This window comes from Phocaeicola sp. RTP21359st1_B8_RTP21360_211022, assembly GCF_040911965.1.
GTDB lineage: Bacteria > Bacteroidota > Bacteroidia > Bacteroidales > Bacteroidaceae > Phocaeicola > Phocaeicola vulgatus.
The window spans coordinates 1-115,343 of the sequence record NZ_JBDFXP010000012.1 but is presented as its reverse complement, the minus strand read 5'-3'; the positions used below and the strand labels follow the sequence as shown (position 1 = coordinate 115,343).

At 41.7% G+C, this 115,343-nt stretch carries 86 protein-coding genes, 1 tRNA gene, 3 pseudogenes and 1 CRISPR repeat array (1 of these 91 running past the window's edge); of the genes and pseudogenes, 36 read left to right on the top strand and 54 right to left on the bottom strand.

All coding sequences use genetic code 11. The features are described 5' to 3' along the window. The 8 genes and pseudogenes from AB5062_RS08380 to AB5062_RS08345 form a co-directional block, all read right to left on the bottom strand. Nucleotides 1-870, bottom strand: a pseudogene (locus tag AB5062_RS08380) (outer membrane beta-barrel family protein); it reaches 881 nt to the left of the window's first position. Nucleotides 871-899: 29 nt separating this feature from the next. Then, nucleotides 900-3,209: an outer membrane beta-barrel family protein gene (locus tag AB5062_RS08375; RefSeq protein WP_117615814.1), complete on the bottom strand. Its 2,310-nt coding sequence runs from the start codon at nt 3,207-3,209 to the stop codon at nt 900-902. Nucleotides 3,210-3,244: 35 nt separating this feature from the next. Continuing rightward, on the bottom strand, nt 3,245-4,624 hold the full coding sequence (locus AB5062_RS08370; protein WP_110506400.1) for a radical SAM protein: 1,380 nt from the start codon (nt 4,622-4,624) through the stop codon (nt 3,245-3,247). A gap of 127 nt (nt 4,625-4,751) precedes the next feature. Next, on the bottom strand, nt 4,752-4,952 hold the full coding sequence (locus AB5062_RS08365) for a hypothetical protein (protein WP_008655342.1): 201 nt from the start codon (nt 4,950-4,952) through the stop codon (nt 4,752-4,754). A gap of 223 nt (nt 4,953-5,175) precedes the next feature. Beyond that, on the bottom strand, nt 5,176-5,598 hold the full coding sequence (locus AB5062_RS08360) for a DUF6261 family protein (protein ID WP_007831156.1): 423 nt from the start codon (nt 5,596-5,598) through the stop codon (nt 5,176-5,178). 19 nt (nt 5,599-5,617) lie between these two features. Further along, complete coding sequence (locus AB5062_RS08355) at nt 5,618-6,001, bottom strand: hypothetical protein (protein ID WP_007843438.1); 384 nt, start codon at nt 5,999-6,001, stop codon at nt 5,618-5,620. A gap of 80 nt (nt 6,002-6,081) precedes the next feature. Continuing rightward, nucleotides 6,082-6,366, bottom strand: a complete 285-nt coding sequence (locus AB5062_RS08350; protein ID WP_171030612.1) for a hypothetical protein — start codon at nt 6,364-6,366, stop codon at nt 6,082-6,084. Continuing rightward, the gene (locus tag AB5062_RS08345; protein ID WP_227212383.1) at nt 6,320-7,036 is read right to left on the bottom strand and encodes a hypothetical protein; all 717 of its coding nucleotides are present in this window, start codon (nt 7,034-7,036) and stop codon (nt 6,320-6,322) included. Before AB5062_RS08345 ends, AB5062_RS08350 begins: the two co-directional genes overlap by 47 nt. 49 nt (nt 7,037-7,085) lie before the next feature. Here AB5062_RS08345 and AB5062_RS08340 point away from each other — a divergent pair, with 49 nt between their 5' ends. The 9 genes from AB5062_RS08340 (at nt 7,086) to AB5062_RS08300 (ending at nt 16,486) form a co-directional block, all read left to right on the top strand. After that, nucleotides 7,086-8,981: a tetratricopeptide repeat protein gene (locus tag AB5062_RS08340; protein WP_117596673.1), complete on the top strand. Its 1,896-nt coding sequence runs from the start codon at nt 7,086-7,088 to the stop codon at nt 8,979-8,981. Nucleotides 8,982-9,144: 163 nt separating this feature from the next. Further along, nucleotides 9,145-9,558, top strand: coding sequence for a DUF3244 domain-containing protein (locus AB5062_RS08335; RefSeq protein WP_005853036.1), 414 nt, complete (start codon nt 9,145-9,147; stop codon nt 9,556-9,558). A gap of 34 nt (nt 9,559-9,592) precedes the next feature. Next, nucleotides 9,593-9,832 (top strand): hypothetical protein, encoded by a 240-nt coding sequence (locus AB5062_RS08330; RefSeq protein ID WP_005853034.1) that lies wholly within the window; start codon nt 9,593-9,595, stop codon nt 9,830-9,832. Between the two features lie 32 nt (nt 9,833-9,864). Beyond that, entirely contained in the window at nt 9,865-10,779 is a 915-nt protein-coding gene (locus tag AB5062_RS08325; protein WP_005853031.1) for a hypothetical protein, read from the top strand. Beyond that, on the top strand, nt 10,776-12,977 hold the full coding sequence (locus tag AB5062_RS08320; protein ID WP_005853030.1) for a peptidase domain-containing ABC transporter: 2,202 nt from the start codon (nt 10,776-10,778) through the stop codon (nt 12,975-12,977). The genes AB5062_RS08325 and AB5062_RS08320 overlap by 4 nt, the downstream gene beginning before the upstream one ends. Nucleotides 12,978-13,025: 48 nt before the next feature. Next, the gene (locus tag AB5062_RS08315) at nt 13,026-14,171 is read left to right on the top strand and encodes an HlyD family efflux transporter periplasmic adaptor subunit (RefSeq protein WP_005853027.1); all 1,146 of its coding nucleotides are present in this window, start codon (nt 13,026-13,028) and stop codon (nt 14,169-14,171) included. A 48-nt stretch (nt 14,172-14,219) separates the two neighbouring features. Next, on the top strand, nt 14,220-14,423 hold the full coding sequence (locus AB5062_RS08310) for a hypothetical protein (RefSeq protein WP_005853025.1): 204 nt from the start codon (nt 14,220-14,222) through the stop codon (nt 14,421-14,423). Continuing rightward, nucleotides 14,401-15,912 carry a radical SAM protein gene (locus AB5062_RS08305; RefSeq protein WP_005853023.1) on the top strand — a complete coding sequence of 504 codons (1,512 nt, stop codon included), beginning with the start codon at nt 14,401-14,403 and terminating at the stop codon, nt 15,910-15,912. Before AB5062_RS08310 ends, AB5062_RS08305 begins: the two co-directional genes overlap by 23 nt. Beyond that, nucleotides 15,905-16,486, top strand: a complete 582-nt coding sequence (locus AB5062_RS08300) for a cysteine peptidase family C39 domain-containing protein (RefSeq protein ID WP_005845663.1) — start codon at nt 15,905-15,907, stop codon at nt 16,484-16,486. Before AB5062_RS08305 ends, AB5062_RS08300 begins: the two co-directional genes overlap by 8 nt. Here the strand turns inward: AB5062_RS08300 and AB5062_RS08295 are convergent. After that, on the bottom strand, nt 16,452-17,063 hold the full coding sequence (locus AB5062_RS08295; RefSeq protein ID WP_032947614.1) for an outer membrane beta-barrel protein: 612 nt from the start codon (nt 17,061-17,063) through the stop codon (nt 16,452-16,454). The genes AB5062_RS08300 and AB5062_RS08295 overlap by 35 nt on opposite strands. 384 nt (nt 17,064-17,447) lie before the next feature. Here AB5062_RS08295 and AB5062_RS08290 point away from each other — a divergent pair, with 384 nt between their 5' ends. Continuing rightward, a complete protein-coding gene (locus AB5062_RS08290; protein ID WP_368326857.1) occupies nt 17,448-17,816 on the top strand; it encodes a hypothetical protein in 369 nt (122 codons plus the stop codon). Between the two features lie 364 nt (nt 17,817-18,180). Here the strand turns inward: AB5062_RS08290 and AB5062_RS08285 are convergent, their stop codons facing one another. Together AB5062_RS08285 and AB5062_RS08280 are read right to left on the bottom strand one after the other, a co-directional pair. After that, on the bottom strand, nt 18,181-18,336 hold the full coding sequence (locus AB5062_RS08285; RefSeq protein ID WP_005853013.1) for a hypothetical protein: 156 nt from the start codon (nt 18,334-18,336) through the stop codon (nt 18,181-18,183). 229 nt (nt 18,337-18,565) lie between these two features. Continuing rightward, the gene (locus tag AB5062_RS08280; RefSeq protein ID WP_005853011.1) at nt 18,566-20,620 is read right to left on the bottom strand and encodes an RNA degradosome polyphosphate kinase; all 2,055 of its coding nucleotides are present in this window, start codon (nt 20,618-20,620) and stop codon (nt 18,566-18,568) included. A 57-nt stretch (nt 20,621-20,677) separates the two neighbouring features. On the opposite strand from AB5062_RS08280, the gene AB5062_RS08275 reads away from it, so the two are divergent. From AB5062_RS08275 to AB5062_RS08260, 4 genes are all read left to right on the top strand, one after another. Next, nucleotides 20,678-21,175, top strand: a complete 498-nt coding sequence (locus AB5062_RS08275; protein WP_005845668.1) for a metallophosphoesterase — start codon at nt 20,678-20,680, stop codon at nt 21,173-21,175. A gap of 48 nt (nt 21,176-21,223) precedes the next feature. Beyond that, nucleotides 21,224-22,363, top strand: a complete 1,140-nt coding sequence (rfbB, locus tag AB5062_RS08270) for a dTDP-glucose 4,6-dehydratase (protein WP_005845671.1) — start codon at nt 21,224-21,226, stop codon at nt 22,361-22,363. Between the two features lie 471 nt (nt 22,364-22,834). After that, nucleotides 22,835-25,927: a TonB-dependent receptor gene (locus tag AB5062_RS08265; RefSeq protein WP_005845673.1), complete on the top strand. Its 3,093-nt coding sequence runs from the start codon at nt 22,835-22,837 to the stop codon at nt 25,925-25,927. 12 nt (nt 25,928-25,939) lie between these two features. Continuing rightward, on the top strand, nt 25,940-27,757 hold the full coding sequence (locus AB5062_RS08260) for a RagB/SusD family nutrient uptake outer membrane protein (RefSeq protein ID WP_005845675.1): 1,818 nt from the start codon (nt 25,940-25,942) through the stop codon (nt 27,755-27,757). A 186-nt stretch (nt 27,758-27,943) separates the two neighbouring features. On the opposite strand, the gene AB5062_RS08255 is transcribed toward AB5062_RS08260, so the two are convergent. From AB5062_RS08255 to AB5062_RS08220, 8 genes are all read right to left on the bottom strand, one after another. Then, nucleotides 27,944-31,174, bottom strand: a complete 3,231-nt coding sequence (locus AB5062_RS08255; RefSeq protein ID WP_005845677.1) for a glycoside hydrolase family 2 TIM barrel-domain containing protein — start codon at nt 31,172-31,174, stop codon at nt 27,944-27,946. 55 nt (nt 31,175-31,229) lie between these two features. Continuing rightward, nucleotides 31,230-33,299, bottom strand: coding sequence for a trehalase family glycosidase (locus AB5062_RS08250; RefSeq protein ID WP_368326858.1), 2,070 nt, complete (start codon nt 33,297-33,299; stop codon nt 31,230-31,232). 31 nt (nt 33,300-33,330) lie between these two features. After that, nucleotides 33,331-34,866: a RagB/SusD family nutrient uptake outer membrane protein gene (locus tag AB5062_RS08245; protein WP_005845681.1), complete on the bottom strand. Its 1,536-nt coding sequence runs from the start codon at nt 34,864-34,866 to the stop codon at nt 33,331-33,333. A gap of 20 nt (nt 34,867-34,886) precedes the next feature. Then, nucleotides 34,887-38,303: a TonB-dependent receptor gene (locus AB5062_RS08240; protein WP_032951797.1), complete on the bottom strand. Its 3,417-nt coding sequence runs from the start codon at nt 38,301-38,303 to the stop codon at nt 34,887-34,889. Nucleotides 38,304-38,447: 144 nt separating this feature from the next. Next, a complete protein-coding gene (locus tag AB5062_RS08235; protein ID WP_005845685.1) occupies nt 38,448-39,434 on the bottom strand; it encodes a FecR family protein in 987 nt (328 codons plus the stop codon). A 129-nt stretch (nt 39,435-39,563) separates the two neighbouring features. Next, nucleotides 39,564-40,145, bottom strand: coding sequence for an RNA polymerase sigma-70 factor (locus AB5062_RS08230; protein WP_005852999.1), 582 nt, complete (start codon nt 40,143-40,145; stop codon nt 39,564-39,566). A 39-nt stretch (nt 40,146-40,184) separates the two neighbouring features. Then, nucleotides 40,185-41,819 (bottom strand): ABC-F family ATP-binding cassette domain-containing protein, encoded by a 1,635-nt coding sequence (locus tag AB5062_RS08225; protein WP_005845690.1) that lies wholly within the window; start codon nt 41,817-41,819, stop codon nt 40,185-40,187. Nucleotides 41,820-41,934: 115 nt separating this feature from the next. Next, nucleotides 41,935-43,605, bottom strand: coding sequence for a putative transporter (locus AB5062_RS08220; RefSeq protein ID WP_005845692.1), 1,671 nt, complete (start codon nt 43,603-43,605; stop codon nt 41,935-41,937). Between the two features lie 285 nt (nt 43,606-43,890). Here AB5062_RS08220 and mutA point away from each other — a divergent pair, with 285 nt between their 5' ends. Both mutA and scpA read left to right on the top strand, forming a co-directional pair. Beyond that, a complete protein-coding gene (gene mutA, locus AB5062_RS08215; RefSeq protein WP_005852997.1) occupies nt 43,891-45,801 on the top strand; it encodes a methylmalonyl-CoA mutase small subunit in 1,911 nt (636 codons plus the stop codon). 9 nt (nt 45,802-45,810) lie between these two features. Continuing rightward, on the top strand, nt 45,811-47,961 hold the full coding sequence (scpA, locus tag AB5062_RS08210) for a methylmalonyl-CoA mutase (RefSeq protein ID WP_005852995.1): 2,151 nt from the start codon (nt 45,811-45,813) through the stop codon (nt 47,959-47,961). A gap of 322 nt (nt 47,962-48,283) precedes the next feature. Here scpA and AB5062_RS08205 read toward each other — a convergent pair whose 3' ends face one another. From AB5062_RS08205 to AB5062_RS08190, 4 genes are all read right to left on the bottom strand, one after another. Next, nucleotides 48,284-49,774, bottom strand: coding sequence for a RagB/SusD family nutrient uptake outer membrane protein (locus tag AB5062_RS08205; RefSeq protein ID WP_022508132.1), 1,491 nt, complete (start codon nt 49,772-49,774; stop codon nt 48,284-48,286). A 13-nt stretch (nt 49,775-49,787) separates the two neighbouring features. After that, nucleotides 49,788-53,033 (bottom strand): TonB-dependent receptor, encoded by a 3,246-nt coding sequence (locus tag AB5062_RS08200; protein WP_032952676.1) that lies wholly within the window; start codon nt 53,031-53,033, stop codon nt 49,788-49,790. A gap of 439 nt (nt 53,034-53,472) precedes the next feature. Next, entirely contained in the window at nt 53,473-53,835 is a 363-nt protein-coding gene (locus tag AB5062_RS08195; RefSeq protein ID WP_080705336.1) for a YkvA family protein, read from the bottom strand. A 144-nt stretch (nt 53,836-53,979) separates the two neighbouring features. Further along, complete coding sequence (locus AB5062_RS08190) at nt 53,980-56,304, bottom strand: TonB-dependent receptor (protein WP_032952678.1); 2,325 nt, start codon at nt 56,302-56,304, stop codon at nt 53,980-53,982. 155 nt (nt 56,305-56,459) lie between these two features. On the opposite strand from AB5062_RS08190, the gene AB5062_RS08185 reads away from it, so the two are divergent. Beyond that, nucleotides 56,460-57,956 (top strand): HAMP domain-containing sensor histidine kinase, encoded by a 1,497-nt coding sequence (locus AB5062_RS08185; protein ID WP_032952679.1) that lies wholly within the window; start codon nt 56,460-56,462, stop codon nt 57,954-57,956. A gap of 118 nt (nt 57,957-58,074) precedes the next feature. Here the strand turns inward: AB5062_RS08185 and AB5062_RS08180 are convergent, their stop codons facing one another. The 9 genes from AB5062_RS08180 to AB5062_RS08140 all read right to left on the bottom strand — a co-directional run bounded on the left by AB5062_RS08180 (nt 58,075) and on the right by AB5062_RS08140 (nt 68,712). After that, nucleotides 58,075-59,268, bottom strand: a complete 1,194-nt coding sequence (locus AB5062_RS08180) for a mechanosensitive ion channel family protein (protein ID WP_032952680.1) — start codon at nt 59,266-59,268, stop codon at nt 58,075-58,077. 116 nt (nt 59,269-59,384) lie between these two features. Then, nucleotides 59,385-62,501, bottom strand: a complete 3,117-nt coding sequence (locus tag AB5062_RS08175) for an efflux RND transporter permease subunit (RefSeq protein WP_032952682.1) — start codon at nt 62,499-62,501, stop codon at nt 59,385-59,387. 4 nt (nt 62,502-62,505) lie between these two features. Continuing rightward, on the bottom strand, nt 62,506-63,636 hold the full coding sequence (locus AB5062_RS08170) for an efflux RND transporter periplasmic adaptor subunit (RefSeq protein ID WP_005852982.1): 1,131 nt from the start codon (nt 63,634-63,636) through the stop codon (nt 62,506-62,508). 54 nt (nt 63,637-63,690) lie between these two features. Then, nucleotides 63,691-65,088 carry an efflux transporter outer membrane subunit gene (locus AB5062_RS08165; protein ID WP_016271345.1) on the bottom strand — a complete coding sequence of 466 codons (1,398 nt, stop codon included), beginning with the start codon at nt 65,086-65,088 and terminating at the stop codon, nt 63,691-63,693. Nucleotides 65,089-65,219: 131 nt separating this feature from the next. After that, nucleotides 65,220-65,762, bottom strand: coding sequence for a hypothetical protein (locus AB5062_RS08160; protein ID WP_005845164.1), 543 nt, complete (start codon nt 65,760-65,762; stop codon nt 65,220-65,222). A gap of 153 nt (nt 65,763-65,915) precedes the next feature. Beyond that, the gene (gene lepB / locus AB5062_RS08155; protein ID WP_005845162.1) at nt 65,916-66,737 is read right to left on the bottom strand and encodes a signal peptidase I; all 822 of its coding nucleotides are present in this window, start codon (nt 66,735-66,737) and stop codon (nt 65,916-65,918) included. After that, nucleotides 66,734-66,964: a hypothetical protein gene (locus AB5062_RS08150; RefSeq protein WP_011964710.1), complete on the bottom strand. Its 231-nt coding sequence runs from the start codon at nt 66,962-66,964 to the stop codon at nt 66,734-66,736. Before AB5062_RS08150 ends, lepB begins: the two co-directional genes overlap by 4 nt. A 344-nt stretch (nt 66,965-67,308) precedes the next feature. Then, nucleotides 67,309-68,373: a hypothetical protein gene (locus AB5062_RS08145; protein ID WP_032952683.1), complete on the bottom strand. Its 1,065-nt coding sequence runs from the start codon at nt 68,371-68,373 to the stop codon at nt 67,309-67,311. Between the two features lie 78 nt (nt 68,374-68,451). After that, nucleotides 68,452-68,712, bottom strand: a complete 261-nt coding sequence (locus tag AB5062_RS08140; RefSeq protein WP_008670741.1) for an NVEALA domain-containing protein — start codon at nt 68,710-68,712, stop codon at nt 68,452-68,454. Between the two features lie 366 nt (nt 68,713-69,078). Between AB5062_RS08140 and AB5062_RS08135 the strand changes: the two genes are divergently transcribed. The 5 genes from AB5062_RS08135 to AB5062_RS08115 all read left to right on the top strand — a co-directional run bounded on the left by AB5062_RS08135 (nt 69,079) and on the right by AB5062_RS08115 (nt 74,228). Beyond that, a complete protein-coding gene (locus tag AB5062_RS08135; protein ID WP_005840635.1) occupies nt 69,079-69,972 on the top strand; it encodes an electron transfer flavoprotein subunit beta/FixA family protein in 894 nt (297 codons plus the stop codon). Nucleotides 69,973-69,977: 5 nt separating this feature from the next. After that, nucleotides 69,978-70,997 (top strand): electron transfer flavoprotein subunit alpha/FixB family protein, encoded by a 1,020-nt coding sequence (locus AB5062_RS08130; RefSeq protein WP_005840637.1) that lies wholly within the window; start codon nt 69,978-69,980, stop codon nt 70,995-70,997. A gap of 35 nt (nt 70,998-71,032) precedes the next feature. Beyond that, complete coding sequence (locus AB5062_RS08125; protein WP_005840639.1) at nt 71,033-71,413, top strand: four helix bundle protein; 381 nt, start codon at nt 71,033-71,035, stop codon at nt 71,411-71,413. A 41-nt stretch (nt 71,414-71,454) separates the two neighbouring features. Continuing rightward, complete coding sequence (locus AB5062_RS08120; protein WP_005840641.1) at nt 71,455-73,161, top strand: acyl-CoA dehydrogenase family protein; 1,707 nt, start codon at nt 71,455-71,457, stop codon at nt 73,159-73,161. A 458-nt stretch (nt 73,162-73,619) separates the two neighbouring features. Continuing rightward, nucleotides 73,620-74,228: a histidine decarboxylase, pyruvoyl type gene (locus AB5062_RS08115; protein WP_022508640.1), complete on the top strand. Its 609-nt coding sequence runs from the start codon at nt 73,620-73,622 to the stop codon at nt 74,226-74,228. Between the two features lie 79 nt (nt 74,229-74,307). Here the strand turns inward: AB5062_RS08115 and AB5062_RS08110 are convergent, their stop codons facing one another. Both AB5062_RS08110 and AB5062_RS08105 read right to left on the bottom strand, forming a co-directional pair. Beyond that, nucleotides 74,308-74,718, bottom strand: a complete 411-nt coding sequence (locus AB5062_RS08110; protein WP_005840645.1) for a PaaI family thioesterase — start codon at nt 74,716-74,718, stop codon at nt 74,308-74,310. A 27-nt stretch (nt 74,719-74,745) separates the two neighbouring features. Beyond that, on the bottom strand, nt 74,746-75,834 hold the full coding sequence (locus AB5062_RS08105; protein ID WP_005840647.1) for a DUF2027 domain-containing protein: 1,089 nt from the start codon (nt 75,832-75,834) through the stop codon (nt 74,746-74,748). A 64-nt stretch (nt 75,835-75,898) separates the two neighbouring features. On the opposite strand from AB5062_RS08105, the gene AB5062_RS08100 reads away from it, so the two are divergent. The 8 genes from AB5062_RS08100 (at nt 75,899) to AB5062_RS08065 (ending at nt 85,104) form a co-directional block, all read left to right on the top strand. Next, the gene (locus AB5062_RS08100) at nt 75,899-77,116 is read left to right on the top strand and encodes an S-adenosylmethionine:tRNA ribosyltransferase-isomerase (RefSeq protein WP_032952684.1); all 1,218 of its coding nucleotides are present in this window, start codon (nt 75,899-75,901) and stop codon (nt 77,114-77,116) included. Nucleotides 77,117-77,641: 525 nt separating this feature from the next. Further along, nucleotides 77,642-79,639, top strand: coding sequence for a urocanate hydratase (locus AB5062_RS08095; RefSeq protein WP_008670733.1), 1,998 nt, complete (start codon nt 77,642-77,644; stop codon nt 79,637-79,639). An 82-nt stretch (nt 79,640-79,721) separates the two neighbouring features. Further along, nucleotides 79,722-80,624 (top strand): glutamate formimidoyltransferase, encoded by a 903-nt coding sequence (gene ftcD / locus AB5062_RS08090; protein WP_005852964.1) that lies wholly within the window; start codon nt 79,722-79,724, stop codon nt 80,622-80,624. 17 nt (nt 80,625-80,641) lie between these two features. Next, nucleotides 80,642-81,028, top strand: a complete 387-nt coding sequence (locus tag AB5062_RS08085; protein ID WP_005852962.1) for a GxxExxY protein — start codon at nt 80,642-80,644, stop codon at nt 81,026-81,028. A gap of 37 nt (nt 81,029-81,065) precedes the next feature. Beyond that, nucleotides 81,066-82,310: an imidazolonepropionase gene (gene hutI, locus AB5062_RS08080; RefSeq protein WP_005840657.1), complete on the top strand. Its 1,245-nt coding sequence runs from the start codon at nt 81,066-81,068 to the stop codon at nt 82,308-82,310. Nucleotides 82,311-82,330: 20 nt separating this feature from the next. Then, nucleotides 82,331-82,954, top strand: a complete 624-nt coding sequence (locus tag AB5062_RS08075) for a cyclodeaminase/cyclohydrolase family protein (RefSeq protein WP_005840658.1) — start codon at nt 82,331-82,333, stop codon at nt 82,952-82,954. 34 nt (nt 82,955-82,988) lie between these two features. Beyond that, nucleotides 82,989-84,485, top strand: a complete 1,497-nt coding sequence (gene hutH / locus AB5062_RS08070; RefSeq protein ID WP_005852958.1) for a histidine ammonia-lyase — start codon at nt 82,989-82,991, stop codon at nt 84,483-84,485. A 118-nt stretch (nt 84,486-84,603) separates the two neighbouring features. Beyond that, nucleotides 84,604-85,104, top strand: a complete 501-nt coding sequence (locus AB5062_RS08065; protein ID WP_005840662.1) for an NUDIX domain-containing protein — start codon at nt 84,604-84,606, stop codon at nt 85,102-85,104. Between the two features lie 797 nt (nt 85,105-85,901). On the opposite strand, the pseudogene AB5062_RS08060 reads toward AB5062_RS08065, so the two are convergent. The 4 genes and pseudogenes from AB5062_RS08060 to AB5062_RS08045 form a co-directional block, all read right to left on the bottom strand. Further along, a pseudogene (locus AB5062_RS08060) lies at nt 85,902-86,138 on the bottom strand (hypothetical protein); the annotation flags it as partial. Nucleotides 86,139-86,142: 4 nt separating this feature from the next. Continuing rightward, a complete protein-coding gene (locus AB5062_RS08055) occupies nt 86,143-86,760 on the bottom strand; it encodes a DJ-1/PfpI family protein (protein ID WP_005852953.1) in 618 nt (205 codons plus the stop codon). Nucleotides 86,761-86,762: 2 nt separating this feature from the next. Further along, the gene (locus AB5062_RS08050; RefSeq protein WP_032939656.1) at nt 86,763-87,107 is read right to left on the bottom strand and encodes a DUF3795 domain-containing protein; all 345 of its coding nucleotides are present in this window, start codon (nt 87,105-87,107) and stop codon (nt 86,763-86,765) included. Nucleotides 87,108-87,112: 5 nt separating this feature from the next. Then, a complete protein-coding gene (locus AB5062_RS08045; protein ID WP_032952685.1) occupies nt 87,113-87,793 on the bottom strand; it encodes a zinc ribbon domain-containing protein in 681 nt (226 codons plus the stop codon). 1,239 nt (nt 87,794-89,032) lie between these two features. Between AB5062_RS08045 and AB5062_RS08040 the strand changes: the two genes are divergently transcribed. Then, nucleotides 89,033-90,448: a Gfo/Idh/MocA family protein gene (locus tag AB5062_RS08040; RefSeq protein WP_011964715.1), complete on the top strand. Its 1,416-nt coding sequence runs from the start codon at nt 89,033-89,035 to the stop codon at nt 90,446-90,448. Nucleotides 90,449-90,572: 124 nt separating this feature from the next. On the opposite strand, the gene AB5062_RS08035 is transcribed toward AB5062_RS08040, so the two are convergent. The 3 genes from AB5062_RS08035 to AB5062_RS08025 form a co-directional block, all read right to left on the bottom strand. Further along, on the bottom strand, nt 90,573-91,112 hold the full coding sequence (locus tag AB5062_RS08035) for a carbonic anhydrase (RefSeq protein WP_005842314.1): 540 nt from the start codon (nt 91,110-91,112) through the stop codon (nt 90,573-90,575). A 190-nt stretch (nt 91,113-91,302) separates the two neighbouring features. Beyond that, nucleotides 91,303-91,887 carry a Crp/Fnr family transcriptional regulator gene (locus tag AB5062_RS08030; RefSeq protein WP_005842319.1) on the bottom strand — a complete coding sequence of 195 codons (585 nt, stop codon included), beginning with the start codon at nt 91,885-91,887 and terminating at the stop codon, nt 91,303-91,305. A gap of 35 nt (nt 91,888-91,922) precedes the next feature. Continuing rightward, nucleotides 91,923-93,275 (bottom strand): MATE family efflux transporter, encoded by a 1,353-nt coding sequence (locus tag AB5062_RS08025; RefSeq protein ID WP_008782062.1) that lies wholly within the window; start codon nt 93,273-93,275, stop codon nt 91,923-91,925. Between the two features lie 152 nt (nt 93,276-93,427). Between AB5062_RS08025 and AB5062_RS08020 the strand changes: the two genes are divergently transcribed. Further along, nucleotides 93,428-93,501: transfer RNA gene (locus tag AB5062_RS08020), tRNA-Thr, on the top strand. 247 nt (nt 93,502-93,748) lie between these two features. Here the strand turns inward: AB5062_RS08020 and groL are convergent. Further along, a complete protein-coding gene (gene groL / locus AB5062_RS08015; RefSeq protein ID WP_005842327.1) occupies nt 93,749-95,386 on the bottom strand; it encodes a chaperonin GroEL in 1,638 nt (545 codons plus the stop codon). Between the two features lie 41 nt (nt 95,387-95,427). Beyond that, complete coding sequence (locus AB5062_RS08010) at nt 95,428-95,700, bottom strand: co-chaperone GroES (protein ID WP_005842331.1); 273 nt, start codon at nt 95,698-95,700, stop codon at nt 95,428-95,430. Nucleotides 95,701-96,080: 380 nt separating this feature from the next. Between AB5062_RS08010 and AB5062_RS08005 the strand changes: the two genes are divergently transcribed. From AB5062_RS08005 to hydF, 4 genes are all read left to right on the top strand, one after another. Next, a complete protein-coding gene (locus AB5062_RS08005) occupies nt 96,081-97,547 on the top strand; it encodes a 4Fe-4S dicluster domain-containing protein (protein ID WP_032935130.1) in 1,467 nt (488 codons plus the stop codon). 8 nt (nt 97,548-97,555) lie between these two features. Then, the gene (gene hydE / locus AB5062_RS08000) at nt 97,556-98,590 is read left to right on the top strand and encodes a [FeFe] hydrogenase H-cluster radical SAM maturase HydE (RefSeq protein WP_005842336.1); all 1,035 of its coding nucleotides are present in this window, start codon (nt 97,556-97,558) and stop codon (nt 98,588-98,590) included. A 12-nt stretch (nt 98,591-98,602) separates the two neighbouring features. Then, the gene (gene hydG, locus AB5062_RS07995) at nt 98,603-100,021 is read left to right on the top strand and encodes a [FeFe] hydrogenase H-cluster radical SAM maturase HydG (RefSeq protein ID WP_005842339.1); all 1,419 of its coding nucleotides are present in this window, start codon (nt 98,603-98,605) and stop codon (nt 100,019-100,021) included. A 63-nt stretch (nt 100,022-100,084) separates the two neighbouring features. Beyond that, nucleotides 100,085-101,275: a [FeFe] hydrogenase H-cluster maturation GTPase HydF gene (hydF, locus tag AB5062_RS07990; protein ID WP_022508244.1), complete on the top strand. Its 1,191-nt coding sequence runs from the start codon at nt 100,085-100,087 to the stop codon at nt 101,273-101,275. Nucleotides 101,276-101,447: 172 nt separating this feature from the next. On the opposite strand, the pseudogene AB5062_RS07985 reads toward hydF, so the two are convergent. From AB5062_RS07985 to AB5062_RS07935, 11 genes and pseudogenes are all read right to left on the bottom strand, one after another. Beyond that, nucleotides 101,448-102,556 (bottom strand): annotated as a pseudogene (locus AB5062_RS07985) (ISAs1 family transposase). A gap of 425 nt (nt 102,557-102,981) precedes the next feature. Continuing rightward, a CRISPR array of direct repeats spans nt 102,982-104,000; the repeat unit is 32 nt; unit sequence GTTTCAATCCACACACCCACGCAGGGTGTGAC. Between the two features lie 165 nt (nt 104,001-104,165). Continuing rightward, nucleotides 104,166-104,456, bottom strand: a complete 291-nt coding sequence (gene cas2, locus AB5062_RS07980) for a CRISPR-associated endonuclease Cas2 (RefSeq protein ID WP_005852931.1) — start codon at nt 104,454-104,456, stop codon at nt 104,166-104,168. A 9-nt stretch (nt 104,457-104,465) separates the two neighbouring features. Then, nucleotides 104,466-105,488 carry a type I-C CRISPR-associated endonuclease Cas1c gene (gene cas1c, locus AB5062_RS07975; RefSeq protein ID WP_005852930.1) on the bottom strand — a complete coding sequence of 341 codons (1,023 nt, stop codon included), beginning with the start codon at nt 105,486-105,488 and terminating at the stop codon, nt 104,466-104,468. Then, nucleotides 105,485-106,150, bottom strand: a complete 666-nt coding sequence (gene cas4, locus AB5062_RS07970) for a CRISPR-associated protein Cas4 (RefSeq protein WP_057279325.1) — start codon at nt 106,148-106,150, stop codon at nt 105,485-105,487. The genes cas1c and cas4 overlap by 4 nt, the downstream gene beginning before the upstream one ends. Before the next feature lie 9 nt (nt 106,151-106,159). Continuing rightward, a complete protein-coding gene (gene cas7c / locus AB5062_RS07965) occupies nt 106,160-107,011 on the bottom strand; it encodes a type I-C CRISPR-associated protein Cas7/Csd2 (protein WP_022508673.1) in 852 nt (283 codons plus the stop codon). Between the two features lie 21 nt (nt 107,012-107,032). Next, on the bottom strand, nt 107,033-108,754 hold the full coding sequence (gene cas8c / locus AB5062_RS07960) for a type I-C CRISPR-associated protein Cas8c/Csd1 (RefSeq protein ID WP_118292476.1): 1,722 nt from the start codon (nt 108,752-108,754) through the stop codon (nt 107,033-107,035). Further along, nucleotides 108,751-109,443, bottom strand: a complete 693-nt coding sequence (gene cas5c, locus AB5062_RS07955) for a type I-C CRISPR-associated protein Cas5c (protein WP_032952707.1) — start codon at nt 109,441-109,443, stop codon at nt 108,751-108,753. Before cas5c ends, cas8c begins: the two co-directional genes overlap by 4 nt. Before the next feature lies 1 nt (nt 109,444). Next, the gene (locus AB5062_RS07950) at nt 109,445-110,305 is read right to left on the bottom strand and encodes a Bro-N domain-containing protein (RefSeq protein ID WP_008667625.1); all 861 of its coding nucleotides are present in this window, start codon (nt 110,303-110,305) and stop codon (nt 109,445-109,447) included. Nucleotides 110,306-110,315: 10 nt separating this feature from the next. Then, the gene (locus tag AB5062_RS07945; protein WP_022508671.1) at nt 110,316-112,541 is read right to left on the bottom strand and encodes a CRISPR-associated helicase/endonuclease Cas3; all 2,226 of its coding nucleotides are present in this window, start codon (nt 112,539-112,541) and stop codon (nt 110,316-110,318) included. A 401-nt stretch (nt 112,542-112,942) separates the two neighbouring features. Beyond that, nucleotides 112,943-114,307, bottom strand: coding sequence for a histidine--tRNA ligase (gene hisS, locus AB5062_RS07940; RefSeq protein WP_005842343.1), 1,365 nt, complete (start codon nt 114,305-114,307; stop codon nt 112,943-112,945). 158 nt (nt 114,308-114,465) lie between these two features. Then, a complete protein-coding gene (locus AB5062_RS07935) occupies nt 114,466-115,254 on the bottom strand; it encodes a substrate-binding domain-containing protein (protein ID WP_368326859.1) in 789 nt (262 codons plus the stop codon). Nucleotides 115,255-115,343: the final 89 nt, after the last annotated feature.

The window sequence follows — 115,343 nt, the reverse complement described above, 5'->3', positions numbered from 1 at the left end:
GTCCCCCCACGGAGAGTTGCCCTATGGGGGTATTGCGGCTATACTCTAAAAACGGACTGATATTCTGCTCTTTCAGTTTACTGAATGAAGTCGGCACATAACCTTCCGGATTCACATAATCATCCTGCCGCTCTGTATGACTGTATTCAGCCCCTATCATGACATTTCCTCCAAGCAGCGGACGGCTCAGCACCAGTTTGGCAGCAAAGAGTTCACTTCTCAATGTATTGGTAGAAGTGACAACCCTATCTTCCTTATTACTGCTTTCACAGACGCATCATATCTTGCACCGGGGCTGGTAATCAGTTCTACATTCTTAATATCTTCTGACTTCAGCTGGTCCAGTTCCGACAAATCACGCAGCAATCTTCCATTCACATAGATTATCGGGCTCCCTTTTCCAAATACCTCATACGCATCATTTTTCTTCTGAAGTCCCGGTATATGCTTCAACACATCCTCCGCCGTACCCATTTTGCTAAGTACTGTTCCTTGCACATGGGTCTGCAACCCTTCAGCAGTAAGTTTATATGACGGGCGATTCCCCTTTACCACGACTTCCCCCAACAGATTAACATCTTCATGCATCACAATCGTTACCGGAAATTGAGCATAGGCTTTTGTCATCGGAATAAAGCCAAGACAAGAAATTCTGAGTATATTGTTACCGCTTGTTTGGTCTATGCTGAAAATTCCTTGTTCATTGCTAATTGTACCTTGCACAAAAGATGAATCTTTGGAAGATAGCAATACCACATTAGCAAAACTGACAGGATTTCCTTTTTCATCAACTAATGAGCCGGAAACACTCTGTGCGTCAACAATAATCACTTGTAACACTAATCCGAGTAGTAAAATCACTTTCCTCATGTTCTATACTTTTTATTTTTTTGAAATTATCACAAACGTCTTAGCTCATCATTTGCCGCTCCTGTCCCTTTATACTTGCTCTTTGTTGTATTAAACTTATAGCGCAAAGTAATAGAAAATTCACGAGTATCCCATTGATTAGTCTGCTCCCAAATAATACTGCCAAAATATGTTTGCCAATAATTACGTGAACCATGAAAAAGATCGTTCCCTCGAAGTTCCAGACTTAAGGCATCCCTTAAAAATGACTTACGGACAGAGATGTCAACTGTACCATAATTTTTGAACTGATACAAATTCTGATAATTTCCTTTTCCCATAAAAAGCCCATCCAAACTGACAAGAAAATCACCAGGAAGTTCAAATGTATTGTTGAACCTTATTGTAGGACGAGGCTTATTAAACTCTATGCCATCTATTGTCATCCATTGTTTCTTCACGCCGATATTTAGGTTAGGATGCCAAAAGCCAATAGCCGGTGAAATAGAGAAAGAAACATTCAAAGTCGGACGATTATGATAATTGAGGTAAGTCATCATCATTGAATTGCCATTATCTATCGGATCTCCCCAATAAATGATTTCCTTACGCCACTGCTGATAGCTGACAAGTAACTGTAAAAAACGCCATGTACCGACCAATGAAATATCGTGAATGGTGCACGGCTCCAGCAATGGGTTACCACGTTGCATAGTGAAACGGTCTACATAGGTGACATTGTTGCTTAACTGGCTATAAGTAGGTCGTTGCGTTTTAGCAGTATAACTCAACTGTGTCCGGACAGAACCTAGTTTTCTTGAAAAAGAAAGATTAGGAAACCAGTTTCCATACATACGGCTCTGTTCATCCATGTGCACACCATCCTTATAATAATCAAAAGTTACATGCTCATATCTTACACCCAATGAAAGGTTACCTATCGGGAACTGACGGCTGTATTCGGCAAAGCCACTCAATCCATATTCCTCTACACGACTGATGGTACTTTCCACATATTTCTCCGGATTACGGTACTCGTCATTGCGACGGGTATCCGTATATTCTCCGCCTACCGAAAGATTACCTCCAAACAACGGATAAGAAAGTACCAATTTAGAAGCTAGCAATTTATTCCTAATGTAACTCTGTGTATGCACATCCCGACTTTCTTGCTCTTGACTGACTTCGTGATAAAGACCTTTTCCTGTAGAAGTATTAGTATAATAGTCTGTATTAAAATCAATATTCAAATCTCCCACAGTACCATTATAATAAACATTTAGTTGATGAGTAGGCTTACCGGAAGTAGAAGAATACTCTTGATTTTCCAAGTGGTCATAAAACTGATTGTTGGCTGTAATATCATTAGAGGTAAATACATCCGACTTCGTATTTGGACGGGAAGTAAGAGTATAGCGGAATCCCAGTGAATGTTTATCATTCAGGCTGTAATTAGCTCCTATTTCACCTCGTAAAGACTTGTCTACTACAGTTCCATCCAATAAATTCTGATATTTCCATAAAGAATCAGACTCCAAGGTATGTACAATATCATTTTTCATGATATATTCGTTCTTTAAATAACGGAATATACCAAAAATATCAAGTCCATTATGGCGGTAGTTTACATTCAATTGCTCTATCAAGTCTACATTCTGGCTCTGATAGTAACTGGAACGGAGATCGAAGCCGAAACCATCTCCGGCACGCCGGATAGTCTGTATACGGATAACGGCAGTTACAGTTGCATCATAACGTGCACCGGGATTAGTAACAACTTCTACGCTCTTAATATCTTCCGAATTTAGTTGATCCAATTCCGAATCATCACGTACCTGCCGCCCATTGATATAAATAAGAGGTGTTCCTTTGCCAAGTACTTCATAGGAATTCCTCTCTTTTATTACACCCGGTACTTTTCCCAATACATCGCTTGCTGATCCGGCTTTAGAGAGTACACTATTTTGTATATTAGTCACCAGTGCGTCGCCTCTCATGCGAGTAACAGGCATATCAGCTTTTACCACAACTTCAGCCAATATCTGTGTGTCTGAAGCGAGACAGATAATTCCAAGATCTGTACTTCTGTTATCTAATGGACGATAAACAGTAGCATAGCCAATAGATGAGATGCGAAGCACATCCTTTGTTTCTTTGACATTGAGACTAAACGCGCCTTCTTCATTACTGATACTTCCTGCCACGAAAGCAGAATCGGGCAAAGAAAGTAACACTATATTGGCATAAGGGACAGGTTGTTGTTGCTCATCAATTACTTTACCTGTTACCGTAACCTGTGCTTGCAGCTGCACTGCCAACCCCATAAAGAAGTATAAACAAAAAAGTATATTCGCTCTCATATTCTATATTTTTAAAGTTTCAAAAACACATTATATTACAAAGCTATAGAATAATCAACGGCACATTCTATCGGTTTATTATAGAAGCTATTACCTTGATCATAATTCCTTAGACGACAAGTCATCAGTGAACACTTTTTGTTTAATGTACAAGTAGAACAAGTATCTATATTTTCCAAACTAAATCCTCCTCGGAACATTCTCCATTTATCTCTATTTTCCCAAAGTTCTTTCAAATTTTCTTTTGTAAGATCTCCTACAAGCAATTCTTCATGTCCAAAAGCATAAATACATGGATATAATTTTCCATCCGAACTAACGCCAATATGCGTTGTTCCGGCAGAACAATAAACTTTGTTGTTAACAAATTCATGATAGCGTTCCAAAGTAGCAACTTCTACTAAAGACAAACTCAGAAGATGACCATATTCTTCCTCTAATTGAGCAAAATTGTGTTTTACAATTTCACGTTGAGAGCGTGACAATATTAAAGTCAAATTCTCGTTTGCTCTGCCTATTCTATCTGTAAATCCAAAGAAGATACCTTTTACTCCCAAAGAAATTGCTAACTTTACAGCTTCTTGTAAATAAAGATAATTATTTGAATTAATAGTGTATGTTAAGGAAACTTTTGCACCATGAGCGACCAAAAGTTCAATGTTTTTTACAACTTTATTAAAGACTCCTTTTCCTCTCAGCTGGTCATGCTGCTTATCCGAGTGCCCATCTAAAGATATAGTTAATGATACATTTTTTCTAGATAATGCCTCAACATTACTACTATTTATTAATGTACCATTAGTTAGTACTCTATAATTAATCCTTTTATCGACAATATTATTAAAGACCTCAGAAAAATGTGGATAAAACATGATTTCACCCCCTGTAAGTGTCACATTATGCATTCTGCAATCCTCAAACTGTTCAAAAATGCCAATCCAGTCAGAAACCCCAAGTTCTTTGTATCGACTACTATTAGGAGAAGAACTTTGGAAACAATGTTTGCATCTTAAATTACAATTATGTGTAAAATGCAATTCAGCAGTTAAAGGAGTAGATGTAATAGGAACATCATAACCACAAACTCCATCTCCATTAGGGAAACCATCTCCCTTATGTAATGGAAATTCCGAAGGAACTAAAAAATTTAAAGGTTCTACCTCCTTGCAAAGATTCCAAAACCCTTCCCAATCTATTTTAATATTCTTTTGCTCAATAGCTTCATACAAACTTGAAAAAGACAAAGCCTTATCATGAAATATTTTCAAAAGAGTATAACATGATCTTGTCACATACAAGGTTAAACGAGAAGTAATATCATAAACAGAATATTTTCTAGATTCATAATATGGATCTGTTCTTAATATCCAATTATTTGCTAATGTATATTTTATAGTTAAATCATTTATAATCATAAGAATCTATTTATAATGGTAAGTATTTATCATATATTCAGATATAAAAATTAAGATAAAGAAGGTACTTATCGCTAAGTACCTTCTACTTCAGACTAATCTTTTTAGATTGATCTGAAACAAATCATTAACCATTGCAGCAGATGATTCCACCAAGAGAACCTTCAGATGGTCTTTCAAGATCTTCATGCTTAATACCGCCTTCCAGCTTTTCAGCATCTTCATTACTAATAATATCTTCTCCATTTTGAGGAGTTGAATTTTCAGAAGAATAATTCTTTTTGTTTTCCTCCAAGGCTTTAGCCTTGTTTTCATTGTTCTCTTTCATAATGAATTTATTTTAAATGGTTAAACAATAAGGGTTTGTTTTGATATTGCAAATGTAATCTCCCACAGTCCGACACCTCCGGACTGAACAAAAAAAAAATTTCATTTAACATTCTTTCGTATTCTCATAGAAAGACTGCCTTAAATAAAAGTAACCACACTTTTATTTAAGGCAGTCTTATAGAATCGCTTATACAAGTAGCAGATCAATTCATTGCCGCACCTTAGTTATTGATAACCGGCAATAATTTTAGGCCCTTTCTCTCATTCTTTTTACGCTTGGCATCTGCCTTACGGTTATTGATAACCAATTGATAAGATTCAGCCACAGCATTCAGTTCATCGGCAAAGGCAATAAACAGTTCATTATCATAATAAAAGAACATATCATTTACCAATGAATATAGCTGATTCAATAATCCATTACAGTTCTTATGCAGACTAGTAGCCGAAAGACCTTTCTGTTCTTTCACAATACCACGCTGTGTATCTAAGTCCAAATAAAGATTATTTGCCTTTTCCACTTCAGTGATGCGATCAGCCAGATTCAGTCGTTCTACTGAATCATGGTTTTTCTCTGATTGCAGAATCAAAATGTAACCTGCAATGCGGGCAGACATATCGGAACGGGTAATTATCTTATTCATTTTATAATTTCCAGTCTGATCAATAAGGCTTCTTGCAGCATCTTGATCTTCTTTTGTTCCTATATCTCTTGCTCTTGATGTTCATCTGTAATGCGCTGAAACATTTGCGACGAATATCATGGGCTTCGGACAGACCGACTGTTTCAGAATAAAGATGGCTTTTATTTAACTTTTGACCATATTCAGCTAATATAGCCTGTAATGCCAAATGCTTGTTGGTTAAATCCACTTTATCGTTTGCTGATTCAGGTATCTTTCCAGATCCATCTTTTACAACTGCATCCGACGAACCTTTCAATAGCTTTGCATATTTATCATATACACCTAACCAACGTGACATAAAATCATAGTTTTCTGACAAATTCAGAAAATTAATAGAAACTAATGCTCTTGCTTCAATCATTTGTTACAAATATTTATAAGTTTAATCCTCATTTTTATTTGCGAATTATAATTTTCTTATCAATCTGACCACAGATTGGATTAAGAATACTCAAACATTTGCTTCACATTATCTATATAGTCTTCTTTTACACGTACCATTGTCTGTAATGTAGAGGTAAATATAGAATCCAATGAAAACTGCAAGAATTTAATTCCAGACTCTTTTAAAAAGTAAATATCATCCTCTTTTAGCGGTATTTTTGTACTCAATAAAGGTGTGAATCCATATTGCCCCACTTTTCGTATCACCTCTTTCCAATCAGGGAAAGCAAAAATATCACCTCCTGTCAAAGCCAGATTCCCCCCCCATATCATGAGCTTCATCTATCACCTTTATAATTTGCCAACTTGTCAAATCGTTCTTCCTGTTTCTATCCGCATAGCAATACATACAATCCGTCCTGCATTGGGTTGTAATCATAAAGTTAAGATTCAGCGGAACAGAAGGACGTTTAGGTATAAAGTCTGTAGTATAAAATAATTCATTATCCGTATAAACACTTCCCTCCGATTCTTCCTTAACAGAAGTCAGCAGATACGGGGGAAAAGAAATCGTCACTCCTTTATAATTCCATCCTACTTTTACTGGATTATCGATTATTTTTCGAATAAACTTATCTATCAGGTCTGATTTTATATTTAGGGTATTTGCTATATTTTCTATTGAAGCATTTAATTCTCCTTCTCCAATATGTGACAAGATATATCCAATAGAAGGTGGAACTACGCTTGCAAAAGCCATGGCATATTCTAGCTTAGCAGTAATTAAAGCTGATTTAGCAATGATATAAGAACAATTATTTTCGTTTCTAATCACATATTGTGGATTCAAATAGATATACATAATACAGCCGTTTTTATACATAAAATAGTAAGGAGGGCATGCCTCCTTACTAAATTGAATATTTAAGATCCATAATACTTCTATCAACACTGGATGCAAACTATAATCAATCACTCTTTTTTTGTAAATAGTGATATAAAATCTTTTCAATATCGTTTTTAATTTCTATATTTGTTCGCTATACATAAATGCAAATACTATGAAAAAAACAATTGGAATAAAAAGAAACTTTATTATTATAATAATAAGTATACTCCTTTCTGCCTGCACAAAAAAAGAAAATGCTTCTCAACAAGCGTTGTTGCTTGAATTGGTTCAAGCGGAAGCGGTGATGTATGAACATCCGGATAGTGCACTGGGTGTATTACAAGGGATGAAAGTTCCGGCAGTATCGGACAAATTGCAAAATGCTACTTGGGCGTTGCTAACAGTGCAAGCCAAGTATAAGAATTATAAAGAAGAACTTGCTGACTCTACCTTAATTAATATAGCCTATGATTACTTTATGAAGCAAAACAATCCCCAACGGAAAGCAATGGTACTTTATTATAAAGGTGTATTATATGAAAAAGCTGATAAAAAGAATGAAGCACAAGAATCCTATTTAAAAGCAATAGAAGAAGTAGAAAAGACGAAAGACTATCAACTGGCACATTTGATTTATAGCAGTATAGGAAATATATACCTATATAATTCGCTGAATGAATATGCATTGCAAATGTTTAAACAGTCATTGCACTATGCGAAACTATCCGAAAATAAGAATTATATATGTTCTGCATATTATGATTTGGGAAAAGTATATTCCGTATTATTTGATTTTGATAATAGCATCAAATATTATAAAGAAGCTATACAAATGGCAGAAACTCTACATAATAATGGTATATTAATAAATGGAATGAACGAATTAGCAGGAGTATATACCGAAACAAAAGATTATCAACCTGCCCTATCCTATGCCCAAAAAGCTTTAATACTTAAAGAAACAAGCGAATTACCCCTAAAAAAAAGGCTAGAACAAAGTTACTTGGTAATTGGTGACATATATAGACGCATTAATAAAACAGATTCTGCCTATTATTATCTGAATAAAACATTATCCTCCAATCGCATGGAAACGATTTGTGCAACTTATGAAATTTTATATAATCTAAGCAAAGAGAAAAAAGACTATGAAAAAATGAGCCTATATTGCGATAGTATGGTAGTTTATCAAGATTCTGTCTGGAAATTGCATAAAAATAAAGAGCTTATGAATATGCAGGAAAAGTATAACCAGCAAAAACTATTGAATGAAAAGAACCAGCTAAAAATAGAAAATAATACTATCATCCGTAATGTACTAATCATATTGGTAGTGGTATTCTGCCTGATAGCTATCCTTATCTATATATACCAGCGAAAATTAATCCGTAAAGAGCATATCATACAAAGACATGAAGAAGAAATACAGCTGAATACCTTAAAAAGACAAGAGAATGAGAGAATAATCAGTCGTAACCAAAGCCGCATGAAGGAACTGGCAGAACAAATGGAGGCGAATAAAGATGCGCAGGAACAGTTGGAGGAGCAAAAGAATGTACTATCTGAAATAAAATGCCAAAATGAAGCCCTGCAACAAGAGAATAAAATGTTGCAGCAACATATTGATAAATATTCTTCTTCGCTGAATGAAAAGTCCAAAGAACTTGAAAGATTGGGACTTTTAGGAGAAGAAAACCAACGATTGCATGATCGTGAAAGATTCCTGTGCAACCAACTGATAAAAAAGACAGATGTCCTTTACCGGCTAAAGACAAAGCCCCAATACATGAAAGACGAGCAATGGGAAGAGGTAAAGGAAACAATGAATCTATTATTCGATAATTATATAGTAAGGCTTTCCACTCTTGTACCTTCATTGACAGAAAGCGATTTGCAGATATGCTGCTTCATCAAGTTGGGAATAGCCAATCCGGGAATAGCTGATTTGCTGGGGATAGAATCGACTTCGGTATCTAAAAGAAAATTAAGATTGAAAGAACGTATCACTCAAAAGATAGGAGCATTCGGCAAAGGACAGACACTGGATCTGTGGCTATGGGAGTTCTAGGGAAGCAACTGTCCACATTCCGCATTCGCACAAAGAGGTAATATTCTAATTATTAGCATATTATCTCTTTTTTAATTGTCCATATAACGTACATATCCGGTCTATCTGTTTTTCATTCTAAATCCATAACTTTGCAGCATAACAATCAATCAATAATATTATTATGAAAACAACTAAAGAATTAAAGATTTGGAGTTTGCGTATGGTATTATTCACCATATTGCTTAGTGGTTTATCGGTGCAGAAAGTGTATTCTTTTTGTAATAGTACAGAAATTATTATAAATGGGAAGTGGTATAGCAATCAAGAAAAAGTTAATACACGAAGCCTGCCATCTATTCCCATCACAGCCTGCACCGATGGCCAGAACATCTACATTGAAAACACATCTCCGGACTGTGACATACAAATTACCATCACCGGTAATCAAACAGGAGAAGTGATGTATGAACAGTTAGTGCCCCAAGCACAAACAAGCTATATTATCATTTCCATAGCCAGTTTCCCATCCGGAGAATATACATTAGAACTAACTAGTGAAGATGGGAAATACTTGGTTGGAGCTTTTAAAAGATAACCCTAATTATTCATCCTAAAAAACTACAAAGACCATGAAACGAGTAGACCTTAAGAAAATCCTCTATATGGATTTTCTTATCCGGCACAAGTGCACAGGCACATCCAAGGAATTTGCAGCAAAGATGGATATGTCACGTTCCACTCTCTTTGAGTACATTGCCTATATGCGCGATGAACTGGAAGTGTGCATCCTTTTCGATAAATTCTTAGGAACATATTATTATGATGGCAAAAATCTATATACGTCATTAGGCTTTAAAGTAGTAGGATAATACGAATTGAAATGTGATGAGAAAAACGGGGCATGTTTGAATTTCTTTTTGATATAAAACCGGATGCAGGAAATGTATGTCCCACCACCCGACTGGCATACCTGATTAGTGAACGGGGAAACAAGGTCTATTATACCGATACCTCCGACTCCGTTTTCACTACCGGTTTGCTGCGGAAAGGAATAGGACGCATCATTTATCCACATGATTTCCGATGGTTTACGCCACATTTGGCATTGCTGGACTATCAACTGCAAGATAAGCAGCAAGTCTATAATGAATATGACATAAACTATCTGTTTATAGCCATAAACAAAACCGACAGAAAGATAGACCTAATGCCGGAAATGCCCGTCGTCACCCTGCCGCCTATTCCTTATAAATTGCTGCCGCAAGGTGCAAAAGACGACGATTTCATCGACAAACTGACGGAAATAAAAGAAGACCGTTCACGCACTGTTATTATAGGCTTGCTGGAAGACGAGGAAGAAGAAAGAAAAGTGAACACCCCCTCACATACGGAATCATTCTACAAAGCCATAAAGCAGAGTGCGAGCATCCATCCGCAATATCAATTCATCCTGCTGACCAATCATGGAGAGGTGGAAACCCGGTTGTTTTCATTACCGCCCAATATAGCCATTTACCGCCTGCCCCGCCTGCAAGCCCTGTTGCCCTTGTGCGACATGGCGCTTATCACCGGAGGAATAACCCACTGGACGGAATGCACCTTTGCCCATGTGCCCATGGCAGAGTTCACGCCACAGGAAATAAAAAAAATTACCCCCGTGAAACTGGACAGGCAGATCATTGATCTACTGGCAAACCGGGAATACATCATAGAACGGCAAAAACACCTGTGCGCCTTCTTTGAGAGCGAAAGTGAAAGGATGAACGAAATAGCCGACTGGCTGATAAACAGAGTAAAACAAAAAAGACAATTATGAGCAAATTTCCATTCTACAAACAGTTGGACGGCATGGACTGCGGCCCCTCCTGCCTGAGAATGATAGCCAAATATTATGGAAAGACATTCTCCGTACAGCAGTTACGCGAGCAATCATACATACAGCGCACGGGAGTTAACTTGCTAGGTATCAGTGAAGCGGCAGCCAGCATAGGGCTGCGCGCCACCGGTATACGCACTTCAATGGAAAAACTGAAACAACAGTCAAAACTGCCATGCATCATCCACTGGAACCAGGAACATTTCGTGGTCCTCTATAAAATAGAAAAGAAAAGGGGCAAAACTTGGTTCTACATTGCCGACCCTGCCTACGGATTGCTGAAATATGAGGAACAGGAGTTGAAAAAATGCTGGATCAGTACCACACAAGGCGGAATAGAAAAAGGAATTGCCCTCTTGCTGGATGTTACCCCGCAATTTTATGAAGCGGAACCCATAAAATATGAAAAGCTGTCATTATGGTATCTGTTTCACTATGTACGTCCCTACAAAAAGGCGATGATACAGCTCATCATCGGCCTGCTGGCCGGCAGTTTGCTGCAACTGGTCTTCCCTTTTCTCACCCAAACCATTGTAGACCAAGGCATAGGGCACAGGAATCTGAATTTTATACAGCTCATTTTGGTCGCACAACTCATGCTGGTATTCAGCCGCACACTTATTGAGGTGATCCGGCGCTGTATACTGCTCCACATCAGTACGCGCGTCAACGTGTCGCTCATCTCGGATTTCCTCTCCAAGCTGATGCGGCTGCCCATGAGGTTCTTTGACAGCAAACTGGCAGGCGACTTGATACGCCGCATCGAAGACCACAACCGCATCGAGAGTTTCCTCACCCAGTCCGTGCTCAATATTTTGTTCTCTACCCTCACGGTAGTCATCTTCGGTATCGTGCTGGCCATATACAGCTGGAAAATATTCCTCATTTTCATTCTGTTCAGCGCAGCCTATATGGGTTGGGTAAAGCTGTTCATGCGCAAGCGGGCCGACTTGAACAGGAAGAACTTTGAACAGATGTCCGTCAATCAGAATAATTTGATGCAACTCATCTACGGTATGCAGGACATCAAGCTGCTGGGCTGCGAACAGCAAAAACGCTGGGAATGGGAAAACATACAAGCTTCTCTCTTCCGCATTAATATGAGTTCACTCAACCTGGGGCAGTGGCAGCAGGTGGGAGCCGTACTTATCAACGAAGTGAAAAACGTACTGATAACAGTTCTCTCTGCCACCGCCGTACTACATGGAAGCATCACGCTGGGTGTGATGCTTTCCATACAGTACATCATCGGACAGATGCAAGGGCCTATCAGCCAATTCGTTTCCTTCATGCAGGACACGCAGGACGCGCAGCTCAGCCTGGAACGTCTCGGAGAAATACATGGCAAGCCCGATGAAGAGACAGAAGGCATGGACCAGGATACCCAAATATCAGGCAAAGACCCGATTCAATTGCAAAATGTAGTCTTTACTTACGGATCAGAAAAATCGAAACGCATCATCAAAGGGCTATCGCTGGACATACCAGCCGGAAAGACTACCGCCATCGTGGGCCTCAGCGGCAGTGGGAAAACAACGCTGATAAAACTGATGCTCGGATTCTATCCTCCCATCGGAGGAGCGGTGATGATAGGCAATCAGTCGCTACAAAAAATCAGTTTCAAGGAGTGGCGCAAACATTGTGGAGTAGTGATGCAGGAGGGATTCATATTCGGCGATACCATTGCCAACAACATAGCGCCGGATGGCAGCATGATAGACAAAGAACGCCTGCTGTATGCCGTAGAGATGGCAAATATACGTGAGTTCATCGAATCCTTGCCTTTAAAGTATAACACCAAAATAGGTAACACGGGGCAAGGATTGAGCCAAGGGCAGAAGCAGCGCATCCTGATAGCGCGCGCCATTTACCGTAATCCCGATTACCTGTTTTTTGATGAAGCGACGAATGCGCTCGATACGGACAATGAGAAAGTGATACAGGAAAATCTGGAGAGATTCTTCAAGGACAAAACGGTGGTCATCGTGGCGCACCGCCTGAGCACCGTAAAGAATGCCGACCAGATAGTGGTACTGAAAGAAGGGGAGATAACGGAACGGGGCACGCACGAAGAACTCATTGCCCGGCAGGGTGATTACTACAGGCTGGTGAAGAATCAGCTGGAACTGAGCGCTTAGGAAATTTAAAAATGAGAATTGAGAATTAAAAAATAATAGCAATAAGGTATGGAGGAAATCTATAAACCTAATACGGACGGACCGGAAAAGGTAGAAGTATATAGCCGCGAAAACAATGATATGCTGGGAGATATGCCCGAATGGTTGATCCATACGGGAAGCTACATCGTATATGGACTGATTGTTTTTCTTATTGCAGGCACGGCATTATTTAAGTATCCTGACACAATAAGAAAAACGATAACCATTGATGACTTGGGAAGTGCGGAATGGATCACTGCCAATCAGGCAGGAATGATAGACCGCTTTTTTGTGGAAAACCAATCACCTGTACAAAAGAACGACACGCTGGGCATACTGAAAAATACTGCCCTACTGGAAGACGTACAAACATTTTGCCGCGTACTGACCAAAATAGAATGGTACTACCGCACCAACGACATCAAGTACCTGCAAGACTATCCCTTTGACCTCATCATGGGTGAAATGTCTTCCGCCTACGAACAGTTCACCCAAGCCGTGCGTACGTGCGTGATGTATCAGGAGTTTGATATCTATCCGCAGAAGAAAAAATACCTGGATGAAGAACTCCGGATACTGGAAAGTACCGGTAAGGCAGATGCCATGGCGGTGCTGAATGTGAAACGCGAACTCTTTGAACTGGATATAAACCACCGGATGGAGACTGCCAAAAACCTCCGGATGCTGGAACTGGCTTACGAAAACATGGTGAACAGCCTCCGCACGTGGGACAAGAAGTACCTCATCAAAAGCCATCACGACGGCATAGTGGTATGGGGAAAGACATGGGGCATGAGCGCCCGGGTAAATGAAGGAGACACCCTGTGCACCGTTATCTCCAAGCAACAGGGGAATCCCCTCGGGCACATCACTCTTTCACAAGACGAAGTGGCGGAAATTGCCGTGGGTGACAAAGTAAATATCGAACTGAACAAATACCCCACCCACTCGTATGGCGTACTGCCGGGAAGAATCGCCTCCGTCTCTTTTGTGCCTTACAATAAAAGTTATGCCGTGGAAGTGGACTTTCCGGACGGACTGGTGACAACCAACAGAAAGGAAATAAAATATGAAATAGACATGTCCGGCCGGGCGGAGATCATCACTTCGAGCCGGAGCATACTGAGCAGGATTTTCGCACCCGTGTATGAATTGTTTTCCACCACGGAGTAACACCGTTTTTTTCACTACAGAGAATAACCAACTTAAACAAAGAAGAATATGAAAAAAGAAGACCCCGACAACAAGCAACCGGAATACACCCGCTATTCCGAAGATGAAGAACAAGTGCTGGACTTGAACGAACTGATGGACGTACAAGGTGGCATAGATGACAAGGAGTTATCCAAATGTGGCCTGGGATGCTATACAGGCGGATTCGTCGATCCTACAAAAACACAAGATGAAAATACCGGAAATGAATAAAGTATATGTGCTGAACCCTCATTATCATCTGAGACATGATATTCACAGGGTCGCATTATTCTCCAGTACGGGGACAGATACCGACTGCTCCCGGAACTGGCATACTTTTATTCACCCGCTGCAAGCTGTCATGCTGAGTTTTTTCACGTATGACAGACCTTTGCAGACAACTCTCCCTCTGCTGTGCGACTTCTTCTGCCGGAGCAAGGAGGAGATGATCAAATGGGTATCGGACTTCATTGATAATCCGACCCCCATTTATACCTCCTCCCAGCAGGGAGAAATTTATTTTCCCAAACGTATATTGATTGAAGCGGAAAAGGCAGGCAAAGCATTGCGTTTTGACCGGCTGCAAGCAAATTCTTTTGTCTGGAAAAAACTGGATCTTACTACAAGAAGGCTGTATTCCGGTCCGTTGCTCCTCACATTCATGCTGACCAACCAATGTGTCACGCATTGTAAGTATTGCTATGCAGATACATCAACGCAAATAAAATCCCCACTCACCACCCAACGCATGATGGAGCTGATCAAGGAAGCTTCAGACCTGCAAGTACAACAAGTAAATCTGATAGGTGGTGAAATATTCCTGCATAAAGACTGGAAAATCATATTAAAAGAATTGGTAAAACGGGGTATTGCCCCCGAATTCATATCGACCAAAATGCCTGTAACCCAAAAACTGTTGCAAGATGTACAGGAAACAGGGTATCAGGGAATTGTTCAAATTTCACTGGATGCCATTCATTCCGAAATACTGACCGCCTCGCTGGGAGTAAACGGAAATTATGCCAAAGAGATGCTTCACGGCCTGCAATTACTGGATGACAGCGGACTGAATTATCAGATTTCATCTGTGCTGACCAACTACAATTGCCAGATGAATGTCTTGGCAGAATTACTGCATGAATTATCTCATCTGAAGCATATACGCGACTGGCGTATTATCCCCGCCAGTAATTCCATATACAAAGAGTATAATGTATTTTCGCATTTGAAACCTACTAAAGCGCAAATTACAAAGGTATTCAACCAAATACGCCCTCTTCTCACACAGGTTTCCTTTCCCGTGATTTTAGGGAAAGAAGTAACCGATAAAAACTATCAAGATACCTGGGGTGGAAGCCGGTGTTTCAAAGGAAGCGAATGCTCTGCATTGACCACTCATATGTTTATATTGCCTGATGGTAAAGTGACTGTATGCGAGCAACTTTACTGGCATCCACAATTTATCATAGGGAATGTAACCACACAAAGTCTGAAAGAAGTCTGGCATTCCCCTCAAGCCTTGCACCTTTGTTCCTTGTCACGTCAGGATATCAACAAAGAGAGTCCATGCAGGGAATGCCGTCTTTTTGAAGACTGTTTCAGTTATCAGAACCGTTGCTGGAGTGATATCATAAAAGCTTATGGAAAGGATTGTTGGGATTTTCCCGATCCGCGTTGCTGTTTTGCTCCTGCCATGAAAAATAAATTAAGTTATGACTGAAGACGAACTTGACAGAATAAAAAAATCATTTGTCCGTTCCAGTGACGAATGTCCCATGGAAGTGGCCTGTCTGCTCACTGTCATGAAATACTATGGCGGTCAACAAGATGCACGCACACTAGCCGAATGGTGTAAAGTAGATGGAAAATATACGTTGATGGGTATGAAACAGGCAGCTATACGTGCAGGAATGGAAGCGGAAATCTGCTTGCAAAACATGGAACAATTGTCCACCAGAAAATTTCCTGCCATACTTTTTGCCATCAATGATTTCGAAGTACCGGGATATGTGGTTTGTTATGGCATTCATGAAGGCCGCTTCATTATTTGGGAGCCGGGATTCGGCCCTATGCAATATTGGGAAAACCAAATGAAAACATTATGGATAAGAGGAATAACTCTTACTCTGTTTCCCACCCACGAATTTATGCAGAAAACGGATTTTCAACTAAAATGGTGGGAGTTGTATCCGTGGAGTAGGAAATGGAAAAGAAGACTGAACCGCTGGTATGAATATATCTGGCTAAATTATCCCTGGTTCAGGGAAATGGTAACACAGCTAAGACGGAAATGAATGGAGTAAGCCAAGTCCAATTATTCCATAGGGGCAGATTGAACCCCTTAGCCGTCAAACTAAGTTTTTTATTACATACGATTCTTTTGTTCTGTGGAGACCAAAGCCCCATAGTAGGTGATAAAACCAGCGAGGCAAAAATCTTATCATAGTCTGGTGCATTAATCATATTAATTAAAGCAATCGTAGGATCATCTTCTGAATAAGCTCCACTAAAAGAAATAATCGCATCTTTAACATATTGATATCCGGCTGATAAGTATACCCATTTATAAGTTGTTCCTAAAGTTATATTATGAGATAAAGAAGGTAATAAAAAAGGATTACCACCCTCATATGTATACCGATTAATATACATTACATTACTTCGCAACTGAGCATAATATGGACGAGAGTATAATAGTTGCGCATCTGAATATAGTTGTATTGTTCCCATATTTGAACTAGTGCAAGGTAGGAGAATAGTGGAATAGCCAACTGAAGAAATTGGTAATACTCCTTTTGTTTCATTTGATTTTATATTAAAAGCTCCGGTTTGATCACTGATAGTACCTTGTAAAAAAGTAAAATCAGGCAAAGAAAACAACACTATATTGGCAAACTCTAGCGGCTGTTTTTTTCATCCACTATTATTCCACTAATCATCTGTGCATGTATGCAAAGAGAAACCAGTAAGAGGCAGAAAGTTATATATAATTTTTTCATAACAATATCAATTATTTATCGGTTAAACCGGAACGCAAATGACACAAATCTAACCTCCGGCAGGTTTATATCCATGCTGTACTGTTATTAATTTGTATCATTTGTGTTCCAATTTTAATTTATAGAACGAAATAAATCCGCGTTCCATCCATCAATTCCCATTTATCATCCGGTGGTATGATGGCGGATAATCATTATGTATCATGCATCGCCGCATCTTACATATCTTTTACAAACAGACCTGTTAAAACCGGATGTGTCAAAACTAAACTATCCGCTATATCCTCCTTGGGATTGGGCTGAAAAATCCTTCAGATGTTACAGCCACTCCGCAAACCCTTTGCTGACGGGCGTTCCGGCTGAAGGATTCGATCATTTAACTGTTTCAGCCCGCTTGCAGATGTTTCAGCCGGTAAAAGTAAGGTGTTATGAGATCTCGAAAACTCTCAAGACAGTTTCAAGACCTATCATTATCCGAGGTCGGACACGAAAAAAGACAACTTTCCCGGCACAAAAAGAAGTAAGAGCTTGGAGAAAATGCCTGGTCGTTCTCCAGGAACATTCGATGGCAAGTGGGGAAGTGCCGGTCTTGCAGGCAGGTAAAAAAGATAAGTTCGTTTTTTAAAAAGGTCCTTTTCTTTTGCTAAAGACATCCTTATCTTTTTTTTAATGGAACTTATGTTTTTCGAAAAGAACAAGTTCTTTCAGCGCGTGGGCTGGTGTTCTGGCAGGAACCACTTCTACCGGAATAGTGAGGGCGTGAATCGGAACTTGTGCAAGAATTTGCGAAACTTGTTGCAAGATCCGGCAGAACTTGTATCAGGATTCCGGACCCTCCGACAGGAAAAAACGCGGCTTTTTGAAACCGTACTTTTGTTTTTTGGAAGTGTGCGTTCAAATTGCTGGAACGGACGCCCGTTTTTCAGGCTGAAACATCCGCAAGCGGGCTGAAACAATTAAATGATCGAATCCTTCAGCCGGAACGCCCGTCAACAAGGGGTTTGCGGAGTGGCTGAAACATCTGAAGGATTTTTCAGCCCGAACTTACGGTGCATTACTTCCGGAGTCGTGGACGGTGGTTCGGGCAGACAAATATGTAAAAGTCCATTCCATTGGGAATATATGAAATGATAATCCTCAATCATACCACAAAATATTTGTTTATAGAATGGGATGACGGATGGAACACGGATTTTTTTACTTTACCTGTCATTGGGTTTGCAAGTACAAATTTAAATTTTAAGTCCGTTTTTGTCCGCTTCGTCCGTGTAGTTCGCATTCCATCCCCCCGTTTTATAAATTTCCATTTATCATCCGGTGGTATGATTGCGGATAATCATTTCAAATAAGATAAAATATGTTATTTCATATTCTTCATTTATTCTTCCTCTTCAAGTATTCATAAAAAGCATATTGCGCCCGTACCGGTTCTTCTTCCGGATTCCTTTTCAACACATTATTCAGATTTTCATCCACCCAACCGGCTTTTCTGTTATCTTTTAACTGAATAGCCAGCATATCTATCAGTTGTTGTTTCAGATCTTCGTCAAGAATGGGGGTAACGGCCTCTATACGCCGGTACAGGTTGCGCCTCATCCAATCCGGCGAACCCATGAACAGAAGCGGTTTTCCTCCATGGTGGAAATACCACACCCGGGCATGTTCCAAAAAGCTGTCCACAATGCGAGTGATACGGATATTTCTGCTATAAGGCTGATTGGGAATCAAGCAGCAGATACCACGTACTATCAAGTCTATTTTCACTCCTGCCTCACTAGCCTTATATAATTCATCTATCATGGCAGGATCTTGCAGCGCATTCATTTTTAAGATAATCCGCGCTTCTTTTCCCGCCTTTGCCATATTTATCTCATATCCGATACGTCTTCTCAGTTCCGGCAGCAGATTAAAACGGGCTACCAACAAACGCTTGAATTTGGGTTCAGTCACTTCTTTCTGTAATACCCGGAATAAAGTATACAGATCATTCACAATAATCTCGTTGGAAGTGAACAAACCGGAATCAGCATATATCCGGGCAGTCTTCTCATTGAAATTTCCGGTACTGATATAAGCATAGCTGCGAGTCTGTTTTCCCTCTTTGTTATACCGCAGTACAAGCGCCACCTTGGCATGCACTTTCAATCCCGGTATACTGAAAATAATATGTATCCCCGCCCGCTTCATCATCTCGGCGGTAGCCAAATTGTTTTCTTCGTCAAAACGGGCCTTAAGTTCTACAAAAACAGTTACTTTTTTACCATTCTGCGCAGCAGCAATCAGCGTATTGATAACAACCGAGTTTTCCGCCACCCTATATTGGGTAATCATGATCTCCTTACAGGACGGGTCATGAACGGCCTCATACAGGAAATGGATGAAATGTTCAAAAGAATGATAAGGGAAATGCAACATCAAATCCTTCTTGCTCACATAACGGAATATGGATTCTTTCTCATCCAAACAATTCAATGTCATGGGACGAGGTTTCAATTGGGTACAAAGTTCCTTACTGGGATTAGGCAGATGAGCCAAATCCTCCAAGTTCAAGTGTTTGTCTCCCGGAACCAAATCATCACGATTGATGCCAAATGCATCGACCAGAAACTCCAGATAATCCGCAGGCATCTTGCGGTCATAGACAAAACGGCATACAGCACCTATTTTACGCTTTTTCACCTTTTTACGCAACTGTTCCACCATAACTTCGGAACTGGTTGCATCATCCACGAAAATATCGGCGTCACGAGATATCTTGCAACAATAACTGCAATCCAAATCATAGCCCGGAAACATACGGTTGATATTCGCCTTTATAATATCTTCCATATACATCAGGTAAAAGTTTTCTCCCTGTCGGGGAAGTTCTATGAAACGGGGAACTTTGCTATAAGGCAATTTGATAATATAGTATTCCTTTTCCCCCGTGTCTTTGCGCGTCACGCGTACCGACAGATACAAACGGTTGTCACGTAAAAAAGTCTTGATTCGATTCTTGCATACCGGAACAGGTTGAAGATAGGGAAAAATTTCTTCCTTAAAGAAATTACTGATAAACTCCTGATGAAAAGGCTCTACCTCCTGTTTACTTTGATAAAAAATAATATGATGCCTGCGCAAAGCCGGAACAATCTTATGCTCATAAATGCGGATACGGTCTTCCATCTGGCTATTGACAGCTTCGGTTATCTGATGTATCAGGTGTCTGGCTTCTTCCTGTGTCATATCATCACTTTGGCCACCGGAAGCGATGGCTTTATGTTCCGCTACACGAATCTTGTAGAATTCCTCCAGATTAGAAGAATATATAGAGATAAAGTTAATCCGTTCATACAACGGAAGGGAGTCGTCATCCGCCTCCAACAACACGCGATAGTTGAAAGACAACCAACTGATATCACGCTTGAAATAATGATATTTGCTCTCCATATTATGCTTAGATTTGTTCCAAATATAGTACCTTTGTCGATAATAAACAAAAAAACTATGACAAGAATCGGATTATTATCGGATACTCATGCATTTTGGGATGACAAATACTTGAAATACTTTGAGAATTGTGATGAAATATGGCACGCCGGAGACATCGGCTCGGTGGAAGTCGCCCGGAAACTGTCCGCTTTCCGCCCCTTCCGGGCTGTATATGGAAATATTGACGGGCAGGACATACGCAGACTTTATCCTCAAACCAACCGCTTCACCGTAGATGGTGCCGAGGTGTTGATAAAGCATATAGGCGGATATCCGGGCAACTATGATCCTTCCATCCGCGGCAGCCTGCTGGTGAAACCTCCCCAGCTTTTTATCAGCGGACATTCGCATATATTAAAGGTGAAATATGACAAGACACTGGATATGTTACACATCAACCCGGGAGCAGCAGGTATTTCCGGATTTCATAAAGTGAGAACATTGGTACGTTTTTGTATCGATAATGGAGAATTTAAAGATTTAGAAGTAATAGAACTGGCGGATAAGTTGTAAGATTAAAAAATCTTTCCGAACTTTGCACGCACTAATATCAAAAACAATATGAAGACTTATCTCGTTACAGGAGCTGCCGGATTTATCGGAGCCAACTATTTAAAATACATCCTGGCCAAACATGACGACATCAGGGTGGTGGTACTGGATGCCTTGACTTATGCCGGCAATCTGGGAACTATTGCATCAGACATTGATAATGAACGTTGTTTCTTCGTAAAAGGAGATATATGCGACCGTGATTTGGCAGACCAACTATTCTCAGAATACAAGTTTGACTACATCGTGAATTTTGCAGCAGAAAGCCATGTAGACCGCAGTATTGAAAACCCACAATTGTTTCTGCAAACTAATATTTTGGGAACCCAAAACCTGCTGGATGCGGCCCGCCGTGCCTGGGTGACGGGAAAAGATGAGAATGGTTATCCTACCTGGCGTAAAGATGTACGTTACCACCAGGTATCTACAGATGAGGTATACGGTAGCCTGGGAGCAGAAGGTTTCTTTACTGAAACAACTCCTTTATGTCCGCACAGCCCATATAGTGCCTCCAAGACAAGCGCTGATATGATTGTCATGGCTTATCGTGATACTTACAAAATGCCGGTAACCATTACCCGCTGTTCCAATAATTACGGTCCGTACCATTTTCCCGAAAAACTGATTCCGCTGATCATTAAAAACATTTTGGAAGGAAAGAAACTTCCCGTATATGGTGACGGAAAGAATGTACGCGACTGGTTATATGTAGAAGACCATTGCAAAGCCATCGATTTGGTTCTGCGCAAGGGTCGCGAAGGGGAAGTATATAATGTAGGCGGACACAATGAGAAAGAAAACATAGAGATAGTAAAACTTACCATAGCCACTATTCACCGGATGATGACGGAAACTCCCGAATATCGCAAAATCTTGAAGAAAAAAGAGTTGAACGATAAAGGTGAGATTTCTATCGACTGGATTAACGAATCATTAATCACCTTTGTCAAAGACCGTTTGGGACATGACCAACGTTATGCTATCGATCCTACCAAAATCACTAATGAATTAGGATGGTATCCTGAAACAAAATTCGAAACCGGTATTGTAAAAACAATCCAATGGTATCTGGAAAATCAAGCATGGGTGGAAAATGTAACAAGTGGCGATTACCAAAAGTATTATGAAAGAATGTATAAAAACCGATAAAGAATACATCTTATAATATTTAAAAAAGTCCCCAGATAAGAAAGGCGTTCTTATCCGGGGACTTTTTTATCTTAATATTTCCAACACCAGATTTCAGCTATAATAAAACAATAAAATAGAATTTGATATAGATATGTTCAACAACATAGCATATTCACTTTTATCTTCGATTACTTTCGTATATTTTTGCGCCTACAAGATAATTATAACACAAACAGTGCACTAAAAATAAAATAAAGAAATCATTTTAATATTTATAAATATAAAATCATAAAATAGCAAGAATAAAGAAATAAAACAAAAAACACAAACAAATCTCCAAAGTATTAAAAGGCAGAAACATGAAAAAAAAGAAAGAAAACAAAAGATTAATCTAACATAATAAGTTTACGATTGAAACCAAACTGATTCAACAACTTGATATAATAATCAACCTTTAAAAACAAATAGTGAATTAATAAAGAAGCAAAAATGAAAAACATGAAGAAAAATCCAAAACAAAACCGGGAAAGCAGCCTTATGCGTAGTCCCCTTATTTTAGGATTGTCAATAGTCCTATGCATACCGGTTGCCTATTCGCATGCAAAGTCAAGTAACATAGTGAAAAATGAATCGGTTCAATCGATCCTGCAAGGACGTACCATCAAAGGTCAAATTATTGATGAGAACAATGAACCTTTAATCGGGGTATCCGTCATAATCAAAGGTGCAAGCACCATAGGAACCATCACGGATTTTGACGGGAATTATGCACTGGAAGTTCCTGCCGGAAAAAATGTTCTCGAAATATCCTATATAGGATATAAAACCCAGGAAATAACCATTGGCAAAAACACACAATTGAATATCAAAATGCAGCCTGATACCCAGACATTGGATGAAGTGGTGGTGATAGGATACGGTACTGTAAAAAAAAGAGATTTGACTGGAGCTGTTGCTTCCGTAAAAAGTGAGGATATTGTCCGAATGCCAACCAGCAATGTACTAGAAGCTATTCAAGGACAGGTGGCAGGTTTGGATATCACTCGCAGTAGCGGAGAAGCCGGTTCCGGAGTGAACATGACCCTACGTGGCACACGCTCCATCAATGGTGACAATAGCCCGTTATTCATCATTGACGGAATGGAAGGCTCTTACGATGAATTGAATCCGAATGATATCGCTTCTATTGAAGTACTGAAAGATGCCTCCTCTACAGCTGTTTATGGTGCTGCCGGAGCAAATGGAGTTATCATCATCACCACCAAAACTCCTAAAAAAGATAAATTCTCCATTGATCTGGATGCCTACTATGGTTGGAATGTCATCTCCAGCTTCCCCGAAGTAAATCGTGGAGAGGATTACATTAATTTCCGCAGAGAAGCACAAAGAACGGTAGGTGCCTGGAACAGCCCGGCCGATGACGGGAATCTTTTTCCCAGCTATATGCAAAAATATATAGACAACAATCAATGGGTGGACTGGTTTGATTTAGCTTCACAAACCGGTATCACCAATAGCTACAATCTAAGCACATCTTATTCTAATGACCGGGTCACCTCTTATTTTTCTTTAGGATATTACAATTTGGAAGGATTATTGAAAGGAGACGAACTGGAACGCTACTCGGCACGTGCCAAAATAGATTTTAAAGCCAATGAAATGGTAAAATACGGACTAAACCTATATGCCATGTATTCTGAAAATGACAAGCGTTACAGCCGTATATGGAACCGTATTCTCTGTATGCCGCCATTGGGTACTCCTTATGATGAAGACGGCAATCTGGTAGACTACCCGTTGGGAGACGGCAACATGAATCCGCTGGCCGATATGGGAGAAGACCAATATGTAAATAATGTAAAGACATTGAGCGTAGCCCCACAGATTTATGTAGAATTGACCCCGTTAAAGGGACTTTCATTCAAGAGTCTGCTTGGCGGATATTTCCGGAATATGAAAGAAAGTAAGTATACCGGCACAAAATCATATCAGGGACTGGAAAGCGGGCTAGTGCAAGCCACTATCCCCAACACCTTCACTTATAATTATAAATGGCAGAATATCCTGACATATAACTTCAAAATAAAAGAGGATCACGATTTCACAATAACCGGAGTCACTGAATGGTCAAAAGACCAAAAAGAAAAAGCGACCGCCACTGCCAACAAATTTGATACGGATTCTTATCTATACCATAATTTAGGTGCTGCAACCGGTACACCCACAGTTTCTTCTTCTTATGTAGGTAGCCAAAAAATGTCCTATGTCGCCCGTATCAACTATAGCTATAAAGGACGTTACCTATTGACATTAAGCAGCCGCTGGGACGGTTCATCCATCTTGGCAGATGGAAACAAGTGGGATATGTTCCCCGCAGGAGCTATTGCCTGGCGCATCAGTGATGAACCCTTCATGCAGAATGTAAAAGCTGTTTCCAATCTGAAATTACGCGCCAGTTACGGTGTCACCGGTAATGCCGGTGCTTCAGAATACGCCACATTAGATTACAGCCGCACAGGCATTATCGGATTTCAAGATGTAGGAGTCCCTTATAGCGGTTATTCCCAATCCATCGCCAACAAGAGTCTGGGATGGGAAAAATCTTATATGACAGATCTGGGATTCGACTTGGGATTATTCAGTGACAGACTGAACGTGGCGTTCGACTGGTATCGGACAGACACCAAAGATATTTTATTCGAGAAAAACCTGCCCTATGCAACGGGAGGTTACGGCTCCTCTCCTTTCAAAATATGGTCTAATGTAGGCGAAACACGCAATACAGGTGTGGAATTAAGCATTACCAGCCGTAACTTTGTCGGACCTGAATTCCAATGGAGCACCACACTGGCATTCTCAACCAACAAAGAAGAAGTGATAAAAACAACCAGCGAAGGCCCGCTTCAGTTCGGAGACTACTACCTGATTCCCGGTGAGGCAATCAAGACTTATTACGGATACAAGTATGCCGGAATATGGGGTACAGCCGAAGCAGAAGAAGCAGCCAAATACAGTCAGAAACCCGGACAAGTCCATATTGCAGAAAATGGTACTCCCGATTACAAGCTGAATGCGGATGACTATTATGTTCTAGGAAGCGCCACACCGAAATGGTCGGGCAGTTTACTTAATAATTTTAATTATAAGAATTTCGACCTGAGCATTTTGTTGATTGCCCGGTGGGACTGGACAATCCCTTACGGTCTGACCGGATGGTATCGTACAGACGGTCTGACGCCTTCACCTACCGTATGTGACTACTGGACTCCTGAAAATCAAAGTGCCCGCTATCCCCGTCCGGATGCAAGTATTACAAACGGACAGGACCCGTATCAACAATGGGCTAACTATTTTGACGGTTCTTATCTGAAAGTAAAAACCATTTCACTGGGCTACACATTCCCCAAGAAATGGTTGAATGCTGTAAAAATTGACAGAATGCGTGTATACTTTACTGCAAACAATCCGTTTATTTTTACAAAATGTGACTATTTGAAAAACTACGACCCCGAAAAGGGAGGAAATGATGACGACGCACCGTTATCTAAACAATACGTATTTGGCGTTAATATCTCATTCTAAAAACTTATACAGATGAAAAAACATAAATTACTCTCTATATCAGCCGTAATCATGATGTTGTCTGCCTACGGTTGCAGCCTGGATGAATTTAATCCCTCCGGCATCTCCACAGAACAAGAATGGTCTACCCCGGCAGGCTATGAAAAGAAAGTGAACGACTGTTACTTTGACCTGGTCCGCATAGTTTATGGTCAGGCAGAAGACACCTATCTAATGGTTGCAGAAGGTGGAACAGACATTTGGCAAGATACGAATCCCGATGGTACCAACGGTAACTGGAGCAAACTACTCCGTTATGAAGATTACGGTGCTTCCAACGGTATGTTGAATGAAGGATATGCGGGTTTCTATGGTATATTGAGTGCATGTAATGCAGCTGTCCATTATGCCGACAAAGTGGAAGGTCTAAGCGAAACAAGAATCAACGAGTTGGTCAGCGAAGCAAGATTTATCCGTGCCCATGCCTTATATAATATTGTAGAGCAATGGGGAGGCAAATACCTGCCATTGGAGCCTATGAACAGTCCTATTTCCGTTCTTCCTTGCAGTTCGGTTAATGATTTTTATAAAGTAATTCTGGAAGATCTGGAATTCGCCATGAAAAATCTTCCTATCACACAGGAAGTAAAAGGACACGTGACACGTGCAGCCGCTTATCATTTATATGCCAAAGCCTGCCTCACTTTCTCCACCTATACAGACGGTCTGGGTAATACCACCGCCCTGACGGACAGCGAAAGCAAAACCTATTTGGAAAAAGCAAAGGCGGCGGCAGATTACCTGATTCAGAACGCCGGTTCGTTGGGAGTCAAGCTTTATGATGATGTAGAAGCTGTTTTTGATGAGAACAACAATAAAAACAACGAAGAAGCACTTTTCATTGTCTGCCACTCTACCATTACGGCTTATAATCCTCGTGGAAACTATTTCAACCGTGTATGGAAACACTCCGAAGCATACAATAACAATACCTCAGGCATCTATCTTTCGGGCATGACACCCAGTTACGCTACGAACATCAACGGGTACGAAGTTCCCAAACTGGCAAAAGGTAACTGCTATATGGAACCCAGCAAGTATATGCTTGATTTATATGGAGAGAAAGACGGCCGCTATAAAGCCTTCTTCAAAGACACTTATTATGTGAATAACGCTACGAACAGTACCAAGAACGGATATACGTGGAACGAGGCCGATGCACAAAGATACGGTCTATCCACCAGCAGGGTCGGCAATTCTGCCTATGATATCACTTTAGGAGATACGGCTGTCTATTTATCTCGTAAGACCTATACACAAGCCGAAAGAAACGCTTGCCGCTATGCCATTTTCAACTTGGAAGACAACTATGCCGACACAAAAAGTCCTCTGAAGTTTTTCCCAAGTCTGAAGAAAGCAGATTGTCCTAGCCTATATGCCGGTTCAAATGCCTCCAAACCTTATTCCTCAGCAGACTGTATTGTCTACCGTTTAGGAGAAACCTACCTGATATCAGCCGAAATTGACTGGAGATTAGGCAACAACCAAAGTGCTGCCGAAAGACTGAACACACTTCGGAACCGTGCCTGTAAAGGACATGACCATAGTATGGATATCACAGCTTCGGAAGTTACCCAGGATTTCTTGCTGGACGAGTATGCACGCGAAATGATTGGTGAATGGAACCGCTGGATGACCTTGAAGAGATTCCGTGCTTTCGAAAGCCGTATCACAAAAGCTAATCCGCAAATCACAAAATTCGATAAGAACATTCACTATTTGCGCCCCATTCCCACAGCCGAATTATTGTTGATTGATAACGCTAATGAATATCAGAATCCGGGATATTAACCGGTATGACAAATATAAAAAATAAAAAGACAGCTTGGATAGAATTCACTATCCAAGCTGCTTTTTTAAGAGAGATACTTCACTCACTGAACCATCCCCCTTCTGACCTTAAATTATTCACAAAAGGGCTACCGCAAATAAGTAAACAATAATTATCAGCCCTCTTTCTTTTTGAACGAACCTATGTTACTTAAAATTCAAATATTGCCGGTTTCCTGATACTCCATGCTGCTTTGCAGGACAGAAACGGAAGGAGAACGACATACGTTCAGCCGGAATCAAATAAGGCTGATGAGGATAAGCCCCCCAACTGGTATCACCACCCACTCCCATCTGTTTCAGGTCAATGTTCCATGTCACCATATCCTTGAACTGGATATCAGATAAATGACGCTGCGATTTACGAAGGCCCGGCTCATCTAAATCTTCTGTAGGGAACAGATAAGCACTGGTGCTGACATAAGGCTGTCCGACAACCATCAATCCCTGTCCGGCGGTATCTGTCAGGCTCATCCAACGGACTTCAGTCTTATTACCGTTTTCCTGCGGACGGTCATACGGGAAATACTGATCGGCCACACTTCCCTTGTACAGACCTACATAAGAAGAAGTATTCCGGTCTATATAATTCTCATGAGGACCACGTCCCAGCCATTCCATCTGACTAAACTGCTTGTTCAGTGTAATACTAACCCCCATCCGGGGCAATAAAGGCAATGTATCGTTACCCGGAATGAAAGTACAGTTCACATCCAAATACCCTTTTCCCGAAAAATGATAGGCAACGATAAAATCAGACTCTCCTACAGGCAACTTATAATGAGAAACAACCTCATAAGCTTCTTTACCCAACGCCTTTTGTTTCATGGACAACAGTTTTGCCTGACGCCCCGCATCACGCCACGGACGCAAGGTTTTATTCATGCCATTTCCCATATCATTATCCGTCACAGGACGCCAGAAATTAGGACGTAAAGCTTCTTTTATCAGCTCCGTACTTCCCTCTTTATAAGAAGTCAAGGCACCGGTTTCCTTATCAAAACCTACGCTCAGATTACCGGCTGTAAGTGTCAACAACGAAGCCGCATCATCTGCTACCACCGATGAAGACTGAACCTCAGCAACAAACGGCTGATAAAATGGAAGACTCACCTGGGCATCAGCCAGTTTTGTTCCGGCTTTCAGCAGACCATCCTCATTTTTCAAACTGGCATAGAAATTCAAGAAATACTCCACACCGGGTTTTACCTGTATGGCTGGAAAAGAAGTCTTGAACTTACCCGTCTGCTGAGGAGCCAGGGATACATTATCAATAGTTCCGGTAGCCAGAAGTTCACCATTCCCCTCCAGCTTCCAAGTAAAATTGAAATCACTTAAATCCGTAAAGAAGTACTTGTTACGTAACTCTACCCATCCCTCATGATAATCCAATAAAGAGAATGCTATATTTTGATATACTTTTTTCACTTCATGGATATGCGGCTTCAAGGTACGGTCGGCGGCAATCAGACCGTTCATACAGAAATTGGCAGAACTTGGAGTACCTTTCGGAGCCAGGTCACCTCCGTATGCCCAATAGAATTTTCCATCCGGCGTCTTTGCATACAAGCCCTGATCTACCCAGTCCCAGATATGTCCGCCCTGTAAAGAGGGATATTTCTCTATCACATCCCAATAATCCTGAAGATTTCCTTCACTGTTGCCCATAGCATGGGCATATTCACATAGAATCAGCGGTTTGGTCGGAAGATAGAGAGAATGATTGATCAATACATCTATCTTTTTATACATTGGACAGAAAATATCGGTATAAGGTCCCTTTATTCCGTCTTCCGAATGCACGGGACGCTGTGAACGGTCATTGGCATGTACCCATTTATAGGTAGCCGCGAAGTTACATCCCTCACCGGTTTCATTACCCAATGACCAGATAATGACACAAGGATGGTTTTTGTCACGCTCGAACATACGTTCCGTGCGGTCTATGAAAGCTTTCTCCCATTCGGGCTGGTTAGCTAGGCATTGATCGGGCTTATATCCCATGCCATGGCTCTCGATATTGGCCTCATCAACCACATACATACCATAAATATCACATAATTCATACCAGCGGGGATCGTTGGGATAATGAGAGGTTCGTACACTGTTGATATTATTCTCTTTCATCAATTGAATATCACGCAGCATGGATGCCTCATCTACCACATGACCGTTATAAGGATCGTGTTCGTGTCGGTTTACTCCTTTTATATAGACCGGCTTGCCATTTACCAGCAGTTGAGCATGTTTGATTTCGGATTTACGGAAACCTATGTATTGGGAAATATATTGTTCCGGTTTGCCATTTACACGCAAAGCAATCAGCAATCTATACAGATTCGGTTTCTCCGCACTCCATAACAAAGGTTCTCTCACTTCCTTTTTAAAATGAAGTTCCCGATCGGCAGCATTCCAACGCTTACGCTCATTGTAGATACTTTTGCCTGCTTTGTCCAACAGGCTTACTTCCACTTCAGCCCCTTTTATTTTACCTTCTCCTGCTTTGCCCAACTCTACAAAAAGATGAAAGTCAGCATTCTTGTATTCCCCGTCAAGATCGGTCACCACTTCATAGTCGCGCACATGAGTTTCAGACCGGGCATACACATAGACATCACGCTGTATGCCGGCAAAACGCCAGTAATCCTGATCTTCCAGATAGTATCCGTCACTGAACTTGAAAACCTGTACGGCTATTTCATTCTCCCCTTGTTTTACATACGGCGTAATATCAAACTCCGAAGGTGTTTTGGAATCCTGAGAGTAACCTACTTTTTCACCATTCACCCACACATAAAAAGCAGAAGCCACTCCTCCGAAATAAAGAATAATCTGGCGTTTATTCCAATGAGCAGGAATAGTAAAAGTACGTCTATAAGAGCCAACCGGGCTGTTTTCCACTGCAATCAATGGTGGATTCTTCTTTATACCATACCCACTGCCTACATAAAAAGGATAGCCGAACCCTTGAAGCTCCCAATTGGAAGGAACTTTAATATCATCCCAACCTGAAACATCATATCCTTTTTGGAAGAAGTCCATCGGTCGTTCATCCGAACGGGGTACAAAATGAAATTTCCATGTTCCGTTCAAGGATTGGAAGTAAGGAGATTGTGATTTATCACCCTGCAATGCCAATTCTTTAGTGGGGTATCCCATAAAATTAGCCGCCGAAGGCAGACGATTGATATGAAGCACATTAAAATTTTCCCAATCATTATCCGAACGGGGGTATTTGTTTTTACGCACTTCTACATTGTCTGTGCTCGTTTCGTTAGCGCTCCTGTTTACCGGAGCACCGTCATATTGGGATTGTGCCATACCTGCCAACGACAAAGATATGGCAATCCCTGTCAATATAGAACGAATTTTCATCATAAATATATCTTTTAATAAATTCGGAGTATCCGCATACTGATTTTTACTTCCACTATCATTGATCCAACAACAATCGCAAAATCAAAGCAGAAGACCAACCAAAGTTGGGTGCATTCAACACTTCACCTGTCAGTGGATTGTAGTTTTCATGAATCGGTCCGTCGGTCATCAGTCCTTGAGCATGTGCCATGAACTTGCGAGTCAGCAAGTCGGCTTCCTCCACATATCCGTAGCGCTTCAATCCGGTTATACCAAAATATACCTGGTTAAACCAAACCGGACCACGCCAATAACCGAAAGTAGGACGCAATGCAGGATGACTTACATCAAGAGTACCTAGCGGCAGGTAAGAGTTGAAATGTTTTTCATCCATCATGATGTTCTTCACACTCTCGGCTTGTTCCGGGGTAGCAATACCTGCCCACAAAGGCAACCACCCCTCAGCCCCCATCACCTTGACAGGTGTACGGTCATTCAAACGAATATCATAAAAGAAACCACTCTCGCTGTCATACATTTTAGTCTGTACATACAGCTTGATTACCTCAGCCTCCTTAGCCAACTGTTCAGAAAGCTCCTGCTTTCCCAAGATAGAAGCCATTTCCGAAAGTGTCAGTTTATCTACATAAAGGAAGGAATTCAAACAAATATTCTCCTGATCCATCGACCAAGCTTTCTCCATCTCATTCTTTAGCATCCGGGTGTCATCAAAACGCACACCGTTATCCATGCCGCTCTCCCAAGCCGCCGCAATCAGTGTACCATCAGTAGAACCATATTCGCAAATGCCATTGTGATCGTGGTCACGCTCAGCATACCACCATTGATGGAACTTATACAATTTATCAAATATTTCGTCCAAGAACGCTTTGTCTCCTGTAACCTTATAGACATTCATGGCTCCCCATGATGCTACAGGAGGTTTGGAGTCGCGCCAATTGTTACGTGCCTTATTATAACCGATAAAATCAGGAACCATACCATTCTCTGCCTGATAATCGAACAAAGAAAGCATTTCACTCTTGGCCCCTTCGGGATTATAGTACACATTACCCGATGCAATTTGCCAAGCATCCCACGACCAACATCCACCGATGAATCCTGTATAGGAAGGGAAACTACAACCATGGAAGATATCACCGGCAGGAGTACGCCAATTGGAGTTCAACGTCATCAATGCTTTCACAGCAATGTTCCTGTAAGCGTTTTCTTTCATATAAGGACTGTCGGCAGACAGTATCCGTTGAAGCCCCTGATTCCAACGCTGCGCATTCTCGGCAAAACATTGATCAAAAGGTATGGATTTTATTGCAACATACTCCTTATCTGCCTCTTCGCCTTTCAAGGTCAGTGTCTGGCTGTATTCCGAAGTATAACTTTTGCCGGATTGCAGCAAATAGTCACTCTTCTCAACAACTTGCAAACTGTCGTTCCCCACAGTCATCACTTCATCGGCTGTATGGAAAAGCACGGTAGCCGTCACCTCGTCTACCGGCGGTTCGTTACGCAGTGTGATAATCTGGCGATTGGTTCCCCAACGGCGACCGTAGAACGGATAATGGAACCGAACGCCCTTATCCACCTTAGTGGCAGTAGTATTCTCTTCAAAAACACCGCCACTCCAAGTCAGTGACACATTCAAAGGTGTGTCACTAAGATTTGTAATAACAGAACGTACAAAAGCAGTGCGTGAAGTGGCAAAACACAAGTCAGTAGTGAATTCCAACCGCGCATCTTTAAAATGTTGTACCAACTTTCCAGGTAGATACTTGGCTGTCTGCATATTACGAACCAAGTCGTACTTTTCACCATTAACCACCAACGTAGGCTGTGCCAACGTTTGGGCAATCCATCCTCTTCCATGCATCGTCATAGGCCCGATGAAGGCACCCGCAAATGCCCTGCTTTGGTTTACTGGCAATGCATAGCCACTCCATGCACCCAGATCAGAGAACAAATTGAGATCCCCATCTACAGGTTGTTCCGGTACATTTTTCACATTCAACAAATTGGGAAAATCTTCCTGTGTCGTAAACAGGGACTTTTCCGGCTGTGTAGCGACCGGGGTACATGCCCCCAGCCAAAGAATGCTACACATTCCATATATAGGAAATAAATGTTTCATAAACGGTTCTTCCAAAATTATACAAACAAGATTACTTGCTATAGTTCGGATTCTGCTCCCAATCGGGATTCAACAGAAATTCACTATGAGGAATAGGAAACAACTGGTGCTTGGTATCTACATAATTCTCAACAAACGGTTTATTGTGAGCTTTCAGCGTTTCTTCTACAATACCCCAGCGAACCAAGTCATACCAGCGCGAACCTTCCAATGCCAGCTCGCAAGGACGTTCTTTGTCTTGCAGATGTTTCAAGACTTCGGCTTTACTCATGGTAAGCGGCAATGCCGGTACATTGACACGTGCACGAACCTTATTTATTATGTTAATGGCCTCTGTTGTTTCACCCTTGTCATTTAGACATTCTGCATAAAGCAACAATACATCGGCATAACGGATAACGGAAACATTAAAGAAACTATAGTCCCAATAATCACTCATACCCTCGGTATAAGTAACATATTTGTGCCAGAAGATTTCTCCTTCTTTGTGGTAATCCTTAAAGGATTTTCCATTCTTATAATAAAAGGGACGACACTCGGGATCGTCAAAAATAAGCGTATGAAGTGCACGGTCGCTAGACTTACCGTCTATAGTCTTATCAGCCAATAACGTCTGACACATCCAGTCCGTAGGATAAGCTTCTTCATATGCATCCAGCCCAGCCATAGGTCCCAAATGAACGGTAAACAAGTTATATTCATACTGTCCGCCTGAACGGTCTCCGGTAAACTGAATCTCAAAAAGAGACTCTTTATTGTTCTTGTGCATACCGTCAAAATTATCAGCCCAATTCTCCATCAAGCCAAAAAGACTTCCTTCTTTATCAATGATTTTCTTGAACTCAACTTCGGCTTTACCCAATTCTTTGCGGAACATATAGAACTTACCCAAAAGGGCTGCTGCCGTATAACGCGTGACACGTCCTTTTTCACTTTCCTCATAACTTTCGGGAAGGTCGCTCTGTACTTCTTTCAGTTCAGTCTCAATCAGACTTACCAGTTCTCCCGGATTGGCTTGTGGCGGATAGAACTCTTCATCCGTACCTGCCAATGCCTCCTTATAAATAGGAACTCTCTCGCCAAAATTCACATACAAACGATAATAAAAGTAAGCACGCAAAAAACGGGCTTCGGCTATAGACTGCTTCTTCAAGGCATTGAGTGATTCCGAGTCACCAGGTACAGTGGGAATGTTGGTCAAACATTGATTGGCATAATTAATACCTTTATACAAATTAGTCCACTCCGTCTTGACTACGGAGTTAGTGGGTTCCACATTGAATGATGAAATATTCATCCAACTCGTCACATCATCTCTGTGGGTAATCTCATCACTTCTGTATCCGTCTATTACTATGTAGCGTTCAAACGGTATCGCCCAAGATGCATTCGGCTGCAACGCTCCGTATACACTAGTCAATCCTTTCATAATATCCCCTTCACTTTTCCAGAAAATACCAGGTGATAAAGCATTGGGATTAGAGTCTTCATCCAAGAAATCTGTGCAAGAGGAAAAAGACATTCCGCTCAGAAGAGCTGCATATAATAATATGTTTTTGAATTTCATAATCTTCGTATTAAATTTAATTAGAAACCGAATTTAAGACCCATCATAAAGTCACGACTCAAAGGAATGGCTGCATAGTCATATCCCATCTGTCCGACTGAAGAACCGGTTGAAGGATCATATCCTTTGTAGTTGGTAATAGTGAACAAACGGGTAGCGCCTACATAAATACGCAGGTTACTCAAGCCCATTTTCTTACAATATTTAACCGGCAGATTATAACCTATCTGCAAGTTATTCAGACGCAGATAGTCACCATTCTCCACAAAACGGGTGGAAGTACGAGAGTTCTTATTAGGGTCACCAGACACGGCACGTGGAATATCAGTATCAGGATTTTCAGGTGTCCAAGCATTCAAGGCATTCTTACCATAGTTGAACACATGGTCCATACGCTCCAACTGATATTTAGTATAGTTATAACGCTTAGCACCAAAGTCACCGTAGAAATTGGCTACCAAATCAAAGTCTTTATAAGCCAAGTTAATGTTGAATCCCAATGACACCTTCGGTGTACCACTACCCACTTTCACGCGGTCGTTTGTATCAAGCATACCATCTCCATTCTGATCTATGAAACGGATATCACCCGGCTTAGCCACAGGCTGCAGAGGCTGCCAGTTGCCGTTTTGATCCTTATAGCCATGAGCTGTGTTCCATTCGTCCACTTCTGCTTGATTTTGGAAGATTCCGGCAGTTTGATATACCCAGAATTCACCGATTTCACCACCTACATAAGTACGCAAAGCACCGTATTCATAGAGATAGTCAGGATTGGCCATAGATTTCAACACACTTTTATAATGAGATAAATTCAAATCCAAATCATACTTCAATCCTCCGGCTTTGCCATGATAAATGGCTTGCATTTCAAAACCGGTTGTGCGCAACTTACCATCGTTCACCAAGATAGAAGAATTATAGCCGGTAGCTAAACTGATGTTACGGCTAGAAAGCATATCCCTGGTGTTCTTAATATAAGCTTCCGCAGAAAGCTCCAGTTTATTGTTCCATAAACTAATGTCTACACCGATATTCTTATACACCGTCGTTTCCCACTTGATGTTACTGGATGGAAAAGCTGTAATGGCATATCCCATGGAAGTTTCACGACCATCAAAAGGATAGTTCAATGCATGGGTATTGTAGCTCAAAGTAGGAATATATCGATAAAGACCTATGTTCTGATTACCCAAAGCACCGTAGCTCAAACGGAGTTTAAACATGGAAACAGTTTCTTTCAAATTTTCCCAAAATGGTTCATTAGCAATGTTCCAGCCCAATGATACAGAAGGGAAGAACCCCCACTTGTTACCTTTAGCAAAACGTGAAGAGCCATCATAACGGAAAGAAGCCATAATCATATAACGCATCATGTAGTTGTAGTTCACACGGCCAAAGAGAGAACGGAGGGCACTGCGGGTCTTGGTACCACCTACAGAATAGTTACTTTTAGCATGTCCCATCAAGCTCATACTGTTATTCTCAAAATCAGAACCGGAAGCACTAAGGTCTTCATACTTATTTTCTTCCTGAGAAAGTCCCAATAAAAGAGAAAGATTGTGTATTTCAGCAATGGTCTTGTCATAATTAGCAGTCAATTCCAACAAATCGTTGGTTGTCTGCGAACGTGATTCAGATAAACTAGCCATCGTGTTTCGTTTGGCCGCCCCAATCTCATAGGTAGGTGTAAAAAGACGAGATTTGCTAAAGTACATATTACGGCTGGCATTGAATTTCACGATAAGCCCTTTAATCGGCTCGTACTGCAAATAGCCGGAAGCTGCGATATAATCGGTAGAGCTTGTATTATCAATCAATTTATTAAAAGCAACCTGATTACCGGCATCAGACATACCCATACCAGAGATGGCACCACCATAACCACCATCGTTGTTCTCATCATAAAGGAACGCTAACGGCTCCATATTCGTCACCTGATAAATGGAAGAGAAACCCGAATTGGATTCCAAATCGGCCGACCAACGGCTATAGCTTACAGATTCACCCATTTTAAACTTACCACGGGTAACATCAGAGTTTAAACGGAAACCGAACTTTTCATCTCCGGTAGCAATAGTCACACCGTCCGTCTTACTATAGAAAGCAGAAAGAGACACATTGGAATTAGCACTACCTGCCGTATAACCAATGTTATATTTTTGTGTAAAACCACGTTGATAATACTCTTTCTGCCAATCAGTATCAGCAAACTGACTCGGGTCTCTCTCGTACTCGCTGATATATTTAGGCCAGCGGCTTTCATCCGTACCTGCATTTATTAATGCCATCTTACGTACTTTAATAAACTCAGCTGAATTACAAACTTCCAGACGCTTCGGCATGGCACTCAACCCCCAATAACCGGAAAAAGTAATCTTCGGAGCTGAATTCATCGTACCACGATGTGTTTCAATCAAAATAACACCAGCTGCCGAACGTGAACCATAGATAGCGGCAGTAGCAGCATCTTTCAATACGGAAATCGATTTAATATCTTCAGGATTAAGATAAGACATATTACCCGGAACACCATCGATAATCACTAGTGGACCGTTACTTTCACTGTTCTCGCCATCATCATCTTTCCAAGAAGTCACACCGCGTACCTGCAAAGTGGCAGAAGAACCGGCAGCACCACTGCCAAAGTTTACCGACAAACCCGGAGCCATACCTTGCAATGCCATCTCTGCATTTGCAGTAGGAATCTTAGACAGTTTATCACCCGATACTGATGTTACCGAACCTGAAACATCAGACTTTTTCTGTGTACCATAACCAATTACAACCACCTCATCCAATGTCTTGGTATCTTCTATTAATACAATTTTTATAGTAGACTGATTACCTATTTTCACGGTCTTTGTGGTATAACCTACATAAGAAACAATCAATTCAGTTCCCTTACCGATAGATAAAGTAAAACGACCATCCAAATCAGTAATCGTACCGTTTGTAGTACCTTTTTCCAATACACTGGCACCAATGATAGGTTCACCCTGCTCATCGGCTACAATACCGTTTATAGATTTCTGTTGTTTCACAGCTTCTACTTCGGGAGTTGCTTGCTTATATAATACAATATGACGATTTTCTATTTTATAATCGATACCTGATTTTGAAAATAACCGATCTAAAATTTGGTTAATCGTTTTATTTTCTACTTTAATGGATACTTTTCTATTGACATTGACTTGATTCAGATTATAGGTAAAATAGAAATTTCCTTTTTTCTCAATAGCATTAATCACGTCATGCACCGTAGTATTTTCCATGTCCAAAGACATCTTCACATTCTGTGAATAAGCGATGCCTGCCCAACACGGGACAGTTCCCAATAATAGAAAAAGAACAAAGAATTTCATAATTAACAATGTTTTTCGTAGCCATAGTGATTTTTGCTCACCCAATGGCGTGCATTTCATAATATTATCCATACATTTGTAATTGATTAGTTTGTAATAAATTATAAGGTTACTCATTAATCCGGGTCGAAAGATGGTGGTGCGTCTTCGACCCTTCATTTTTTGCAAAGGTTTTACTTCATAGGCATCCGTTGTTTTTCAAAGTTTCACATACTGTTATTTTTTATATAGGTATACCGTTTTCTTTTCAATTCTATAATCCACCCGTCTGGTTTCTTTCAACAATTCCATCGCCTGGGCTATGGTCAAGTCTTTCCTAAAATGGCAAGTGAAATATTCTTCAACCAGCGAACTATCCATAATCCTGATTTTCACATCATACCGACGTTCTATAACCTTTGCCATTTCTTTCAAAGTCTTATTGTCGAATCTCAGGTCACCAGTAGTCCAACTATCCACATTTGCCTGCGCCGAATTCCTTATTAACACCAAGCCATCACTAACGGTGTAATATACCTGGTCATTGGGCGACATTCTTTCCTTACTTCTGTCATCTAAGGTTGATACTTCTACCGAACCTTCTTTCAAAGTAATCCAACTCGGTTCATCCAAATAGGCTTTTGCATTAAATTTTGTACCCAACACCCTGATATTCAACATCGGCAATTTCACCGTAAACGGACATTTGGGATTATGTGCCACCTCAAAATAGCCCTCTCCTTCCAATGTGACCGTTCTATATTTTTCCGAGAACTTAGCCGGATAAGAAAAACGGCTCTCAGCGTTCAGCCAGACTGTTGTCCCGTCACTCAGCAATAAAGAAACCCGTTGGCCTTTCGGAACCACTACCGTATTGTATGCTTCCGGTTCCTCTTTCGTGATATAGAACAAGTTTGTCGCAAAAAGACAAACAGCAACCAACACAGCCGCATACTTCCACCATTCCCTGACGGTAAATCTCTGTATCGGTTTCTCTCTTTTCTCTATCTGCCCACTCAAGCCAAGTTGTCTGCTCAGTTGCCGATAAGCTTCATCCATACGTCCTTTATCCGAAAAACGCATTTCAGCTTTCAGTCCCCAGATTTGCTCCAGCTCAAATAAACGCTGACGGTTATCTTTCTCTTTCAACCACTCTAAAATCTCTTTTTCTTCGGTTGCAGTACAATGCTTATTGATATATCGAATTAAAATTTCGTCCTTCATTTACTTTCTTTATTGTCTTTCATTATTAAGACAATTAACCTAGAAGGAACTACGGGGTTAAAAAGAAAAAAAAATGCTTTTTTTGCATTTTATTTTTTACAGACTCCAGAAAAAGCCTGCATGAAGGTATTAACGAAGCAAAAACAACAGACAGAACAATACCTCCTTCAAATCCTCTCTCAAGAATTTTGTGGCTTTCTGTACATGTTCTTCCACCGTACGGGATGAAATATGCATAGCCTCCGCTATCTCTTTATAAGTCATCTCTTTAAAGTAAGACAATTCGAAAGCCTGACGACATTTAGGAGGTAATTTAGAGATGGAAGCTTTCAACAATTTCCGGATATCACGCTCAACCACCTCATTCCACAATTCGTTGGCGTCCGATCCTGCCAGCTGAAAGGCCATGCGTTCTTCCGCCAGACGTACCTCCTCCTCATGCCCCAGCACAACAGCTTGGTGCTTCAGATAATTCAGGCAATTATTCTGTGTGCATTTATAAAGGAAAGAATGAATGGCATTGGGTATCAAAGCGGACTTCTGCTCCCAATACATGACAAAGACACTTTGTACAATATCTTCGGCAATATGTTCAGGCACAAAACGGCAAGCTACAGACATCAGACGAGGATAGAAAAGATTAAAAAGAAGACGAAACTCCGTCTCGTCTCCTTTTTGTACTTTATTTATATCTATAGAAATTGTTTGCATCTCCACATCCAATCCAAAGTTAACAGATACAAAGCTAATTTATTTTTCCAACTCCTGCAAACTTTCCATTTTCTTTGTTTCCAGGAACTCATAGATACCACAAAGATGTTCTTTTACCTTTTTATTCCCAAATTCATACACTTTCGTCACTAATCCGTCCAAAAAGTCACGATCATGAGATACAACAATCAATGTACCGTCAAAATCCATCAAAGCTTGTTTCAGGATATCTTTGGTTTTCATATCCAAGTGATTGGTAGGCTCATCTAAAATCAACAGATTCACCGGTTCTAACAATAGTTTGATCATGGCAAGACGAGTACGTTCTCCACCACTGAGCACTTTCACCTTCTTCATGGAAGCTTCGGGGCCGCCAAACATAAATGCACCCAGCAAGTCTCGTATTTTATTACGGATCTCCCCTTTCGCCACATCATCTATCGTTTGAAAGACCGTGAGGTTCTCGTCCAACAAAGAGGCTTGATTCTGAGCAAAATAACCAATCTGCACATTGTGTCCCAGCGTCAAAGTCCCTTCATGCTCTATCTCACGCATGATACATTTTACCAAAGTAGACTTACCTTCACCGTTCTTGCCCACAAAAGCCACTTTATCCCCTCTCTCGATGGTCAATGAGGCATTCTTGAAAACCACATGATCACCATAGGTCTTTCCTACCCCGTCCATAATGACCGGGTAATTTCCACTTCGCGGAGAAGGCGGGAATTTCAACCGCAATGCTGAGGTATCTTCTTCGTCCACTTCAACCAATTCTAATTTCTCAAGCATCTTCACACGGCTCTGCACTTGCAAAGTTTTGCTATAAGTTCCTTTGAACCGTTCTATGAAATCCTTGGTTTCCTGTATCATCTTCTGCTGCTCCTCATATTGCTTCATCTGTTGCTCGCGACGTTCTTTACGCAATATCAGATATTGGGAGTAATTCACTTTATAATCATAGATACGTCCCATCGTTACTTCAATGGTACGGGTCGTGATATTATCTACAAATTTACGGTCGTGGCTGATGACAATTACCGCTTTGGCACTATTGACCAAGAAATCCTCCAACCACTGGATGGATTCAATATCAAGATGATTGGTGGGCTCATCCAACAATAATACATCCGGATTCTGGAGCAATAATTTAGCTAACTCAATACGCATACGCCAGCCACCGCTGAAATCACTGGTAGGGCGATTGAAGTCCTCACGCATAAAACCAAGTCCCAGCAAAGCCTTTTCCACATCTTCTTCAAAATGAGTAAGATCAATGGAATAAAACTTCTCACTCATGGCAGAAACCTTCTCGATTAACTCCATATATGAATCACTTTCATAATCGGTACGTGTTTCAAGTTCCTTATTTATGGCTTCTATTTCTGCCTCCATAGCATGAAGATGCGCGAATGCCTGAGAAGCTTCCTCGAATACAGTACGCCCATCCTCTGTCATCAGATGCTGGGGAAGATAAGCTATCACACAATCCTTAGGAGCCGACACCTTTCCACGACTAGGTTGCCGCACACCAGCCAAGATCTTTAATAAGGTAGACTTGCCCGCACCATTTTTCCCCATCAAGGCAATACGGTCTTTCTCATTTATCTGAAAAGATATGTCACTAAACAAGGTGGTACCGCCAAACTCAACGGTCAATCCATCTACTGAAATCATATTTATTCTTTTAATCAGCAAGAGGGTGCGTCAAAAAAATGATTCAAGCTACCATTTTTTTGACACCCCCTCCTACAAGTTTTATACTTTATTGTTTTTATACTTTTTACCAATATCAGCTTGCCAATATTAATATCAATAATTGGGCAGTCAGAATACGAAGGAACATGGACACCGGATACACAGTAGAATAACCTACCGCCGGAGCATTATTACCTGCTGTCTGATTAGAATACGCCAATGCGGGGGGATCTGTGTTACTACCTGCAATAAGCCCCATCAACATGAAATAATTCATCTTGTAATGCCAGCGTGCAACCGCTCCCATTATTAATAAAGGTATAACTGTAATAAGGAAACCACAACCCACATACAACAAACCATCTCCATCGACAACCGTATTCACAAAATTCGCACCAGCCTTTATCCCCACACTGGCAAGGAACAAAGCAATACCAATTTCACGCAACATCAAATTGGCACTCATAGTGGTATAAGTCACCAATTTCAATTTATATCCGAAACGACCTATCAAAATAGATACAATCAACGGACCACCAGCCAAACCCAATTTTACCGGAGTAGGAATACCTGGAAACGCAATAGGCAGACTACCAAAGAAAATACCCAGGAAAATACCCACAAAAATAGTCACGATATTAGGATGATCCAAACGTTTCAATGAGTTACCCATCAAATTGGCAACACGTTCCACCGCATCCTGAGGACCTACCACCATTACACGGTCACCTACCTGCAAGGTCAAGTTACGTGAAGCGAAAATATCCATACCTGAACGGTTGACACGGGTCACATTCACACCATACATACTACTGAAATGAAACTCACCCAATTGCTTACCATTCATTTTAGGTTGTGTAATCAAAATACGGCGGGATACCATCGGAGTATCCTGCTTTTCCCAATCCACTTCAATTTTAGGACCGATAAAAGCAATAATGGCTTCCGCATCGTCCTCTGCACAAACCACAAACAACTGATCACCAAGATGGAAGACAGTATCACGATTAGGAATACTGACATGACCGTTCTGCAATATACGCGAACAAACAAAGTCACGCCCCATGAAGTCTCTGACCTGAAGCAACGTTTTTCCTGCCAACGCCTCATTATGTACTTCCAGATGCATCATACGAGGAGTCAGATGAGGATTTGCAGCTTCTTCTTTAGCGATATCCTCTTCCTCCTTTTTCAAATTAATCCGGCAAATGTAGCGGATAGCAATAATAGAACCAATGATACCCAGCACTCCCAACGGATAAGCGCACGCATATCCCATCGCTATCTGCGGGCCACTGTAATTCAGCTGGCTCAACGCTTCGTTGGCAGCACCCAGTCCCGGCGTGTTCGTTACGGCACCACAAAGAATACCCACCATCATAGGCAGCTCTATCCGGCCGTTCAAACCATAATACAAAGCCACTGCCACAGCAATGTTCAATGCGACAATCCCCATTGCCACTAGATTCATAGCAATCCCTCCTTTCTTAAAGGAAGAGAAAAAAGAAGGACCTACCTGAAGTCCGATACAAAACACGAACAATATCAGTCCGAAATCCTGTAAAAATGTAAGTATCTGTGTATTCCCCGTTAAGCCGAAATGTCCGCAGACAATACCGGTAAACAAAACAAAAGTAACACCTAACGATACCCCGAAAAATTTAATTTTTCCCAGCAACACTCCTACTGCAATCACAAAGGAATAAAGCAGCACGATATGCGCTATTGAGTTTTCATCAAATAATAGATTTTGTAACCAGTCCATGATATAATACTATGTTTTTATAAATTGCCGCAAAATTAATGAATTCCCCTCACTCAGCCCAACAATTTGAAAACTATTATTTCATGATTCCTATTTATTTTGCAATATCCACTTTGCAATAAGAACATCTTTTATTTTCGTCACTTAACAAAATGACAGAAACCTCTCTTTCTCCTTTATGAAAATAGCTAAAAAAAGGATTCTATTTAAAAGGTTTTAGTATATTTGCCCGTACTATTGAAAAAGTATGTGATATAATTCTTAAATATTAATACCGAATAAACTATGGCAGATAGTAAAGAGAAACTCTTTTCGGACTTCCCAGCCGTTTCTACGGAACAGTGGATGGAAAAGATTACAGCCGACTTGAAAGGCGCTGATTTTGAAAAGAAATTGGTTTGGAGAACCAACGAAGGTTTTAAAGTAAAACCATTTTATCGCCAGGAAGATCTGGAAGGTTTGAAAACAACTGAAGGACTACCCGGAGAATTCCCCTATGTAAGAGGCACGAAGAAAAACGACAATACTTGGTTCGTGCGTCAGGAAATCAAAGTAGAATGCCCTAAAGAGGCTAATGCTAAAGCACTGGATATTTTGAACAAAGGTGTTGACTCATTGGGATTCTACGTAAAGAAGAAAGACCTCAGTCCTGAATATATCGAAACATTATTGAATGATATCTGTGCGGAATGCATTGAGTTAAACTTCTCCACTTGCCAAGGACATACGGTGGAATTAGCCCAATTATTGGTTGCTTACTTCCAAAAGAAAGGATACGACCTGACCAAGTTGCAAGGCTCCGTCAACTATGACCCTATGGGTAAAATGATGGTAAAAGGCAAAGACCTTAGCAATTTCATCACTACTGCCAAAGAATTGGTAGAAGTACTGGCTCCGCTACCTAAATTCCGTTGTATCTGTGTCAATGCGATAGAACTGAACAATGCCGGATCTTATATTTCACAAGAACTGGGCTATGCATTGGCCTGGGGTAACGAATATCTGAGCAAGCTGGTAGAAGCAGGAGTTCCTGCCGCACTGGCTGCCAAGAAAATAAAATTCAATTTCGGCATCAGTTCCAACTATTTTCTGGAAATTGCCAAGTTCCGCGCAGCACGTATGTTATGGGCGGACATCGTAAAAGAATATCATCCTCAATGCAACCGCCAGCCCGAATGTCCGAACAAAGCGGAAGACGGCACTTGTCTCTGTGCCTGCAAAATGGTGGCACATGCTGAAACATCCACTTTCAACCTGACTTTGTTTGATGCACATGTAAACCTGCTCCGCACTCAAACCGAAGCGATGAGTGCCGCCTTGGCAGGAGTCAACTCCATCACCGTAACCCCGTTTGACAAGACTTACGAAACTCCGGACGACTTCTCTGAACGTATCGCCCGTAACCAACAGTTATTGCTAAAAGAAGAATGTCATTTCAACAAAGTAGTTGACCCCGCCGCGGGTTCTTACTTTATTGAAAATTTAACAATTTCTATTGCCACACAGGCATGGGAATTATTCTTGAAAGTAGAAGACGAAGGAGGAATGCTGGAAGCAGTCAAAGCAGGAAAAGTACAGGAAGCGATCAACGCAAGCAACAAGGCCCGCCACGATTCCGTTTCAAAACGCAAAGAAATTCTACTGGGTACCAACCAATATCCTAACTTCAATGAAAAAGCAGGCGAAAAGGCTCCTGTAGAAGCCAAATGTTGTTGTGGAGGTAATCATGACAGCTGTGAAAAGCCGTTTGCCACATTAAACTTCGACCGTGCTGCCAGCCAGTTTGAAGCACTTCGTTTGCAGACAGAGAAATCCGGCAAACGTCCGAAAGCATTTATGCTGACTATCGGTAATCTGGCCATGCGTCAAGCACGTGCCCAATTCTCATGCAACTTCTTGGCTTGTGCCGGTTACGAAGTAATCGACAATTTGGGCTTCCCCACAGTAGAGGCCGGTGTCGAAGCAGCTATGAAAGCCGGTGCAGACATCGTAGTTATCTGTTCCAGCGATGATGAATATGCAGAATATGCTATTCCTGCATTCAAGGCATTGGACGGACGAGCTATTTTCATTGTTGCAGGTGCTCCTGCTTGTATGGAAGAGCTGAAAGCCGCAGGCATCGAAAACTTTATCCATGTACGTGTCAACGTATTGGACACATTGAAAGAATACAACGCTAAGTTAGGAATTAAGTAAGGAAGAACAATGAAACCGAATTTTAAAAATATAGATATATATGCCGGATTTCAACCTCAGAATGGTATGAAATGGCAAAAAGAAAATGGCATCACCGCCGACTGGAAAACGCCGGAACACATCAATGTGAAGCCTGTTTACACTAAAGAAGATTTGGAAGGCATGGAGCACTTGAACTATGTAGCAGGTATTCCTCCTTATCTTCGCGGCCCGTACTCCATGATGTACACTTTCCGTCCTTGGACTATCCGCCAATACGCAGGTTTCTCCACTGCCGAAGAAAGTAATGCATTCTATCGCCGTAATTTGGCATCAGGCCAGAAAGGCTTGTCTGTCGCATTCGACCTTCCGACACACCGCGGCTATGACCCCGACCATGAACGTGTAGTAGGTGACGTAGGTAAGGCAGGCGTGTCTATTTGCTCATTGGAAAATATGAAAGTTTTGTTCGATGGTATTCCTTTGAACAAGATGTCTGTTTCCATGACCATGAATGGTGCCGTACTTCCCATCATGGCATTCTATATCAATGCAGGTTTGGAACAGGGAGCCAAATTGGAAGAAATGGCCGGAACCATCCAGAATGATATCTTAAAAGAGTTTATGGTGCGTAACACTTATATTTATCCACCTGCCTTTTCCATGAAGATCATCTCTGACATATTTGAATATACCTCACAAAAAATGCCTAAGTTCAATTCCATCTCCATCTCGGGCTACCACATGCAGGAAGCAGGTGCCACAGCAGATATTGAATTGGCTTATACACTGGCTGACGGTTTGGAATATCTTCGGGCCGGAGTAGCCGCAGGTATAGACATCGATGCATTCGCTCCGCGTCTGTCATTCTTCTGGGCTATCGGCATGAATCATTTTATGGAAATTGCCAAAATGCGTGCGGCACGTATGCTGTGGGCTAAAATTGTCAAGCAGTTCAACCCGAAGAATCCGAAATCACTGGCATTGCGTACCCATTCCCAGACTTCGGGCTGGTCATTGACGGAGCAAGATCCGTTCAACAATGTAGGTCGTACTTGTATTGAAGCTATGGCAGCAGCATTGGGACACACCCAGTCACTGCACACCAACGCATTGGATGAGGCAATTGCATTGCCCACCGACTTCTCTGCACGTATCGCACGTAATACTCAGATTTATATTCAGGAAGAAACATATGTTTGCAAGAACGTGGACCCATGGGGTGGTTCTTACTATGTAGAATCTTTAACTAACGAACTGGCTCACAAGGCTTGGGAACATATTCAGGAAATTGAAAGCTTGGGCGGTATGGCGAAAGCTATCGAAACCGGAGTACCCAAAATGCGTATTGAAGAAGCTGCGGCACGTACTCAGGCCCGTATCGACTCCGGTGCCCAGACAATTGTAGGCACTAACAAATATCGTTTGGAAAAAGAGGATCCTATCGATATCCTTGAAGTAGACAATACAGCTGTACGTTTGGAACAAATTGAAAATCTGAAGCGTTTGAAAGAAGGCCGCAATCAAGCAGAAGTAGACAAAGCTTTGGCAGCCATCACCGAATGTGTAAAGACAGGTAAAGGCAATTTGCTGGAACTGGCTGTAGAGGCAGCTCATGTCCGTGCTACCTTGGGCGAGATTTCGGATGCTTGTGAAACAATTGTAGGACGTTATAAAGCAGTAATCAGAACTATATCAGGCGTGTACTCATCAGAAAGTAAAAAGGATACAGACTTCGCAAGAGCTTGCGAACTGACCGAAGAATTTGCAAAGAAGGAAGGCCGCCGTCCGCGTATCATGATTGCCAAGATGGGACAGGACGGACACGACCGTGGTGCAAAAGTAGTTGCAACAGGTTATGCCGACTGTGGTTTCGACGTAGATATGGGACCGTTGTTCCAAACTCCTGCCGAAGCTGCTCGTGACGCAGTGGAAAACGACGTTCATGTAGTAGGTGTTTCTTCATTGGCTGCCGGACACAAGACACTGATCCCGCAGATTATTGAAGAATTAAAGAAATTAGGTCGTGAAGATATTTTGGTCATCGCCGGTGGTGTTATCCCCGCTCAAGACTATGACTTCTTATACAAGGCAGGTGTTGTAGCAATCTTCGGCCCCGGAACCTCTGTTGCCAAAGCAGCAGTTCAGATTATGGACATTTTACTGGACGAAGAGGAATAAGCTTTTTCACCTGAATAGTTTATCATTTTAAACAATAGTAAAGAATCTGTTTACACTTATTTCGTGTTTACAGGTTCTTTACTTTATTCAAGACAATGGATTATAACGATAGACCAAGGAGAAATTAAATCCATTTCTTCTAAATTACCCAAAAACATCAACAAAATTGATATTAGACAACCCTAGTAATACAAAAAGAAAACCAGAAAAGCTATCGGTCTTGTAAAACAAAGGTTATGTCAAGCAAAAAGGTGGTACAAAACTTTCAAGAAAAATTCTGCCCACCTCCTTTAAGAGAAAATTTATGTGTTAGAGAGAATTATCAATAGTTCTTCGTACAAAGTGAATTAAAGTCAGTTTCAATTTTAGGTATCTCCCACACCCAACCTTGTGCATCTTTATCCTTTTCAAGAAAAGTACAGAAAGCTATATCAAAATTTGATCCACGCTTAATAGACAAATGCAAACGTTTCAAATCATAAAAACGAAAACCTTCACCCCACAATTCCACCCGGCGACTATTCATAATTTCCTCTGCCAAAGCATCACCGATATTTCCTTTTGAAACATAAGAGGGATCGCGGGTTATCTGGAATTTAGTAAACACAGTCTGCGCCTCACTATCTTTTCCTGCACGAACCAATGCTTCGGCCTGGGTGAGATACATTTCTGCCAAACGCATAAATGCGACATCACCTACAGCATCGGCTGTAGAACGGGCAGTAAACTTACGGTTTTGATAAGCATTCTTTGCATAACTTGATGATGGAACAGATGCTTCCCCTGTCGGATCCCACCACGCACGCCGTAAGTCTGTTTCAGACATCGTTTCATAAGCATCCACATTTATGCACTTCACTCCCTGACGAATGGCACTGGAGTTAAAGTTCCATGACATATATGCGTAATAAGAATAAAAATAAACAGTCTTATCATCGGGAGTCATTGCAGCATACATCGCTTCTTTAGTGTCCGTCGTGATATTGGCAAACCCACAATTCAACTGACTGCCAGTCATCAACCGGTGACCACCAGCTTCAGCTAAAGAAATAGACTTCCCTGCATAAACCGCCGCATTATTATAATCTTGCATGGCCAATGCTACACGTGCCTTCAATCCCCATGCCACCATCTCGCTATAATGATTGACATCATTTACTTTTATTCCACTCAAAAGTATACAAGCCTCATCCAAATCATTATTGATTTTAGCATAAACATCTTCTACGGAATTACGTGCCTGCTCTTCGGCCACAGCTTTTTCACGATAAGGAATTCCATCCTGTGTATTATCCTTGCCGGCTTCATAACGTTTTGCATAAAGCTGGACCAAATTAAAATGAGCCCAAGCACGGATACATAAAGCTTCTCCCTTTATCTGGTCAAACAATTCCTGGCTAGTTATTTCAACTTCCTCCAAACCCGCCAAAATTTTATTGGCATTCAGAATCCATTGATAATAAATCTGCCAGAACTTATAATTATAACCATTCGTTTCATTCATATTGCATTGCCATCCTAAATAGGCCGCCTTCATCCATGTATTTGTCTGCCAATTCATATCATCAGCCTCTGCATCACGTGACATCATAAAACCGGGTTCACCGCCCAGACACTGATATCCGCTTTCCTGAGAAACCATCTCTTTATGAATTCCGTTCAATGCTATATAAAGATTGTCCAACGAGGTGTTTATTGTCGTTTCTGAAACAGAGGTAGACGGAATGGTATCCAGATAATCACCGGCACAACCAGATAGAGACATTACTCCAACTGTCGCTAATCCTAATGTTATATTTTTAATTGATCTCATAATTCTTTTATTTTTAGAATGAAACATTAAGCCCTAACGTGATATTACGGGACGGCATATACTCATTATAAGTCACACCGGAATAGTTGGCCATCGGGTTCAATCCCTGACGGGCTTTCAACATGAACAAGTTTTCCGCAGTCAGATTCAAACGGGCACTCTTAAGCATCACTTTGCTCAACCAAGTTTTTGGGAGCTGATAGCCAATAGTGACAGATCTTAAATTAAGATAATCCGAGCTGGTAAGCCAACGAGTTGAATAAGACTGACCAATATTCGTGGTATGAGCCGCACTATTGTCTATACGGGGAACCTCAGTAATATCCCCCGCCTGTTTCCATGCTTTTAACAAATCCGGACTTTGTGCATAACCAAATTCAGTCATACTCATCATGGTAGCATAATTAGTATCCAGAATCTGACCGCCCAACTGGTAAGAGAATACAGCAGCCAAATCAAAGTTCTTATAACTAACTCTGACATTAAACCCACCATACACATCAGGAATAGAAGAACCGCTGAAGTCGTATTTAGCATAAGTATACGAATTGGTCAATTCCTTACCATCAATAGTCACTACTGTTTTTTTATACTCGTCAAACTGGCTCTGCGTAATGTTTCCATCCCCTGTTCCGATATTCCCTTGATTATATTTACTTACATCAGCCACATATAAACCATCACCGGTCTGAGGGTCTACCCCATGCCATTGACGAAGCCAGAATTCATAAATGGACTTTCCTTCCAACCACTTTTTAGAGCCACTGATATATCCATTTTCTTTCATTGTAGCCGGCAGGTTCTTGATCTTATTCTTCACAAAAGTAGCATTGGCCCCAACTGATACACTCCAATCTTTATTTTTAAATGCATTATAATCCAACTCTATTTCCACTCCTGAATTAGTAACCTTACCGATATTCTGTATAATGGATGTTACTCCGACAGAAGCAGGCTGGGAAACATCAAACAACAAATCCTTGGAATCTTTCTTAAAATATTCAATAGTACCCGTCAAACGGTCAAACAAGCCAAATTCAAGAGCAATATCCGTAGATATCTGTGTTTCCCATTTCAATGAGGGATTGGCTATCACCGTGAAGTAGGCTCCAGCTTCTGAGCCATTCTTATATCCCAAACCATATAAGGTCTGATAAGGATAATAATCAGGATCACCATCACTATCCAATATATTATCATTACCTGTTTCACCGTAAGAAGCACGTAATTTCAAGTTATTCACCCATTTCACATCCTTCATAAATGCCTCTTCACTAATTCTCCAGCCTGCTCCGAACGACCAGAAATTCCCCCATCGGTTCTCTTTTGCAAAACGCGAGGAACCATCATGGCGATAAGAAAGTGAAGCGTAGTATTTATGCGCATAATCATAATTGATACGGCCAAAGTAACCTTCCTTTTTATAGGTGTCCGTATAGGAGCTAAGTGAACTGATATTTACGAAATTACCAAATTCATACATGCCCGAAACTGTTTCCTGGGTCTTCATGCCATATAAATACTCATACTTATAAGAATAGTTTTCATGTCCCAAAAGAACGTCAAAGTTATGATTTCCGATAGACTTGCTATAAGTTATCAATTGATTGAAGGTCTGAGTCAGCGTTCGGGTAGACATTTGGTTCAAACGACCCGGTCCGGCAGTGCCATCGCCCACATAAGGATTTTCATAGACTTTACGACGATAATCAATATTATTGATAGAGTAATTGGCTGTAAGGTTCAACCCTTCAACCGGAGTCAAAGTGAGATAAGTATGTCCAGTCTGATTAACACGCACCAGTTCACGTTGATTGAACTCTGTTTCAGCTATCGCATCACGTCCATTATTCGACAAGCGAGTTCCTTCATAATCATAAATATATTCACCCGGATCAGTAGTTGCCTTACCATTAGCATCCAAATAAGCACCGGTTTCCAAATCATGTTTATGAACGGGATATATAGGAGCCATGGTACGAATAAAACGGGTAAGGTTACTATATGAACTCGAATTTCCCGAATCTGAAGTTGAATAATTGGATACCGTACGCGTTACTCCCAAATTCAAACCAGTCTTGAACCATTTAGTAGGATACACATTATAATTCAAACGACCAGAATAACGTTCAAAGTCAGTCTTGATCATATAACCATCATCATTTAAATAGCCAACAGAAGCATAAGTATCACTTTTTTCTGTTTTTGTATTATAACTCAAATTATATTCCTGACGATAGCCGGTCTTGAAAGCTGCATCTTCCCAATCCAAATCATCCCCCCACTTCAATGCATCAGCAGAAGAATTCAGTTTTCCATCAGTTCCGACAATGGCATCATCTGCGACACCAACAAAAGGATTATATTTCAACGTACTTCCAATTTTAGATGTTGCCAATGAGGCCGCCGTTGCAGCATCCTTACCAGATGTAATATAGGAATTCTTCAACATCTCCCATTGTAAAGGATAGTAATCATAAATTCCCACCTTTTTATAATCTTTATAAGCCCTGTTTGACCATCCTTGGTTAATAGTCAAGTTTACTCCTGTTCCACCTGACTCTTTACCTTTTTTAGTAGTAATCAAGATAACACCATTACCCGCACTTGAACCATACAAAGAAGTAGATGCCGCATCTTTCAATATAGTCATAGACTCAATATCCGCAGGATTAATATCACCTATGCTGCCATTGTATATAGTTCCGTCCACTACATATAAAGGAGCATTGGATGCATTGACTGAGCCAAACCCACGAATACGGATAGAAGAAGATTCACCAGGTTGTCCGGTGGCAGCAGTCACCTGAACTCCGGAAGCATTTCCTTCCAATGCAGCTGTAACATTAGTGATAGCACGTTTCTCTATGGATTTGGCCCCTACTGTGGAAGCAGCTCCTGTAAAAGATGATTTTTTCTGTGTACCATAAGCCACTACAACGACCTCATCAATCAATTCCGTATCACTTTGCATCACTACTCTTTGCTCACCACCCTTTATAGCCAATTCTTGTGTTTTCATACCGACAAACGATATTACCAAAGATTTTGCATTGACCGGAATATTGTTTATACTATACCGGCCATTCATATCGGTAATAGTTCCAAGGGTAGTACCTTTCACAAGAACCGAAGCTCCGACAATCGGCTCATTGTCTTCTGCCGAAACTACAACTCCAGTAATTCGGGATACTTGAGCCATTGCCATACCTGTCCATAGGAATAGACAAGCCAACGTAAACAAAACTCTCTTTTTCATAAAAAAACTTTTTAATTTAACGTTCATAAATGCTAAGTTCTCTTAGAACTTAGATAAAAACGCTCAAAAAGAGTTGTTTTGCTGGATTTGGCAAGCAAAAAGTAAGGCTTAATAGAATAAAATTATTTATTATCCAACATTTTATCTGCAATTTCTTTGATATTTAATATATTTTCATATCTTTGCAGCAATATTTAATATAAAGTTCTAAGAGAACTTAGGTCATGTTAATAATTGAATTATAGGGAATTAATAAGACTCAAAACATATTGTAACACTTTTACATACCTCACATATTCTCAGACAAAATGAAGTTCCTTGGGGAGAGTTACAATTTACCTTTGTCTACAATCAGCAAGGGCCACGCCGAAATTCGACGAAGCCCATTCCTAAAATACTCCATTTACCCATCCTTACTCCCCAAAGACAAGTACAATATTTATTCTTCTATCAACTCATACTTTCCTTCCGGGAACCAGCGTTCCAATATATTATCCACTTCTGATTCAATCTCAGGAGTCACATAGCGGCACACCTTTTTATAAGCATAAACCAAAGATACCGCTTCATCAATCCAGCCGATAATTGGTAACCGCTTAGCCGAAATCAAATCGATCGGCAATACCAGATACGAAAGTGCCGCCACAATCAACATCTTATCCGAATAAGGAGTTTCGGGGCTTCGCAATACATAATATAATAGAAGTACAGGACGAGCAGTCGTTCTACCGGTGGCCTTTGCGTAATCCGTAATTTTCTCCCACAGGAGTTCATAATCAATCAAGTTTTTTTTCATTTTCATATATGATTTTGTTAAGGGTAATATATCTATTATTCCGGTAAATTTATGAACTTAACTTCGTAAGCCAAGCAACTTATGTTCGTGAGTCAAGTTACTTAACTTACTTGCCCCATGAACTTAAGCTCATTCAAATGATTATCTTGTTTATTTTCCGGTACTCATCACTCCGGAATCGTTATCACTATTATTCACCCTCCGTTGACCTGTCTTAAACTTACGGCCAAACGAGAAATTATAAGAAACACTTGCCAAAAACATTTGTGAGCTCTCCTTCACATAATTCGTTTTTTTATAAGAAGCATATTTATTCCAGTTCTCAGTCTGTTGCTTATAATTATCCGTAAACGGATTGAAAGCGCCTAGCCCCACACGCAAATTCTTATGCGTGTAATACATCATCAATACCTGAATATTCTCTCCCCCCGACAAGGTTTCCCCCCAGAAATTATTCCAGTTAGTATTCATCTGCCAGTAAAGAGAGAACTGCTTGTAATTAAAGGATGCTTCAGCATTACAATACCAGTTTGTATAAGTATGAGAATATGTATTACCATGACTCATATAATGGTTTACTCCACCGGTAAACGAGAACTGTAGCATATCCTTAATAGGACCGACACGCAAAGTCAGACGCCCCGATAATTTCTGCCAATCCTTTTGATTGTCCCATGTCTGTACAATCTTGTCACCGTCCTGATACTTCTCGTCCATAATGGCATTCGGCTGATAATCATACGCTCCCCAAAGATTAGAATAAAATATACCTTTCTGCCATTCGTATGTCAACTCTGTGTGATAACGCAAATAGGCTTTCAAGTTCGGATTGCCTCGTCTGATTTGCAACGAATCCACAATCTGTTCTACAGCACTTAAATCCCCCAATGACGGCGAAGCATTACTGATATCGGATTTCCAACGAACAAATGAATTTCCCGGTAATGCATAATGCAGTACCAAACGGGGATTAAAACTATAATTCTCATACGAATCATCACCACTTTGTTTATAATAAGAACGAGTAACGCCTACCCCCAATCTGTAGTCCAATTTTTTCACCTTTCCTCTATATTCACCATAAACATATGTATCCCCTTGATTCATATCCGTTTCATAATAATGACCGTTACGGTATTCATTATTGGCAAAAGACTGAGTATGGCGCAAACCGAAACTCAAGGAATTTCCTTTAGAAAATTGCTTCTCATAAACAGCCTCCCCAATCAGAGAATATTTATCTCCCAATACATTATTATTAATATCAGTCAACAACTCATCCTGCAAACTTTCTTGATACAAACGGCGTGATTTTTCCTTATTATAAGTACCGACCACATTGAATACCAAAAGTTGCTTATTTTTCAATCCCTGTTGATAATAAAGATCCAACGAAGGACGAGACCAACTTTCTTTAGTACGGTCTATCATATCCACCTTATCATCAGAATCGGCAACATTAGTCAATACTCCTTGATAATTCCAATGCGGCTGGCTATTACTTCTCAAACGAAAAGTAGCACTGAACAATGAATTTTCGGTCTGCTGCAAATTATAATTCATACTTAAATTATTCATAAACATAGATCCGTGCCCCGGTTCACCTTCTTCTATACGATGTAATGTCGTTCCGTCCGCCAAATGGAATTCCTCTTCATTATCCCGGTACATACCATAGAAATCGCGAGGTCCCATGTAATACGAAACGCCAAACTCCGACTTCTTATGGTTCACTTTTCCAAAAACATTATATTCTCCCCACATGGCATTCATCCCCTGAGACAAATCCACTCCAAAGTTTCCCCCCGTTTCCGGACGGCGGACAATATAATCAAGCACTACCTCAGCATTACCATAACGTAAACCTGGATTGTCATGATACTCTATTCGAATAATGTCTGATGGCTGTAATGCCTTAATCTCTTCAACTTCTGCTTTCGCTCCATTAATACGAAGCTGAAGTTCTCCTCCCCCTAACACTCCTATCTCATTATTCATAGGATTTATCTGAATACGGGGAAGCATCATCTGTTGCAACAGATTGACTCCATTTGTCGAAACCTTCATTTGCCGTTCAGAAGGAAAAATCAACTTACGATCCGAATGACTGATCTGTCCGGAAGCACTAACTGTTACACCTTCCATAGCCACAGCATCATCTTCCAACAAAATTTCCCCTAAATTTATATTCTGTTTAATTCCGTCTAATACAATGAATTGCGTACGATACCCCACACAGGATAGTGCCAATAAATAATTGCCTGCATAAACCTTATTCAGCAAGAAATCGCCTTTACCATTCGTAGTAGTCCCTCCAACAAAAACCGAATCTGCTGTTTGTAAAACTACATTAACATATTCTGCTGCCTTTTTGCTTGTCGCGTCTTTCACAGTGCCCTTTATAATTATTTGTTGGGCAAAAACTCCTTGTACCATACTGACTACCAGTATGGCTATCATTACTATTTTTCTCATTTTAAATATTATGATTTTATTCTTTTTACAAGATGGCCTGTCCTGCTTAAAAGTTATTGTTTTACTGTTTAGACGCTAGAAGCTGAAAAAAAGTTGCACTTCCCTAAACTTTTTGCTTAAAAAAAGGTTATATTTGCAGAAAACCTGTTTCAATAATGAAAAAAATTCTTCTAACATTAGCACTTGCCTTTTGTTGTGCTGCAGGGCAAGGACAAACTACAGCCAAACCGGCAGATGTCAATATTCAAGAGTTAAATACAAAGTGGGCAAAATTCACTCAGTATGCCGAACAAAAGCAAATAAATAAAGCGGTAGAAGAGGGAATACGGATAAGTACGCTCTTTACTCAAAACAGGCAATATAAAGAAGCCTTTGCCACTTGCCGACAAATGGATGCATTGATTTATTATAATGAGCAAGAAAAAAAATCACCCGAATACAAATTACGTTTCATGGTGGGTAAAGAACGCCTGCGTATGTATACGAATCTAAAAAATACAGAACAATGCAAGATACTATTGAAACAACTTCATTCCTATACAGACCAATTAAAATCAGACTCTTTACAAGAAGAGCTTCTAATGACGGAAGCCAATTATTATCAAACTTTCGGTATGACAGACAAAAGCTTGGAATGTTACAACACCTTATTCCAAAAGCGCTCTGCCGGTAAAGACGAAAAAGGAATAGACCAATGCTATAAAGACATGTTGGGATATGCCGAACAGAATAATAATGCCCCATTGGCTATTGCAATGAGAAAACTTTATACTTCATGGCAAGATTCCATAAAAGCAGTAAAAACAGCCAATGAACTAAACACACTGCAACAAAAATATGAAACCAGTCAAAAGACTTTGCAGGAAAAAGAAGACAAGATTACCACAAATCTAATTATTATCATTGCACTATGTGTGTTATCCGCCATATTGGCTGCCGGATTATTATTCTTAGCTACCCTGTTATTTAAACATATCCGCCAAGTAAAGAAATTGAAACATAGCCTACAGATAGCGAATGAAAACAATGAGCAGAAGTCTAAATTTATCGGTAATATCAGCGCCCAAATTGAACCAAGTCTGAATACAATAGATGAAGCAACAAAGGAAACAATATCCACCCCAATATTACATGAAAACATCAAGGCACTGAAAGAACTGATGACAGCTATCCAGACGTATATTTCATTGGAAGAAACACGTGAAGAACATTATCCGCTAAAGGAACTGAACATAAATACATTGTGTGAAAGTATTATGGAAAAAGCGAAAATAAACTTCAAATCCGGAGTAGAAGCAGTGGTAAATGTTCCACGTGTAAATATTAAGACAAATGCAGAAGAATTGGAACGTATATTAAACCATTTATTGAACAATGCGGCAGAATATACGAAAAGTGGTAAGATTTCACTGGAATTCAAAAAACGAAGCGCCCATACACATCAATTCATACTAACTGATACGGGAACGGGAATTCCGGTTGAAGCACGTGAAAAACTGTTCAAGCCATTTGCAGAAATACGCGATTTAACGCAAGGAAACGGACTAGGGTTGCCTACTTGCAGCCTTATCGCTTATAAATTAAATGGTACACTGACTTTGGACACTGATTATAAAAAAGGAACTCGGTTTATACTGGAACTTCATGTATAATAGTGTACATTCTCACATATTAACACGGATTATTCATTTTGACAATCAATAAATTTGATGTAATCCATGTTAATATGTGATGATTCCTGTACCTCTCCGCTAGTGAGATTATAAATAATTAATGAGAAGAAAGAGACAACACATCCAATCCTGAAGGAATTTGGAATACCCTTAATCCAAATTCGGGAAGAACAGCCAACAAATGGTCAAAAACCTCTGCTTGCAAACGTTCGTATGGAATCCAGTCTTTATTGGCTGAGAAGAAATAAAGTTCTATGGGTAATCCTTGCGGCGTAGGTTGTAATTGACGCACCATCAAAATCAATTCTGTATTCACCCGAGGATTATGACGCAAATAATATTCCAGATAGTGACGAAATACATAAAGATTCACCTCCTCCTTTCCTGTCTTTTCAAAGCCTGACATCCAGACTTGTTTTTCAAATTTTTTCATTTGTTCCGGTGTACAGAAACGGACCGTATTCATATCTATATTAATAGAACGTTTCACTCTGCGTCCACCACTTTCCCTCATGCCACGCCAATTCTGAAACGAATCACTGACCAATGCATAAGGTGGGACTGTAGTTATAGTATTATCCCAATTGCGTACCTTTACAGTGGTAAGAGTCACTTCTATTACTGTACCGTCCGCTCCGTATTTCGGCATGGTAATCCAATCTCCCGGACGGAGCATATCATTGGCAGAAAGCTGGACTCCGGCTACCAGCCCCATAATCGTATCTTTGAAAACCAACATCAAGATAGCTGCAGAAGCACCCAATCCGGTAAGAATATTCACAGGATCTTTATCAATCAAGGTACTGACTATAATGATCACCCCTACACAAATCACAATCAGTTTTATCATCTGATATACCCCTTTCAGAGGATGATTCTTTAGTTTCTCATGTTCGCTTGAAATGGTATAGAGGGAAGTCAGAAAAGAACAAATCAACTTCATGGCTACAGCCGTGATATACACCCAGCATAGCTTCAGAATGAATGTCAAAGTCACAGGTTCATGCGGAAAAGCAAAAGGAAGCAATACATACAATATAATAGGTGGAATAAGATGACACATATTATCTAATACAGCATCATTGAATAAATAATCATCCCAAGTAGCCTGAGTCCTTGCCGTCAGTTTCTTTATAGTAGGAACTACTATTTTTCTACAAAAATAATCTGCCACAAAAGCAATGATCAGAATCCCTGCTATAATGACAATACGCTGGGTTATGCCCAGGCTTTCCTGATGCACACCCATCTGTTGCAATAAGTTAGTAATATCGTTATTTATTGTATCCATATTTCCATGTGTTTGTCGCAAAGATACACAAATTCACCACAGATAACGCAAATCCATACAGTTTTTAAATCGAGTTGTCCGTATAAATCTGACCAATCTGTGGTGAAACCAAACAATTATTTTTTCTTAGTCAGCCATTTTTCCTGAATATGCTGCATCACTTCATACCAGTTAGGAATATAAATGGTAGCAAAAATTGTATTCACAGCCATACCGAACACCACTGCCGCACCCAGTGCCACACGGCTGCCTGCACCGGCTCCTGTGGCAAACAACAACGGCATCACACCCAGCACGAAGGTAAATGAAGTCATCAGGATAGGACGCAAGCGCACATGCCCTGCCTCGTATGCCGCCTCACGGATAGGATTGCCAGCCTTACGGTAATCACGGGCAAACTCCACAATCAAGATACCATTCTTCGCAGACAAGGCTATCAGCAGAATAATACCGATCTGGGTATAAATACTCACCGGAACCCCCATCACCCAGCAGCCCAACATCGCTCCCAAAATAGCAACCGGAAGCCCCATCACGGCAGCCACCGGACTTGTCCAGCTTTCATACTGTGCCGCCAGTACCAAATAGGCTACCAACAAGGCCATGATTAAAATAATTGTAGTAGTATTACCTGCCTGAGTTTCCTGATAGGCAACAGAGGTCCATTCATATCCAAACTCACCACCTAGCTGATTTTTAATCAAACTCCCTATAGCCTCTATCGCCTGTCCGGAACTACTGCCCGCAGCCGGCGTACAAGTGATGGAAGCAGCCGAATACATATTATACCGGTTTATCTGGTCCATCCCCAGTTTTTGTTCTATCTGCGTAAAACTGCTGAAAGGCACCATCTCTCCCTTCGAATTGACCACACTCAGTTTTAACACATCATCAATCACTTTTTGGGCTTGTTCGCCAGCCTCCAATTTCACTTGGTAGATACGGCCGAATTCCACAAAATCATTTACATAAGCCTGCCCCATGTAATACCCTAATGTAGAAAAGACCTGATTCAACTGCAAACCCATCAACTGAACTTTATCCCGGTCTATATTCAAAAAATATTGAGGTACATCCGCTTGATACATACTGCTCATGGAAGCGACAGCCGGCTCATTATGATAATTAGCCAATAAAGCCTCAACCGCCTTTTGCAGTTCTTCCGGACCCAAAGACTTACGATCCTCCAGTTCGAGTTGTAAACCACCCGTATTGCCCATACCTGGAATAGCAGGAGGAATAATACCAAAGACTTGGGCTTCCTGTATCATGGCATATGCCTGTCCGTTAAAACGATTGACCACCGCTTGAGCGGTATGCTCTTTACCCACACGCTCTTTCCAATTCTTCAGCACCACAAAATAGGTAGCCGCATTAGGCAACTGACCACCTCCCATGATACTGAATCCGTTTACGCCCAAATAAGTCTTCACTTCGGGATACTCTGACAAAATAGCATCAATCTGCTTACCCACCATCTGTGTACGCTCTAAAGAAGAAGCTGCCGGAAGCTGAATGGCAATCATAAAATATCCGTCATCTTCTTCAGGAATAAAGGTGCTGGGCCATTTTACAAACATCAGAATAGCAATGACTGAGATTACGATATAAGAACCGATAGCAATAACCGGCCGTGCCAACAACCATTTTACCGAAGCGTCATAAACCCGCTGCATCCAGTCATTCATCTTGTCAAACCAGAGGAACAAACGCGCTTTATGCGTCGGGGTGGGACGGAGCAACAGAGCGCAGACTGCCGGAGTCAAGGTCAATGAGTTGAAACCACTTATCACTGTAGAAGCCGCGATGGTCAAAGCAAACTGTTTATAAAGCTGCCCGGAAATACCGCTAATCAGCGTAGTAGGAATAAATACGGCAAGCAGTACCAGCACCACTCCGACAATAGGTCCGGTAATCTCCCCCATAGCCTGCTCGGTAGCGGCACGGGCGTCCAGCTTCCCTTCATCCAGAATACGGGTGGCATTTTCAGTCACCACTATGGCATCATCCACTACAATAGCTATAGCCAATATCAAGCCGAACAGTGTCAATGTATTGATGGAAAAGCCTAAAGCAGCCATTACCGCCAATGTTCCGATAAGGGACACAGGGATAGTAAGACAGGGGATAAGAACCGCCCGCCAGCTTTGCAGAAAAAAAAAGATAACCAGCACCACCAGAATAATCGCTTCCACAAAGGTCTTCATCACTTCATCAATGGAGTCGTGTACCACATCGGTAGTATCCAACGTCACATTGTATTTCACCCCGGCCGGAAATGTTTCAGCCAGTTCCGCCATACGGGCACGGACGTGTTTAGAAACATCCAGCGAATTACTTCCCGGCAACTGGTAAACAGCAATAGCAGCCGTAGGTTGCCCTTTCAAGCGGGAAACAACTCCATACCCGGCACTGCCCAACTCAATTTTTGCAACATCTTTCAGACGGAGCACTTTTCCCTGGTCTTCCACTCTCAATATGATGTCGCCGAACTCTTCGGGAGTAGAAAGACGTCCTTTTACATTCAGCGTATATTGAAAATCATTATCGGCCGAACTGCCGATGGGTTGTCCCACATAACCGGCAGACACTTCCATATTCTGACTTTGAATGGCAGCATAAACCTGCTGCGGGGTAATATTGCGGATACGCATGGTTTCAGGATTCAGCCATACGCGCATGGAATAATCACCGGCTCCCATGACATCCACCGCTCCTACCCCTGGTACACGTGTCAACTGGTCTACCAGATTCAAATTGGCATAATTGGTCAGATAAAGGCCATCATAAATACTGTCACCACTCAGTGTAAGCATCATCACAATATTGGATGACTGCTTCTGCACCGTCACTCCCTGTACCTTCACAGCTTCGGGTAAAGAATTCAATGCTACACTGACACGGTTTTGTACCATCACAGTTGCCATATCGATATCCGTTCCCACTTCGAAAGTCACTGTCAGCGAATAAGCGCCCGATGCAGAGGAATTGGAACTCATATACAACATTCCGTCCACACCGTTTACCTGCTGTTCAATGGGGATACCGACAGTTTGAGCTACAGTTTCAGCATTGGCACCCGGATATACCGCACTGACTTGCACGGTAGGAGGCGTAATATCGGGATATTGCGCCACGGGCAATATATTCAGGGTTACAAGTCCGGCCACCACGAATAACAAAGCCAGCACCGTGGCAAATATAGGCCGTTCTATGAAAAATTTTGAAAACATAAGGCTATTGAAGTTTATTGGTTTGTTCTATCGGTTTAATTTTCATGCCTTGACGCACTTTCAACAATGCCTTGGTGACATAACGTTCGGAAGGTGACAAGCCACTTTTTACAACACGCATATTATGATCCGCCAACTGCCCGACTTCAATATGCCGATAATTCACTATATCACTGTCATTCACTACATACAAATATTTACCCAACTGGTCTGTTCCGATAGAAGCATCATTAACCAACACTGCATTCCGCGCTTCACCGTATGGTAAGGTGACACTGACAAATAATCCGGGACGAAGCATCCCGTCAGGGTTATCCAATTCCGCACGCAAACGGAGAGTACCTGTAGTTAATGTCACATTGGGAGAAAGATAATCCAGTTTCGCTTTCCATGACTGTGCCCCGTCAGTTCCCAAACGCAAGGTTACAAAATGAGTTTCCGCAGGAATCTTGCTGGCAGCCTCCTGGGCCAGCTCGTATGTCAGATATTGGTTATCTGCAATATTAAAATAGGAATACATACGGTTATCCTTATAAACAGTAGCCAATTTAACCGGTTGCAAAGCACCACCAATATACGCCCCGACAGAATAAGCCGAAACATCAACCACTCCGTCACAAGGAGCCTTGACATAGCAATAACTCAAGTTGGTACGCGCAGTTTTCAAAGCTGCTTCAGCATTACTTACGGCAGCCTCACAAGCCGCCACATGACTTTCCGCCTGTAAATATTGTATACGGCTCACCGCATCACTTTTTATCGCTTCTTTCATACGTTGATAACTACTGACAGCATATTCAAGATTGGCTTTAGCCGTTTTTAATTCAGCTTCCGCTTGTTTCACTGAATTTTCATAAAGTGTCGGTTCTATAACGAACAATACCTGTCCCTGACGTACCCGGGAACCAGGTGCAAAATTCTTGGATTGTAAAGTTCCATTTACTCGTCCCACCAAATCTACAGTAGATTCCGCTTCCAGATAACCGGGATAATCTTTGGTCAGCGTCACATTTTCCACCAAAGGTTTCGCAACATCTACAGGCAATGCCTGCATTTCTGTCTGAGAAGGTTTATTTTTATCGCAGGCGGTCAACACACATACCGTCCATGCGAAAGCTATCATTATTTTTTTCATATCTTGGGTTAGGTTTTTATTATTTCTATAGTTCAACAGCTTTTCCGTCGCAGCCTACCAGCCTCCTCCCAATGCCTGATACATCTGAATCAGACAAAGCAATGAATATCCCTGTGCCTGCACCAATGAATTCTCGTATGACAGTAACGAACGCTGTGCATCCAATACATTTTGGAAAGGGCTCAGCCCCTGTTTATATAAGTCCAATGAAAGTTTAAATGCCTCTTTCCCCTGATTCAACATCTCACGACATGCTACAATCTGTTTGATGGAATTCTTATAACTACTCATGGCATTATCCACCTCCTGCACCGCTGTAAGAACCGTAGTATTGAACTGATTGATTGTTTCATCCAGTTGTGCACGCTGCAAGCGTACATTATTCGCACGCTGGCCACCATTAAAAATCGTCCAGCTCATAGAGGGAGCGATACTCCATGTCATACTGCTACGTCTAGTAAAATCTTTCATATCATGTGAAGCATAGCCGAAGGAACCGTTCAGAAAAAATGAGGGAAGCCAATCGGTCTTGGAAGCTCCCAACAAGGCTGCTTGTGCATTGACTTGACGTTCGGCAACCCGTACATCGGGACGTCGTAAAAGTAATTGTCCGGGAAGACCGACCCCTACCGGCTCTATATAATCGGGTAACGGTTTTCCCGTTTCCAGTGCAGCCGTCACATCCTGAGGATAAAGCCCGAGCAATACAGCCAACGCATTCATATATTGAATAATACCGGATTCTGTAGCAGGAATAGAAGCCAATGTACTATAATAAACCGATTTAGCCTGAGCCACATCCAGTTTGGAAGCCAGTCCGGTATTATAACGCACTTCAGTTATATCCACCACCGCCTTTTGAGATAAAGCATTGCGCTGTAACACACTGAGTTCCTGTTGGGTCTCACGCAAATTAAAATAGGCTGACGCCACTTCTGCACAAAGACTTACCATCGTCGCATTGTACTCTTCACGACTTGCCGCAAAATTTTCTTTCTGCGCTTTCACCCGTTGGCGGATGGAACCGAACACATCCACCTGCCAGTTCATATTAACCGTTGCATCATAATACCCCACTCTGGATTGAGGCTGTCCCGTACCGGTATTGCCACTAGTCTGTTGGCGGTTCCACCCGGCATCCAATGACAAAGCCGGATAATAGCCTCCTCTGGCTATCCTCAGATTCGCTTTCGCCATATCTATACGATTCAAGGCTGTAAGGACAGACGGATTCTGCCTGACAGCCACATGAATCAATGAATCCAGTGTGGCATCCTGAAATACAGTCCACCAATGGTCATCCACCGGAAGCAGTTGTTGAAACATCGCATCCTCTTCTTGCCAATGTTCCGGCAAGGGTACATTCAATAATTTTTCGGCCCGCTGCTGGGCATTCAGTGCCAAAGGAATGATTAAAAGGAGCCATACTCCCCATCTACGTATTTTCCTCATAAGTTTATCACATTAAAAAACATTAGGAAAACACATGAAACAATGTTTTGTTTAACCCTTTGACTTTCAAAAACAAGACAGCCTCTCCTTCTGAGAAGAAAAGGCTGCACCATACAATATGAAAAAAGAAGTTATTTCCCAAACATATTATTTATTAATGACATAGAACCGGTCAGCATACTTCCCAAGACATCCTGGTTGAATGCAATGGAATAGTTTCCGGGAGATAACTGTATATCCATTTGTACGATACCGTTTTTGCCGATTTTCTTCAATTCTTTAGCCTTTATATTATAATAGGCAAAACGGCGGAAACTTTGATACACATCACTCATCTCCACATCTACATGCTGCAATACAGAAGCGCCGCCTGCTACCGTAGGCAGCTCTAATGCCTTTCCATTATCCAACGTCAGGACACACTTACTGTCATTAGGAATTTCCACCTCATGCCCCGACCCGATAGTAACAGCCAGCGAATAACGTATGGTACTTTTATACTGAAATCCAGCGAGTGCCACATATACGTCCATATTATTGGAAACACCCAGATTCATACCCTCGCATACCACTGTACGCACTCCGGTCTGGTTGGTTTCATCATAAATTACCTTTTGTGCCATAGCTCCTATACCCAGAAGCAAAAAGGCGAATAAAAACAATACTTTCTTCATAATTCTTCAGTTATTATTTCATCATACAACAAAAACAAACTCATAATGATGACAATATTAACAAAAACTTTTCATACAACATATATCACAACGCATCATTTATACGTTTTTATCCGAACAAGCATAGAACTATAACCTTTCGCATCTCTTATTTCAATCTACTCTACCGATTCGATTCCAACGAATTGAATTTTGCTCTTCATCTTTTGAAAACCAAATCCATTGTACTACACCCACAATGAAATCATCAGGCACCAATCCCCAATGTCGTGAATCCAATGAATGGTGTATATTGTCTCCCAGCATAAAATAATAATCATGCTTAAACTGATAATTTGTGAAACGATGATTTCCTATAAAATATGCGCTATCTTTATAATCTATTTTCTGTTTAGTCTCCCATTCCATAACACTTCCATATTGGGTAGCAGTCAAACTATTTATCGGGATTTGATCACCTTTGCAAGGTATATAAAGAGGACCGAATTTTTCAGCAGTCCATCCTAACAGGTCATAGTAATTATGATCAAAAGAAAACGTAAGGCTATCCTCGACTAAGGCAGATAATGTAGGCAGGATAATTGCCACAGTGTCACCCGGAAGCCCCACACATCGTTTAGCATAATATTGCATGACATCAAAATGTATTCGATTCTTATATTGCCCGACTGGTGAATTAAAAATGAGAATATCATTTTTTCTTATCCGTCGTATTCCCGGAATACGTTTTATTGATATATGCTTGTTTTTTACCGCATTAAAAACATTAAATATCCTGCCGCCTGCTATCCATTTATTCACTATTACATAGTCACCTTTTATCAGAGTAGGATGCATGGATGCAGTAGGAATCCTGAACGAAGAAAAGGTCGTGATTTGTAACAGCAACCATATCAGAGCAAGTACACAACCATAAAATACAAAGTTTATTAAACGGTCTATCCATTTATTCTTTTCTTTTACCCTCTGGTTCATTCATCACCCTCCACCTCCGGCTTATTATTACAATCACGCAACTGTCCCATATACATCTCTTTTATCCGAGGATGATGCATAGGATTTCCTACTAATATCACTTTATTAGTATTGTCAAGCAAGAATGTCCTAAATTTATCATTCAGTGGAAACTTATTCAGTTTATTAAAGGTATCTTTCAGATCTATACATACAGGATAAATAAAATCTTCTGACTGTAATGTCATTATTAGTTCCTTCCTATTTCTAGGGTGGAAGAAAAAATAAAAGGATACATTCCTAGATGTGACAGAGTCTACCTCCGCTATAAAATTTATCCGTTCCAATAATTGCAATTTGCAACTAAGGCATCCTAATGAGTCTACATAAGTTACAATTTTATAATATGTTGAAGCATAAGGAAACTTATCTAATGTGTCTTTGCCTTGTATGGTAAAGACAGCTCTATCATGAAAGAGAATTTCTTTTCGAGTCCATTCTTTCATCAAAAAAGTCAACTGCTCCTTTTCTGTCCTTTTACACGAGAAGAAACAAAATACCCCAAAAGCCAACAACACATAAAGCAGGATTTTCATAATTTTGCTTTCAGGATATCATCCATCTCAAATATTTCAACATTACATTCCGATTCGCAATTTAACAAGTACAACTGAGGGGTATATTGAGAAAGAAGCACACTCATGCTTTGGTGTTCCAATGCGTACTTGCCTACCAGTTCACCATCGATGGAAAAACCCAGCAAAGTTTTAGGTGTACAGGCTGAATAGTTTTCAAAGGCTTTATAGCATAACTCACCACTATAAGTCACAAAAACATATTTATCATTGGCTGTCAATCCATAAAATCCATCCAAGTTATTCTTCTTTCTTGCAAGATTTGCTTCATAGACATTGCAAACAGGCTCAACAAGCATTTTTTCCCACTTCAAAGTAACATCTTCCTCATCCGATATATCATACCGACAAAGATAACCAAAAAATCTAGATGTAAAATAAAAGCTGTTTTTGTATGAAACCATCTCCCCCTGCAACTGCATAAAATCATTTGCTTCAGTAGTCATTCCCCGCACCGGATGATTACCGAAACGCTTTATTTCTTTAAAATCCCTATCAAAGAGAATGAAAAACTCCTTACCCCCAGACAAAGTCGTCGCCACACTATAACCATTGGACAGTCGACAGAAACGGGTTGTAAAACAACCATCTTTTACTTTAATTTTTTCACTTCCTACATAACGGTAGTCAGCACCCTTTTCCTCCCGTGCATACAATAGGACAGTAGAAGGCAAATTAACAAAATATAAAGTATCGTCCCCCTCTGTTTTTCCAATAAATTCAGCGGCTATAAATTCTCCAGGCCCTTGTCCCCTGCTTCCAAAGCTACCCACTCTTTCGCCTGTCTGTTCCTCTAGAATCTGACAAATAGGTTCACCAGGAAGTTTACAACGTTGAACCATAAGAATTCCACAATCAAGAGAAGAGAATGCAACCAACTCATTGGACATAATTTCTTTATCATAATAAGAGCCATAGATCGGTTTGGCGGGAATAGATAAAAAGTCATTTCCTTTGTTACTGACACAGGAAATTAAAAAAAGGATGGTAACAATCGAATAATACAATTTTATTTTAATCATAATTTTAATACTCTTCAAACGGGACAAAACAAATGCCTAACACCTATTTATTTTGTCCCGTATTACATAAATGCCTAATTACTCAGGAATGGTATATCGATTTACCCAATTCGCTTCCTCACTTGTTTCAATAATAACAGGTTCGCCCGGAGGACCTACAACGAGTTCATAACAACGTGAATTACGTTGATACATACAATCCTTCGTACCTAAAGTCAAGGCCTCCACATTTGACAAAGCTAAATCGGACAATTCTTCTTTGTTTTGAGAACCATACAAAACATAACTTCCACCAACAGCCAATGAGGCAATCAATGCCATTTTAAATGTTCTTTTCATAATATATTTTTTAAAGTTTGAAATAGGGATATCTTATGATGATTCAAAGAGGTATAATGAAAAAGATACCGTCTGTCCCTATCATCAGAAACAGACCGTCCACGAAGGCCATTTAGCTTGATTGTACTTGGAGGTGAATGTTTTCATAGTATCACTTTCTACAAAGAATATAAAAAGTTTCCACTTAAACAAACATTTCCGCTTTTATTCTACAATATAATTATCATAAAAACATTTGTATCCTCCTCGATTCATGCTCACACCTCACCTTTTTGTGCATATTTTCTCCTCATATCCTTTTGTTGCTCAAATTGTTTAAGTAAATTTGTCGCCAGAATATTACTAATACCAAATATATTAAAGTATATGAGTTTAAAAATTGTAGTACTGGCAAAACAAGTTCCCGACACACGCAATGTGGGGAAAGATGCCATGAACGCTGACGGTACTATCAACCGTGCGGCACTTCCGGCCATCTTCAATCCGGAAGACCTGAACGCCTTGGAACAGGCACTCAGACTGAAAGACACACATCCCGGTTCTACGGTAACTATCCTGACCATGGGTCCCGGACGCGCTGCCGAAATCATTCGTGAAGGTTTATACAGAGGAGCAGACAATGGATATTTATTGACCGACCGTGCTTTTGCCGGTGCTGACACGTTGGCCACTTCATACGCCATCGCTACGGCTATCCGCAAAATAGGCGAATGTGACCTGATTATCGGTGGCCGTCAAGCTATCGACGGTGATACCGCACAGGTAGGTCCGCAGGTAGCAGAAAAGCTGGGATTAAGCCAGATTACTTACACCGAAGAAATTCTAAACGTGGACGAAACAGCCCGCCGCATCACCGTAAAACGCCACATTGACGGAGGGGTAGAAACTGTGGAAGGTCCTCTGCCTATTGTACTGACTGTAAACGGAAGTGCAGCTCCCTGCCGTCCGCGCAATGCCAAATTGTTACAGAAATACAAACGCGCTCTCGGCGCACAGGAAAAAGCAGCCATCACTAAAGACGGTTCTGAACTGCCTTACGCTGAACTATATGAGAAATTCCCTTACCTGAATATCACTGAATGGAGTGTGGCCGATGTAGAAGGAGACACCAAGCAGTGCGGTCTGTCAGGCTCTCCCACCAAAGTGAAGAAGATTGAAAACATCGTCTTCCAGGCAAAAGAAAGCAAGACCATGACAGGAAGCGACCAGGATGTGGAAGGATTGATTGTCGAACTGTTAGCTAACCATACAATAGGATAACGATTATGAATAATGTATTTGTATATTGCGAGATTGAAGGCACAACAGTGGCCGATGTGAGTCTCGAACTTTTAACCAAAGGTCGTAAATTAGCTAATCAGTTAGGATGCCAGCTTGAGGCAATCGCTGCCGGAACCGGCCTTGCAGGAATTGAAAAACAAGTATTGCCCTACGGAGTAGACAAACTTCATGTATTCGATGCTCCGGGTCTGTTCCCTTATACTTCACTGCCCCACACTTCCATTTTGGTGAATCTGTTCAAAGAGGAAAAACCACAAATCTGTCTGATGGGCGCTACTGTTATCGGCCGCGATCTGGGACCGCGTGTATCTTCCGCATTGACCAGCGGACTGACTGCCGACTGTACCCAGTTGGAAATCGGTACCCACGAAGACAAGAAGAACGGCATCACCTATGAAAATCTGTTGTATCAGATTCGTCCCGCCTTCGGTGGTAACATCGTTGCAACCATTGTCAACCCCGAGCACCGCCCACAGATGGCGACCGTTCGTGAGGGAGTGATGAAGAAAGAGATTCTGGATGAAAATTATAAGGGTGAAGTGGTGAACCACGACGTTGCCAAGTTTGTTCCTGAAACAGACTATGTAGTCAAAGTCATTGACCGTCACGTAGAAAAAGCCAAACATAACCTGAAAGGCGCACCTATCGTGATTGCCGGAGGCTATGGCATGGGATCTAAAGAAGGTTTTGACAAATTGTTCGAACTGGCCAAAGAACTTCACGCCGAAGTAGGTGCCAGCCGTGCAGCTGTCGATGCAGGTTATGCAGACCATGACCGCCAGATTGGCCAGACGGGTGTAACCGTCCGTCCCAAACTGTATATTGCTTGCGGTATCTCCGGACAAATCCAGCACATCGCAGGTATGCAGGATGCAGGTATCATCATCTCTGTAAACAGTGACCCGAACGCTCCGATCAACACCATTGCCGATTATGTGATTAACGGCACTGTGGAAGAAGTCGTTCCGAAATTGATTAAGTATTATAAAAAGAATTCAAAGTAGTCAGTAGTAGTCATAAGTAGTCAAAGTAGAAAAAAATGAAAAGTCAATCCTTTGAACAACTGATTGTTTGGCAAAAGGCACATTCGTATGTATTGGCCATTTACAAAATAACCAAGCAATATCCCAAAGAGGAATTATTCTGCTTGGTTAACCAGATGCGCCGTGCAGCAGCCTCTATCACTGCAAATATAGCGGAAGGATATGCTAAAATCAGCTCAAAGGACAAACTGCGTTTCTATAACATTTCACAAGGTTCGTTGGAAGAAACACGCAATTTCATTATCCTGTCGAAAGATTTAGGATACATCACATTGCAAGACAAAGAACAATTAGGCATACAAGCGGCCGAAATCAGCCGCCTGCTAAACGCCTACTGCATAGCCTTGTTGAAAAATGTATCGCCACCCACTACTTAACTACCCTTAGCTACTATTAACCACTCTAACTACTAAAAATTATGGCAAACTTTTATACCGATATACCGGAACTCAAGTATCACTTGAACAATCCGATGATGGAGCGCATCTGCCAACTGAAAGAGCGCGACTATAGAGATAAAGACGAGTTCGACTATGCACCGCAGGATTATGCCGATGCCATGGACTCTTACGATAAAATTCTGGAAATCACAGGTGAGATTACAGGTGAAACCATCGCTCCCAATGCCGAAGGAGTGGACGAAGAAGGTCCTCACTGCGGAAACGGACGTGTGGAATATGCTTCAGGAACCAAACAAAACCTGGATGCGATGGTCAAAGCCGGACTGAACGGCATGACCATGCCCCGTCGTTTCGGTGGCTTGAACTTCCCCATCACCCCCTACACCATGTGCGCGGAAATTGTTGCCGCCGCCGATGCAGGTTTCGGAAACATCTGGTCTTTGCAAGACTGTATTGAAACGCTGTATGAATTCGGTAACGAAGACCAGCACAGCCGTTTCATTCCCCGTATTTGTGCAGGTGAAACCATGTCTATGGACTTGACCGAACCCGATGCCGGTTCCGACCTTCAGTCAGTAATGCTGAAAGCTACTTTCGATGAAGCCAACAACTGCTGGCGTCTGAACGGTGTGAAACGTTTCATCACTAACGGTGACGCTAATCTTCACCTGGTATTGGCACGTAGCGAAGAAGGAACCAAAGACGGACGTGGTTTGTCTATGTTCATCTATGACAAAAACGAAGGAGGTGTAGATGTACGCCGCATCGAAAATAAATTAGGTATCCACGGCTCTCCTACCTGCGAACTGGTTTACAAGAACGCGAAAGCCGAACTTTGCGGTGACCGTAAGCTCGGTTTGATAAAATACGTTATGGCATTGATGAATGGTGCGCGTCTGGGTATCGCTGCCCAGTCAGTAGGTTTGTCACAAGCTGCTTACAACGAAGGATTGGCATACGCCAAAGAACGTAAGCAGTTCGGAAAAGCCATCATCGATTTCCCGGCAGTATATGACATGCTGTCTATCATGAAAGCCAAACTGGATGCAGGCCGTGCATTGCTTTACCAGACTTCACGCTATGTGGATATTTACAAAGCATTGGATGATATTGCCCGCGAACGCAAACTGACTCCTGAAGAACGTCAGGAACAAAAAGTCTACGCCAAGCTAGCAGACAGCTTTACTCCGCTTTCCAAGGGTATGAACTCTGAATATGCCAACCAGAATGCATACGATTGTATCCAGATTCACGGTGGTTCAGGTTTCATGATGGAATATGCTTGCCAGCGTATCTATCGCGATGCACGCATCACCAGCATTTACGAAGGAACGACCCAGTTGCAGACTGTAGCCGCTATCCGTTATGTAACCAACGGTTCTTATATCGCAACCTTGCGTAATTATGAAGCTATTCCTTGCAGTGAAGATATGCAACCGCTGATGGACCGCGTGAAAGAAATGGCCAACAAATTTGACGCATGCACCAATGCGGTAAAAGAGGCCCAGAATCAAGAGTTACTTGATTTCGTTGCACGCCGTCTTTATGAAATGGCTGCCGTATGTATCATGTCACATCTTCTTATCCAAGATGCGACAAAAGCACCTGAATTGTTCGCCAAATCGGCCCATGTATATGTAAACTATGCAGAAGCTGAAATAGAAAAGCATTTCAATTTCATCCGTAAATTCAAAGCAGATGATTTAGCTGACTATCGTTTGTAAACTTCATTCCATTCTATAAAACGACGTTCTATTCTTCACGGAGTAGAACGTCGTTTATAGTATAAGATTTACTTTTAAACACATACTGATGCAAAATCAAAAACGCCCGTTTCACAACGAGCGTTTTCCTTATAAACAAAGCCTCAGCCGACCTTATTTACTAACAAACTTATTATTAACGTATTTATAAACTGCCTCTTCATATCCTTCCTACAACTATATCAATCCCTCTATCCAGACAAACTAATAATCCGTCTACCTTTCTACTACCCGATCTTGATTCTCAAACTTTTTCTTTTTCCAAAAGTAAAATTAAAGCTTTATCATCATTGGAACAAGAGTTATCGACCAATCTCCTTATTTCATCTATTAACACCCGTTTTTGTTCCTTATCACACTATTTCGAACTTTTCTTTCCACCTACTGTTATGAGAGAAACTTATTAAAAACCTTGACTTATGAAAGAATTAGAATTAACCAGTAACGCCGCTTTGACGGATGCGGTATATGAAACCGCCCTGAACGGCTCATTTCTTGAAGTTAAACTTGTAGCAGGTTCCGTGGGCGATGACGAACCTAGAGGAATACAACCGGAATATGAATGTTATCACATCAGCTATCCGGACAAAAAAGACACAATTTTGTTCGAGCAACCTTTGGATGCTGCCGATGACAAAGTAACCGTATATGATTTGGGAAAGAAAATCAAATCCATAGAAGGCTGTTGCCACAAGACACTGACAAAAGGCGAAAGCCGCACAGCCACAGCACGTAAAGTAGTTGCTCATGGTCCTATGTGGATTTATGTGGCTATTGCTGTCGGGATGGATAAAGCAGGCACCGAATCACCTTTTATGATCGTCCAAGGAGCAGGCACTTACGGTTCTGAAGATACGACCGAGAACGAAATGATAGGTTATGCTAACGGACGTATTCATGAAATGACAGCTTTGCTTGTCCGCCGTGCGCGTTTGGAAAAACTGCATCTGGCAAGCATACGCGCAGGCTACAAATATTTATTCGTAGAACCGGGAAGAATAGGAAAGGCTAAAGTCAAAGAAGGATAAGCCCCCTTGTCTTCACTGATAACCATCATTTTAAAAGCCTGTTGCCTTCTTTCAACAACAGGCTTTTATCTATTATAAATTATTCTAACGCATCTACCGGCAAATCAGACTCTTTACGATACCCCGATGAAGTAAATACAGCTATCAGCTCCCCCTGTCCGTCTGTTATCTTTACTTCAACAAAAGGAATACGATGATGATTAAATACTTCAACAGCCTCAGCATACACGTAACCCAACTTAGCAGGACGGAGAAAAGTAATATTGGCATTCACAGAAAGTGTAAGTTTCTTACGGCTGTTCGCTACAGCTGCAAAAGCCAGATCGGCCAATGTAAACAAGGCGCCGCCTTGACATACTCCTCCACCATTCAGATGCCGGTCGGTCACCTCCATACACGCACGGGCATACCCCGGCTTTATCTCAAGAAGTTCCACTCCCGCACAAGTAGCAAAACGATCCGCTTTCAAAAATTCTTTTAATGTTGCCATATCACAATTTATATGAATAAGAAAGTCTTAATGAATAATCACCATGGTAGCCCCGAAACCATATTCACGGAACGAAGCATCCTGACTTTCATAGTTTTTATATTTATATTTTAACTCCTGCAGGATAGCTTTGCGTAACACACCATCCCCCTTACCATGAATAAAGACAATCTTCTGTCCCTTCTTGTTCTTGCATTCTTCCAAAGTCTTACGAAAAACGTCCAATTGATAATTCAATATCTCGCTGTTGCTCATACCGGCAGTCGTATCCAGTAACTCATGAGCATGGAGATCAACCTCCATGATATCGTTCTTCACCTTTTTCTGCTGGGGCTGCTTCGCTACCTGCGGTTCCGGCACTTTTTTTTGCAATAATGCATCTTTTATATCATCTGCCGAAACAAACACCTGTTTTACCGGAACATCATTTTTCACTATATCGTAAATAAGTGACGGCTCCTCAAAGAAAATACTCTCACGGAAAGTATGCAATTTATAAAACTTCACTGTATCTATGCGCAATTCCACAGACACGGCAGGCTTGAACAGAAAACTCTTGTTATCCTTAAAAGCGATAAGCTGCACGGCCACCCGTTCCAATTCATTCAAAACGCTTTTCTCGAACTCCTCGATATAAAACTTCGTATTCGGTTCCACCATGCCATGGCTGCGCACCCGCCAGTTACTACCTTCGGCTGTAAGATAAGTAAAGTATAAGGTGAAATTGCTGTCGTTGATAAGATATGCATCAAATGCCGTTGCAGAAATAGCTTTGAGATCCTGTGGCACAAAAGCCAGCATCACATTCAGAATATCCCCTCCCTTTCGCTCAGCCGGGCGATAAGTGACAGGACGTTCATCCTCCTCTTCATCCGGACGCACCTTGACTGACGCTCCTTTTGCCTTTGCACCGGCAACCTCCTGTTTAGGAGCCGGAGCAACAGGTTTACGCTTCATATTATAATCATCCGTGTCAATCACCACACACTCCTTTATGGGCATCGGAATATCGAAGCCATCGGCATCTTCTACCAAAACCATATCTTTTCCTTGAAATCCGGTCACAACACCGCCCCCTACCTCACTAAGGAAACGGACTTTATCTCCTATTTTCATACTCTTTTCTTTTTTAGTTAGCGCAAATATCGGTACTTTTGCGCAGAAAAAGAAATAGATTCAGATGGAAGATACCAAACATATCAAAATAAGTGAGTTCAACTACCCGCTACCCGATGAACGGATCGCCAAATTCCCCCTTGCCACGCGCGACCAGTCCAAACTGCTAGTTTACCGCCACGGCGAAGTGAGCGAAGACATCTTTACGTCTTTGCCACACTATCTGGAATCCGGAGAACTGATGATATTCAATAATACCAAAGTGATTCAAGCCCGTCTGCATTTCCGTAAAGAAACCGGAGCATTAATAGAAGTATTCTGCCTGGAACCTGTCCAGCCCAATGACTATGTGTTAAACTTCCAGCAAACACGACAATGCAGCTGGTTATGCATGATAGGTAATCTGAAAAAATGGAAAGAAGGTACGTTGAGCCGCATAGTAAATGTAAAAGGCAAACAAATAGTCCTGTCCGCCACCCGTGGAGAGTGCAAGGGAACCAGCCATTGGATTGATTTCTCATGGGATGATGACACAATTACCTTTGCCGACCTGCTGGAAGTGGCAGGTGAACTGCCCATCCCTCCCTATCTGAACCGTGAGACACAAGAAAGCGACAAGGAAACTTATCAGACGGTTTACTCCAAAATAAAAGGTTCTGTCGCCGCTCCCACCGCAGGACTTCATTTTACGGAAAGAGTACTGGCAGCGCTGGACGAACGGGGAATTGACCGGGAGGAACTGACTTTACACGTAGGTGCAGGAACTTTCAAGCCCGTAAAAAGTGAAGAGATAGAAGGACATGAAATGCATACGGAATACATTTCTGTAAGCAAGCATACCATTGAAAAACTAATCGCCCATAATGGAAAAGCCATTGCGGTAGGAACCACTTCGGTACGTACCCTGGAAAGTCTTTATTATATCGGCGTCCTTATCAGCCACAATCCCGATGCCACTCAGGACGAATTGCATGTACAGCAATGGATGCCCTACGAAGATAAGAATGACCTGACTCCGGTGGAAGCACTGCAACAGATTCTGAATTATCTGAACCGACACGAAATGGAAGCGTTGCATAGCAGTACTCAGATTATCATCGCGCCGGGATATACATACAAAATAGTCAAGAAGATGGTTACCAATTTCCATCAGCCGCAAAGTACATTGCTGCTATTGGTTTCCGCCTTTGTGAAAGGAAACTGGCGAAGGATTTATGATTATGCACTGGGCCATGATTTCAGGTTTCTGAGCTACGGAGACAGTTCGCTGCTGATACCCTAAGACTTCATCACGGATATAAAGCCTTTTTTCCGTATCACCAAACGTTTTCTACTATATGGCTAAGGCTTTTCTTCCTGCTTGTTTTATCTCCGCAAGCCTTTGGAGTTATCTCCCAAGGCTTGGGAGTTAACTCCAAAGCTTATGGAGATAACTCCAAAGGCTATGGAGATAGAATACATCCGTATAAAAAGGCTTAATCTGGAGAAAGAAAAAACTTATGCAATAGGCTGTGATATGATAGACATTCATTTATTCCGCCGGTAGGTTCTTACTTAAAAAAATCCAAAGAAAGATATAAACGGGAAAATAAGAACCAGCTTCCACTAAATTTCTACCGCCCCCTTTATTTACTATACACAAGAACAGGAAACCTACTTTGTCATTATGGCAAGCTTTTTATATCCGTGTGCGTTTACCTTTACATCAAGTCTATAGATAAAAAACAACTTTATGTCACTAAACATATCTCCAAACCCATAGTATTCCAATCGTTTTGCTATCTTTGTGACAAAACACTTACATACTATGACTATCACTCTATCTACTGATTTACCTGCCTATCCTACATTCACGGAAGGCATCCGCCGTGCTCCCGACCGGGGCTACCGCTTGACACCCGCCCAAACGGAAACGGCATTGAGGAATGCATTGCGATACATTCCGGTGGAACTGCATGAGCAACTTGCTCCCGAATTGATGGATGAACTGCTCACCCGGGGTAAAATCTACGGTTACCGCTTCCGACCCGAAGGTGACTTGAAAGCAAAGCCCATTGACGAATATAAAGGAAACTGTATCGAAGGAAAAGCGTTTCAAGTAATGATAGACAACAATCTTTCATTTGATATCGCCCTCTATCCTTACGAACTGGTGACCTACGGCGAAACCGGACAAGTTTGTCAAAACTGGATGCAATACCGGCTTATCAAGCAGTATCTGGAGGTTATGACGAATGAACAAACCCTGGTCGTAGAAAGCGGCCACCCGTTGGGATTATTCAAATCACATCCCGAAGCTCCCCGTGTTATTATCACCAATTCCATGATGGTAGGCATGTTCGACAACCAGAAAGACTGGGAAATAGCCGCACAGATGGGAGTAGCCAATTATGGACAGATGACCGCCGGAGGCTGGATGTACATCGGTCCGCAAGGTATTGTACACGGCACGTTCAACACCCTATTAAATGCCGGCCGCATGAAATTAGGAGTGCCGCAGGACGGCAACCTGAACGGCCATCTTTTCGTATCCTCCGGATTGGGCGGAATGAGCGGAGCCCAACCCAAAGCAGCCGAGATAGCCGGAGCAGTGGCCATTATAGCCGAGGTGGATTATTCACGCATAGAAACCCGCCACCGCCAAGGGTGGGTACAGCATATCACATCCGATTTGTCTGAAGCCTACCGGCTGGCTGCCGATGCCATAGACCGACGAATCCCCTGTTCCATAGCCTACCATGGCAATGTAGTCAATCTGTTGGAGTATGCATTGCATCACAACATCCACATCGAACTTCTCAGTGACCAGACTTCCTGCCATGCCGTTTACGAAGGCGGCTATTGTCCTGCAGGCATTTCCTTCGAAGAACGTACCCGTATGCTGAAAGAAGACAGAGAAACTTTCGATGAAATGGTGAACGAAACTTTGCGCCGCCATTTCCATGTTATCAAGGAACTGGTGGCACGGGGCACTTATTTCTTCGATTATGGCAATTCTTTCATGAAAGCGATTTATGACGCCGGAGTGAAAGAAATCTCACGCAATGGAACAGACGAGAAGGATGGATTCATCTGGCCGTCCTATGTAGAGGATATCATGGGGCCTCAACTTTTCGATTATGGTTACGGCCCCTTCCGCTGGGTATGCCTGAGCGGGAAAAAGGAAGATTTGATAAAGACCGACCGTGCCGCTATGGAGTGTATCCCTAAAGATCGCCGCGGACAGGATATGGACAACTGGATATGGATTCGCGACGCCGAAAAGAATAACCTGGTGGTAGGGACCCAAGCACGCATTCTGTATCAAGACGCACTGGGACGTATGAATATAGCACTGCGTTTCAATGAAATGGTACGCCGGGGCGAGGTAGGTCCTATCATGTTGGGACGTGACCACCACGATGTAAGCGGTACCGACTCTCCTTTCCGGGAAACCTCCAATATCAAGGACGGCAGCAATGTAATGGCAGATATGGCTGTGCAATGCTTTGCCGGAAATTGTGCCCGGGGCATGAGCCTTGTCGCTTTGCACAATGGAGGCGGTGTAGGTATAGGTAAAGCCATCAATGGCGGATTCGGAATGGTATGCGACGGCAGTGAACGGGTAGACCGTATTCTCCGCTCATCCATGTTATGGGATGTAATGGGAGGAGTGGCACGCCGCTCGTGGGCACGCAACCCGCATGCCATGGAAACTTCGGCGGAATTCAACGAGAGCCATGCCGATGGTTATCACATCACCCTGCCGCATATAGCGGAAGATGACCTTATTAATAAGGTATTGAAAAATAAAGGAATCAACTAACCAAAAACCGGAACACCATGGATGCAACTGTTTCATTCATCCGCATCCATGGATGTTCCCTATAAACCAAATTCTAAAGAGTATGAGCTGGACAAAAATTATGGAATGCGTCCCCAACTTCAGCGAGGGACGTGACTTACAGAAAATAGACGAGATTGTATCTCCGTTTCGTGCCAAGGCAGGCGTAAAATTATTGGATTATAGTAACGATGAAGACCACAACCGGCTGGTAGTTACCGTTGTTGGAGAGCCGGACGCCTTGAAAGAAGCCGTGATAGAAGCTATCGGTATAGCAGTAGAACTGATTGACCTGAACCATCACCAAGGACAGCACCCCCGTATGGGAGCTGTAGATGTAGTTCCATTCATTCCCATCAAAGGATGTACCATGGAAGATGCTATAGCGGTGTCCAAAGAAGTGGGGCAACGGGTGGCCTCTCAATATAATCTCCCTGTATTCTTGTATGAAAAATCAGCTAGTGCACCACATCGTGAAAATCTCGCTGCCATCCGTAAAGGAGAATTCGAGGGAATGAAGGAAAAGATTCACCAACCCGAATGGCATCCCGATTTTGGTCCTGCGGAACGTCACCCCACTGCCGGAACTGTAGCCATCGGAGCCCGTATGCCCTTAGTGGCCTACAATATAAATCTCAATACTCCCAGCCTGGAAATAGCGCATGACATTGCCAAGAAAATCCGTTTTATCGGTGGCGGACTGCGCTATTGCAAGGCCATGGGCGTAGAACTGAAGGACCGGGGTATCACCCAGGTATCCATGAATCTTACCGACTATAGCAAAACCGCTATCTACCGGGCATTCGAAATGGTACGTTTTGAAGCCAAACGCTACGGAGTAAGCATCATCGGCAGCGAAATCGTAGGACTTGTTCCTATGGAGGCCTTGATAGACACTGCCTCTTACTACCTGGGATTGGAAAACTTCTCCATGCAACAAGTGCTGGAAGCGCAGATTATGGAATAATATAGAATAGAACGCAAATGACACAAATGACGCAAATAGCAAGTCAAGAAGATGTAGATAAAATATTAAAAGCATTTTATCTAGTGTACAACACATTAGGATATGGATTCTTGGAAAGGGTTTATCAAAATGCCCTCTACTTTGAATTGATAGAGCAAGGTTTTAAATGTGAAGTGCAAAAGCAAATCAATGTATTTTATAAAAATCATAAAGTGGGTGAATATTATGCCGACATGGTGATCAACAACTCCATCATATTAGAACTGAAAGCGGCTGATGCTTTACGTCCCGAACATGAATTTCAACTGATAAACTATCTGAAAGCCACAGACATAGAGATAGGCTATCTATTAAACTTCGGAAAGCATCCTGAATTTAAAAGAAAAATATTCAGTCACCATTGATATTTGTGTCATTTGCGTTCCATTAAAACTAACAACTATGAGCAACAACTTGATTATCATCAATGCCCACATCGTTACTCCGCAAGGCAGAACCGCCCGGAAAGGAGAAGCCATGAACGAACTTCTCAACATTCCTTGCGGAACGGTAAGAGTAACCGACGGCATTATTACCTATGTTGGCGAAAACCGTATAAGCCATGAAAAGCCCGGCTATAAAGTGCTTGACGCCAGAGGGAATGTATTGTTGCCGGGATTCGTTGACTCTCATACCCATTTGGTTTTCGGAGGATTTCGCCCCGACGAATTCATCTGGCGGCTCAACGGCGACAGTTATATGAGCATCATGGAACGTGGCGGAGGCATTATCAATACTGTACGTGCCACCCGGGAAGCCTCCTTTGAAGAACTGAAACATAAAGCCGAATGGTTTCTGGATACCATGAGCCGGATGGGGGTCACCACAGTGGAAGGAAAAAGCGGATATGGCCTGGATCGTGATACAGAACTGAAACAGCTCAGTGTCATGCAAGCTATCAATGAATGTCCCGACCGGAAAGTAGATATCGCCACCACTTTTTTAGGTGCTCACGCCTTACCCGAAGAATACAAAGGGCGAAGTGACGCATATATTGATTTTCTGATTAACGAAATGTTGCCCATGATCCATCAGAAACAATTGGCCGAAAATTGCGATATTTTCTGTGAAAAAGGAGTATTCACTGTGGAACAGTCTCGAAAGCTATTGAAAGCTGCGCAAGCTCTAGGCTTCGGCGCCAAGCTACACGCTGATGAAATTGTCAGCTTTGGAGGAGCAGAACTGGCAGGAGAATTGAAGGCCCTCAGCGCCGACCATCTGTTGCAAGCATCCGATGAAGGCATAAAAGCCCTGGCACAAAATAATGTAGTAGCCACTCTGTTGCCACTAACTGCCTTTACACTAAAAGAGCCCTACGCCCGTGGCAGGAAAATGATAGACAGCGGCTGTGCCGTAGCCCTTGCCACCGATCTAAATCCAGGCAGCTGTTTCTCCGGATCCATCCCGCTGACTTTTGCTCTGGCCTGCATCTATATGAAACTGACCGTTGCCGAAGCTATCACAGCCATCACACTGAACGGTGCGGCAGCCCTCGGACGCGCCGACCGCATCGGAAGCATAGAAGCCGGAAAACAGGGAGACTTTGTTTTACTGGGAACCGACAACCCCCATATATTACCTTATTATACAGGTATGAACGCAGTGAAGCTGACCATCAAAGGAGGACGTATTCTACATTCAAATTAACCAATTAAATACTAATAGCCATGTTAACAGAACTTACCATCAAAGAATTTATCAATAAAGTACTCAGTAATGATCCTGTCCCCGGTGGCGGCAGTGTCTCGGCACTCAATGGAGCCCTTGCCACCTCACTGGCAGCTATGGTAGCCAATCTTACCATAGGCCGCAAGAAATATGTAGAAGTGAACGAAATAATGGAAGATCTTTCTGTGCGTTTCGAAGAGCTCACCCGCCAGCTGATAACCGATGTAGACCGTGATTCGGAAGCATACGACCGTGTTTTCTCTGCATTCAAACTTCCGAAAGAAACGGATGAAGAAAAGGCTATCCGCAGTGAAGCCATACAGAAGGAAACCAAATATGCCGCCCAAGTGCCTATGGAGGTGGCACGTACCGTCCATTCCATTCTGCCCATGATTGATGTGGTAGCCAGAAAAGGGAACAGCAACGCTGTAACCGATGCCTGTGTATCCATGATGTGTGCCCGGACTGCCATTCTGGGAGCCTTGCTGAATGTACGTATCAACCTCACTTCTATCAAAGACGAAAAATTCGTCAAAGAGATGAGTGAAGAAGCCGATATGATAGAACAGACGACCATTGCCGAAGAACAGAAAATACTGGACTATGTGAAAACCATTTTTTAATCCCAACCTCCGCGGTTAAAAAAAGAATCAGACCATGAAGAATGTATATCAAATAGGTTCGGGTGACCTCACTTTTGACATCATCGAACGTATTATCAATGAAAATCTGAAATTGGAACTGGCTCCTGAAGCCAAAGACCGGATTCAGAAATGCCGGGATTACCTGGACAAAAAGATCAAGGAATCCGATGTCCCTCTCTATGGCATCACGACAGGATTCGGCAGCCTGTGCAACCGTAATATTTCTTCCGATGAACTGAGTACTTTGCAAGAGAACCTGGTGAAAAGCCATGCTTGCAGTGTAGGCGCAGAAATGCCCCATGTCATTGTGAAGCTGATGTTTTTATTAAAAGCTCATGCTCTTTCTTTGGGACACAGTGGCGTACAAGTCATTACTGTACAGCGCATTATCGACTTTTTCAATAACGATGTAATGCCCATTGTCTACGACCGCGGTTCATTGGGAGCTTCAGGAGATCTTGCCCCGCTCGCCAATCTCTTCCTTCCGTTGATCGGCGTAGGCGACGTGTATTATAAAGGCAAACGCTGCGAAGCTATCAGCGTGCTTGATGAGTTTGGTTGGGAACCAGTCAAATTGAAAAGCAAAGAAGGACTGGCCTTGCTCAATGGTACCCAGTTTATGAGTGCCAACGGAGTGTATGCCATACTCAAAGCCTTCCGTCTTTCCAAGAAAGCCGACCTCATTGCCGCCATCTCCCTGGAAGCCTTTGACGGCCGCATCGATCCGTTCATGGACTGTATCCAACAAATGCGTCCGCATAAAGGCCAGATAGAAACCGGAGCCGCATTCCGAAGAATACTGGAAGGCAGTGAAATCATCGCACAGCCCAAACAACACGTACAAGACCCCTATTCGTTCCGTTGCATCCCACAAGTTCATGGTGCTACCAAAGATGCCATCAACCACGTAGCTTCAGTACTGTTGACCGAGATAAATTCAGTTACCGATAACCCCACTATCTTCCCCGATGAAGACCTTATCATTTCAGGTGGCAACTTCCACGGACAGCCCCTGGCACTGGTATATGATTATCTTGCCATTGCTATGGCCGAACTGGGAAACATATCTGAACGGCGTGTGGCACAACTCATTATGGGACTTCGCGGATTGCCCGAATTTCTGGTTGCCAATCCGGGACTTAATTCTGGTTTCATGATTCCCCAATATGCGGCTGCCAGCATGGTAAGCCAGAATAAAATGTACTGTTATGCCGCCAGCAGCGACTCCATAGTATCCAGCAACGGACAGGAAGACCATGTAAGTATGGGAGCCAATGCTGCAACCAAGCTTTACAAAGTGATGGACAATCTGGAACATATACTTGCCATCGAATTAATGAACGCTGCCCAAGGACTGGATTTCCGCCGTCCGCTCCGCAGTTCACCGTTTATTGAAAAGTTTCTCGCCACCTACCGCAACGAGGTACCTTTTATAAAAGAAGATATTGTGATGTATAAGGAAATACATAAAACTGTAGCTTTTTTAAAACGGCATCAAGTAAACTATTAAACGGCATTTCGGACTCGGATTATAAAGGTTTCACATCCCTTTTTACTATTAAAGACTATAAGATCCATATAATCCGAGCCCGAATTCATATCTTTGCAGTAACAAAAAAATAGCGAAGATGAATTACGATAATAAAGAAGAAATGTTTCCTATAGTAGATGAACAAGGAAACATAACAGGAGCTGCAACCCGTGGAGAATGTCATAATGGAAGTAAATTGCTACATCCGGTAGTCCACTTACATGTATTCAACAGTAAAGGCGAACTCTATTTGCAAAAGCGTCCTGACTGGAAAGATATCCAACCAGGCAAATGGGACACAGCCGTAGGCGGACACATAGATTTAGGTGAAAATGTGGAAACAGCCTTGAAACGTGAAGTAAAAGAAGAACTGGGCATCACCGACTTTACTCCCGAATTACTGACTAGCTATGTATTCGAATCCACCCGGGAAAAAGAATTGGTATTCTCACATAAAACCACTTATGACGGTCCCATTATTCCCAGCGAGGAACTGGATGGCGGCCGTTTTTGGTCACTAGAAGAGATCAGAAGCAATATTGGAAAAGAAATATTTACACCTAATTTTGAGAATGAATTTCAGAAGCTGGGCTTCTGAAATAGTTTTTTAATGAAAAGTGGCAAATTCTTGATGCAGGTCAAGAATTTGCCACTTTTGCATACATTTTATCTTTATCAGAGTACAATCTAGAACAAAACAGCATAATTTTGTGTTGTAAAACATAAAAAGAAAGGATAACGAGATTATGAAAAAGGTAAAAAGTATTTTTAAGAAAGCCCTTGCTATGATGGGTGAAAACGAAGTAAAAGCTTGGGGTATAGGGATTAAGTAAGAAAACACCCTATTTTTTAATCAAAGAAAGGATAACATTATGAAGAAGTTGAAGGAGATCATCAAAGCAGGTCTCAAAGATATGGGAAATGACGCCCTCCGTGCTTGGGGGGTACGATACAAAGTAAAAGATACAAAGGATTAGTTTTTAACGTTTTTAAAAAAGGGTAACAGGATGAAAAGAGTAAAAAGTTTTTTCAAAGGATATATGAGGGCTATTGAAATTAATGCCGCATTAATGTATGGTTATAGACCTAAATAAAAACCGTACTTTTTGATTGAGGGAATTGAATTACCATTATAATAAAAAAGCAGTCTTGAAAAGTCAAGACTGCTTTTTTATTATAAATACAGTATAAGTGAAATCAATTTATCCGACAAGCAATACACTAATATTAAAAATATATTGTATTTCTGCAAAAAGAATATACCTCTTTGAAATCAAGAGAGTTAGAAAATTCACCTCATTTTAGGACAATGAGGTGGCAACCGTCCTAATTACCGTGATCTGCATCACTTTGCAGGTTTGGGTAACTTTTAAGGATGTAAATATGGCAGGCAAAAAGATGATAGACACGACCTTTCTCTACAATCTCGCTTTTTACTCCCGGCAATTCATTTGCCATCTGGAAGAAAACATCCATATCTCCATTGGCATCCTTGTAGAGTTTCCTGTAAATGGAAAGCACACCACCATCCACGCAATTCTTGCTACATTCCGAAAAGAAGGCTGCTCGTTGTTCCGATGAGAGTCGGGCTATACCTTTCTCAAAACCTTTGAACCAATCTGACAAATCCATACAATCAAGGTAATTGACTGAACAGCTTTACCAATCCTTCTTTGTTGAAGCAGTAAAACATTTCTATTTGTTCAGGCGTATCATTCTCCAGCAATAGCAACAATTCTTTAGCAAATTCCAAGTAACCTGTGCCATTTGCCGTAACAATGCGTTTGTCCGACACAGCTTGCTCATTCATATAACCTGCCTTATTGGTATAGTTGCCTCCTCCCCATAATTGTAGCTGTTCCAAACCATTTCCCGTATGTTTTATCTCATTTAAGAAACCATGTTTGGCAAGGAAAGAAGCAGCATTGCAGATAGCTCCTACGATAATCCCTTTCTTTATGGCACGGCGAACGATTGGCACGACTTTATCTGCTTCCAGTTCGTCGAGCCAGCCGAAACCACCAATTAGTACCAATGCGGCATAATCATTGGGCATCGTTTCAAAAGAATAGTCGGGTAAAGTATGGAAACCACTGCATGAGCGTACAACATCCAATGTAGGAGCTACGACTTTGTTCGTGTATTTGGGATTTTCTTTTATACTACGTTCGTCACACGCAATAGCCGAAGCCAGAAACACGGCTTCATGGTCGGCATAGTTATTTAACAATAGATATAATACCTCGTTCTTCATATTTATTTTCTTCTGATGGTTTGACATTTACGTTTTGTCATCTCTTCGGCAAAGGCTTGTTCACCTTGTTCCTTAATATAGCTAATGCAAGCGGAACGGTCAGAATTAAACAGAAATGCAAATACTTTGCTTATCCAATTGGAAAACAACTTGCATTCCCTGACATCATGGGAGCATTCAGCACAAGTATTAAACTTGTTTTCTTGGCAACATGAGCGGATTTTACACCAAGTTGCCTTTTTATTTGGTTTACATCCGGGACATTTCTCTGCCAAGAACTTACGGCAAGCTCCACAATAAAGACCGCAAGCGGCTATGTTTTTATTATCAGGTACAATCGTTCTCATAAATATCAGATGTTGGAGTGAGAAAATTCGCCATTTATCCAAAAGGTGGCTTCCGTACCAATGAAATGTAGAAGTACATAATTGGGATCACTTGGTCCATCGGGAAAATGATGAATGAACCAATCCTGCCATATGTCCTTGCGGATAGTATCGTCCGTAATAATTTCTACCGTACCACGCAGGGCAACGCCATCCCCGTAATAGTCATAGCAAAGCCCCGCCTTGTTGTTCGCCTTAAAATCATTCACTTTCATGGAGCCGACACTTGTCACCATCCAGACTTCATTAAAACTTTTAGCATGTATCTTGGACATCTGCACAGGTCGCGGATAACCGTTAGCATCAATGGATGCAATGGTCACATTTTCACATTGGGCAAGCAAGTGGGTTGCCTTTTCCATTAGTGTCCGTTCATCTTTTTCTTTCCACCGTTTCAGGTAGGGAAAGTGTTGAAGCATTTGTTCCTTTGCTTGTACGGGACTCAACTTACATTCGGTCTGCACATTCCATTGGTCTAAGAATTGCAGGCAGAACTCAATCATTTGGCTCATTGTAAAATCTTGGGTAAACTCACCTTTTTTGTAACAATACACGCAATAATCCTCACTATTGCTCCCATCGGCATTTGTCCCTCTGTTTTCATCAGTTAGGGGCATACCACAACTTTGACAAAACTGTTGTTCCATATATGTATTCTATTCGATGCCTATCAGTCCCTTTATAGGCGGTTATAAAATGCGAGAGCGTGGAACTGCAATGCTACCGCGTCTAAATTGGAGGTCGTAGACAACCTTTGGCACAGATATGATAATAACAGCCCACGCTATAGCGTGAGAACCACTATACTATTTCTTGTACCAAGTCCGAGATTTCCTACGTTTCCAACCTACAAGATGAACATAACGCTTCTTTTTTCTCGTATGTCTTGGAAATAATTGTCTTTATCCGACTACAAAAATCGGATATTTTTCTGATAATCTTTTATCTTCTAATGCTTTTATTTACTTTTAGAATAGAATTTAGGGTGCATCCTATATTTTCAGTCCTTTATCCTGTTTAGTAGATGCAGTCTCCAAACCGTTTCTCCATTCATTCGCTTTCTACCTAAACCATTGCACAAGTGGAACATCGTTCACACCTATTTGAAAATACCCTTTCCGAGAATCTCAATGTGTTCCGGCAGAAGTCAATCAACGGCAATAGCTTTTCCACATAAGGGAAGTTCCATAAATTTTGTTATGTTTTTCAAGATAATCAAGGAAAGCAAAGTAAGTTGATATTAGTTTCACACGGAAAACAACGTCTGTATCCCAAAGAATTAGTACCTTTAGAACGAGATAACTCTTCGCACTTGCAATATACTTTTTACGTATTGCGTATTTTAAATAATCCATTGCGTGTATTTATCGGCAAGCGGGATAGTAAAAACATAAAATTGAAATAGCAACAGACGGAGTAAAAATAATTGATGGAGATTTAGCACACGACACCTATGAATATATAATGGAGTTGTATGATAGTGGAGCAAGTGCTGAAATAATTAAGAAATAAATTCCATTCATAAAAGAAGATTATGGAGATGAAACGGATTTTTATCACGAAATTTTTGTTACAGCTTACGCCTTGGCATTTTGGGAAATCGGAGAACTGACTGATGAAATCTTAAAATGAAGTAAAACGAGTTATTGAACTTAAAGCAGGTGTAAATCTTTGGACAAAAGATGTAGACGAAAAGGAAGGCAAAGAAAGACAAAAAGTCCTTGACCGATTTTTAAAAATAATATCTGCACCAAACTCAAAAGTTAGAAATAGAAATAATCAATTTTAGTTGCTGCAATCTGCCGATTTTATGAGGTTTTTCCAACGATATTCCCTATTTTTGCAACAATCTACTATTAACCTATAAATTTCAATTAAACAGAACCATGATTAAAAACCTATCTACCTTCTTCGTCGGTATAGCGTTATCATGCCTCGCCGGCTGTACCCCAATCCCCAAAGAAACAACTGCAACAAAAGAGTATGCGCCTCTTGAAGTTCCAGTTCCCGAACGTCCTGCGGGACAACAGGATGTAATCGAACTAACAACTCCTAAACTTGACACTGTGCGTGTAGGTTTCATCGGTTTGGGCATGCGTGGTCCCAGTGCGGTAGAACGTTGGACGCACATACCGGGAACTAAAATTGTCGCTCTTTGCGACTTATTGCCTGAAAATGCGGAAAAAGCACAAAAAATTGTAACTAACGCCGGTATGGAAGCCCCTGCCCTCTATTCCGGCAGCGAAGATGCATGGAAACAACTGTGCGAGCGAAACGATATCGACTTGGTATACATTGCAACAGACTGGAAACACCATACTGAAATGGGTATCTATGCCATGGAACATGGAAAACATGCAGCCATCGAGGTACCTGCCGCCATGTCGCTGGATGAAATCTGGGCACTTATCAATACTTCCGAAAAGACCCGTAAACACTGTATGCAACTTGAAAACTGTGTTTACGACTTCTTCGAACTGACGACATTGAATATGGCACAAAAAGGTCTTTTCGGCGAAGTGCTCCATGTAGAAGGTTCATACATCCATAATCTGGAAGAATTCTGGCCTTATTACTGGAACAACTGGCGTTTGGATTACAACCGGGAGTTCCGTGGAGACGTTTATGCCACACACGGCCTAGGCCCTGCCTGCCAATTGCTCAACATTCACCGCGGTGACCGCATGAAGACACTGGTAGCCATGGACACCAAAGCTGTAACCGGTCCCGAACTGGTAAAACAATATCAGAAAGAAGAAGCACCCGATTTCCAAAACGGCGACCATACCATGACTTTTATCCGTACAGAAAACGGAAAAACCATCCACATACAGCATGATGTCATGAATCCACGTCCCTATAGCCGTATGTATCAGCTGACCGGTACCAAAGGTTTTGCCAACAAATATCCCATCGAGCAATATTGTTTCCGCCCGGATCAGATTGACAGCACCAGCATACCCGATCACGAAAACCTGAGTATGCACTCGGCTGTTCCCGAAAAAGTAAAAGAAGCTTTGATGAGCCAATACAAACATCCTATCCACCAAGAATTAGAAGAAACAGCAAAGAAAATAGGTGGACATGGAGGGATGGACTTCATTATGGATTATCGCCTGGTATATTGCTTGCGCAACGGACTTCCTTTGGACATGGACGTTTATGATTTAGCAGAATGGTGCTGTATGGCCGACTTGACCCGTCTTTCTATAGAAAACGGAAATGCACCTGTTGCCGTACCCGACTTTACCCGTGGCAATTGGAACAAAGTGGATGGTTATCATCATGCTTTCGCTCAATAAAAAACTGAAACAAATACAGACTTCAATAAAAAGAGAGGTATATTCTGCATCAGGCAGAAATACCTCCCTTTCTTATAATACACAAAATCACATGAACATTATTGTGTATAAAAAAACTCACATTTTATACTTTTGTCAGTTCACCCGTCACCGAATCAATTATAAATCCCCTCACTATAATATCTTCAGGTATTAATGGATGCTCCATAATAGCCCGTACAGTTCCTTTCACCGATTTCTCCGTATCCTCAAAACCATCCAGCCATGCTCCAAAATCTACACCACAGAAACGAATCATATCAATGGTTTCCTGCTTGATGCCACGTGCTTTCATGTGTTCTATCATCTCATTACTATTCATGTGACAGGCTCCACAATCAGAATGAGCAACAACCATAACTTCCTTTACACCTAACTCATAAATAGCCACCATCAGACTACGGATTACACTACCAAACGGATGCGAGATAACCCCACCTGCATTCTTGATAATTTTTACATCACCGTTCCTGATACCCAAAGCAGCAGGTAACAATTCCGTCAACCGGGTATCCATACAAGAAAGAATAGCTATTTTTTTATCAGGATATTTGTTGGTAATATATTTCTCATATCCCTTGCTCTCAACAAATTTCTTGTTGAACTCTAAAATATCATCTATCATTGCCATAAGTTTTTTTAGGATTCACTACAAACTTACACAAAAATAAAATACGATGACACTTTTAAGATAAATATTTATCGGATGCCAACTTTTCTACCATCCATCAAGGCAAAGATGAACCATACAAGAAAAAGCAAAGAGAACAATGCGTTTCCATACGAAAGAACCAACCCCGTAAATGCTAAAATTGTCATTGGTCTTTTTTCCTTCTCCCCAGTTCGGCACGGATACGGCTTAACGACTGTGGGGTAATCCATAAATAAGAAGCGATATGCTTCAGAGGTACATACTGCAACAGTTCCGGATTCTCTTCCAACAAAGTAAGATAACGCTCCTTGGCCCGGGGGCTTCCTCCCGTTATCATCCAACTTTCAAGCCCTAAAAACTGCTGCTCGAACAGTCGTCTTCCAAAATTAGCCAGTTCAACAGATCCGGCATATAATACTTCGAGTTTTGCCTTCGAAATACCATAAAGTTCACTGTCACACATCGCTTCGATGGAAACCAACGAAACTGTATTTTCCACATATCCCCATGACGAGAAGATGGCCTCTCCTTCAGAAGCAAACCAGACGGAAACATCTACCCCGTCATTAAGGTAATGCCCCCGCCAGATTCCTTTACTTACAATATAGAAGTTTGAGTTCCGCCCACCTTCCTGTACAAGAAAATCCCCTTTATGAAAAGTGAACTTCTCCATATTATCCAACAACTGCAAGCTCAAAGCTATCGGCAAACTATATTTTTCACAAAACTTCTGTATGAATGCATCCATATATCCACCCGATTAATTACTACAAAAGTAAAAAATCATCTGCGAACCCATTGATGTTTACGATAATAAATTACCATTATTACTAAAAAAGTAAGTATTTCCGCCAAAGGAACCGCCAGCCATATCCCTGGCACCTTCAATAGCAACGGCAAGCCCAATAAACAAAGTACCATAAAAACAAACCCACGCAAAACTGTAACCATCATAGCCGGACGTGCCCGCTCTACACTTTGAAAATAGCCAATGGAAACAATGTTTACAGCAAAAAAAATAAAACCAGACGCAAACAAAGGCAGTCCCGCCACAGCAATATCGTATGCCGGATAGGAACGATCAATAAACATAGCCACAATCTGATGATTGAACAAAGCTGTTAACGCAAAAAACACAAGTCCGCAGGTCACGGCCGTTCCCAGTGCCAGACGGAAAGCGGAACGTACCCGCATGGTATCACCCGCTCCAAAGTTATAGCTTAAAATGGGTTGAGCCGATTGTCCTATGGCATTATATACCATAAATATAATGGGAAAGAAATAACAGGCAATACTGAAAGCAGCCACTCCATCTTCGCCTAAATAATGGATGAACACATAATTGCCTGCAAACATCATACAGGCTATGGCTGCCTCGCACAAAAAGGTGGAAACTCCTAAGTGGCACATATATTTCACATTGCGCCAAGTGAGCCGCATACTCTTCTTGCTAAGTTTCACCCGGCAAAAATGAATCACATTTCTTCTGCGACTTAAATAGACTACAATCATTCCGGCCCCCAAAATATACCCCAGACTGGTAGCCAGCGCCGCACCCATCATTCCCCATTTGAGAATAAAAATGAACACATAATCCAATAGGATATTCACCACTGCCGGAATAGCATTACACAACATGGCATAATTAGGAGAACCATCCAAACGGACAAAGAACATCCCTGAACTTAGCAAAGCACTAAATACCAGAAAAGGCAAGAACCAATACATATATTCCACCGCCAAAGGCAACAGACGTTCCGAACTTCCCAACCACACGGCTACTTGTGGAGCAAACAAACATACCACTCCCCACAGCACAGCCAAAAACAAAGAAGAAACCACAACAGCCTGCGTCACATTGATACGAGCAGTTTTCAACTTTCCCTGAGATAAATGAATAGATGCCACCACCGATGCGCCAACACCAAACATCAGTCCGATACCCGTACTTATCAAAAACAAAGGAGCAGTAATATTCACTGCCGCCAATGCGTCACTACCTATCCCTTGACCTACAAAAATACCATCTGTTATCACAAACACAGCCGAAAATACCATCCCCAGCACAGTAGGTATCAGCAATTTCCGAAATAATTTCGGAATTTCCATACTACCAAAATCAATACTATCCTTCATAAACTTCACTTTTTTGTTTAGCGGATGCAAAGATAGAGCGTTATTTCGGAGTAAAAATTACCATTTGGTAATTTCCAACTATTTTTTCATAGGAAAAAATTTGTTCTTTTAAAAGATATTCTTACCTTTGCACCCGCTAAACAAAAAGCAATGCCTCTTTAGCTCAGTTGGCCAGAGCACGTGATTTGTAATCTCGGGGTCGTTGGTTCGAATCCGACAAGAGGCTCACTAAAAAAGGAAGTGTTTCTGAACGTTCAGAAACACTTCCTTTTTTATAGGACAGTTCAATTTGAAATAAACCCCACTAATCTTTTAAGAGTGATCCACAGTCTCCTCACATAACATAATTTCTCGGATGAGCCGAAATTTAGAGAGTAAATAAAACTTGAGAAGATAATCCACTATGGTCTATAAAAAACTCCCTGTCAACATTTCGCCAACAGGGAGTCCGTTAATCATTTATGGGGCAAAGATTACATCATGCCGCCCATGCCACCCATTCCGGGAGCACCCATCGGCATTTCTGGTTTATCTTCTTTCTTTTCCACAATTACACATTCTGTAGTCAGGAACATACCTGCAATAGAAGCGGCATTTTCCAAAGCTACACGAGTTACCTTAGCAGGATCTACCACACCGGCAGCGTGCAAGTTTTCGTAAACATCAGTACGGGCATTGTAACCGAAGTCACCTTTACCTTCGCGTACTTTCTGTACTACTACTGCACCTTCCTTACCTGCATTGGCAACAATCTGACGAAGCGGTTCCTCGATAGCACGCTTGATAATTTCGATACCGGTTGTTTCGTCTTCATTATCGCCCTTCAGGCCTTCCAATGCTTCAGAAGCACGGATGTAAGCTACGCCACCGCCCGGAACGATACCTTCTTCGATAGCTGCACGAGTAGCGCACAATGCATCATCCACACGGTCTTTCTTTTCCTTCATTTCAACTTCAGAAGCGGCACCTACATAAAGAACAGCTACACCACCTGACAACTTAGCCAAACGTTCCTGCAACTTTTCCTTATCATAATCTGAAGTAGTATTCTTTATTTCAGCTTTAATCTGATTGATACGTTCCTGAATGTTTTCTTTTGCGCCGGCACCGTTTACGATAGTAGTATTATCTTTAGAAACAGTTACCTTATCGCAAGTACCCAACATTTCAAGAGTAGCTTGTTCCAACTTCAAACCTTTTTCCTCGCTGATAACGATACCACCTGTCAATACGGCAATATCTTCCAACATCGCCTTACGACGGTCGCCGAAGCCCGGAGCTTTCACAGCACAAATCTTCAACTGAGAACGCAGACGGTTTACAACCAACGTAGTCAATGCTTCGCTGTCTACATCTTCTGCAATAACCAACAAAGGACGTCCGCTCTGTACAGCCGGTTCCAGGATAGGCAAGAAATCCTTCAAGTTAGAAATCTTCTTATCATAAATCAGGATGTACGGATGTTCCATCACACATTCCATCTTTTCTGTATCAGTTACAAAGTAAGCAGACAAGTAACCACGGTCGAACTGCATACCTTCTACCACACCGATGGTAGTATCCGTTCCTTTAGCTTCTTCGATAGTAATCACACCATCTTTAGAAACTTTACGCATAGCGTCTGCAATCAACTTACCGATAGTAGGATCGTTATTGGCAGAAACAGCAGCCACTTGTTCAATCTTGTCATAGTTGTCACCTACCATTTCGGCCTGAGACTTGATAGATTCAACCACTTTGGCAACAGCTTTATCGATACCACGTTTCAAATCCATCGGATTTGCTCCGGCAGTAACATTCTTCAAACCTACCCCTACGATTGATTGAGCCAGCACAGTAGCAGTAGTAGTACCGTCACCTGCATCGTCACCTGTCTTTGAAGCAACAGATTTCACCAACTGTGCACCGGTATTCTGAAATGCATCAGCCAATTCCACTTCTTTAGCTACAGTCACGCCATCCTTAGTGATATGAGGAGCACCGAATTTCTTTTCGATAATCACATTACGACCTTTCGGACCCAGGGTTACTTTCACTGCGTTAGCCAATTCGTCTACACCCTTCTTCAATTCGTCACGGGCATCAATGTTGAATTTAATATCTTTAGCCATAATTCTATTTACAATTTAATGATTTACAATGTACTATTTAATTATCCCAAAACAGCGAGAACATCGCTCTGACGCATGATAAGGTATTTCTTACCGTCATGTTCCAGTTCAGTGCCCGAGTATTTGCCATACAATACCTGATCACCTACATGCAACACCATCTCCTCATCTTTTGTTCCGTTACCTATTGCGACAACTTCACCTTGCAATGGTTTTTCCTTTGCTGTATCAGGAATAATAATACCACCGATTGTTTTTTCTTCTGCAGGAGCAGGAAGAATCAATACTCTGTCTGCTAATGGTTTAATGTTCATAGTTCTTAATTTTTATATGTTATACTTTTAATTATATCAATTATCCGTCATCTTTAAGCAGTGACGCAAAACATCTTGCGAAAAACGTGCCAAACATGAAAAAGGAGAAATTGACAGTTTTATTCTGCCAAATTGGCACAGCTATAACATATCTTTCACTAAAATGGTTTCCTCTTCCCCTGCCATTATCAGTTGCTTTTACGAAATTTATTATTTTTACCTACAAAGATTCATATATAAACCAGTCGGCTACATTCCACAGCGACAGAACGAATCTGAATATAAAAAGAGAAAAATGTGATTTTTCTTTTTTTAATATTTCCATAGGACACAAACTATCACTATCTTTGCAAAACCTAATAATTAACCCCTTTAACTATATGGCATTTACGAACAACATTATGATTGTCCGCCACAGATTACTGACAGAACTTGTAAAATTGTGGAAAAACGGAGAACTGACAACAGACAAAATAGACCGTCTACCATTAGAACTCAGCCCCCGACGTTCAAAACATGCAGGGCGTTGCTGCGTACACAAAGAACGCGCTGTATGGAAATACAAATCCCTTCCTCTACTGGGGCTGGATATGGATGATGAAACCGATGAGCTCACTCCACTATCCGAATATGCCGCACGTGCTATAGAACGTGCAAACAATGGAAAGCCCAAAGACAACATTATGTGTGTTATAGACGAAGCATGCTCGGCCTGCGTACAGATCAATTATGAAATCACCGACTTATGCCGGGGATGTACCGCCCGCAGTTGCCAGTACAATTGTCCCAAAGGAGCCGTACATGTACATGCCGACACCGGCAAGGCATGGATCGACCATGATACCTGCATCAGTTGCGGCATCTGCCACAAAAGCTGCCCTTATCACGCAATCGTCTATATTCCCGTTCCCTGCGAGGAATCTTGTCCTGTCAAAGCGATCAGCAAAGATGAACACGGTATAGAGCATATTGATGAGAATAAATGTATTTATTGCGGTAAATGCATGAATGCCTGTCCTTTCGGGGCCATATTTGAAATATCCCAGACATTCGATGTGCTGCAACGCATCCGTAAAGGAGAACAAGTGGTAGCCATTGTCGCGCCATCTATTTTGGGACAATTCAGCACAACTATCGAACAAGTATATGGTGCATTCAGACAAATCGGTTTCACCGATATAATTGAAGTAGCACAAGGAGCCATGTCCACCGTAGAACATGAAGCGCATGAACTGATAGAAAAACTGGAAGAAGGACAGAAATTCATGACTACCTCATGCTGCCCGTCCTATATCGAGCTGGTGAACAAATACATCCCCGATATGAAAAAATACGTTTCCGGCACAGGCTCGCCTATGTATTATGCCGCACGTATAGCCAAAGAGAAGTATCCTGATGCAAAAATCGTATTTGTTGGACCATGTGTAGCCAAACGTAAAGAAGCTCAACGTGACGAGGCTGTGGATTTTGTGATGACATTCGAAGAGATTTCCTCTATTTTCGATGCTTTCGAGATTAACCTGGAGATTGTACAGCCATACGCTATGGAATTCTCTTCCGTTCGCGAAGCGCATGGATTCGCACAAGCCGGCGGCGTGATGGGAGCCGTAAAGGCATTCCTGAAAATGGAAGCGGACAAAATCAATGCCATACAGGTATCTGATTTAAACAAGAAGAATATCGGAACATTACGCGCCTACGCTAAATCGGGCAAAGCTCCCGGACAATTCATCGAAGTGATGGCCTGCGAGGGTGGTTGTATCACAGGACCCAGTACGCACAGCGGCAGCAACAATGGAAAACGCCAATTGGTACAGGAACTGGCAAAACAGAAAAAAACATATTAAAGGTATGCATGAAGCGACTGATTGACAAATTACGTCACTACCATAGCCTGACAGGTGAGGAATATGCCAACCTCCTCTCCTGTCAGGATACCGGCACTTTACTGTATTTACAGCAACAGGCCAGGGAAGTCACTTTGGCACATTTCGGGAATGGGATATTTATCCGCGGACTTATCGAGGTGAGCAACCGATGTCGTAACAACTGTCATTATTGCGGAATAAGGAAAGGAAATACCGCCATTACCCGTTACGCATTAAAGCGTGAAACCATTTTGGAATGTTGCCGTGAAGGATATGCACTCGGATTCCGCACCTTCGTGATGCAAGGCGGTGAAGACCCTGCCTTAACAGATGAATGGATAGAAAAAACCGTTGCCGCCATCCACTGTGAATTCCCCGATTGTGCCATCACCCTTTCATTAGGAGAGAAATCACGGGAAGCATACGAACGTTTCTTCCGTGCCGGAGCCAACCGTTATCTGCTCCGACACGAAACACACAACGAAGAACACTATAGGAAATTACATCCTGAGGAGATGTCACTAAAGCATCGGCTCCAATGCCTGCAATGGCTAAAAGAAATTGGATATCAAACCGGAACAGGAATCATGGTAGGCACTCCGGGACAAACCCTGACACATCTGGTGGAAGATCTGTTATTCATAGAGCAATTCCAGCCCCAAATGATCGGTATCGGTCCATTTATCCCCCATCATGACACACCATTCGGAACAGAGCCGGCCGGAAGTGTAGGAATGACCCTCAAGCTATTATCCCTTTTCCGGTTAATGCACCCGTCCGCCCTGATTCCATCGACCACCGCCCTTGCCACCTTGTCACCGGACGGACGGGAAAAAGGAATATTGGCAGGAGCTAATGTAGTGATGCCCAATCTCTCCCCCAGGGAGCAAAGAGAAAAATACACCTTGTATGATAACAAAGCCGCCTTCGGTGCCGAAGCAGCCGAAGGTTTACGAGCTTTGGCACAACAACTGGAAACAATCGGTTACCGGATATCGACAGATAGAGGTGACTATCACTAACCCCTAACAAACATGTATAAAGCAGATTCTAAAATAGCAGAAGAATTCATAGACCATCAAGAGATACTGGATACCTTGGAGTATGCTCACAACAACAAAAGCAATCGTGCCCTGATAGAGCAACTGATTGACAAAGCTGCTCAATTCAAAGGACTGTCCCATCGTGAGGCAGCATTACTGCTGGAATGCGACCAACCGGATCTAACAGAACGCATTTTCCGGCTGGCACAGGAAATCAAACATAAGTTTTACGGCAACCGTATTGTAATGTTCGCCCCTCTATATCTTTCCAATTATTGTGTGAACGGATGCGTCTACTGCCCTTATCATTTGAAGAACAAGACCATAGCACGCAAAAAGCTGACACAAGAAGAGATACGTAAGGAGGTAATTGCCTTGCAAGACATGGGACACAAACGCCTGGCACTGGAAGCAGGAGAAGATCCGTTGCGGAATCCTATTGAGTACATACTGGAATCTATCCAAACCATTTATAGCATCAAACATAAAAATGGGGCTATCCGCCGGGTCAATGTCAACATTGCCGCCACTACCGTGGAAAACTACCGCAAGCTGAAAGACGCAGGTATCGGCACTTATATCCTGTTCCAGGAAACTTATCATAAAGAAAATTACGAATCCCTGCATCCCACCGGTCCGAAAAGCAAATATGCTTATCATACCGAAGCGATGGACCGTGCCATGGAAGCGGGAATTGACGATGTAGGACTAGGTGTTTTATTCGGGCTGAATACCTACCGCTATGACTTTACAGGATTATTGATGCATGCCGAACATCTGGAAGCTACCTTCGGAGTGGGACCACATACCATCAGTGTTCCTCGCATCTGTCCGGCAGATGATATCTCCACGCAAGATTTCCCAGATGCCATTTCAGATGATATATTTTGTAAAATTGTGGCGGTAATCCGTATCGCTGTTCCTTATACAGGTATGATTATCTCTACAAGGGAATCGGCTGCAACCCGACGCAAAGTCTTAAACCTGGGAATCTCACAAATCAGCGGAGGCTCCCGGACCAGCGTAGGCGGTTATGCCATTCCGGAAACACCGGAAGAAAACTCAGCACAATTCGACATCAGTGACACCCGTACCTTGGACGAGGTAGTGAACTGGCTGCTCGACTTGGGGCATATCCCCAGTTTCTGTACAGCATGTTATCGGGCAGGGCGTACAGGCGACCGTTTTATGTCATTAGTCAAATCGGGACAAATCGCCAACTGCTGCGCCCCCAATGCATTGATGACACTAAAAGAGTATCTGGAAGATTATGCGGCACCGGATACACGAGCCAAAGGAATCCAACTGATAAAAAAAGAGTTGGAACATATTCCCAATCCGAAAATAAAAGAAATAGCAATTCGTAATCTGAAAGAGATAGAAGAAGGGAAACGAGATTTCAGATTCTAACCGCTCATGCGTCAAGCAACCTTTTCAATACAGATAATGAACCTAATTCAAGCCCAATAAAATATGAGTCTAAACAACACTCCCGCTGCCAACCGGCTACATATCGTCCTGTTCGGAAAACGCAATAGCGGCAAGTCCTCTCTAATCAATGCCTTGACCGGACAAGACACCGCCCTTGTATCGGATATTCCCGGTACAACAACAGATGCTGTCAGCAAAGCGATGGAAATTCAACATATCGGTCCTTGTCTCTTTATCGATACTCCCGGATTTGATGATGAAGGGGAATTGGGAGAAATGCGCATAACCCGTACGTTGAAAGCCATCGAACGGACAGATATTGCCTTACTTCTTTGTGAAGACGGCAATTGCGAGGATGAAAAACAATGGATGGAGCAGTTAAATAAAAGGAATATTCCGGTTATCCTGATACTGAACAAAGCTGATATCCGAAAAGACATAGCATCCACAAGGGATCGTATAGAAAAAGAATGCGGTCAAAGTCCTCTCATTATCAGCGCAAAAGAACAGACGGGCATAGAGAAAATACTTCAAGCTATTCTGGAAAAGTTACCGGCAGATTTCGGACAACAGACCATTACCGGAGATCTGGTTAAAGAAGGAGATTTAGTGCTCTTAGTCATGCCACAAGACATACAGGCTCCCAAAGGCCGACTTATTCTTCCACAAGTACAGACGATGCGCGAATTATTGGACAAAAAATGTCTGGTAATGAGCTGTACAACCGATAAAATAGCCGCCACTTTGCAGGCTCTGTCCTATCCTCCGAAACTAATCATAACCGACTCCCAAGTTTTTCATGCCGTTTATGAGCAAAAACCGGCAGAAAGCCTTCTCACCTCTTTTTCCGTTCTGATGGCAGGATATAAAGGGGATATACTCTATTATATGGAAGGAGCCTCAGCCATAGACCGCCTCACCCCACAATCACGGGTATTGATAGCAGAAGCCTGCACTCATGCCCCTGCCACCGAGGACATAGGCAGAGTAAAGCTTCCACGTATGTTGCGTAAAAAGATAGGTGAAGAGTTGCAAATAGATATCGTTGCAGGTACAGACTTTCCGGAGGATTTGACACCCTATCACTTAATCATTCATTGCGGAGCCTGCATGTTCAATCGCAAATATGTACTAAACCGGATTGATAATGCCCGTAAGCAACAGATTCCCATGACTAATTATGGAGTGGCTATTGCACACTTGAACGGGATATTGGATAAGATAGCGTATTAAAAAGACATCTGTTCTTTTTTGTTTCCATCACCACAAACCATTTATCTTCAAAGGTTTGTGGTGTAAAAGGTTCCGTAATTCCCCTTAACCGGTATGTATGTGTCTTTTTACCATTGTTTCTGAAGGCTCATAGATTTTCCTTCTTGATGTGTCCTGTATCTATTTACTTCAGTTACAAAAACTTATTTAGTCTTTTCAGATTCATACTTCCTTTTGTTGTTTTCTCATTCTTAAGTGTGGTAAGCGCCATCTTTGTTGCCACCGAAAAGTTTCCGGCAGCATTTTTCACCTTTTTACTGTAGTCTTCTCGAAAGGTAACATCCAGTTGCCAATGAAGATTATTCCCAATAGACCAATGCTGCCTGATGGCAGATGCAATCTTCTCAGGTCGGGTATTATCAAGTGAAGTTACATAGTATCTGACCTCTTGAGTATATTCCCCTGTTGCGACTATTGTTCTTTCCGACTTTATCCTTACAACAGACTTCAACCCCACAAGTTTCTTCTTGAACATTTTCTCCATTATAGATCCATAACTGACTACAGTACAGGTTCTTTTCTCAATCCTTCCATGTCCGGCATTTTCCGACACATGCCTGATGACTCTATTGATTATTTCATCTCTATCCTGATAATAGTCAATGATTTGTTTAGCCGGTTGATAATTTTTTTCTTATTCTCCTTTATAGCGATAATATAATTTGCATCATGCTCAATAATGGTCTGGGTTATATCTTTCTGGCACCCCATCGCGTCAATTGTAACAATACAACCACTTAGTTCCAAAGAGTTAATTAACAAAGGAATAGCTGTAATCTCATTGTTTTTGTCATCTACTTTCACCTGACCTAAAGAAATTCCATTAGCGGCAGACCAGGCGGAAACCATCCATAATTTGAATCCTTCTTTTCCCCTAGTATGTTCTCCATCACATTGGCTTGGACCACGCATGAGCTTGCCATCTATAGCTACAACGCCTTTCACCTCCAGACAGACTCGTTTTACCCAATTACGGAAGATCAACTCAAAATAATCGGACTTTATCATACTGAAGAATCTGTTAAAAGTATCATGACTGGGGATGAACTCCAGGCCGGGTATGCGACTCTTGAAAAAAGCAATTTTCGAATTGCCAAATTCCTCAATTTCATTCCAGGACTGGACCTCACAGATTACAGCAGCAATGGATATATAGATACTAGTTTCCATTTTATGGACTTTCTTGCGGTTCATACTAGGATCTTCTATTTGTTTACAAAGGTCAATTATACCAATTTTCATGTTAGTTTATGTTTTAATATATCTTATAAAGACAAGAAAAAACAATCGATACAAGCAGATAATAGCACATTAATAACCAACAATATAACAAATAAACAACAAGGGATAGTATAGTAAAAATATAATATATTTGCTTTGGAACACTTAGTTGAATTTATAGTTTCACCAAGGTGAAGCAAGCGTATCACTTGGGTGACTACGCCTCTCCACTTAGATGCCAATGTATTGTCACCTAGGTGAAACCACAAAAGAAGACAGACAAAAGATAAGCATCCGGGATTGTGCGTGTTTTTTCCAGTCATAACAAAGTCAAAAGCCTAACGTACTTCGTTTGGCTTTTGACTTTATAACAGCTTGAAGAGAAATACACAAGAGGCCGAATGCTTACAATTCTTCCATAAACTTGACCAACGAGTGAACAATGCTTCAATCCATATACACCCACGCAGGGTGTGACGAAATCGGCCACCCCGTTTGGACGCTATTCGATGTTTCAATCCACACACCCACGCAGGGTGTGACTTTGCGGAAATATGTAGGGGACCAATTGATACAAGTTTCAATCCACACACCCACGCAGGGTGTGACTGCCATTACCGCTTACTTTACACTGACAAAATCTGTTTCAATCCACACACCCACGCAGGGTGTGACTATACTTTGGACATTAAGCAATGCCTATGATTTGGTTTCAATCCACACACCCACGCAGGGTGTGACATAGACGATGTAACATCAATATTATAGTTATGAGTTTCAATCCACACACCCACGCAGGGTGTGACGAAGAAGTTAAAAATGCTAACAAAGTAGATCGTGTTTCAATCCACACACCCACGCAGGGTGTGACCATCCCTCCAAGTCCGTACTGTAGGGAGATACTGTTTCAATCCACACACCCACGCAGGGTGTGACTATTGCCGGTTATTGCCGTGACATTGATAAAGGGTTTCAATCCACACACCCACGCAGGGTGTGACATCAGTAACCTGCTTTATAAGGACATACCTGTTGAGTTTCAATCCACACACCCACGCAGGGTGTGACAAATCTGACGTCCACCAATCTATAATCCCTATAATGTTTCAATCCACACACCCACGCAGGGTGTGACTCCTGCTCATGGTATATACCATTGGCAAACGCAAAGTTTCAATCCACACACCCACGCAGGGTGTGACAGTACCATAATCTACAGCATTACGCAATTCATAGGTTTCAATCCACACACCCACGCAGGGTGTGACGTCGTAATACCGCTGAGACTTCGTCCGAGTTTGTGTTTCAATCCACACACCCACGCAGGGTGTGACTTAGAGAAGCGTTCCGCTTCGGTATTTTAGCACGTTTCAATCCACACACCCACGCAGGGTGTGACTTCTAAACATACACAGAAAGATGTTGAATCTTATGTTTCAATCCACACACCCACGCAGGGTGTGACCCTATATCTAATAACATATTATAAATCAGCAAATTTAATCCACTGTTATGCGAATCATCATTATTATTCAACTTCATAACGAAGAAATACTTTACAAATAATTTAATCTACTGATTATTAACACATGCGAAGATACTACTTTTTTTGTAACACACCACATTCGCATTATATTATAAGAGCCTCCTCAAGTTTATACGCCGTTTCAACACCTATTACTTCCACCCTCTTATTCTCATTTTTACTAAGAATATAAAAACGAACACTATCAAGAGACATATCAATAATATCCCTAACTCTCCCTTTTAGAAGAGAATATTGCGCTTCCGTCACTACACACTCAAAGACTGAGTTCTGCACCCTCTGTCCATAATCCAGACAAGCCTTGGCCACACATCGTAAACGGCGAGCCCCCTCTTTGCTTGTAGTATCCACATCGTAAGTCACAAGAATGTACATAATTAAAAATCATTTTATAAGAAATACCGGATAATCGTCAATATCCTGCCTGATATACCTTGCCATTAACATAGCCTGCACATAAGGCAGAAGCCCTATTTCAACTTTTTCATTAAGATAAGGATGAATTATCACTTCCCTTTTCCTTGCCTGCCATGCAGTAATAAAAGTCTTTTTCCCTTTATCTGTCATAACAACCCCATTATCACCTTGGAACAAGAAGTCTTTTACTGAAATCTGTCTTTTATTAATCAACGACAAAATAAAACGGTCGCCAAGGTAAGCACGTAACTCTTCCATCATATCTAAGGCCAACGATGTGCGCCCCGGACGGAGTGTATGGAGAAACCCGACGTATGGATCAAGGCCAACAGTTTCGAGAGCGGCCGCAACATCATTGGCTATCAACGTATATGCAAAAGACAACATGGCATTCACCGCATCCTTGGGAGGACGACGATTGCGACCATGAAATGGGAAATCAGTCTTCTGATTAAGTATCAAGATTGGCAATACCTCAAAATAGGCATTCGAAGCCATCCCCTCATAACCAATTAATTCCGTCTTATCTTGAGCCTTCAAAGCATCACGCTTGGCACGTTCCAATACTTGCACCGCCCTATTAATGTCTTCATTCTCACCATAATCACGAATATATCTCCTCAATATATTGCGATAGTTTTGAATCTTACCACCAATCATCAACCTAACCACATGCAACGACCAAGATGCATCGTCCGACAATTGGTACTGCTTTTTGCGTAACAGAACATTCCCTTTCGTAGCACCTTGAACCCTGCTGATAAATCTGCCTTGTGGAGAAAGAAATGTGAGTGATATACCATTGTCACTACACAATTTCATCACACCGGGACTTGCGCCCATATATCCGAACGTAACGATGCCCTCTATATTTATGACAGGAATACGAAACACCTCCTCCTGCTGAACAGATATAACGACATTCAGCCCATCCTTACTAAGATACGCTTCCGGTGTCGTCACATACAAAGTATTCAATAGTTTTCTCATAGGTACAGATTTTTAGTAAGGTAATTATCTACCGAAGTACAATTATTTACCATTTCCGGCATGCAGATATCTTTCAGCGAGCACTTGTCACAATGTTTCCCATATTCAGCCTTCGGGATAACCGCTTTACTAAATATATCGTGCATATCCCGGGCACATTGTCTGACTATATTTCGCAGCTCCTCCGTTATATCCACATTAACCCGATGGCGAAGCTCCCCATAAAAGAAAGAGCCGTATGGTATATGGATAGCATACATTTCTTCTATACACATGATTTGTGCTGCCAACTGCACTTCATCCACTTCGTTTCTTTTCGGTTTGCCATGCTTATACTCCACAGCAACCGGTTGCCATCGCCCCGGATAGTTGGGATGCAAAATCGTATTTTCAAAAGATGAGGAAGGAAGTAACTCTATGGCATCAGAGATTCCATAGAGTCCAAGTTCACGCGAAGCGATATTCACCGCACGTAATGTTATCTGGTCACCACACTTTTGTCTATAAAACGGATCATCTACATGCTTGTGCAGAATCTGTCCTTCGATGGTGAGACGATTATCGTTCCATTGCTGCTCAATGTGTATCAAAGCCCATTGCCGGGGACAGCACCTAAAGTGCTGAATCCCCGACAACATAAGCATATCGTCTTCATTGTACATACGATGGAATTATATCAGTTCCTCAATAGTTACATTTGATGGAGCATTCTCCTTATCTATAGTAACTGAATAGTCGATGAATGAGCGTGGTGCTCCATCGCAGACTTTCTCCACTTTTACCAATTCAAACAACTTGTTGGCGGGAGCATTACCCAATATGGAGTCATGCTTGAAGACTATCAGTTTTTGAGCACTCATCAATCCACGTGCCGCCGAACGATCCACATCGAACATGTTCTTTAAAGCTTCCCAAAATAGTTCAAGGTCTTCTTCAGAAAATCCTGTCTGTTGTGCTAAGTTGGCGGAGATGAAGCCGTGACAGACATAGAGGCCATAAGGAATGGTGGCTTTACGTCCCATTGTACGATTGCCACCATCTTGTTTTTCCGCTTCTTTCTCTGTTGCTACTGCCATACGAGTTATAGAATGTTCCGCTACAGCAATTGGATCTATAGAACGAGCAAAGGTGAACTGGATAGGACCACGAACTTGACCCGCATTTTTACCTGTTGACATAACTGCACCAAATGTTCTGATATCGAAGTAATTATTACACATAAAACGACGTGCTGCTTCTATTTTGTCCTTTGCATTTTTTACTTCTGAATCATCATGTGCATTATCAATCAAAGTATTCAGGACTGCCTTCTCTTTGATAAATATATCAAAGCCATTCACAAGCCCTTTTGCTATTTGTACATAATTACGAACCTTGCGTTTCAAGCAGACATCCGTAACAAGTCCCATACCTGTTTCGGCATCCACACGTGGTAGATTACCCGCATCCGGATCACCATTTGGGTTACCATCTTTTACATCAAATATGTAAACGAAATCAATTCTATTCTTTAGTTCTGACATAACTTTATATTTTTAAAATTATTATTCCATTTCTTTATTTTCCTTACTCATAAAAAGGTCTTGACGTTGGTGATAATATCCCACAAAGAACCGTCCTTGATCTTGCAGGTTAAGATGTGGAGGAAATCCTTTTGCATCAAGTTTGGATATAATTTCCTGTTTCAGCTTCTCATAGAACACTTGTCCACCCGGATTCAACTTCTCTATATGATGAGTAGAAAGATTGAGCACCGTGGCAAAAACCATGGAAGGAGTTGCTGATGCAGCATTCATATAGCGTTCTCGAATGGAATGAATACCATTGGCATCCTCCTGTATCTTGTCAAGTACGGCAAATAGCCTTCCACAAAGATACCCTTGATTTTGATTTTCTTTGTCTAACATAACATCTAATTTTTTATGGTTGTTATTTTCGTTTAGTCTGTTGAGATATGCCTTGATGATAGCAGCACGCACTATATTGACGGATTGTTCTGCACGTATGCGACGAATACATGCTTGAAAGAGAGAAGCCGGATACGGCAACCCTTGAAATATGCTTCTCACCACAGCATCAGGAAGATTGGGAGTCGCATCACTTGACTTTCCTCCAAGAGTAACATTTCCAAGAATGGAATGCAGTCCCACGTACGGCTTCTTATCTTTGCGAGTGTCAACCATCTCCATATCCGTAAAATGTTTACTTATCAAACCTGCAAATTCACGCAAAGGCATCTCATTCCAATATACTACCGCAATTCTTGCCGAATTGGGAGCCAAACCCAAAATGAAGAATTTGTCATCATCGTTTGCCGATAATTTTCCGTTATAGATAGACTGGAAAGTATCATATACTAACTTTATGCGCCTGTTTGAGTCGTCATTTTCTTCTTCAATCCGCCCCAACAAAGAAAATAGACTATTTTCGGACTCTTTTGAAGCCTCGCTATTGGAGGAAGCCCAGAAAAGATAAGTACGTGAGCCCACCATAAACTTATTGTGAGAATCCGAACGCAGCAAATGATTCAATGCGGTTGTATATGCAAATTCAGCTTCTTCTGATATTGGAGCATTGTATCCTTTAGATTTCCCATACGAATCATACCCGGAATTAACTTGAAATGCAACTAGTTTAGCTGTTTCTTGGCTTCCAAGTATCTTTGTAGCAGTTGTAATCTCTACAACTTTTGAATATCTCCCTGTTATCAAACAAAGATTTCCTGCCACGCCATGATTCTCGTCAAACAAATTTATCAATTCCCTTTTCGAAGCCACTATTTTCGTATCCCCTTCTATAAGGAAAGAAAAGGTAGAATATTTCTTATTAAGATTTTTGGCTATATCATCCCATAAAGAATCTTTCTGCATAGCCCCAACTATAAAAGAATGGTCTTGCTGATAAAATGCATAAACAGCTTTTATGTCCTCATTATCCGGAAAAGCATCATATATATCTTTTACTTTCGCCTTAAATACTTCAAAGTACTTACGTATCTTTTCCATATCCCCCTTATCGGAATAACCAAATACATATTTACAATTGTCATACAAATAGTTTGCAACAGGGGCACTTGACCGGCTAACACTTTTCTTAACAAGAAACTGCTGTGCCGACTTCTTATCTATGCGCCTGTCTTCAAAGCGCAGAAATTTTCCACATCTATCAATAACAATAATAAATCCAATCTCTTTGTATTCTAAACCAAAAGGGGCCACATCATCTCCACTTCGATGATAGTAATCATATAATGCTTTCAGTATCATCTCAACACCTCCTCACTATCTTTATCCGGTACAACAATCACTCCCTTTTTCATTTGGGCTCTATAAAACATAGCATTCGGTTTTTGTGGATTTTCCTCAAAGTCCATATCATAAAGCATAATGCCGAAATCCCTGTCTTCGGCTAAGGGATAATCAAGATTATCAGTACTTTCAATATACTTCCAGTTTGCAGAAAACTCACGACATCCGAGATAGGGCTGCGTAAAACATTGCCCTTGTGATGCCCTGCGTTCGAACATCTGATAATACTTCATAGGATTCTCGTCGGCACTTGGCTGATGCTTGGCAAAAGCCTCTTTCGGACGGTCTTTTACCGGAATAAATACTAACTTAGCATAAATTCGGTAACGCACATCCAGCAGAAGCAACGTGTTCTTCTGCTGGCGTGTCTTTCCATCATCTATATAAATTGGTTTCATGCTGGAATTTACCACCGCTCCAACTTCATTCCGTCTAATGGTAGCCCATTTAATAGGCCTGAATACCTCAATCTTGGTTATCTGCCAACGCATGGCATAACGTTTAAACAGTATCGCTTCAAAGATGGCGCGTGCCGCCGATGGCGTAATGACATCATAACTTACACGCTCTACTTTCAACTCCGGACGAGTGAAACAAGCCCAATCGCCCCACACCTCCAGACAATATTCTTTATCTGTATATTCCATATCATTCATCGTTTTCCTTGTTTTCCAATAAATCTTCCGGCTTCTGACCTTCAAAAAACCTTTTTGCCGACAAGGGAGTTACCACTTCACGACCGGTTTTTTGCTCCAACTGTTCGCGTGCCACACGAGCCACATCACCACCGTCAGCCGCACACTGCATATTTTCACCCAATGTCTGAGGATTTTTAGCTTTAGTAATACTTGTCGTAGAGAGTTCGGCCAGCATATTAAGAACCAATTCTTCATTGGTCATATTGTCCCGGAGATTTTCTTTCTTCAAGCCCTTGAACTGTTTGTACTCCTTTGCCGACTTTCCGGTCCATTGCTGATAGATAATGTCTGTAAGAGTAGCATATTGAACACCTTCCTCTACATTATGTAGTTTCCATTGATCTGTAAGATCTTTACGGATTTCAATGCTCTTCAAGCGTTGGTTTATCCAGTTGTCAGAATAACCAAGTCGCTTGTAGTCCATCATAGCTTGCTCAATACTCAACTCAGGGTCTTGCATCTGATCAAGACGTTCGGATGCTACATGTGCCATCCATTGCTTGAACGGTTCTGCCTTGGGAGATGGGATAGACTGAATGATACGTAGTAGTTGTTCTGTATCAGCCACATCTGTAAGTCGCATCTTACCGTCTGTGGCTTTCATTTTCAAACCGTGACAATTTGTCACGGTTTCATTTCCCTCTTCTTTAAGTCTTTGCTTTAACTTACGCCAATAAGCAGTTGCATCAACACTGTCTGTTAAAACTGACACCACATCAACTATCGAAAAATACCATTTTTCCTTTTCATCATCCCACACGGTGCGGACTTTACGTTCTTCAAACAATTTCAATGTTTCTTTCTTTGTCATATCCGTTTCTTTATATCATTAATACTTCCTCCAGCCAATGGTTATCAAGGCTGAGACCTGTGGTTTTATTATACTGAGACCTGTCTGCCAATACATATATTCCTTCCAATATTTCTTCGACAAGCCCATAGCCTTTCAGTTGCTTAAAATCATAGGAACGGATGCCTACAGTAAATTTCGCCAATTGCTTCACCAACGAGTAGGTACACCCCGATTCTTTCAACTGCTCTATAAGTTCCATGCTGTTTTCCCAATTTACGATAACATTTATACTTGTATCATCAATCAGGCGAAATTCTTTTGATGCAGTTTCAAAACATAGCTCAGTAGGTTTGTAGAGCCAGTGCTTTATATCCTTTTCATCAAATGTTTGTTTTCTGCTATACAATTGACAAAAATAGGCTTTCATGGTAGAAGGAGCAAACCAATCACTATCTTCCGGCAAATTCAACCGAGCATTGTTGGAGTCAGCCATTGAACCGAAGAGCTTTCGCTTCTCTGCCGCCAGACTGAACACAAATGTATGTCCCATGGCACTTCGTCCTTCCCGATTGCACCGTCCCGCTGCTTGCAATACAGAATCGAGTCCTGCTTCTTGACGGAACACAACCGGAAAGTCTATATCCACACCGGCCTCCACAAGCTGGGTTGCAATGACCCTGACAATCGGCTGCGACTCATCCTTCAATAAAGTTTTTATTTTACCAATAGTTTCGTGTAAGTGGGCAGGGCACATCATTCTAGACAAATGCAATTTCACTCCGTCATTGGGCAAACGGTCATACAGCTCTTTGGCATCTTTACGAGTGTTCACTATGCACAACACCTTATTATATTCAGACACCTTTGCAGCTATCTCATCGTATGTTTTTCCTGTATCATCGATTGACAACTTCACACGGCGAAGCTGGTCATGCAAAGCAAATTCTTCCGGAATAATTTCCTTGATATGTTCTATTCCCTTAAAATCAGCTTTAGGATTTGTTCCTTCTATCAGACCACTCAGTACCGGCTGGCTTGCCGTGGTAAACAATACCGAAACCCCGAACATTTCCTGATACGCTTTCAGCGCATCGACTATCGGCCGCAAGAAGCCGGTTGGCAACATCTGAACCTCATCCAAAACAAGAATTGAATTTGCCATGTTGTGCAGTTTGCGGCAATCAGATGTTTTATTGCTAAACATAGATTCAAAAAGCTGTACATTGGTAGTGACAATAATGGGATAGTCCCAATTCTCTGTAGCCAATTTTGCTTTTTCCCTATTTTCCTCGTCCTTAATATCATCGGGGTCGAAATTACTATGATGCTCCAATACATTTTCTTCACCAAAGATTTCCTTCAAAAGCCCTGCCGTTTGCACAATGATACTGGTATATGGGATGGCGATGATGATACGATTCATTGAATGGCTTACAGCATGCTTCATGGCCCATAACAAAGAAGAAAGTGTTTTACCGCCTCCCGTCGGAACTGTAAGACTATAAAATCCTTTTTCGCTTGAAGAAGTTCTACTGCATTGTTCTTTCACTTGCTGGCGGATGCGGTTCACTTTCGTATCAGCTGCATTCGATTGCAGTTTTTGCATATATGCCTCCAGCTGTGGAAGCAAATCGGCAAGCGTAGCCGAATTTCCCCGCTTCCGCCATGACTCTACATCCATAAACCGTTCTGTATCGAGCCGGTCGGCATCTACAAGACAGGAAAAAAGCATACGGGAAAGGTGATGAAAGTGTTTCCATTCAACCTTTGATTTAGAAAAAGGTGAATCAATAAATTCTTGGAATAATAAAGGTTTGTTTATGCTAATGTCACCCTCGTTTATTTCTTTGGACAATAGCCTCTCTTTCAATATGTTTTCCACATCCCCGAAATCATGTAACCCCGTGTGATGAGAAATAATTTGGTTTACAAGAAGATGGGAAACATCCTTTCCCATAAGTTCTTTTGCCAATATTCCACCCACAAAAGCATGGGTATGATCATCATAGCGCTTCTTGTCACTCGTAGGCAAACCATTCATCTTGCGTATGTATTGCTGGAATGCCGCCCGTTCCTTTCCTTTGTCATGAAGTAGGCCGAGCGCACGCCCCCAAGAAGGAAGTCCGAACTGCCCGGCGAAGGATGCCGCCATATCAGCAACCCCCTTTTGATGTTCATCATTGGTTTGTATCATCCATTGACCATTATCCCTATTTTGATACAAATGGGATATCAACTGATTTTCCTCTATCATCTGATTAAATTTATAAGGCTAGCATTCCACAAATATAGTGAATAATATCAGACTCTCGCAAAAGAAAATCATATTTCAAGTCAGCTCCATCAGTTTTCATCCTTAAAACAAGAAATACAACCAACAACGACAAGAACAGGCATTCCGCTTTGTCGCCTCTACGCGGAAAAAAGAGAACAAACCATTTCGGCGGGATACAAAAATTTCCGTCACTACATCTCTTTTAGAATCAGTAAGATGTAGTGACGGAAGAAAAAACAATCTGATTATCCACATAGGTAATCCAGCATTTATATTTCAATACAAATAACGTATAAAGCAAACGTTATCGGGCATTCCCATGTGATGCAATCATCCATCAATGAAGCTTTTATGGTATGATTGCAGATAATTAGTAAACATCAAGCTTTCACCACCGCCAGCAGCTCATCCGGTGTAACCAGTGACTGCTCGCCTGTAGTCATATTCTTCAAAGTCAGTTTCCCTTCGTTCATTTCATTTTCACCAACAATAGCGACAAAAGGAATCTGCTTGTCATTGGCATATCCCATCTGCTTCTTCATTTTAGAAGCATCCGGATAAATTTCAGCGCGCACCCCTGCTTCACGGACTTTTGTCAGGATAGGCAGACAATAAGCAGCCTCTTTATCGCCGAAGTTTACAAACAACAGCTCGGTTCCGTTCACCGCTTCTTTCGGATACAAATCCAACTGATTCAACACATCAAAAATACGGTCGGCTCCAAAAGAGATACCTACACCAGACATACCATCCATACCAAAGACACCGGTCAGATTATCATAACGGCCACCACCACTGATGCTGCCAATCTGCACATCCAAGGCCTTCACTTCAAAAATTGCTCCTGTATAATAATTCAAGCCGCGAGCCAAAGTCAAATCCAATTCCACTTCACTCTTCACACCCAGTGCAGACACGGTTTTTAATATGAATTCACTTTCTTCCACTCCCTTCAATCCCGCTTCACTGGTAGCAAGGACAGTCTTCAAAGTTTCCAATTTCTCTTCATTGCTTCCACTCAATAAAATAATCGGCTGCAATTTATCAATAGCCTCTTGAGGAATCCCTTTAGAAGCCAATTCCGCATTTACATTTTCCAATCCGATTTTATCCAGTTTGTCAATGGCTACGGTAATATCTACAATTTTATCAGCCTCCCCGATAATCTCGGCAATACCGGTCAATATCTTACGGTTATTGATTTTAATTGAAACACGTACTCCGAATTTACCAAATACACGGTCTATCATCTGTACCAGCTCCACTTCATTCAATAAAGAATTGCTGCCTACCACATCGGCGTCACATTGGTAAAACTCACGGTAACGCCCTTTTTGGGGACGATCCGCACGCCAAACCGGTTGGATTTGATAACGTTTGAAAGGAAAACTTATTTCATCACGATGCATCACCACATAGCGGGCAAAAGGTACGGTGAGATCGTAGCGCAATCCTTTTTCACAGAACTTGCTCGCCAGCTTTACCGCATTGCGGCTCAGCAATTCCTCATCGGTAATGCCGTTGAAATAATCACCTGAGTTCTGTATCTTAAACAATAACTTATCCCCTTCGTCACCGTATTTTCCCATCAAGGTAGACAAATTCTCCATAGAAGGAGTTTCAATCTGCTGATAGCCGAAAAGATGAAACACATCACGGATCGTATTGAATATATAGTTACGTTTCGCCATTTCCACCGGCGAAAAATCTCTCGTTCCTTTAGGTATACCTGGTTTTGCTGCCATAATGATTCTATTTAATTTATTTTGAGCCACAAAATTACACTAAATATTTCATTCGTAAAAAGAATACTTCTTAATATTGCTCATTGCCGGCAATATTAAGAAGTTAAACAGCCGGTGCCTTAAGTGCATATCTCAGTATGGGCCGTTTCCCTACGAACTCATTGTTTAATAATTTCGTAAGCTGTAGAATGAACCCCTCTATTCTCTATTTTTCCCTCCAATACATCCAAAGCGAACTCAATGCCCCGGACAGCCATCTGTGAGCTGAAAATATCAGCTGTTGCAACCAGTTTTCCCGTAGAAAGAAATTCTTTCATCACCGCATCATTATCAAAGCCCACTACAGGCAGATAGCAATTTTTTTCTTGCATCTGCTGAAGAACCCCCAACGCCATCGCATCATTGCTGCAATATACAGCTTTCAAATCAGGATACCGCATCCACATAGCCTGAAAAACTTCGGCGGCTTTCTCCGTTTCCCAGTCGGCCGGTTCGGATGCCACCAATCTTAACCCTTTTTCTTCTATCGCCTTGATAAAACCTCTTTTACGCTGCTGCGCATTATCGGCTGCCGCCAATCCTTCAATAATAGCAACTTTATCTTCATTCCGCAACTTCTTATCCAATAATTTACCCACTTCATACGCAGCTGCAAAATTATCCGGTCCCACAAAAGCCACTTCTACTCCTGCCTGCTCCAATAGCTGAGTATCCAACCGGATATCAATATTGATTACCGGAACTCCTTTCCTGACAGCCTCTACTACAGGCTGAACTAAGGCTTTTGAATCTATAGGAACCAATACGATAGCATCGACTTGCTGATGAATCAAGGAATACATCAAGTCAACCTGTTCCTCTACCTCTGTCTGTGTAGCCGTTCCCACACAAACCAAATCCAAAAACGGAAGAGGGGCCGCATACTGAATGGCCCCTTCTTTCATCACTTTGAAAAAATCGAGGCTGTCTCAAAATGAGACGGCCTTTTTTTGTGTTTGCAAAAAAATCGGGCAAGTCCTAACTTCGCTCAGTCAGA

Excerpts from the sequence above, each read along its gene's own strand:
- cas4 (WP_057279325.1), bottom strand. The coding sequence starts at position 106,150 with ATGTACAATGAAGACGATATGCTTATGTTGTCGGGGATTCAGCACTTT.
- mutA (WP_005852997.1), top strand. The coding sequence starts at position 43,891 with ATGGCAGATAGTAAAGAGAAACTCTTTTCGGACTTCCCAGCCGTTTCT.
- AB5062_RS08275 (WP_005845668.1), top strand. The coding sequence starts at position 20,678 with ATGACAAGAATCGGATTATTATCGGATACTCATGCATTTTGGGATGAC.
- hisS (WP_005842343.1), bottom strand. The coding sequence starts at position 114,307 with ATGGCAGCAAAACCAGGTATACCTAAAGGAACGAGAGATTTTTCGCCG.
- AB5062_RS08120 (WP_005840641.1), top strand. The coding sequence starts at position 71,455 with ATGGCAAACTTTTATACCGATATACCGGAACTCAAGTATCACTTGAAC.
- AB5062_RS08195 (WP_080705336.1), bottom strand. The coding sequence starts at position 53,835 with ATGAAAATGAAAAAAAACTTGATTGATTATGAACTCCTGTGGGAGAAA.
- AB5062_RS08160 (WP_005845164.1), bottom strand. The coding sequence starts at position 65,762 with ATGAAGAAAGTATTGTTTTTATTCGCCTTTTTGCTTCTGGGTATAGGA.
- AB5062_RS08260 (WP_005845675.1), top strand. The coding sequence starts at position 25,940 with ATGAAAAAACATAAATTACTCTCTATATCAGCCGTAATCATGATGTTG.
- AB5062_RS08230 (WP_005852999.1), bottom strand. The coding sequence starts at position 40,145 with ATGCAAACAATTTCTATAGATATAAATAAAGTACAAAAAGGAGACGAG.
- AB5062_RS08030 (WP_005842319.1), bottom strand. The coding sequence starts at position 91,887 with ATGGATGCATTCATACAGAAGTTTTGTGAAAAATATAGTTTGCCGATA.
- AB5062_RS08190 (WP_032952678.1), bottom strand. The coding sequence starts at position 56,304 with ATGAGAAAAATAGTAATGATAGCCATACTGGTAGTCAGTATGGTACAA.
- AB5062_RS08375 (WP_117615814.1), bottom strand. The coding sequence starts at position 3,209 with ATGAGAGCGAATATACTTTTTTGTTTATACTTCTTTATGGGGTTGGCA.
- AB5062_RS08300 (WP_005845663.1), top strand. The coding sequence starts at position 15,905 with ATGACTGAAGACGAACTTGACAGAATAAAAAAATCATTTGTCCGTTCC.
- AB5062_RS08325 (WP_005853031.1), top strand. The coding sequence starts at position 9,865 with ATGTTTGAATTTCTTTTTGATATAAAACCGGATGCAGGAAATGTATGT.
- hydG (WP_005842339.1), top strand. The coding sequence starts at position 98,603 with ATGTATAAAGCAGATTCTAAAATAGCAGAAGAATTCATAGACCATCAA.
- scpA (WP_005852995.1), top strand. The coding sequence starts at position 45,811 with ATGAAACCGAATTTTAAAAATATAGATATATATGCCGGATTTCAACCT.
- cas7c (WP_022508673.1), bottom strand. The coding sequence starts at position 107,011 with ATGTCAGAACTAAAGAATAGAATTGATTTCGTTTACATATTTGATGTA.
- AB5062_RS08125 (WP_005840639.1), top strand. The coding sequence starts at position 71,033 with ATGAAAAGTCAATCCTTTGAACAACTGATTGTTTGGCAAAAGGCACAT.
- AB5062_RS08330 (WP_005853034.1), top strand. The coding sequence starts at position 9,593 with ATGAAACGAGTAGACCTTAAGAAAATCCTCTATATGGATTTTCTTATC.
- AB5062_RS08055 (WP_005852953.1), bottom strand. The coding sequence starts at position 86,760 with ATGAAGAACGAGGTATTATATCTATTGTTAAATAACTATGCCGACCAT.
- AB5062_RS08355 (WP_007843438.1), bottom strand. The coding sequence starts at position 6,001 with ATGATTGAAGCAAGAGCATTAGTTTCTATTAATTTTCTGAATTTGTCA.
- groL (WP_005842327.1), bottom strand. The coding sequence starts at position 95,386 with ATGGCTAAAGATATTAAATTCAACATTGATGCCCGTGACGAATTGAAG.
- AB5062_RS08320 (WP_005853030.1), top strand. The coding sequence starts at position 10,776 with ATGAGCAAATTTCCATTCTACAAACAGTTGGACGGCATGGACTGCGGC.
- cas2 (WP_005852931.1), bottom strand. The coding sequence starts at position 104,456 with ATGTACATTCTTGTGACTTACGATGTGGATACTACAAGCAAAGAGGGG.
- AB5062_RS07945 (WP_022508671.1), bottom strand. The coding sequence starts at position 112,541 with ATGATAGAGGAAAATCAGTTGATATCCCATTTGTATCAAAATAGGGAT.
- AB5062_RS08035 (WP_005842314.1), bottom strand. The coding sequence starts at position 91,112 with ATGATAGATGATATTTTAGAGTTCAACAAGAAATTTGTTGAGAGCAAG.
- AB5062_RS08220 (WP_005845692.1), bottom strand. The coding sequence starts at position 43,605 with ATGGACTGGTTACAAAATCTATTATTTGATGAAAACTCAATAGCGCAT.
- AB5062_RS08045 (WP_032952685.1), bottom strand. The coding sequence starts at position 87,793 with ATGGAACAACAGTTTTGTCAAAGTTGTGGTATGCCCCTAACTGATGAA.
- AB5062_RS08025 (WP_008782062.1), bottom strand. The coding sequence starts at position 93,275 with ATGAAGGATAGTATTGATTTTGGTAGTATGGAAATTCCGAAATTATTT.
- AB5062_RS08175 (WP_032952682.1), bottom strand. The coding sequence starts at position 62,501 with ATGTTTTCAAAATTTTTCATAGAACGGCCTATATTTGCCACGGTGCTG.
- AB5062_RS08145 (WP_032952683.1), bottom strand. The coding sequence starts at position 68,373 with ATGATTAAAATAAAATTGTATTATTCGATTGTTACCATCCTTTTTTTA.
- AB5062_RS08255 (WP_005845677.1), bottom strand. The coding sequence starts at position 31,174 with ATGATGAAAATTCGTTCTATATTGACAGGGATTGCCATATCTTTGTCG.
- ftcD (WP_005852964.1), top strand. The coding sequence starts at position 79,722 with ATGAGCTGGACAAAAATTATGGAATGCGTCCCCAACTTCAGCGAGGGA.
- AB5062_RS08100 (WP_032952684.1), top strand. The coding sequence starts at position 75,899 with ATGGAAGATACCAAACATATCAAAATAAGTGAGTTCAACTACCCGCTA.
- AB5062_RS08225 (WP_005845690.1), bottom strand. The coding sequence starts at position 41,819 with ATGATTTCAGTAGATGGATTGACCGTTGAGTTTGGCGGTACCACCTTG.
- rfbB (WP_005845671.1), top strand. The coding sequence starts at position 21,224 with ATGAAGACTTATCTCGTTACAGGAGCTGCCGGATTTATCGGAGCCAAC.
- AB5062_RS08170 (WP_005852982.1), bottom strand. The coding sequence starts at position 63,636 with ATGAAAAAAATAATGATAGCTTTCGCATGGACGGTATGTGTGTTGACC.
- AB5062_RS08095 (WP_008670733.1), top strand. The coding sequence starts at position 77,642 with ATGACTATCACTCTATCTACTGATTTACCTGCCTATCCTACATTCACG.
- AB5062_RS08245 (WP_005845681.1), bottom strand. The coding sequence starts at position 34,866 with ATGAAATTCAAAAACATATTATTATATGCAGCTCTTCTGAGCGGAATG.
- AB5062_RS08050 (WP_032939656.1), bottom strand. The coding sequence starts at position 87,107 with ATGAGAACGATTGTACCTGATAATAAAAACATAGCCGCTTGCGGTCTT.
- AB5062_RS08240 (WP_032951797.1), bottom strand. The coding sequence starts at position 38,303 with ATGGATAATATTATGAAATGCACGCCATTGGGTGAGCAAAAATCACTA.
- hydE (WP_005842336.1), top strand. The coding sequence starts at position 97,556 with ATGAAGCGACTGATTGACAAATTACGTCACTACCATAGCCTGACAGGT.
- cas5c (WP_032952707.1), bottom strand. The coding sequence starts at position 109,443 with ATGGAATATACAGATAAAGAATATTGTCTGGAGGTGTGGGGCGATTGG.
- cas8c (WP_118292476.1), bottom strand. The coding sequence starts at position 108,754 with ATGATACTGAAAGCATTATATGATTACTATCATCGAAGTGGAGATGAT.
- AB5062_RS08280 (WP_005853011.1), bottom strand. The coding sequence starts at position 20,620 with ATGGAGAGCAAATATCATTATTTCAAGCGTGATATCAGTTGGTTGTCT.
- AB5062_RS08365 (WP_008655342.1), bottom strand. The coding sequence starts at position 4,952 with ATGAAAGAGAACAATGAAAACAAGGCTAAAGCCTTGGAGGAAAACAAA.
- hutI (WP_005840657.1), top strand. The coding sequence starts at position 81,066 with ATGAGCAACAACTTGATTATCATCAATGCCCACATCGTTACTCCGCAA.
- AB5062_RS08065 (WP_005840662.1), top strand. The coding sequence starts at position 84,604 with ATGAATTACGATAATAAAGAAGAAATGTTTCCTATAGTAGATGAACAA.
- AB5062_RS08150 (WP_011964710.1), bottom strand. The coding sequence starts at position 66,964 with ATGACATTACAGTCAGAAGATTTTATTTATCCTGTATGTATAGATCTG.
- AB5062_RS08085 (WP_005852962.1), top strand. The coding sequence starts at position 80,642 with ATGACACAAATGACGCAAATAGCAAGTCAAGAAGATGTAGATAAAATA.
- AB5062_RS08140 (WP_008670741.1), bottom strand. The coding sequence starts at position 68,712 with ATGAAAAGAACATTTAAAATGGCATTGATTGCCTCATTGGCTGTTGGT.
- AB5062_RS08010 (WP_005842331.1), bottom strand. The coding sequence starts at position 95,700 with ATGAACATTAAACCATTAGCAGACAGAGTATTGATTCTTCCTGCTCCT.
- AB5062_RS08235 (WP_005845685.1), bottom strand. The coding sequence starts at position 39,434 with ATGAAGGACGAAATTTTAATTCGATATATCAATAAGCATTGTACTGCA.
- AB5062_RS08105 (WP_005840647.1), bottom strand. The coding sequence starts at position 75,834 with ATGAAAATAGGAGATAAAGTCCGTTTCCTTAGTGAGGTAGGGGGCGGT.
- AB5062_RS08315 (WP_005853027.1), top strand. The coding sequence starts at position 13,026 with ATGGAGGAAATCTATAAACCTAATACGGACGGACCGGAAAAGGTAGAA.
- AB5062_RS08115 (WP_022508640.1), top strand. The coding sequence starts at position 73,620 with ATGAAAGAATTAGAATTAACCAGTAACGCCGCTTTGACGGATGCGGTA.
- AB5062_RS08040 (WP_011964715.1), top strand. The coding sequence starts at position 89,033 with ATGATTAAAAACCTATCTACCTTCTTCGTCGGTATAGCGTTATCATGC.
- AB5062_RS08075 (WP_005840658.1), top strand. The coding sequence starts at position 82,331 with ATGTTAACAGAACTTACCATCAAAGAATTTATCAATAAAGTACTCAGT.
- AB5062_RS08200 (WP_032952676.1), bottom strand. The coding sequence starts at position 53,033 with ATGAAAAAGAGAGTTTTGTTTACGTTGGCTTGTCTATTCCTATGGACA.
- AB5062_RS08130 (WP_005840637.1), top strand. The coding sequence starts at position 69,978 with ATGAATAATGTATTTGTATATTGCGAGATTGAAGGCACAACAGTGGCC.
- AB5062_RS08205 (WP_022508132.1), bottom strand. The coding sequence starts at position 49,774 with ATGAGATCAATTAAAAATATAACATTAGGATTAGCGACAGTTGGAGTA.
- AB5062_RS08285 (WP_005853013.1), bottom strand. The coding sequence starts at position 18,336 with ATGATTGAGGATTATCATTTCATATATTCCCAATGGAATGGACTTTTA.
- lepB (WP_005845162.1), bottom strand. The coding sequence starts at position 66,737 with ATGAACCAGAGGGTAAAAGAAAAGAATAAATGGATAGACCGTTTAATA.
- AB5062_RS08180 (WP_032952680.1), bottom strand. The coding sequence starts at position 59,268 with ATGGATACAATAAATAACGATATTACTAACTTATTGCAACAGATGGGT.
- AB5062_RS08250 (WP_368326858.1), bottom strand. The coding sequence starts at position 33,299 with ATGAAACATTTATTTCCTATATATGGAATGTGTAGCATTCTTTGGCTG.
- AB5062_RS08340 (WP_117596673.1), top strand. The coding sequence starts at position 7,086 with ATGAAAAAAACAATTGGAATAAAAAGAAACTTTATTATTATAATAATA.
- cas1c (WP_005852930.1), bottom strand. The coding sequence starts at position 105,488 with ATGAGAAAACTATTGAATACTTTGTATGTGACGACACCGGAAGCGTAT.
- AB5062_RS08005 (WP_032935130.1), top strand. The coding sequence starts at position 96,081 with ATGGCATTTACGAACAACATTATGATTGTCCGCCACAGATTACTGACA.
- AB5062_RS08165 (WP_016271345.1), bottom strand. The coding sequence starts at position 65,088 with ATGAGGAAAATACGTAGATGGGGAGTATGGCTCCTTTTAATCATTCCT.
- AB5062_RS08350 (WP_171030612.1), bottom strand. The coding sequence starts at position 6,366 with ATGAAGCTCATGATATGGGGGGGGAATCTGGCTTTGACAGGAGGTGAT.
- hydF (WP_022508244.1), top strand. The coding sequence starts at position 100,085 with ATGAGTCTAAACAACACTCCCGCTGCCAACCGGCTACATATCGTCCTG.
- AB5062_RS08135 (WP_005840635.1), top strand. The coding sequence starts at position 69,079 with ATGAGTTTAAAAATTGTAGTACTGGCAAAACAAGTTCCCGACACACGC.
- hutH (WP_005852958.1), top strand. The coding sequence starts at position 82,989 with ATGAAGAATGTATATCAAATAGGTTCGGGTGACCTCACTTTTGACATC.
- AB5062_RS07950 (WP_008667625.1), bottom strand. The coding sequence starts at position 110,305 with ATGACAAAGAAAGAAACATTGAAATTGTTTGAAGAACGTAAAGTCCGC.
- AB5062_RS08310 (WP_005853025.1), top strand. The coding sequence starts at position 14,220 with ATGAAAAAAGAAGACCCCGACAACAAGCAACCGGAATACACCCGCTAT.
- AB5062_RS08110 (WP_005840645.1), bottom strand. The coding sequence starts at position 74,718 with ATGGCAACATTAAAAGAATTTTTGAAAGCGGATCGTTTTGCTACTTGT.
- AB5062_RS08335 (WP_005853036.1), top strand. The coding sequence starts at position 9,145 with ATGAAAACAACTAAAGAATTAAAGATTTGGAGTTTGCGTATGGTATTA.
- AB5062_RS08265 (WP_005845673.1), top strand. The coding sequence starts at position 22,835 with ATGAAAAACATGAAGAAAAATCCAAAACAAAACCGGGAAAGCAGCCTT.
- AB5062_RS08360 (WP_007831156.1), bottom strand. The coding sequence starts at position 5,598 with ATGAATAAGATAATTACCCGTTCCGATATGTCTGCCCGCATTGCAGGT.
- AB5062_RS08370 (WP_110506400.1), bottom strand. The coding sequence starts at position 4,624 with ATGATTATAAATGATTTAACTATAAAATATACATTAGCAAATAATTGG.
- AB5062_RS08185 (WP_032952679.1), top strand. The coding sequence starts at position 56,460 with ATGAAAAAAATTCTTCTAACATTAGCACTTGCCTTTTGTTGTGCTGCA.
- AB5062_RS08305 (WP_005853023.1), top strand. The coding sequence starts at position 14,401 with ATGAAAATACCGGAAATGAATAAAGTATATGTGCTGAACCCTCATTAT.